This is a genomic window from Mesorhizobium sp. M1142 (assembly GCF_040318565.1).
Lineage (GTDB): Bacteria > Pseudomonadota > Alphaproteobacteria > Rhizobiales > Rhizobiaceae > Mesorhizobium.
In genome coordinates this window covers 1-109,990 of the sequence record NZ_JAMYMK010000011.1, presented here as the reverse complement: position 1 = coordinate 109,990, position 109,990 = coordinate 1, and the positions used below count along the sequence as shown (strand labels likewise).

The 109,990-nt window shown below is 63.1% G+C and carries 112 protein-coding genes, 2 tRNA genes and 2 riboswitches (1 of these 116 cut by a window edge); of the genes, 77 read left to right on the top strand and 37 right to left on the bottom strand.

Going from position 1 to position 109,990, the window contains the following annotated elements:
* From NKH42_RS19310 to NKH42_RS19290, 5 genes are all read left to right on the top strand, one after another.
* Nucleotides 1-548 carry the 3' portion of a DUF4424 domain-containing protein gene (locus tag NKH42_RS19310; RefSeq protein ID WP_352703561.1) on the top strand. 463 nt of this gene lie to the left of the window's left edge, so 548 of the gene's 1,011 nt are visible here — the last part of the coding sequence; its start codon lies off the left edge, out of view; it ends in the stop codon at nucleotides 546-548.
* A complete protein-coding gene (locus NKH42_RS19305; RefSeq protein ID WP_352703563.1) occupies nucleotides 548-1,066 on the top strand; it encodes a dihydrofolate reductase in 519 nt (172 codons plus the stop codon). Before NKH42_RS19310 ends, NKH42_RS19305 begins: the two co-directional genes overlap by 1 nt.
* A gap of 161 nt (nucleotides 1,067-1,227) precedes the next feature.
* Nucleotides 1,228-2,322: an FtsH protease activity modulator HflK gene (gene hflK / locus NKH42_RS19300; protein ID WP_023676693.1), complete on the top strand. Its 1,095-nt coding sequence runs from the start codon at nucleotides 1,228-1,230 to the stop codon at nucleotides 2,320-2,322.
* Nucleotides 2,322-3,278: a protease modulator HflC gene (gene hflC / locus NKH42_RS19295; protein ID WP_254818932.1), complete on the top strand. Its 957-nt coding sequence runs from the start codon at nucleotides 2,322-2,324 to the stop codon at nucleotides 3,276-3,278. The genes hflK and hflC overlap by 1 nt, the downstream gene beginning before the upstream one ends.
* A 143-nt stretch (nucleotides 3,279-3,421) precedes the next feature.
* Entirely contained in the window at nucleotides 3,422-4,939 is a 1,518-nt protein-coding gene (locus NKH42_RS19290) for a DegQ family serine endoprotease (protein ID WP_352752511.1), read from the top strand.
* Nucleotides 4,940-4,985: 46 nt separating this feature from the next.
* Here NKH42_RS19290 and NKH42_RS19285 read toward each other — a convergent pair whose 3' ends face one another.
* Nucleotides 4,986-5,558: a GNAT family N-acetyltransferase gene (locus NKH42_RS19285; protein ID WP_352505644.1), complete on the bottom strand. Its 573-nt coding sequence runs from the start codon at nucleotides 5,556-5,558 to the stop codon at nucleotides 4,986-4,988.
* Nucleotides 5,555-6,442: a phosphoserine phosphatase SerB gene (gene serB / locus NKH42_RS19280; RefSeq protein ID WP_352752513.1), complete on the bottom strand. Its 888-nt coding sequence runs from the start codon at nucleotides 6,440-6,442 to the stop codon at nucleotides 5,555-5,557. Before serB ends, NKH42_RS19285 begins: the two co-directional genes overlap by 4 nt.
* Here serB and miaA point away from each other — a divergent pair.
* The 3 genes from miaA to NKH42_RS19265 all read left to right on the top strand — a co-directional run bounded on the left by miaA (nucleotide 6,432) and on the right by NKH42_RS19265 (nucleotide 8,833).
* Nucleotides 6,432-7,400 carry a tRNA (adenosine(37)-N6)-dimethylallyltransferase MiaA gene (gene miaA, locus NKH42_RS19275; protein ID WP_352753632.1) on the top strand — a complete coding sequence of 323 codons (969 nt, stop codon included), beginning with the start codon at nucleotides 6,432-6,434 and terminating at the stop codon, nucleotides 7,398-7,400. The genes serB and miaA overlap by 11 nt on opposite strands.
* Before the next feature lie 104 nt (nucleotides 7,401-7,504).
* On the top strand, nucleotides 7,505-8,299 hold the full coding sequence (locus tag NKH42_RS19270; protein WP_352505646.1) for a GGDEF domain-containing protein: 795 nt from the start codon (nucleotides 7,505-7,507) through the stop codon (nucleotides 8,297-8,299).
* Nucleotides 8,300-8,446: 147 nt separating this feature from the next.
* Nucleotides 8,447-8,833 (top strand): ester cyclase, encoded by a 387-nt coding sequence (locus tag NKH42_RS19265; protein WP_352752514.1) that lies wholly within the window; start codon nucleotides 8,447-8,449, stop codon nucleotides 8,831-8,833.
* 36 nt (nucleotides 8,834-8,869) lie between these two features.
* Here the strand turns inward: NKH42_RS19265 and NKH42_RS19260 are convergent, their stop codons facing one another.
* On the bottom strand, nucleotides 8,870-10,696 hold the full coding sequence (locus NKH42_RS19260) for an ATP-binding protein (protein ID WP_352752516.1): 1,827 nt from the start codon (nucleotides 10,694-10,696) through the stop codon (nucleotides 8,870-8,872).
* Between the two features lie 151 nt (nucleotides 10,697-10,847).
* On the opposite strand from NKH42_RS19260, the gene NKH42_RS19255 reads away from it, so the two are divergent.
* The 12 genes from NKH42_RS19255 to NKH42_RS19200 all read left to right on the top strand — a co-directional run bounded on the left by NKH42_RS19255 (nucleotide 10,848) and on the right by NKH42_RS19200 (nucleotide 23,123).
* Nucleotides 10,848-11,414: a helix-turn-helix domain-containing protein gene (locus NKH42_RS19255; RefSeq protein ID WP_352753544.1), complete on the top strand. Its 567-nt coding sequence runs from the start codon at nucleotides 10,848-10,850 to the stop codon at nucleotides 11,412-11,414.
* A 1-nt stretch (nucleotide 11,415) separates the two neighbouring features.
* On the top strand, nucleotides 11,416-11,727 hold the full coding sequence (locus tag NKH42_RS19250; protein WP_254818924.1) for a hypothetical protein: 312 nt from the start codon (nucleotides 11,416-11,418) through the stop codon (nucleotides 11,725-11,727).
* Between the two features lie 22 nt (nucleotides 11,728-11,749).
* Nucleotides 11,750-12,274: a GNAT family N-acetyltransferase gene (locus tag NKH42_RS19245; RefSeq protein WP_352753541.1), complete on the top strand. Its 525-nt coding sequence runs from the start codon at nucleotides 11,750-11,752 to the stop codon at nucleotides 12,272-12,274.
* 291 nt (nucleotides 12,275-12,565) lie between these two features.
* Nucleotides 12,566-14,317: an acetolactate synthase 3 large subunit gene (locus NKH42_RS19240; protein WP_352752530.1), complete on the top strand. Its 1,752-nt coding sequence runs from the start codon at nucleotides 12,566-12,568 to the stop codon at nucleotides 14,315-14,317.
* A gap of 66 nt (nucleotides 14,318-14,383) precedes the next feature.
* Complete coding sequence (gene ilvN / locus NKH42_RS19235) at nucleotides 14,384-14,956, top strand: acetolactate synthase small subunit (protein WP_023676680.1); 573 nt, start codon at nucleotides 14,384-14,386, stop codon at nucleotides 14,954-14,956.
* Between the two features lie 61 nt (nucleotides 14,957-15,017).
* Complete coding sequence (locus NKH42_RS19230) at nucleotides 15,018-15,614, top strand: LysE family translocator (RefSeq protein WP_352752521.1); 597 nt, start codon at nucleotides 15,018-15,020, stop codon at nucleotides 15,612-15,614.
* 168 nt (nucleotides 15,615-15,782) lie between these two features.
* Nucleotides 15,783-17,030 (top strand): efflux RND transporter periplasmic adaptor subunit, encoded by a 1,248-nt coding sequence (locus tag NKH42_RS19225; RefSeq protein WP_352974355.1) that lies wholly within the window; start codon nucleotides 15,783-15,785, stop codon nucleotides 17,028-17,030.
* A complete protein-coding gene (locus NKH42_RS19220) occupies nucleotides 17,027-20,185 on the top strand; it encodes an efflux RND transporter permease subunit (protein ID WP_352505653.1) in 3,159 nt (1,052 codons plus the stop codon). The genes NKH42_RS19225 and NKH42_RS19220 overlap by 4 nt, the downstream gene beginning before the upstream one ends.
* Before the next feature lie 56 nt (nucleotides 20,186-20,241).
* Nucleotides 20,242-20,847, top strand: a complete 606-nt coding sequence (gene nthA / locus NKH42_RS19215) for a nitrile hydratase subunit alpha (protein ID WP_352505654.1) — start codon at nucleotides 20,242-20,244, stop codon at nucleotides 20,845-20,847.
* The gene (gene nthB / locus NKH42_RS19210; RefSeq protein ID WP_352752523.1) at nucleotides 20,844-21,503 is read left to right on the top strand and encodes a nitrile hydratase subunit beta; all 660 of its coding nucleotides are present in this window, start codon (nucleotides 20,844-20,846) and stop codon (nucleotides 21,501-21,503) included. Before nthA ends, nthB begins: the two co-directional genes overlap by 4 nt.
* Before the next feature lie 19 nt (nucleotides 21,504-21,522).
* The gene (locus NKH42_RS19205; RefSeq protein ID WP_352752532.1) at nucleotides 21,523-21,855 is read left to right on the top strand and encodes a nitrile hydratase accessory protein; all 333 of its coding nucleotides are present in this window, start codon (nucleotides 21,523-21,525) and stop codon (nucleotides 21,853-21,855) included.
* 140 nt (nucleotides 21,856-21,995) lie between these two features.
* A complete protein-coding gene (locus tag NKH42_RS19200) occupies nucleotides 21,996-23,123 on the top strand; it encodes an ATP-dependent DNA helicase (RefSeq protein ID WP_023720791.1) in 1,128 nt (375 codons plus the stop codon).
* Nucleotides 23,124-23,129: 6 nt separating this feature from the next.
* On the opposite strand, the gene NKH42_RS19195 is transcribed toward NKH42_RS19200, so the two are convergent.
* Complete coding sequence (locus tag NKH42_RS19195) at nucleotides 23,130-23,534, bottom strand: SpoIIAA family protein (protein ID WP_352752524.1); 405 nt, start codon at nucleotides 23,532-23,534, stop codon at nucleotides 23,130-23,132.
* 115 nt (nucleotides 23,535-23,649) lie between these two features.
* On the opposite strand from NKH42_RS19195, the gene NKH42_RS19190 reads away from it, so the two are divergent.
* From NKH42_RS19190 to NKH42_RS19180, 3 genes are all read left to right on the top strand, one after another.
* A complete protein-coding gene (locus NKH42_RS19190; RefSeq protein ID WP_352974354.1) occupies nucleotides 23,650-24,390 on the top strand; it encodes a pyridoxine 5'-phosphate synthase in 741 nt (246 codons plus the stop codon).
* Between the two features lie 96 nt (nucleotides 24,391-24,486).
* Nucleotides 24,487-26,400, top strand: a complete 1,914-nt coding sequence (locus NKH42_RS19185; protein WP_352505658.1) for a potassium transporter Kup — start codon at nucleotides 24,487-24,489, stop codon at nucleotides 26,398-26,400.
* A gap of 158 nt (nucleotides 26,401-26,558) precedes the next feature.
* Nucleotides 26,559-28,478 (top strand): potassium transporter Kup, encoded by a 1,920-nt coding sequence (locus tag NKH42_RS19180; RefSeq protein WP_352751385.1) that lies wholly within the window; start codon nucleotides 26,559-26,561, stop codon nucleotides 28,476-28,478.
* Nucleotides 28,479-28,521: 43 nt separating this feature from the next.
* Here the strand turns inward: NKH42_RS19180 and NKH42_RS19175 are convergent, their stop codons facing one another.
* The gene (locus tag NKH42_RS19175) at nucleotides 28,522-29,409 is read right to left on the bottom strand and encodes an SDR family oxidoreductase (protein WP_352753535.1); all 888 of its coding nucleotides are present in this window, start codon (nucleotides 29,407-29,409) and stop codon (nucleotides 28,522-28,524) included.
* 136 nt (nucleotides 29,410-29,545) lie between these two features.
* On the opposite strand from NKH42_RS19175, the gene NKH42_RS19170 reads away from it, so the two are divergent.
* Both NKH42_RS19170 and NKH42_RS19165 read left to right on the top strand, forming a co-directional pair.
* The gene (locus tag NKH42_RS19170) at nucleotides 29,546-29,956 is read left to right on the top strand and encodes a winged helix-turn-helix transcriptional regulator (protein ID WP_352466906.1); all 411 of its coding nucleotides are present in this window, start codon (nucleotides 29,546-29,548) and stop codon (nucleotides 29,954-29,956) included.
* Nucleotides 29,957-30,030: 74 nt separating this feature from the next.
* Entirely contained in the window at nucleotides 30,031-31,269 is a 1,239-nt protein-coding gene (locus NKH42_RS19165) for an FAD-dependent oxidoreductase (RefSeq protein ID WP_352739925.1), read from the top strand.
* Here the strand turns inward: NKH42_RS19165 and NKH42_RS19160 are convergent.
* Nucleotides 31,217-31,942 carry a glutathione S-transferase family protein gene (locus NKH42_RS19160; RefSeq protein ID WP_352477518.1) on the bottom strand — a complete coding sequence of 242 codons (726 nt, stop codon included), beginning with the start codon at nucleotides 31,940-31,942 and terminating at the stop codon, nucleotides 31,217-31,219. The genes NKH42_RS19165 and NKH42_RS19160 overlap by 53 nt on opposite strands.
* Before the next feature lies 1 nt (nucleotide 31,943).
* A complete protein-coding gene (locus NKH42_RS19155) occupies nucleotides 31,944-32,249 on the bottom strand; it encodes a Rieske (2Fe-2S) protein (protein ID WP_352703599.1) in 306 nt (101 codons plus the stop codon).
* Nucleotides 32,250-32,350: 101 nt separating this feature from the next.
* On the opposite strand from NKH42_RS19155, the gene NKH42_RS19150 reads away from it, so the two are divergent.
* A complete protein-coding gene (locus tag NKH42_RS19150) occupies nucleotides 32,351-32,803 on the top strand; it encodes a MarR family winged helix-turn-helix transcriptional regulator (protein WP_352509627.1) in 453 nt (150 codons plus the stop codon).
* Between the two features lie 36 nt (nucleotides 32,804-32,839).
* On the opposite strand, the gene NKH42_RS19145 is transcribed toward NKH42_RS19150, so the two are convergent.
* Nucleotides 32,840-33,268 (bottom strand): anthrone oxygenase family protein, encoded by a 429-nt coding sequence (locus NKH42_RS19145; RefSeq protein WP_352703601.1) that lies wholly within the window; start codon nucleotides 33,266-33,268, stop codon nucleotides 32,840-32,842.
* Nucleotides 33,269-33,425: 157 nt separating this feature from the next.
* Here NKH42_RS19145 and NKH42_RS19140 point away from each other — a divergent pair, with 157 nt between their 5' ends.
* The 5 genes from NKH42_RS19140 (at nucleotide 33,426) to NKH42_RS19120 (ending at nucleotide 37,997) form a co-directional block, all read left to right on the top strand.
* Nucleotides 33,426-34,079: a TetR/AcrR family transcriptional regulator gene (locus NKH42_RS19140; protein ID WP_352509631.1), complete on the top strand. Its 654-nt coding sequence runs from the start codon at nucleotides 33,426-33,428 to the stop codon at nucleotides 34,077-34,079.
* A gap of 23 nt (nucleotides 34,080-34,102) precedes the next feature.
* Entirely contained in the window at nucleotides 34,103-35,122 is a 1,020-nt protein-coding gene (gene ilvC, locus NKH42_RS19135; protein WP_023676662.1) for a ketol-acid reductoisomerase, read from the top strand.
* A 260-nt stretch (nucleotides 35,123-35,382) separates the two neighbouring features.
* Entirely contained in the window at nucleotides 35,383-36,360 is a 978-nt protein-coding gene (locus NKH42_RS19130) for a DUF3592 domain-containing protein (RefSeq protein WP_352703603.1), read from the top strand.
* A 499-nt stretch (nucleotides 36,361-36,859) separates the two neighbouring features.
* Nucleotides 36,860-37,381 (top strand): hypothetical protein, encoded by a 522-nt coding sequence (locus tag NKH42_RS19125; protein WP_352974351.1) that lies wholly within the window; start codon nucleotides 36,860-36,862, stop codon nucleotides 37,379-37,381.
* A complete protein-coding gene (locus tag NKH42_RS19120; protein ID WP_352703605.1) occupies nucleotides 37,374-37,997 on the top strand; it encodes a hypothetical protein in 624 nt (207 codons plus the stop codon). Before NKH42_RS19125 ends, NKH42_RS19120 begins: the two co-directional genes overlap by 8 nt.
* Nucleotides 37,998-38,009: 12 nt before the next feature.
* Here the strand turns inward: NKH42_RS19120 and NKH42_RS19115 are convergent, their stop codons facing one another.
* The 3 genes from NKH42_RS19115 to NKH42_RS19105 all read right to left on the bottom strand — a co-directional run bounded on the left by NKH42_RS19115 (nucleotide 38,010) and on the right by NKH42_RS19105 (nucleotide 39,243).
* Nucleotides 38,010-38,294, bottom strand: a complete 285-nt coding sequence (locus NKH42_RS19115; RefSeq protein ID WP_352691662.1) for a PilZ domain-containing protein — start codon at nucleotides 38,292-38,294, stop codon at nucleotides 38,010-38,012.
* Between the two features lie 175 nt (nucleotides 38,295-38,469).
* Entirely contained in the window at nucleotides 38,470-39,054 is a 585-nt protein-coding gene (locus tag NKH42_RS19110; protein ID WP_352509639.1) for a BA14K family protein, read from the bottom strand.
* 51 nt (nucleotides 39,055-39,105) lie between these two features.
* Nucleotides 39,106-39,243, bottom strand: coding sequence for a hypothetical protein (locus NKH42_RS19105; protein ID WP_254820699.1), 138 nt, complete (start codon nucleotides 39,241-39,243; stop codon nucleotides 39,106-39,108).
* Here NKH42_RS19105 and NKH42_RS19100 point away from each other — a divergent pair.
* Both NKH42_RS19100 and NKH42_RS19095 read left to right on the top strand, forming a co-directional pair.
* Nucleotides 39,242-40,354 (top strand): endonuclease/exonuclease/phosphatase family protein, encoded by a 1,113-nt coding sequence (locus NKH42_RS19100; RefSeq protein ID WP_352509641.1) that lies wholly within the window; start codon nucleotides 39,242-39,244, stop codon nucleotides 40,352-40,354. The two genes, NKH42_RS19105 and NKH42_RS19100, sit on opposite strands and share 2 nt — an antisense overlap.
* Nucleotides 40,355-40,361: 7 nt before the next feature.
* Nucleotides 40,362-41,084 carry a hypothetical protein gene (locus tag NKH42_RS19095; RefSeq protein ID WP_352691645.1) on the top strand — a complete coding sequence of 241 codons (723 nt, stop codon included), beginning with the start codon at nucleotides 40,362-40,364 and terminating at the stop codon, nucleotides 41,082-41,084.
* Here NKH42_RS19095 and NKH42_RS19090 read toward each other — a convergent pair.
* From NKH42_RS19090 to NKH42_RS19075, 4 genes are all read right to left on the bottom strand, one after another.
* Nucleotides 41,081-41,323: a hypothetical protein gene (locus tag NKH42_RS19090; protein WP_352477528.1), complete on the bottom strand. Its 243-nt coding sequence runs from the start codon at nucleotides 41,321-41,323 to the stop codon at nucleotides 41,081-41,083. The genes NKH42_RS19095 and NKH42_RS19090 overlap by 4 nt on opposite strands.
* A gap of 114 nt (nucleotides 41,324-41,437) precedes the next feature.
* Nucleotides 41,438-42,655, bottom strand: a complete 1,218-nt coding sequence (locus NKH42_RS19085; RefSeq protein ID WP_352753525.1) for an ABC transporter permease — start codon at nucleotides 42,653-42,655, stop codon at nucleotides 41,438-41,440.
* 2 nt (nucleotides 42,656-42,657) lie between these two features.
* On the bottom strand, nucleotides 42,658-43,368 hold the full coding sequence (locus tag NKH42_RS19080; protein ID WP_352751380.1) for an ABC transporter ATP-binding protein: 711 nt from the start codon (nucleotides 43,366-43,368) through the stop codon (nucleotides 42,658-42,660).
* 2 nt (nucleotides 43,369-43,370) lie between these two features.
* Nucleotides 43,371-44,663, bottom strand: coding sequence for an efflux RND transporter periplasmic adaptor subunit (locus NKH42_RS19075; RefSeq protein WP_352751378.1), 1,293 nt, complete (start codon nucleotides 44,661-44,663; stop codon nucleotides 43,371-43,373).
* 111 nt (nucleotides 44,664-44,774) lie between these two features.
* On the opposite strand from NKH42_RS19075, the gene NKH42_RS19070 reads away from it, so the two are divergent.
* From NKH42_RS19070 to NKH42_RS19060, 3 genes are all read left to right on the top strand, one after another.
* The gene (locus tag NKH42_RS19070) at nucleotides 44,775-45,680 is read left to right on the top strand and encodes a PhzF family phenazine biosynthesis protein (RefSeq protein ID WP_352751377.1); all 906 of its coding nucleotides are present in this window, start codon (nucleotides 44,775-44,777) and stop codon (nucleotides 45,678-45,680) included.
* A gap of 105 nt (nucleotides 45,681-45,785) precedes the next feature.
* Nucleotides 45,786-45,861: transfer RNA gene (locus NKH42_RS19065), tRNA-Lys, on the top strand.
* Nucleotides 45,862-46,053: 192 nt separating this feature from the next.
* The gene (locus NKH42_RS19060) at nucleotides 46,054-47,022 is read left to right on the top strand and encodes an endonuclease domain-containing protein (protein ID WP_352751375.1); all 969 of its coding nucleotides are present in this window, start codon (nucleotides 46,054-46,056) and stop codon (nucleotides 47,020-47,022) included.
* A 183-nt stretch (nucleotides 47,023-47,205) separates the two neighbouring features.
* Here the strand turns inward: NKH42_RS19060 and cobT are convergent, their stop codons facing one another.
* From cobT to cbiE, 7 genes are read right to left on the bottom strand one after another with little or no spacing between them, the layout of a single operon-like run.
* Nucleotides 47,206-48,216, bottom strand: coding sequence for a nicotinate-nucleotide--dimethylbenzimidazole phosphoribosyltransferase (gene cobT, locus NKH42_RS19055; protein WP_352751374.1), 1,011 nt, complete (start codon nucleotides 48,214-48,216; stop codon nucleotides 47,206-47,208).
* 24 nt (nucleotides 48,217-48,240) lie between these two features.
* Complete coding sequence (gene cobS, locus NKH42_RS19050; RefSeq protein WP_352751373.1) at nucleotides 48,241-49,002, bottom strand: adenosylcobinamide-GDP ribazoletransferase; 762 nt, start codon at nucleotides 49,000-49,002, stop codon at nucleotides 48,241-48,243.
* Nucleotides 48,999-50,312, bottom strand: coding sequence for a cobyrinic acid a,c-diamide synthase CobB (locus NKH42_RS19045; RefSeq protein ID WP_352751371.1), 1,314 nt, complete (start codon nucleotides 50,310-50,312; stop codon nucleotides 48,999-49,001). Before NKH42_RS19045 ends, cobS begins: the two co-directional genes overlap by 4 nt.
* Complete coding sequence (gene cobA / locus NKH42_RS19040; RefSeq protein ID WP_352477538.1) at nucleotides 50,309-51,115, bottom strand: uroporphyrinogen-III C-methyltransferase; 807 nt, start codon at nucleotides 51,113-51,115, stop codon at nucleotides 50,309-50,311. Before cobA ends, NKH42_RS19045 begins: the two co-directional genes overlap by 4 nt.
* The gene (cobM, locus tag NKH42_RS19035) at nucleotides 51,112-51,876 is read right to left on the bottom strand and encodes a precorrin-4 C(11)-methyltransferase (RefSeq protein ID WP_352751370.1); all 765 of its coding nucleotides are present in this window, start codon (nucleotides 51,874-51,876) and stop codon (nucleotides 51,112-51,114) included. The genes cobA and cobM overlap by 4 nt, the downstream gene beginning before the upstream one ends.
* Complete coding sequence (locus tag NKH42_RS19030; protein ID WP_352505688.1) at nucleotides 51,873-52,253, bottom strand: cobalamin biosynthesis protein; 381 nt, start codon at nucleotides 52,251-52,253, stop codon at nucleotides 51,873-51,875. The genes cobM and NKH42_RS19030 overlap by 4 nt, the downstream gene beginning before the upstream one ends.
* Nucleotides 52,250-53,491 (bottom strand): precorrin-6y C5,15-methyltransferase (decarboxylating) subunit CbiE, encoded by a 1,242-nt coding sequence (gene cbiE, locus NKH42_RS19025; protein WP_352505689.1) that lies wholly within the window; start codon nucleotides 53,489-53,491, stop codon nucleotides 52,250-52,252. Before cbiE ends, NKH42_RS19030 begins: the two co-directional genes overlap by 4 nt.
* A 1-nt stretch (nucleotide 53,492) precedes the next feature.
* On the opposite strand from cbiE, the gene NKH42_RS19020 reads away from it, so the two are divergent.
* Nucleotides 53,493-54,275, top strand: coding sequence for a cobalt-precorrin-6A reductase (locus NKH42_RS19020; protein WP_352505690.1), 783 nt, complete (start codon nucleotides 53,493-53,495; stop codon nucleotides 54,273-54,275).
* Here NKH42_RS19020 and NKH42_RS19015 read toward each other — a convergent pair.
* The 8 genes from NKH42_RS19015 to NKH42_RS18980 form a co-directional block, all read right to left on the bottom strand.
* The gene (locus NKH42_RS19015; protein ID WP_352505691.1) at nucleotides 54,239-55,003 is read right to left on the bottom strand and encodes a precorrin-3B C(17)-methyltransferase; all 765 of its coding nucleotides are present in this window, start codon (nucleotides 55,001-55,003) and stop codon (nucleotides 54,239-54,241) included. The genes NKH42_RS19020 and NKH42_RS19015 overlap by 37 nt on opposite strands.
* On the bottom strand, nucleotides 55,000-55,758 hold the full coding sequence (locus tag NKH42_RS19010; protein WP_352505692.1) for a precorrin-2 C(20)-methyltransferase: 759 nt from the start codon (nucleotides 55,756-55,758) through the stop codon (nucleotides 55,000-55,002). The genes NKH42_RS19015 and NKH42_RS19010 overlap by 4 nt, the downstream gene beginning before the upstream one ends.
* The gene (locus NKH42_RS19005; RefSeq protein WP_502896042.1) at nucleotides 55,755-56,402 is read right to left on the bottom strand and encodes a precorrin-8X methylmutase; all 648 of its coding nucleotides are present in this window, start codon (nucleotides 56,400-56,402) and stop codon (nucleotides 55,755-55,757) included. The genes NKH42_RS19010 and NKH42_RS19005 overlap by 4 nt, the downstream gene beginning before the upstream one ends.
* Nucleotides 56,399-57,889 carry a precorrin-3B synthase gene (cobG, locus tag NKH42_RS19000; RefSeq protein WP_352505694.1) on the bottom strand — a complete coding sequence of 497 codons (1,491 nt, stop codon included), beginning with the start codon at nucleotides 57,887-57,889 and terminating at the stop codon, nucleotides 56,399-56,401. Before cobG ends, NKH42_RS19005 begins: the two co-directional genes overlap by 4 nt.
* Nucleotides 57,886-61,536 (bottom strand): cobaltochelatase subunit CobN, encoded by a 3,651-nt coding sequence (locus tag NKH42_RS18995; RefSeq protein ID WP_352505695.1) that lies wholly within the window; start codon nucleotides 61,534-61,536, stop codon nucleotides 57,886-57,888. The genes cobG and NKH42_RS18995 overlap by 4 nt, the downstream gene beginning before the upstream one ends.
* Before the next feature lie 18 nt (nucleotides 61,537-61,554).
* Complete coding sequence (cobW, locus tag NKH42_RS18990; protein ID WP_352688103.1) at nucleotides 61,555-62,595, bottom strand: cobalamin biosynthesis protein CobW; 1,041 nt, start codon at nucleotides 62,593-62,595, stop codon at nucleotides 61,555-61,557.
* Nucleotides 62,592-63,026, bottom strand: a complete 435-nt coding sequence (locus NKH42_RS18985) for a DUF1636 family protein (protein ID WP_352688105.1) — start codon at nucleotides 63,024-63,026, stop codon at nucleotides 62,592-62,594. The genes cobW and NKH42_RS18985 overlap by 4 nt, the downstream gene beginning before the upstream one ends.
* 38 nt (nucleotides 63,027-63,064) lie before the next feature.
* Nucleotides 63,065-63,268: riboswitch (cobalamin riboswitch) on the bottom strand.
* 29 nt (nucleotides 63,269-63,297) lie between these two features.
* Nucleotides 63,298-64,497, bottom strand: a complete 1,200-nt coding sequence (locus NKH42_RS18980; protein WP_352505864.1) for a winged helix-turn-helix domain-containing protein — start codon at nucleotides 64,495-64,497, stop codon at nucleotides 63,298-63,300.
* Nucleotides 64,498-64,833: 336 nt separating this feature from the next.
* Here NKH42_RS18980 and NKH42_RS18975 point away from each other — a divergent pair, with 336 nt between their 5' ends.
* From NKH42_RS18975 to NKH42_RS18865, 23 genes are all read left to right on the top strand, one after another.
* A complete protein-coding gene (locus tag NKH42_RS18975) occupies nucleotides 64,834-65,199 on the top strand; it encodes an NADH-quinone oxidoreductase subunit A (protein WP_023720750.1) in 366 nt (121 codons plus the stop codon).
* Nucleotides 65,190-65,771 (top strand): NuoB/complex I 20 kDa subunit family protein, encoded by a 582-nt coding sequence (locus NKH42_RS18970; RefSeq protein ID WP_023720749.1) that lies wholly within the window; start codon nucleotides 65,190-65,192, stop codon nucleotides 65,769-65,771. The genes NKH42_RS18975 and NKH42_RS18970 overlap by 10 nt, the downstream gene beginning before the upstream one ends.
* A gap of 5 nt (nucleotides 65,772-65,776) precedes the next feature.
* Complete coding sequence (locus tag NKH42_RS18965) at nucleotides 65,777-66,379, top strand: NADH-quinone oxidoreductase subunit C (protein ID WP_352505697.1); 603 nt, start codon at nucleotides 65,777-65,779, stop codon at nucleotides 66,377-66,379.
* 21 nt (nucleotides 66,380-66,400) lie between these two features.
* Entirely contained in the window at nucleotides 66,401-66,778 is a 378-nt protein-coding gene (locus NKH42_RS18960) for a four helix bundle protein (RefSeq protein ID WP_352505698.1), read from the top strand.
* Between the two features lie 66 nt (nucleotides 66,779-66,844).
* On the top strand, nucleotides 66,845-68,035 hold the full coding sequence (locus NKH42_RS18955; RefSeq protein WP_254818103.1) for an NADH-quinone oxidoreductase subunit D: 1,191 nt from the start codon (nucleotides 66,845-66,847) through the stop codon (nucleotides 68,033-68,035).
* Entirely contained in the window at nucleotides 68,036-69,097 is a 1,062-nt protein-coding gene (gene nuoE / locus NKH42_RS18950) for an NADH-quinone oxidoreductase subunit NuoE (protein ID WP_352505699.1), read from the top strand. It abuts the gene before it with no gap.
* 10 nt (nucleotides 69,098-69,107) lie between these two features.
* On the top strand, nucleotides 69,108-70,412 hold the full coding sequence (nuoF, locus tag NKH42_RS18945; RefSeq protein ID WP_352505700.1) for an NADH-quinone oxidoreductase subunit NuoF: 1,305 nt from the start codon (nucleotides 69,108-69,110) through the stop codon (nucleotides 70,410-70,412).
* A 79-nt stretch (nucleotides 70,413-70,491) separates the two neighbouring features.
* Entirely contained in the window at nucleotides 70,492-71,187 is a 696-nt protein-coding gene (locus NKH42_RS18940) for a helix-hairpin-helix domain-containing protein (RefSeq protein ID WP_352505701.1), read from the top strand.
* A 74-nt stretch (nucleotides 71,188-71,261) separates the two neighbouring features.
* Nucleotides 71,262-73,343: an NADH-quinone oxidoreductase subunit NuoG gene (gene nuoG / locus NKH42_RS18935; RefSeq protein ID WP_352974350.1), complete on the top strand. Its 2,082-nt coding sequence runs from the start codon at nucleotides 71,262-71,264 to the stop codon at nucleotides 73,341-73,343.
* Between the two features lie 2 nt (nucleotides 73,344-73,345).
* Nucleotides 73,346-74,389 carry an NADH-quinone oxidoreductase subunit NuoH gene (gene nuoH / locus NKH42_RS18930; RefSeq protein WP_292663045.1) on the top strand — a complete coding sequence of 348 codons (1,044 nt, stop codon included), beginning with the start codon at nucleotides 73,346-73,348 and terminating at the stop codon, nucleotides 74,387-74,389.
* The gene (nuoI, locus tag NKH42_RS18925) at nucleotides 74,389-74,880 is read left to right on the top strand and encodes an NADH-quinone oxidoreductase subunit NuoI (protein WP_023676622.1); all 492 of its coding nucleotides are present in this window, start codon (nucleotides 74,389-74,391) and stop codon (nucleotides 74,878-74,880) included. Before nuoH ends, nuoI begins: the two co-directional genes overlap by 1 nt.
* Nucleotides 74,881-75,110: 230 nt before the next feature.
* Entirely contained in the window at nucleotides 75,111-75,731 is a 621-nt protein-coding gene (locus NKH42_RS18920) for an NADH-quinone oxidoreductase subunit J (protein ID WP_352505703.1), read from the top strand.
* A 1-nt stretch (nucleotide 75,732) separates the two neighbouring features.
* Nucleotides 75,733-76,041: an NADH-quinone oxidoreductase subunit NuoK gene (gene nuoK / locus NKH42_RS18915; protein ID WP_023676620.1), complete on the top strand. Its 309-nt coding sequence runs from the start codon at nucleotides 75,733-75,735 to the stop codon at nucleotides 76,039-76,041.
* A 10-nt stretch (nucleotides 76,042-76,051) separates the two neighbouring features.
* Nucleotides 76,052-78,025 carry an NADH-quinone oxidoreductase subunit L gene (nuoL, locus tag NKH42_RS18910; RefSeq protein ID WP_352505704.1) on the top strand — a complete coding sequence of 658 codons (1,974 nt, stop codon included), beginning with the start codon at nucleotides 76,052-76,054 and terminating at the stop codon, nucleotides 78,023-78,025.
* Nucleotides 78,025-79,530 carry an NADH-quinone oxidoreductase subunit M gene (locus tag NKH42_RS18905; RefSeq protein WP_352450009.1) on the top strand — a complete coding sequence of 502 codons (1,506 nt, stop codon included), beginning with the start codon at nucleotides 78,025-78,027 and terminating at the stop codon, nucleotides 79,528-79,530. Before nuoL ends, NKH42_RS18905 begins: the two co-directional genes overlap by 1 nt.
* Before the next feature lie 17 nt (nucleotides 79,531-79,547).
* A complete protein-coding gene (nuoN, locus tag NKH42_RS18900) occupies nucleotides 79,548-80,984 on the top strand; it encodes an NADH-quinone oxidoreductase subunit NuoN (RefSeq protein WP_352477554.1) in 1,437 nt (478 codons plus the stop codon).
* A gap of 4 nt (nucleotides 80,985-80,988) precedes the next feature.
* A complete protein-coding gene (locus NKH42_RS18895) occupies nucleotides 80,989-81,810 on the top strand; it encodes a biotin--[acetyl-CoA-carboxylase] ligase (protein ID WP_352477556.1) in 822 nt (273 codons plus the stop codon).
* 134 nt (nucleotides 81,811-81,944) lie between these two features.
* Nucleotides 81,945-83,615 carry a ribonuclease J gene (locus tag NKH42_RS18890; RefSeq protein ID WP_352505705.1) on the top strand — a complete coding sequence of 557 codons (1,671 nt, stop codon included), beginning with the start codon at nucleotides 81,945-81,947 and terminating at the stop codon, nucleotides 83,613-83,615.
* Between the two features lie 141 nt (nucleotides 83,616-83,756).
* On the top strand, nucleotides 83,757-84,161 hold the full coding sequence (mce, locus tag NKH42_RS18885) for a methylmalonyl-CoA epimerase (protein WP_352477558.1): 405 nt from the start codon (nucleotides 83,757-83,759) through the stop codon (nucleotides 84,159-84,161).
* Entirely contained in the window at nucleotides 84,158-84,442 is a 285-nt protein-coding gene (locus NKH42_RS18880; protein ID WP_352688109.1) for a DUF1467 family protein, read from the top strand. Before mce ends, NKH42_RS18880 begins: the two co-directional genes overlap by 4 nt.
* A gap of 560 nt (nucleotides 84,443-85,002) precedes the next feature.
* On the top strand, nucleotides 85,003-86,331 hold the full coding sequence (proS, locus tag NKH42_RS18875; RefSeq protein ID WP_352703654.1) for a proline--tRNA ligase: 1,329 nt from the start codon (nucleotides 85,003-85,005) through the stop codon (nucleotides 86,329-86,331).
* Nucleotides 86,328-87,614, top strand: coding sequence for a lipoprotein-releasing ABC transporter permease subunit (locus NKH42_RS18870; protein WP_352505708.1), 1,287 nt, complete (start codon nucleotides 86,328-86,330; stop codon nucleotides 87,612-87,614). The genes proS and NKH42_RS18870 overlap by 4 nt, the downstream gene beginning before the upstream one ends.
* Nucleotides 87,611-88,294: an ABC transporter ATP-binding protein gene (locus NKH42_RS18865; RefSeq protein WP_254818120.1), complete on the top strand. Its 684-nt coding sequence runs from the start codon at nucleotides 87,611-87,613 to the stop codon at nucleotides 88,292-88,294. The genes NKH42_RS18870 and NKH42_RS18865 overlap by 4 nt, the downstream gene beginning before the upstream one ends.
* Before the next feature lie 388 nt (nucleotides 88,295-88,682).
* Here NKH42_RS18865 and lipB read toward each other — a convergent pair whose 3' ends face one another.
* On the bottom strand, nucleotides 88,683-89,426 hold the full coding sequence (lipB, locus tag NKH42_RS18860; protein WP_352505709.1) for a lipoyl(octanoyl) transferase LipB: 744 nt from the start codon (nucleotides 89,424-89,426) through the stop codon (nucleotides 88,683-88,685).
* Between the two features lie 175 nt (nucleotides 89,427-89,601).
* Here lipB and NKH42_RS18855 point away from each other — a divergent pair.
* Together NKH42_RS18855 and NKH42_RS18850 are read left to right on the top strand one after the other, a co-directional pair.
* A tRNA-Leu gene (locus NKH42_RS18855) sits at nucleotides 89,602-89,686 on the top strand.
* Nucleotides 89,687-89,939: 253 nt separating this feature from the next.
* Nucleotides 89,940-91,007 (top strand): cyclic nucleotide-gated potassium channel, encoded by a 1,068-nt coding sequence (locus tag NKH42_RS18850; RefSeq protein ID WP_352505710.1) that lies wholly within the window; start codon nucleotides 89,940-89,942, stop codon nucleotides 91,005-91,007.
* A gap of 344 nt (nucleotides 91,008-91,351) precedes the next feature.
* On the opposite strand, the gene NKH42_RS18845 is transcribed toward NKH42_RS18850, so the two are convergent.
* Nucleotides 91,352-92,167, bottom strand: a complete 816-nt coding sequence (locus NKH42_RS18845) for a phosphatase PAP2 family protein (protein ID WP_352703661.1) — start codon at nucleotides 92,165-92,167, stop codon at nucleotides 91,352-91,354.
* 435 nt (nucleotides 92,168-92,602) lie between these two features.
* On the opposite strand from NKH42_RS18845, the gene NKH42_RS18840 reads away from it, so the two are divergent.
* The 4 genes from NKH42_RS18840 (at nucleotide 92,603) to NKH42_RS18825 (ending at nucleotide 95,672) form a co-directional block, all read left to right on the top strand.
* Complete coding sequence (locus tag NKH42_RS18840; protein ID WP_023676569.1) at nucleotides 92,603-92,920, top strand: ArsR/SmtB family transcription factor; 318 nt, start codon at nucleotides 92,603-92,605, stop codon at nucleotides 92,918-92,920.
* The gene (locus NKH42_RS18835) at nucleotides 92,917-93,399 is read left to right on the top strand and encodes an SRPBCC family protein (RefSeq protein WP_254818127.1); all 483 of its coding nucleotides are present in this window, start codon (nucleotides 92,917-92,919) and stop codon (nucleotides 93,397-93,399) included. Before NKH42_RS18840 ends, NKH42_RS18835 begins: the two co-directional genes overlap by 4 nt.
* 349 nt (nucleotides 93,400-93,748) lie before the next feature.
* The gene (mgtE, locus tag NKH42_RS18830; protein WP_502894205.1) at nucleotides 93,749-95,146 is read left to right on the top strand and encodes a magnesium transporter; all 1,398 of its coding nucleotides are present in this window, start codon (nucleotides 93,749-93,751) and stop codon (nucleotides 95,144-95,146) included.
* Between the two features lie 139 nt (nucleotides 95,147-95,285).
* Nucleotides 95,286-95,672, top strand: a complete 387-nt coding sequence (locus tag NKH42_RS18825; RefSeq protein ID WP_254818129.1) for a MerR family transcriptional regulator — start codon at nucleotides 95,286-95,288, stop codon at nucleotides 95,670-95,672.
* Between the two features lie 19 nt (nucleotides 95,673-95,691).
* On the opposite strand, the gene NKH42_RS18820 is transcribed toward NKH42_RS18825, so the two are convergent.
* Nucleotides 95,692-96,198: a methyltransferase family protein gene (locus NKH42_RS18820; RefSeq protein ID WP_352454650.1), complete on the bottom strand. Its 507-nt coding sequence runs from the start codon at nucleotides 96,196-96,198 to the stop codon at nucleotides 95,692-95,694.
* Nucleotides 96,199-96,214: 16 nt separating this feature from the next.
* Complete coding sequence (locus NKH42_RS18815; RefSeq protein WP_352505713.1) at nucleotides 96,215-97,213, bottom strand: heparan-alpha-glucosaminide N-acetyltransferase; 999 nt, start codon at nucleotides 97,211-97,213, stop codon at nucleotides 96,215-96,217.
* 245 nt (nucleotides 97,214-97,458) lie between these two features.
* On the opposite strand from NKH42_RS18815, the gene NKH42_RS18810 reads away from it, so the two are divergent.
* The 5 genes from NKH42_RS18810 (at nucleotide 97,459) to cobO (ending at nucleotide 101,206) form a co-directional block, all read left to right on the top strand.
* Entirely contained in the window at nucleotides 97,459-98,658 is a 1,200-nt protein-coding gene (locus tag NKH42_RS18810) for an MFS transporter (protein WP_352505714.1), read from the top strand.
* A 188-nt stretch (nucleotides 98,659-98,846) separates the two neighbouring features.
* Nucleotides 98,847-99,044, top strand: a riboswitch (cobalamin riboswitch).
* Between the two features lie 36 nt (nucleotides 99,045-99,080).
* Nucleotides 99,081-99,260 carry a CbtB domain-containing protein gene (locus tag NKH42_RS18805; RefSeq protein WP_352505715.1) on the top strand — a complete coding sequence of 60 codons (180 nt, stop codon included), beginning with the start codon at nucleotides 99,081-99,083 and terminating at the stop codon, nucleotides 99,258-99,260.
* A 15-nt stretch (nucleotides 99,261-99,275) separates the two neighbouring features.
* Nucleotides 99,276-100,058, top strand: coding sequence for a CbtA family protein (locus NKH42_RS18800; RefSeq protein ID WP_352505716.1), 783 nt, complete (start codon nucleotides 99,276-99,278; stop codon nucleotides 100,056-100,058).
* A complete protein-coding gene (gene cobU / locus NKH42_RS18795) occupies nucleotides 100,051-100,572 on the top strand; it encodes a bifunctional adenosylcobinamide kinase/adenosylcobinamide-phosphate guanylyltransferase (RefSeq protein ID WP_352505717.1) in 522 nt (173 codons plus the stop codon). The genes NKH42_RS18800 and cobU overlap by 8 nt, the downstream gene beginning before the upstream one ends.
* Nucleotide 100,573: 1 nt before the next feature.
* Complete coding sequence (gene cobO / locus NKH42_RS18790; RefSeq protein ID WP_352477569.1) at nucleotides 100,574-101,206, top strand: cob(I)yrinic acid a,c-diamide adenosyltransferase; 633 nt, start codon at nucleotides 100,574-100,576, stop codon at nucleotides 101,204-101,206.
* Nucleotides 101,207-101,503: 297 nt separating this feature from the next.
* Here the strand turns inward: cobO and cbiB are convergent, their stop codons facing one another.
* A complete protein-coding gene (cbiB, locus tag NKH42_RS18785) occupies nucleotides 101,504-102,475 on the bottom strand; it encodes an adenosylcobinamide-phosphate synthase CbiB (RefSeq protein ID WP_352505718.1) in 972 nt (323 codons plus the stop codon).
* On the opposite strand from cbiB, the gene cobD reads away from it, so the two are divergent.
* The 3 genes from cobD to NKH42_RS18770 all read left to right on the top strand — a co-directional run bounded on the left by cobD (nucleotide 102,474) and on the right by NKH42_RS18770 (nucleotide 105,305).
* Complete coding sequence (gene cobD / locus NKH42_RS18780) at nucleotides 102,474-103,532, top strand: threonine-phosphate decarboxylase CobD (RefSeq protein ID WP_352505719.1); 1,059 nt, start codon at nucleotides 102,474-102,476, stop codon at nucleotides 103,530-103,532. The two genes, cbiB and cobD, sit on opposite strands and share 2 nt — an antisense overlap.
* Complete coding sequence (locus NKH42_RS18775; RefSeq protein ID WP_352505720.1) at nucleotides 103,529-104,032, top strand: tyrosine phosphatase family protein; 504 nt, start codon at nucleotides 103,529-103,531, stop codon at nucleotides 104,030-104,032. Before cobD ends, NKH42_RS18775 begins: the two co-directional genes overlap by 4 nt.
* 61 nt (nucleotides 104,033-104,093) lie before the next feature.
* Nucleotides 104,094-105,305, top strand: a complete 1,212-nt coding sequence (locus tag NKH42_RS18770; protein ID WP_352905134.1) for a serine hydrolase domain-containing protein — start codon at nucleotides 104,094-104,096, stop codon at nucleotides 105,303-105,305.
* Between the two features lie 64 nt (nucleotides 105,306-105,369).
* On the opposite strand, the gene NKH42_RS18765 is transcribed toward NKH42_RS18770, so the two are convergent.
* Entirely contained in the window at nucleotides 105,370-106,173 is an 804-nt protein-coding gene (locus tag NKH42_RS18765; protein WP_352505723.1) for a creatininase family protein, read from the bottom strand.
* A 222-nt stretch (nucleotides 106,174-106,395) separates the two neighbouring features.
* Nucleotides 106,396-106,779, bottom strand: a complete 384-nt coding sequence (locus NKH42_RS18760) for a RidA family protein (RefSeq protein WP_352505724.1) — start codon at nucleotides 106,777-106,779, stop codon at nucleotides 106,396-106,398.
* A 381-nt stretch (nucleotides 106,780-107,160) separates the two neighbouring features.
* Here NKH42_RS18760 and NKH42_RS18755 point away from each other — a divergent pair, with 381 nt between their 5' ends.
* Genes NKH42_RS18755 through NKH42_RS18745 form a run of 3 tightly spaced genes read left to right on the top strand, consistent with a single transcriptional unit; the run spans nucleotide 107,161 to nucleotide 109,849 of the window.
* Complete coding sequence (locus NKH42_RS18755; protein ID WP_352505725.1) at nucleotides 107,161-108,165, top strand: ABC transporter substrate-binding protein; 1,005 nt, start codon at nucleotides 107,161-107,163, stop codon at nucleotides 108,163-108,165.
* Between the two features lie 3 nt (nucleotides 108,166-108,168).
* Entirely contained in the window at nucleotides 108,169-109,011 is an 843-nt protein-coding gene (locus NKH42_RS18750; RefSeq protein ID WP_352505726.1) for an ABC transporter ATP-binding protein, read from the top strand.
* Nucleotides 108,998-109,849: an ABC transporter permease gene (locus NKH42_RS18745; RefSeq protein ID WP_352505727.1), complete on the top strand. Its 852-nt coding sequence runs from the start codon at nucleotides 108,998-109,000 to the stop codon at nucleotides 109,847-109,849. Before NKH42_RS18750 ends, NKH42_RS18745 begins: the two co-directional genes overlap by 14 nt.
* Nucleotides 109,850-109,990 lie beyond the last annotated feature (141 nt).

Below are 109,990 nucleotides of genomic sequence, written 5' to 3'. Positions count from 1 at the left end.
ACTGGGTCAATCGCGGCATCATCATCGAGGACACCGCCGACGACGGTTCGGGCATGAAGACCGTCTATACGCCGTTCTGGCAATTGCGCTCGACCTATTGGTGGCGCTCGACCTTTCCGGCCAACAGGGCGGTCCATGTCTCGCATCGCTACAAGCCGAGCGTCGGCGGCACCTCCTCGGTCAGCTTCTTCTATGACGGCCAGTTCCAGGGCCAGTATGCCGCCTACAAGACACGCTACTGCATGGACGATGCCTTCGAGAATGCCGTGCGCAAGGCAGCCAAGGACGATCCCGACGGCTATCCCAAATATTTCGAGAACCGCATCGCCTATATCCTGACCACGGGCGGCAACTGGGCCTCGGGAAACATCGGTACGTTCAAGCTGACCGTCGACAAGGGCGATCCGAAGAACCTGGTCTCGTTTTGCGGCGAAAACGTCAGGAAGATCGGACCGACGACGTTCGAGATGAAGGCGCAGAACTTCTACCCCGAGCACGACATCGACATATTGCTGCTGGAGCCATCCGATGGCGGGAACGGCGGCTGATGGATCTCGCGATTTATGTCGCCATCGCCGAGAACGGCGTGATCGGGCGCGAGGGTGGGTTGCCGTGGCGGCTTTCCACCGATCTCAAGCGGTTCAAGGCCGATACGATGGGCAAGCCCATCATCATGGGTCGCAAGACCTATGAAGGCATCGGCCGGCCATTGCCGGGCAGGCTCAACATCGTGGTGACACGAGACAGGGCATGGCGCGCCGAGGGCGTCGAAGTCGCGCATTCGATCGAGGACGCGATCGCGCTGGCGACGGTGCGCGGGCGCTGCATGGCCGGCGCCGACGAGATCTGCGTCATCGGCGGCGGGGAGATCTACGCTCAGGCGCTGCCGTTGGCTGATCGGCTGCACGTGACCCATGTTCTAGCCGCGGTCGACGGCGATGCCCATTTCCCGCCGATCGATCCGGCGCTGTGGCGGATCGTCCGCTCGCAAGACGTGGCGGCTGGCGAAAAGGACAGCCATGCGACACGCTATTCGGTTTACGAGCGGCGCCGCGACGTGCATTGAAGACGACAAAGCGTCGCGACAGGTTTAAATGGACCCAAAAGGCGGACAGTGGCGGCAGCCGATCGCGTTGAAAGCGTGCCGTCGCATCCCTATAGAAGAATAATATTGGATTTTGCGCCGGTGAGCCGGCGCTTGAGGGAATTCCAAGCGAAAGGACATTCATGCCCTGGAACGACAAGAGCGGCGGCGGCGGCCCGTGGGGCGGCGGCAACAATCAGGGGCCTTGGGGTCAGGGACCCAAGGGACCCAGCGGCCCGCAGGGCTCGCCTCCCGATCTCGAGGATATCATTCGGCGCGGGCAGGACAGGTTGCGGCGCGCGCTGCCGGGCGGCGGTGGCGCGAGCCCGGCCGTGTTCGGGCTGATTGCCGCGGCGCTGGTGGTGCTATGGGCGTTCAAGGCGGTCTACACCGTGCAGCCCGACGAAGTTGCGGTCGAGCTCAGGTTCGGCAAGCCGAAGGCGGAGCTCTCGCAGCCTGGCCTGCATTTCCATTGGTGGCCCATTGAAACGGTCGAGACCGCCAACATCGCCGAGCAGCTTGTCAGCATCGGCGGCGGCAGTTCCAGCGGCAATGGCCTGATGCTTTCCGGCGACCAGAACATCGTCAATGTGCAGTTCTCTGTGGCCTATCAGGTCTCCGACCCTAAGGCCTATCTGTTCGACGTGTCCGACCCGGACGGCATGCTGCAGCAGGTCGCCGAAAGCGCGATGCGCGAAGCGGTCGGCCGGCGCCCGGCGCAGGACATTTTCCGCGACGACCGGCAAGGCATTGCGGCGTCGGTGCGTGAGATCATCCAGACGACGCTGGACGGCTACAAGGCCGGCCTCAACGTCAACGCAATTTCGATCGAGGACGCCGCGCCGCCGCGCGAGGTGGCAGACGCGTTCGACGAGGTGCAGCGGGCCGAACAGGACGAGGACAAGTTCGTCGAGCAGGCCAATCAGTATTCCAATCAGAAGCTCGGGCAGGCGCGCGGTGCGGCCGCGCAGATCCGGGAAGACGCGGCCGCCTACAAGAACCGGGTCGTGCAGGAGGCCGAAGGCGAGGCGCAGCGCTTCATCTCGGTCTATGACGAATATGCAAAGGCGCCGGAAGTGACGCGCAAGCGGCTCTACCTGGAGACGATGGAGAGGGTGCTGAAGGATTCGAGCAAGGTCATCGTCGAGCAGGGCAATGGGCAAGGGGTGGTTCCCTACCTGCCGCTGCCGGCATTGCAGCAGAAGGCGCCGGCACCGGCCACCGGAGGAAACCAGTGATGGCCAACCGTCTTCCCGTCATTGCGGTCATCGCCGCGGTCATCCTGTTCCTGCTCTATTCGTCGGTCTTCGTCGTCAATGCGCGCCAGCAGGCGCTGGTGCTCAGGTTCGGCGAAATCGTCGACGTCAAGAACCAGCCGGGCATCTATTTCAAGGCGCCATTCTCCTTCTTCGATGCCGACACCGTGCAGCTGATCGAAAACAGGGTGCTGCGCTTCGACCTCGACAACATCCGTGTCCAGGTTTCGGGCGGCAAGTTCTATGAGGTCGATGCCTTTATCGCCTATCGTATCTCGGACCCGCGTGTGTTCCGCGCCGCGGTCTCCGGCCAGATCGAACTGGCCGAGGCCCGGCTGAGGACGCGTCTCGACGCCGCCTTGCGCCGCGTCTATGGCCTGCGAGACTTCGAGGCGGCGCTCTCGGAAGAGCGCGCCGTGATGATGCGCGAGGTGCGCGATCAGCTGAGGCCCGATGCCACCTCGCTTGGCCTGCAGATCGAGGATGTCCGCATCCGCCGCACCGATCTCACGGCCGAAGTTTCGCAGCAGACCTTCGACCGCATGAAGGCCGAACGTCTCGCTGAAGCCGAGCGGCTGAGAGCGCGCGGCAACGAGGCAGCGCAGCGGATCAGGGCTCGCGCCGACCGCGAAGTGGTGGAAATCGTCGCCGAAGCGCAAAAAGAGTCTGAAATCCTGCGTGGTGAAGGTGAAGCCCAGCGCAGTGCCACGTTTGCCGGTGCCTATCAGCGCGATCCGGCCTTCTTCGATTTCTATCGGTCGATGAATGCCTATGGCACGGCGCTGAACAGTACCGGAACGACGATGGTGCTGTCGCCGAATTCCGAGTTCTTCCGCTTTTTCCGCGACCCGAACAGCAAGGAAACGCCTGCGGCACCGGCGGCACCACCGCCTGCCGCTCCCGCCGCACCGGCGGCACAGCCAAGCACCGGCCAGTAGGGCCGGTGCAGGGGCGGCGGCGTAACGGAGGATTTATCCTCTGGCCGTAGCCATAGCCGCAAACGTGCCTTATTTCTTGCCAACATGACGCGGACCGGCATTTTTGCCGAAGCGGTTTTTTCAGAACACCCGGAGGCCTTTCGATGACATCCACCACCCTTCTGCGTGCAGCGAGGCGGACGTTCATCGCCGGGGCCGCCGCGCTTCTGGTCGGCGCCGTTGCCGTTCCCTCGTTCGTGGCGCCGACGATGGCAGCCGACGGGCCGCCCTCGGTTGCCGATCTCGCCGCCGGCCTGCTTGGCGCCGTGGTCAACATCTCGACGTCGCAGACTGTTAAAGGCACTGAGGGGCCGGGCGCAGTGCCGATGCCGCAGCTGCCGGAAGGCTCGCCCTTCCAGGACTTCTTCGACGATTTCTTCAAGAACCGTGGCGGCGACAAGGGCGGCGGCGGGCAAAAGGTGCAGTCGCTGGGCTCCGGCTTCGTGGTCGACGCCGAGCAGGGCATCGTGGTGACCAACAACCACGTCATTGCCGATGCCGACGACATCGAGGTGAATTTCTCCGATGGGGTGACGCTCAAGGCGACGCTGGTCGGCACCGACACCAAGACCGACGTCGCGGTGCTGAAGGTCGATCCGAAAGGGCACAAGCTGACGGCTGTGAAGTTTGGCGATTCCAACAAGATGCGTGTCGGCGACTGGGTAATGGCGATCGGCAATCCGTTCGGTCTCGGCGGCACGGTGACGGTCGGCATCGTCTCGGCGCGCAATCGCGACATCAATTCGGGCCCGTATGACGACTTCATCCAGACCGATGCCGCGATCAACCGCGGCAATTCAGGTGGACCGCTGTTCAACAGCAGCGGCGAGGTCATCGGCATCAACACGGCAATCATCTCGCCGTCGGGCGGCTCGATCGGCATCGGCTTCTCGATCCCGTCGCAGCTTGCCTCGGGCGTCGTCGACCAGCTTCGCCAGTTCGGCGAGACGCGGCGCGGCTGGCTTGGCGTGCGCATCCAGCCGGTGACCGACGACATTGCCGAGAGCCTGGGCATGGCGACCGCCAAGGGCGCGCTGGTCGCCGGCGTCATCAAGGGCGGGCCGGTCGACAACGGCACCATCCAGGCCGGCGACGTCATCATCAAGTTCGACGGCAAGGACATCCATGAAATGCGCGACCTGCCTCGCGTCGTGGCGGAGAGCCCAGTCGGCAAGGCGGTCGACGTAATCATCGTGCGCAAAGGGGTCGAGCAGATGGTCAAGGTGACGCTCGGCCGGCTCGAAGACGGCGAAAAGCTCGCCAGCGGCGGTGAAAACGGCAACACCGACCAGGACGACGCCGACAAGGCGCCTGCGGTTTCGACGGCTTCCGTGCTCGGCATGACGATCGGCGAGCTCAACGACGAGACGCGCACGAAATTCGGCATCGCCGCCGACATCTCCGGCGTCGTCGTGACCGACGTCTCAAAGGATTCGGCGGCGGCCGAACGCGGCATCCAGCCGGGCGAGGTGATCACCGAGATCGCGCAGGAATCGGTCGCAACGCCCAAGGACGTCATGGACCGGATCGGCGCGCTGAAGGAGCAGGGGCGCAAGAACGCGCTTTTGATGCTGGCGTCGAAGACCGGCGAGCTGAGGTTTGTGACAATCCGGATGGATTGAGTCCGGAAGAGCCTGCAACACTCTGATGTTGAAAGGAAAAGGGCGGCTAGCGGGCCGCTCTTTTTCTTGCCTGCCAGTCTGTGCGTGACAGCCTGTAGAAGACATGTCGCCTGAGTGCGGTGTGGTTGTCCGGAACACCTGGATAGTTGAAGTCGGAGGCGGGGTCGGCGATCATGCCCAGGCGCTCCATGACGGCAGTGGACCGGCTGTTATCCTTGACTGCGAAGGACACGATTTCGTCGAGGCCAAGTCTTTCAAAGCCATAGGTGAGCCAGGCTTCGGCTGCTTCGGTGACATAGAAGCGGCCCCAGAATTCGGGTGCCAGCCGCCAGCCGATCTCGATCGTGCCGGGCGGCAGGAATGGCAAATGATCCGTTCGGGTTATGCCGACGAAGCCGATGCATTCACCTGTGGCTGCGATCTCAGCGGCCGCGAAGCCGAAGCCGTCGCGATCGATAGCCACGCGCAACTCCTCCATCTTGGCGTCAGCCTGGGCGCGGTCGCGGCGAAACGGAAAGAATTCCATGACCAACTCGTCGGAATTGATGCGATGGAAGAGCTCGCGGTCACGATCTTCCCAGTTGCGCAGGATCAGGCGCTCGGTGCAGATCGGCGTCATTCGACAAATTCCTCCCGGCGATAACCCTGCAGATAAAGCAAGGCGGTGAGGTCGCCGTAGTCGATGCGGATCTTTGCCGCGGCTGCCACGGCCGGCTTGGCATGCAAGGCGACGCCGATGCCGGCAAGACGGATCATGTCGAGATCGTTGGCGCCATCGCCGACGGCAATGGCATCGGCAGGTGTCAGGCCGAGGCGGCCGGAAATCTCGATAAGGGCTTCGGCCTTGGCGGCGCGGCCGAGGATCGGTTCGGCGACCAAGCCGGTGAAGCGGCGATCCTGCTCGATCAGGCGGTTGGCGCGATTTTCGTGAAAGCCGAGCAATGCTGCGATGCGGGTGGTGAAGATGTCGAAACCACCGGAGATCAGCGCCGTCCAGGCGCCGCTGGCCGCCATCGTCTGGACGAGCGTGCGGCCGCCGGAGGCAAGCGTCAGGCGATTGTCGATGATGCGGTCGATGATTGCGGCATCGAGACCCTTGAGCAGCGCCACGCGCTCGCGCAAGGCCGGCTCGAATGCGATCTCGCCGTTCATCGATCGCGCGGTGATGGCGGCGACACGATCCTTGACGCCGATCTCGTCGGCAAGCTCGTCGATGCATTCCTGGTCGATCATCGTCGAATCCATGTCGGCGATCAGGATCTTCTTGCGCCTGTTCTCAGCCGGCTGGACGGCCACGTCGATCGGTTCGGAAGCAAGCGCGGCATGCAGGCGCGCCGCTATTTCGGAAGCGTCGGCGGTCTCCGGCAAGTCGAGCTCGCAGGCGATGCCTTCGGCCAGCCAGCGAACAGCGCTTGCGCCGACCGACCGCGAGGCCATATTCGCTAGCGTCGACGTCAATGCGCGGCCGGCGGGATGGGATAGAAGCGTGGCGATCAGCGGCATCGAAAATTCCAGCGGACAGGCGGGCGAAGGCCGCGTGAAGAACGCGATCCTGATAGCCGGGCCGACCGCCAGCGGCAAGTCGGCGCTCGCACTCGACCTCGCCGAGCGCAATGGCGGTGTCATCGTCAACACCGATTCTATGCAAGGCTATTCGGTGCTCGACGTGCTGACGGCGCGGCCTGGTCCTGCCGAACTCGCCCGCGTCCCTCACTTTCTTTATGGACACGTCGATCCGTCCACTGCCTATTCCACCGGCGCCTGGTTGCGTGATGTCACGAAGCTGATCGACGACGGCACGCTCTCGGAGCGGCCAGTGATTTTCGTCGGCGGTACCGGGCTTTATTTCCGGGCGCTCACGGAAGGTATCTCGGAGATGCCCGACATTCCGAAGTCGATCCGCGATCGCTGGCGTTACGAACTCCAGGAACAGGGCGCAGTGAGATTGCACCGCATCCTGTTGCGCGAGGATTCTGCGGCCGGCATGATGCTGAGGCCGACGGATGGCCAGCGCATCGTGCGGGCGCTGGAGGTGCTCAACGCATCGGGCCGTTCCATCCTGGACTGGCAGGCCGCGCGTGGCCGGCCGTTGATCGACAGGAGCAGCGCGCGCTTTGTCGTCATCGAGCCGGAGCGAGCGGCGCTGGTGGAGCGGATCGATGCCCGCTTCGACAGCATGCTGGACAAGGGGGCACTGGACGAAGTGAAGCAGCTTTCGGCGCTCGGCCTCGATCCCGACCTGCCGGCGATGAAGGCGATCGGTGTTCGCGAGCTCCAGGCCGCGCTGGCCGGCGCCATCAGTTTTCCCGAGGCCATCGAGCGCGCGAAGATCGCGACGCGGCAATATGCCAAACGGCAGACGACCTGGTTCAGGCACCAATTGGGCCCGGAATGGCAGAGATTGCGTCCGGGTGAGGGGATCGATTCGATGCCCTCACCCCCTCCTTCGAGCGCAACCTGAAAAGTCGACACCGAGGGGCCATTTCGCGTTGAAGTTGTCCAGGTTAACTGTCCGTAAGTTCCCGCATGCCATAAGATCGATAGGAACTTTCCAACGGGGAGCAGATGCGTTTCCATAAGGCGGAATCAGCCTTTTTTGTCTTTATTTTTGTGATCCTGGCCGCCGGCCTGGTGACGCTTTACGCCTATGGGCTCCTGCAAACCCTGGCCGCCGACATTAGCAATACGCCTTCGGAACTCGATGAAATCATCTATCTCAACAAGCTGCTGTTTGTGACCGGCGTGCTGCTGGCGACTGCGCTGTTCTTCGGCATTTTCTTCATCTATCCGCTGATCCGAAAGCAGGCGACGGAAGAAGGCAAGCTGCGTGCCATGACCGTTTCGCTCAGCGCGCGTTCAGAGACGCTGGAGCATGCGGCGCTCACCGACAGCCTCACCGGCATGCAGAACCGGCGCTACTTCGACGATGCGCTGAAGGAGTATCTCGAAGAGTTCCGCCGCATCGAGAAACCAGTCGGGCTGATGATCCTCGACCTCGACCATTTCAAGCAGGTCAACGACAGCCACGGCCACGATGTCGGCGACGAGGTGTTGCGGGCGGTCGCCAACTGTCTCAAGGACATGACACGCTATCACGACGTGGTGGCGCGCCTCGGCGGCGAGGAGTTCGCGGTGGTCACGCCCAATATGGATGCCGAGCTGCTATCCAAATTCGCCGAGCGCATCCGCAAGGCGATCGCCAACATGTCGGTGCTGACAGGCAATGTCCGACTGAAAATCACCACCAGCGTCGGGCTTGCTGTCTGGGATCGCAAGGAAACCGCCGAGGAGTTCTATCGCCGCGCCGATCGCCAGCTCTATGAGGCGAAGAGGCAAGGGCGCAACCGCGTCTGCGCCTGAAATTCCGTCGTCAAATTCGTGAGGTGGAAATTCGTGATGCTGGCCGTCTGGTATCGCTTTCTGCGTTTCCGGTGCACGCAGACCGACGTCACCCGGTCAAGCTGAGATGCTGCCTTTGTGGGGCTTGCCGGAAATAGAGGTGTTGCCATGACTAAATCCGACCTTTCAGATCGTTATCGGGGCTATATTGCATGTCTAAACAAGCAGGATTGGCCAAACCTGGGGCGGTTTGTCCATGATGAAGTGATCCACAACGGTCGCAAACTCGGATTGTCCGGCTATCTCGAAATGTTGGTGAGAGACTTCGACGAAATTCCGGACCTTTACTTCGACATTCAGCTATTGGTTGCCGATCCGCCTTATGTAGCGAGCCGGCTAAGCTTCGACTGCGCGCCAAGGGGAACGTTCCTTGGGCTCGATGTGAGCGGGAAAAGAATTTCGTTTGCTGAGAACGTATTCTATGAGTTTCAGAGAGGGAAAATTGGCCAGGTGTGGTCAGTTATAGACAAGACAGCCATCGAAGCTCAGCTGTGATATCTGCGAGCGCTGCCTAAAAGTCGCTCGGGTCAATCATTCTGGCGGACGCAGCCCGAAGGTCGCCGGCTTGAGGCCGTATCGCAAGTCGAAATCGTCGTTCCGCTGGGTGCGTGCGGCCGACGACTTGCGATAGTCCGAATCGCCGGCCTGCCGGCCCGGATCGACGACTTCCGCGAAAGGCATTGCCTGCTGTGATTTCGGCATGTTGCGCAGCCGTTCGACGATCGCCACTAGGTCGACCTCGTCGCCGGTTTCGGACGGCAAGGCATTCTCGCGTTTGGCGTTGCCTGGGATCAAATCCTCGGAGAGTCTTTCGAACTTCATCCGCATCGTCGTCGCCACGCCCTCTCCGAAGGCGATGGCCTCGCGCTGGCCCATGGAAGACAGGAACGCCAGCGTCGAGGCCGAGGAGTCCGCGATTGCCGAGCGGATGATCGCCTGGTCCTGCTCGTTGGCGAGCCGCATGGCAAAGAACGTCGAGCACTGCGACAGGATGGTCGGGTCGAGTTCGCCCGGGCGCTGGGTGACGACGCCCAGATAACAGCCATATTTGCGGCCTTCCTTGGCGATGCGCGACAGCGCGTGCCGCGTCGGCGCGAAACCGAGGCGCGGATCGGCCGGCATGTAGCGATGCGCTTCCTCGCACAGGAAGAGCAGCCGCAAGCGGCCTTCGCTCCACAATGCCAGGTCGAAGGCCAGCCGCGCCAGCACCGAGCAAACGGAATTGACCACCTCGGACGGCATGCCGGCCATTTCGAAGCAGGTTACCGGGCGGCCGTGATGCGGCACGCGGAAAATGTTGCCGATCGTCTCGTGGATGGTGTCCTCGATCAGGCGCGAGTTGAACATGAAACGGTAGCGCGGATCGGATGCCGCCGATTCGATACGTGCCTTCAGTGACCTGAGGGTCGGGCGATCGTTCTTGCTTTCCAGCAATCCCATGCGCTCGTCGACCAGCTTGATGAGGTCGGCAATGCGATAGGGCACCGGCGCGTCGGCGGTCAGCGCGTCGGTGCTGCGCCGTAGATAGTTGCCGGAGTTCGGATTGCGGTAGAGGTTCTTGGCCGCGGGGATGAGATCGCGCAAGGCGTCGACCTCTTCCGGGACCGTCTCGCGGCCGCGAAACAGCACCTCGGCAAATTCCTCGAGCTTGAACATCCAGAAGGGCAGGTCGAGCGTCGTCGAATCGACCCTGACGCAATGTTCGGGCAACGATGCGGCGAACTCATTGTGTGGATCGAGGATGAGCACGCGCAGATCGGGCCAGGCGGCGATCGACTTGCGCAAGAGCAGCGACACGGCGGTCGATTTGCCAACTCCAGTGGTGCCGACAATGGCGAAATGGCGCGCCAGCGTGTCATCGATGGCGATATTGGCGTCGATGGCCTCGTCCTGCGACAGCGTGCCGATGGTGATCGAATGACGACCGGCGAGATCGTAGACGGCCTGCAGGTCGCGGCTGCGGATACGATGGGCAATGGCGCCGATATGCGGGTAGGTTGTGATGCCACGGTCGAAGATCGGCTTCGCGCCGGGTTCGGCACCGTCGCGCACCTCGCCGATCAATTCGATGCTGACCTCGATCGGATTCTGGCCCTCGCTGCTCCAGGCACGATCCGACTTGCCGATTTCATAGACAAGGCCGACGGTTCGTGATGTGCCGAGATTGATCGAGATCATCTTGCCGACGCTCCACAGGCCGGTGACCGTGCCTTCGATGTCGTCGGCATAGGCGCTGATGGTGGCGCGCGCGCCGTCGCATTGCACGACATTGCCCAGAATGCGCTTGTAGTTCTGCTCCGCCCTGCGGCGCTCCAACAAAGTCGGTTCCCCAATGGAGGCTTCGCGTTCAACGAGCATGGAGAGGCCGGTCCCCTTTTCCCAAGCGATGAGCCTAGGCGAACGGGGTTAAGGTGGGATGAGGCCGGATGGTTTAGCGGAGATTAAGGACTTTGCGAAAACTGGACGAAACGGTCGTTGCCTCGCAGAAAAATTTCGATATATTGGATTAATGGATGATATAGCGAACGACATATCCTCTACTATCGGCAGAAGGATACACACCGAAAGGGTGGCTCGCAGCTGGTCCCTGGCTGAGTTGGCGGAGCGGTCCGATGTCTCGAAAGCCATGCTGAGCACGATCGAGCGCGGCATGACCAGCCCGACAGCGGCACTCCTCGTGCGCATCGCGGCCGCCTTCGGCATGACGCTGTCCACATTGATCGCAAGGGCGGAATTGCAGGGCGGTGGCCTGCTTCGCGAACGTGACCAGCCGGTCTGGCGCGATCCGGCTACGGGTTATGTGCGGCGGCACCTTTCGCCGGTCTCCGACATGCCGCTCGAACTGATCCGGGTTCAGCTGCCGGCGGGCGCCAAGGTAAGGTTCCCGGCGGCGTCCTATGCCTTCATCAGGCAACAGATCTGGCTTATCTCCGGGCGGCTGGAATTTACCGAGGGCGACATCGTTCACAAGCTCGAAACCGGCGACTGCCTGGCGCTCGGCACGCCATCAGATTGCGTCTTCCACGCTCCGGGGCCGGACGCCGCCGACTATCTGGTTGCGTTGGCCAGGCGCTGAGGTGAAGGCACGCCGTCCGAAACGCTCCGACAATGGTGGGCCGCCGCTCGACGACTATGACGGTCCGCCCTGGGGCAAGGGCGATCCCTATGTCTTTCTTGCCTGGCGGACCGCCCATGCCCAGGCATGGAAAGCGCCGAGCCGCGAGATCATGCTGATGCGGCTGGACAAAGCCGAGCGGCTAGGCCTGACCTATGAGGAATACACGCTCGAACTGCTGGAACGCGGGCGACATCTGCAAGAGGAAGACGCCGATCGCATCGCGGAAATCCGCCGGGCCAGGAAGCGGAAGCGGACCAGTCATTTCGACTGACGGGCGGCGAAGGGGAAACCACATGAGTTCGATCGAAATCAGGCCACTCAGCAATACTGACGGAACGCAAAAAATGCTGGCGGATCTGCTGATCGGGACAGTCGCTGCCGGCGGCTCGGTCAGCTTCATGCATCCGCTGGCGCCGGAGATAGCCGCAGCCTTCTGGGACAAGTCGCTTCAGGCGGCCGCCAGAGGCGAAAGGGCGGTGCTTGGGGCCTGGAACGGCGAGGCTCTGGTCGGCACTGTCACCTTGCTGCTCGACTGCCCTCCCAACCAGCCGCACCGGGCCGAGATCGCCAAGCTGATGACCCGCCTCGATTGCCGCGGCAAGGGCATAGCAACCCGCCTGATGGAGGCGGCGGAAGTCGTTGCCGTGGAGAAAGGCCGCACGCTGTTGGTCCTCGACACGGCAAAAGAGGAGGGGGCTTCCGGCCTCTATGAAAAGCTCGGCTTCACGCTGGCCGGCGAAATACCGGATTATGCGCTGAAGCCGCATGGCGGGCTCACAGCCACCCTCATCTACTGGAAACGCATTGGTTCAGCCTGATCCGGCCCGTGCACATTCGCCGTTGACAGCGGCGTCAAACCAATTCTATTGTCCGCCACCATGAAAAAGGCACTCATTCTCGTAGGAAAGCGCGTGGGCGAGGCGGTGTAACCGCCGGGCGATGACCTCCCATGCGCAAGACACAGGCTCCCTCGGGGGCCTTTTTTATTGCCCGAAACACGACTAAACGACGAGCAATCGCCTGATGGCGAACAGTACGGGACCAGACCGATGAGCAGTGGACAGAATGAGCGGCGCGACATGCCAAGAACTGAAATGCCAAGAACTGAAATGACCGGCGCCGAAATGGTGGTGCAGGCGCTGAAGGACAATGGCGTCAAGCATGTTTTCGGCTATCCGGGCGGCGCGGTTCTGCCAATCTACGATGAAATCTTCCAGCAGGACGAGGTCGAGCACATCCTCGTCCGCCACGAGCAGGGCGCGGGCCATGCGGCGGAAGGCTATGCGCGCTCGACCGGCAAGGCCGGCGTGATGCTGGTGACCTCGGGGCCGGGCGCCACCAATGCGGTGACGCCATTGCAGGACGCGCTGATGGACTCTATCCCGCTGGTCTGCCTGACCGGCCAGGTGCCGACTTCGCTGATCGGCTCGGATGCGTTCCAGGAGTGCGACACGGTCGGCATCACGCGACCCTGCACCAAGCACAACTGGCTGGTGAAGGACGTCAACGAGCTCGCGGCAACGATCCACGAGGCCTTCCATGTGGCAACGACAGGGCGCCCCGGTCCGGTCGTCGTCGACATTCCGAAGGACGTTCAGTTCGCCAAGGGTATCTATGTCCCGCCGCAGACGGCGCCGCGCACCAGCTACCAGCCGAAGGTCCAGGGCGACCTGGAAAAGATCAAGGCGGCGGTCGAGCTGATGACCGGCGCCAGGAAGCCGATCATCTATTCGGGCGGCGGCGTCATCAATTCCGGCCCGGAGGCGAGCCATCTGCTGCGCGAGCTGGTGGACCTGACCGGCTTTCCCATCACCTCGACGCTGATGGGCCTCGGCGCCTATCCGGCGTCGGGCAAGAACTGGATGGGCATGCTCGGCATGCACGGCACGTATGAGGCGAACATGGCGATGCACGATTGCGACGTCATGCTCTGCATCGGCGCGCGCTTCGACGACCGCATCACCGGGCGGCTGACGGCGTTTTCGCCGAATTCGAAGAAGATCCACATCGACATCGACCCGTCGTCGATCAACAAGAACGTCCACACCGACGTGCCGATCATCGGCGATGTCGGGCGCGTGCTGGAGGATCTGGTGCGGCTGTGGCGGGCAACCGCCAAGGCCGACAAGAAAGCGCTTCACCCGTGGTGGGAGCAGATTGCCAAATGGCGCGCCCGCGATTCGCTCGCCTACAAGATGAACCACGAGGTGATCATGCCGCAATATGCCGTCCAGCGGCTCTATGCGCTGACCAAGGACCTCGACACCTACATCACCACCGAGGTCGGCCAGCACCAGATGTGGGCGGCGCAGCACTATCATTTCGAGAAACCGAACCGCTGGATGACCTCCGGCGGATTGGGCACCATGGGCTACGGCCTGCCGGCGGCGCTCGGTGTGCAGATCGCGCATCCGGATGCGCTGGTCATTGACATCGCCGGCGACGCCTCGGTGCAGATGACGATGCAGGAGATGAGCGCGGCGGTGCAGCACGAGGCGCCCATCAAGATCTTCATCCTCAACAACCAGTATATGGGCATGGTGCGGCAATGGCAGCAGCTGCTGCACGGCAACCGGCTGTCGCACTCCTACACCGAGGCGATGCCGGATTTCGTCAAGCTCGCCGAAGCCTATGGCGGCCACGGCATTCGCTGCGACAAGCCGGACGAGCTCGACGACGCCATCAAGGAGATGATAGCGGTCAAGAAGCCCGTCCTGTTCGACTGCCGCGTGGCGACGCTCGCCAACTGCTTCCCGATGATCCCGTCCGGCAAGGCGCATAACGAGATGCTGTTGCCTGACGAGGCGACCGACGAAGCTGTGGCCAACGCGATCGACGCCAAGGGCAGGGAACTGGTGTAGCCTGGTTCGAGGAAGCTGTGCGGAAACAGCAGATTAGCGCAAAAGTTTTAAATCGAGATTCATGTCATGAACGCACAGTTGCAACCGACCGGCTCGGCCTATTTCATCGCCAAGGAGACGGAAAAACCAGAGAACCACACGCTTTCGGTCCTGGTCGACAATGAGCCGGGCGTGCTTGCCCGGGTCATCGGCCTGTTTTCCGGGCGTGGCTACAACATCGAGAGCCTGACGGTCTCGGAAACCGAGCACGAAAAGCATCTGTCGCGCATCACCATCGTGACGCGCGGCACCCCGCATGTGCTGGAGCAGATCAAGCACCAGCTCGAGCGCATCGTGCCGGTGCACCGCGTCGTCGATCTCACCGTGCGGTCGCAGGAATTTGGACAGGAGCGGCCACTGGAGCGGGAGCTCGCGCTGGTCAAGGTCGCCGGCACCGGCGAAGCCCGCGTCGAGGCGCTCCGGCTTGCCGATGCATTCCGCGCCAGCGTCATCGATGCCAACACCGAGCATTTCATCTTCGAGATCACCGGCAAGGGCTCCAAGCTCGATCAGTTCATCGCCATCATGAAACCGCTCGGCTTAGTCGAGATCTGCCGTACCGGGGTGGCGGCGATGAACCGCGGCCCGCAAGGGATGTAGTCATCCAGCTTGGCTCTATCTCGTCGCTTTGCCACCGATCGCATTGATTTAGGGAAACGGCATGACCTTCGATGCATTTTTCGCCTTGCTGGTTTATGCCTTCGTGACCTCGGTCACGCCGGGTCCGAACAATTTCATGCTTCTGGCCTCGGGTGTGAATTTCGGCTTGGTCAAGACCGTGCCACACATGCTCGGCATCGGCTTCGGCTTCCTCGTGCTGTTGCTTGCCGTAGGCTTCGGGCTTGGCGCCGTGTTGACGGCCTTTCCGGTGCTGCATACCGGGTTGAAGATCGCCGGCGGCCTTTGCCTGCTTTATCTCGCCTGGAAGATCGCCATGTCGCGCTCGCTCGGCGGCGAAGGCGAGGCGAAGGGCCAGCCGATGCGCTTCATCGAGGCTGCGGCTTTCCAGTGGGTCAATCCCAAGGCCTGGGTGATGGCGATTACGGCCATGGCCGTCTATACGAACCCGGAACGCCCGTTTGTGTCCGTGGTGCTGATCGCGGCTGCGTTCGCCGTCGTCATGCTGCCGAGCATTTCGACCTGGGCCGGTTTCGGCATGGCGCTGCGCGGTTTTCTGGCAGATGCGGTGCGGCTCAAATGGTTCAACATCGCCATGGGCATGATGCTGGCGGCGACGCTGTGGCCGATGCTGCGTTAGCTGCCGTTTTATTGTGCACTGCACATTAAATCTTCGTAATGACGGGTTTTGGCCCTTTTTCGCCTTCGGCATCCTCTATTATCTGGCAAAAGCGCGGCAATCGGCTGCGAGTTGAGCTAGACTACGGCCACCGGATAGCGGCGTGTCGGATCGAGAGGCCTTTTGTCGATGCGCGGAACGATCGTATTTGCGGTGATCGCTGCAGCCTGCGTTGCCGCGGCGTGGCTCTATCTTTCGCCCAGCGCAATGAGCGATCTTCAGCATCTGCTGTCGGCGAAGCAGACGGCGGCGGCGGGCAAACCCGCTGCAGCGGCAAGTGCCGCGCATTCGACTTCGGTGGTTGCCGCCACCGCCTCGACGGCCGATTTTCCGGTCCGGCGCTATGCCATCGGCTTCGTGTCCTCTCCTGCCGTAGTCAGCATCAACGCACGGGTCTCGAGCCAGATCGTCGCAATCGCGGTCAAGGACGGACAGATGGTGAAGGCAGGCGACCTTCTGTTCTCGCTGGACGATCGCTCGTTGAAGGCGCAATTGGCACGTGATCAGGCGACGCTCGCAAAAGATCAGGCGCTGCTTGCCAGCGCCACGGCCGATCTTCAGCGGGCCAAAAATCTTGTCGCCAGGCAGGCCGGCACACAGCAGACCTACGATCAGGCTGTCGCGGCGCAGAAATCCGCAGCGGCCACCGTCGACGCCGACAAGGCAACGATCGATGCGGACCAAATCCAGCTTGGCTTCGCCACGATCAGGGCGCCGATCTCCGGCAGGCTTGGCGCGGTCAGCGTCGCCGTCGGTGATCTCGTCACCACCAGCAACGGCAGCAGCACGTCGACCCCGCTGGTGACGATCACGCAGGTCGACCCGTTGCAGGTGAATTTCAATCTCCCCGAAAGCGATCTTGCGTTACTGCACAAAGCGCTGGCCGCGCCGCAGCAAGGCGCGGTGACGCTGACCAAGGATGGCGACCCGAAGCCGATCGGCAGGGGAACGCTGGATTTCGTCGATTCCTCCGTCGATACCGCGTCCGGCACGATCGCAACGCGGGCCAGCGTGCCCAACGCCGATCTTTCGCTGTGGCCGGGCCAATATGTCAATGTCGTGCTCGATGCCGGCATCATGCCGCAAATGACGTCGGTTCCGACGGTCGCCGTCCAGCCCAGCCAGAAGGGACCGTTCGTCTATGTGATCAAGCCGGACAACACCGTTGAAATGCGGCCGGTGCAGGTCACGCTGACAGAAGGCGCCAACACCGCGATCAGCCAAGGATTGAAAAGCGGCGAGCGTGTCGTCGTCGAAGGCCAGACCAAGCTGAAGAACGGTGCGGCGGTGCGCGAAGGCAAGGCTTCGACCGGCACCGGCGACCAGGCGGCTCCGAAGGTCGCCGAGGCTGACCGGACGGGCGGAACACAGCCATGATTTCCGAATTCTGCATCCGCAGGCCCGTCGCAACGCTGCTCATGTCGTTCGCTCTGGTTCTGGGCGGGCTATTTGCTTACAAATTCCTGCCGGTGGCGGCACTGCCAAGCGCGGAATTTCCGGTGGTCAACGTCTCGGCCTCGCTGCCCGGGGCCTCGCCGGAAACCATGGCGACCTCGGTGGCAACGCCGCTGATCAAGCAGTTTGCCACCATCGCCGGCATCGATTCGATTTCGACGACCAACTCGCTCGGTTCGACCTCGATCGCCATTCAGTTCGTGCTCAACCGCGACATAGACGACGCCGCCGCCGACGTGCAGGCGGCGATCGCACGCACGCAACGACAATTGCCGCCGGAGATGACCAGCCCGCCGAGCTATCGCAAGGTCAATCCAGCCGACGCGCCGATCCTGCTGATGTCGCTGGTCAGCGACACCATTCCGCTGACCGATCTCGATGCCTTTGCCGAGAATGTGATTTCGCCATCGCTGTCGACAATCGATGGCGTTGCGCAGGTTTCGATCTACGGCCAGCAAAAATATGCCGTACGCGTCCAGATCGATCCGACGGCGCTCGCCGCGCGCGGCATCTCGATCGACCAGCTGCAGACGGCCATTGCCTCGGCCAACAGCAACACGCCGCTCGGCGTGCTCAAGAACAACAAACAGCAACTGACGATCACCGCGAACACGCAGCTGACCAACGCGGCGGGATTCTCCAACATCATCATCGCAACCAAGAACGGACATCCGGTGCGGCTCGGCGAGGTGACCCGCGTCATCGATTCGGTCGAGACCACAACGACGGCAAGCTGGTACGACGGCACCCGCGCCATCATCATGGCGGTGCAGCGTCAGCCGGATGCCAATACCGTCGACGTCGTCGACCGCGTCAAGGCGATGCTGCCTTCCTTCGAGGGTCAGATGCCGGCGGCGGCGAGCATCCAGTTGCTCAACGACCGCTCGACGTCGATCCGCGAGGCGGTGGACGACGTGCAGTTCACGCTGCTGCTCACCATCGCGCTGGTAGTGATGGTGATCTTCCTGTTCCTGCGCCGGGTGACGGCGACGGTGATCCCCGCCGTGGCGGTGCCGATCTCGCTCATCGCCACGCTGGGCGTGATGTACCTGTTCGGCTTTTCCATCGACAACGTCTCATTGATGGGGCTGACGCTGGCGGTCGGCCTTGTCGTCGACGATGCCATCGTCATGCTGGAAAATATTTTCCGCCATATGGAGGAGGACGGGCTCTCGGCCCTCGAGGCGTCGCTCAAGGGCGCGCGCGAGATCGGCTTCACCATCATCTCGATCTCGATCTCGCTGGTCGCCGTGTTCATTCCAGTGCTTTTGATGGGCGGCGTGATCGGGCGCATCTTCAACGAATTCGCGGTGGTGGTGACGGTCGCCATCCTGGCGTCGATGTTCGTCTCGCTGACGCTGACGCCGATGCTGTGCTCGCGGCTGCTGTCATTATCGAAAGCCGAGCAGAAAGCAGCGCATGGCGGGGACCACAGACAAAACGTCTTCATACGGGGCTATGACAGGCTGCTGACATTCTGCCTGCGCCACAATTTCCTTGTCTTCCTTGTCTTCCTCGTGACCGCCGGGCTGTCGGTGTGGCTGATCCAGATCTCGCCGAAGGGCTTTTTCCCGCAGGAGGATATCGGCCAGGTCTCAGTAACGACCATTGCGCGCCAGGATATTTCGTTTGACGCCATGGTGAAGCTGCAGGGGCAAGTGGCGGATGTCTTCACCCATTCGCCCTACGTCGCGCATGTCGGCTGGTCGGCGGGCAGTGGAAGCAATGCGCTCAACCAGGGCCAGCTGTTTGTGCAGCTGAAAGACAAGGACCAGCGACCGAACATCGACAAGGTGCTTTCGGATCTGCGGCGCCAACTTGCCAACGTGCCCGGCATCGAAACCTACATGCAGCCGGTGCAGAACCTGCGGCTCGGCGCGCGTTCTTCGGCGAGTGCCTACCAGCTTGCCGTGCAGGGCCTCGATACCCGCCTGACGAACGTCTGGGCGCAGAAGCTGACGGACGCGATGGCTGCCGATCATGCTGCCTTCACCGACGTCACCAATGACCTGCAGAACAACGCACTGCAGGCGACGCTGGTGATCGACCGCGACAAGGCGGCGACGCTCGGCGTCGATACCGACACGCTGCGTTCCAGCCTTTATGGCGGTTTCGGCACCCAGCAGGTGTCGACCATCTTCGGCTCGGCCGACAGCTATGACGTGATCATGGAACTCGACCCGAAGATCGAGTGGTCGCCCGAGCGGATGCTGGCCATCAAGGTGAGAACGGCGAGCGGCAGCCTGGTGCCGCTCGGCGCGTTCGCCCGCGTCGATCGGACCGCCGGTGCGCTGACCGTCAACCAGCTCGGCCAGCTTCCGGCTGTGACCATCTCCTACAATCTGCCGCAGGGCGTAGCCCTCGGCGACAGCGTGAGCCACATCAATGCGCTGAAGGAAAAGATCGGCATGCCGCCGACGATCTCGACCACTTTCTCGGGCACGGCGAAGACCTTCCAGGATTCGCTTTCCAACCAGGGACTGCTGATCGGTGGCGCGATCCTCACCATCTATATCGTTCTCGGCATGCTCTATGAGAGCTTCATCCATCCGCTTACCATCCTGACCGGGCTTCCGTCGGCGGTGCTTGGCGCGCTGGTGGCACTGCGGCTGGCGGGGATGGACCTGTCGGTGATCGCGGTGATCGGCATCCTGATGCTGATCGGCATCGTCAAGAAGAACGGCATCATGATGATCGACGTGGCGCTCGAGCTTAGGCGCGAGGGGTTGTCGCCTGTCGAATCCATCCACAAGGCCTGCCTGATGCGCTTCCGACCGATCATGATGACCACGCTTGCCGCGCTGATGGGTACCATCCCGATCGCGCTCGGCACCGGCGCCAGTGCGGAACTGCGCCAGCCTCTCGGCGTGGCGGTGGTCGGCGGTCTCGTCGCCTCGCAGGCACTGACGCTGTTCGTCACGCCCGTCATCTACGTCTACATGGAGCATTTTTCCGGCTGGCTGGTCAGGCTGTGGGCGCGGCGCCGGGGCGAGCCGAGGCCGGTCGAAGCGGTCGACCAGCCGTCACTGTTCGACGAGGAGGAAGAACCAGTGCCGCAAAAGGCGGCAGCCGAATAGCGCTGGCCCAAGCCGTGGTGCTTGCGGCCGGGGGTCCGCGATCGTAATTTGACGCCATGCCGCATAATCACCACCATGACAACGAGCTTGATCCTTTTGCGGCGCGCGTGCGCGCGCTGGAGACGATTCTCACCCGCAAAGGCCTGATCGATCCGGCGGCGATCGATGTCATTGTCGACACCTACGAGACCAAGATCGGGCCGCGCAACGGCGCAAAGGTGGTGGCGAAAGCCTGGGTTGATCCCGCGTTTGCCGCATGGCTGAAGTGTGACGCGACGGCAGCAATCGAATCGCTCGGCTACACCGGCCGGCAAGGCGAGCACATGCAGGCGGTCTTCAACACGGCCGACACGCACAACCTCGTCGTCTGCACGCTATGCTCCTGCTATCCGTGGTCGGTGCTCGGCCTGCCGCCGGTCTGGTACAAGGCGCCGCCCTACCGTTCGCGCGCAGTGATCGATCCGCGCGGCGTGCTCGAGGAATTCGGGCTGATCTTGCCGGCGACGACAACAATCCGGGTGTGGGATTCGACCGCCGAGCTTCGCTATCTGGTGGTGCCTATGCAGCCAAGGGGCACCGAGGGCTGGGATGAGGCACGGCTCGCCGATCTTGTGACGCGCAATGCCATGATCGGCACCGCGTTGGCGCGGGAGCCGGCATGAACGGGCCGCAGGATCTCGGCGGCCAGATGGGTTTCGGGCCGGTCGCGCCAGAACCGGACGAACCCTATTTCCATACCGATTGGGAAAGGCGGGCGCTGGGCGTGACGTTGTGCGCCGGCGCCATGGGCGCTTGGAACATCGACGAGAGCCGGCACGCGCGGGAATCGCTGCATCCAGCGGATTATTATGCCTCCAGCTACTACCAGATATGGATCAAGGCGCTGGAGGTGCTGCTCAAACGCCATGGTTTCGTCGGCGACCGCGACCTGGCCACGGGCGACGCAGTCGACCCTGCAGCGACACCCAAACGGGTGCTGAAGGCTAAAGATGTTCCGGCGGTGCTGGCCAAGGGCGGGCCTTGCGACCGGCCGGTCGCTACGCCGGCGCGGTTCAAGGCGGGCGACACTGTGCGTACGAAGAATTTCCATCCGACGGGCCACACCAGGCTCCCGCGCTATGCACGCGGCAAGCAAGGTGTCGTCGAGGCTGTGCGCGGCGGCTTTGTTTTTCCCGACACAAACGCGCACGGCCAGGGTGAAAACCCGCAATGGGTCTATACGGTGGCCTTCACCGGCAGCGAAATCTGGGGCGAGGGCGCCGACCCGACACTTGTCGTTTCGATCGATGCGTGGGAGAACTACCTTGAGCCGGCGTGAGACGAGCTCAATCGCCGCTATGTCGCCAGCCGGTGTCGAGGCGCCTGTGTTTGCCGAGCCGTGGCAAGCAGAGGCCTTTGCCATGACGGTAGCACTGCACGATAACGGGTTGTTTTCGTGGAGCGAATGGGCGGATGCTTTGTCGGCAGAGGTGAAGCGGCCGGGCGCCGCGCGCGACGGTCGCGATTACTACGAGCACTGGCTGGCGGCGCTGGAAAAGCTGCTGTCGGTCAAAGGCATTGCCGGCAAGAAAGACGTGGACACCATTGCCGCTGCCTGGGAACGCGCCGCGCACGCAACGCCGCATGGCAAGCCGATCCTGCTGGAGAACGATCCACAGCGGGCTCGGTAAGCTGCGGTCGCCTGGTTTGTTCTCTTTACGTTCCTGTTCGGCACTGATAATCCTGTCGCAGCGGCGCAGTTGCCGGCGGTGAAATTGATGGTGATGGCACTCACCTTGTCTTTCCCTCGCGAATCCGGTCTGTCGCGCTGATGGAATTCTCTCCTCAACAGGACGAGGCGCTGAAGGCAGTGGCCGGCTGGCTGAAAGCCGGCAAGCCGCAGCTGTTCCGGCTGTTCGGCTATGCCGGCACCGGCAAGACGACGCTGGCGCGCTATTTCGCCGAGCATGTCGACGGCCAGGTGCAGTTCGCCGCGTTTACCGGCAAGGCGGCGCAGGTGCTGCGTTCCAAGGGCGCGGTCAATGCCCGTACCATCCATTCGCTGATCTACCGGCCGAAAGGCGAGGAATCGGTAGCGGACGAGGTGACCGGCAAAACCTCGATGTCGCCGACCTTTTCGCTCAACCGGCAGAGCCCGATCTCGCGAGCCAAGCTCGTCGTCATCGACGAATGCTCGATGGTCGACGAGCAGCTTGGCCGTGACCTGATGAGCTTCGGCACGCCGATCCTGGTGCTTGGCGATCCCGGCCAGTTGCCGCCGATCTCCGGCGGCGGCTTCTTCACCGACCACGAGCCGGACATTCTGCTCACCGAAATCCACCGCCAGGCGCGCGACAACCCGATCATCAGGCTGGCGCTCGACGTGCGCGAGGGCCGCGAGTTCATGCGCGGCGACTATGGCGCGGCGCAAGTGATCGGCAAGGAAGACGTCACCCAGGAACTGGTGCTGAAGGCGGACCAGGTGCTGGTCGGTACCAACCGCACGCGCCGCCGCTATAACCAGCGGCTGCGCGAGCTGAAGGGGTTCAACGCCGATTATCCGCAAGCCGGCGACAAGCTGGTCTGCCTGCGCAACGATCCGGCCAAGGGACTGCTCAACGGCTCGCTGTGGAAGGTGATGACCTCGTCGCGCGAGACGGTCAAGCCCGGCATCAATCTGCTGGTTTCGCCGGAGGAAGACGACCCGGATCGCGGCGTCGCCAAGATCAAGCTGCTCAAGGCGGCGTTCGAAGATCCGGACGCCGACATTCCCTGGCAGCAGAAGAAGCGTTTCGACGATTTCGACTATGGCTACGCGCTGACCGTGCACAAGGCACAGGGGTCGCAATGGAACGAGATCGTGCTTTTCGACGAAAGCTGGGCGTTCAAGGAAACCCGGCAGCGTTGGCTCTACACCGCTATCACGCGCGCGGCCGAACGGCTGACGATCGTCCGATAGGCCGCATCAGCGCTGGGCGATCGGGTTGGCGCCAAGCCATTCCCAAGCGGCGGCCTCGTCCTTGGCCTCGAAATGCCGGAGTTCGATAGACACAGAGGCAGGCAGAAGGGCTCTTGCCTCGGCTATCCAGTTCGGCTCACCGACCGCGGCGCAGCGGCCGATATGCTCCACTGCATGAGCTATGCCCTGTTCGATCGTCTCGTCCGATACGTCGGTCCAGTCGACACCCTCATGATCGATCAGGCGCACCAGCACGTCGATTTTCGAGTGCAGCGCGTAGGCCGCTTCCAGCAATCCAAACAGGTTTTCGGCGTCGGCCGCTGCGACATGGCCGACGACATCGATGGCGAGGAGGTCTTCGCGATCGGTATCGATGCGGCGGATCGCCGGCACGGCATCGAGAAAATTCAACAGGCAACTCCTTGCGCTCGATTTTCTTAGTTCACCTTGGAACACCTGAAACCCTCTGTCTGTTCCCCTTAAAGGCGGTATAGATGCGCGCCGAGATCAGTCTGGAACCGTGCAAATGCCTGCAAAGCTTTCCGTCAACCTCAACGCCATCGCCATGCTGCGCAACCGGCGGGACCTGCCGTGGCCAAGCGTGACCGGGCTCGGACGCATTGCCCTTGCCGCCGGCGCGCACGGGCTGACGGTGCACCCGCGACCCGACGAGCGGCACACCAGGCATTCCGACCTGCCTGAGATCAGGGCGCTCATCGACGACGAGTTCCCGAATGCGGAATTCAACATCGAGGGCTATCCGACCGCGGAGTTCCTGGCGGTTGTGGAAAAGCATCAGCCCGAGCAGGTGACGCTGGTGCCCGACGACCCGGCGCAAGCGACTTCCGATCATGGCTGGAACTTCGCCGCCGAGGCTGCGTTCCTGACACCGGTTGTCAAGCGCCTGAAGAAGGGAGGCTTTCGCGTGTCGCTGTTTTCCGATCCTGACCCCGATGGCGTGAAAGCCGCTCGCGACACCGGCGCCGACCGGATCGAACTCTATACGGGTCCATACGGCAGCTATCATTCCGATTCGGCAAAAGCGGCGAAGGAATTGGAGAAATTGGGAAAGACGGCGGATGCCGCACTGGCCGCAGGGCTCCAGGTCAATGCCGGCCACGACCTTGTGGTGAGCAATTTGCCGGCACTGGCTAGGCGCATCCCGGCATTGGCCGAAGTGTCGATCGGGCATGGGTTGACAGCCGATGCGTTGGAGTATGGCATGGCTGGAACGGTCAGGCGGTTTCTGAAGGCTTGTGGCTGGTAGAGAGAGGCGAGCCGATAGCCCTGCGTCCCCGGCATGGCAGCGCGCCCTTTCCATCCCCGCAGCATAGAGCACCGAACGTCTATGGGAGTGTCGTCCATGGCCCTTGCCAACGCTGGTAGCGAGGCAGAACCCATCGAGCAATCCAGCCACTCCACCGTCGAGCAGCACAGCACCAAGGTGCTGATGCTGGGCGCGTTGGGCGTGGTTTACGGCGATATCGGCACCAGCCCAATTTACGCATTTCGGGAAGCACTGCACGCGTCGTCGGGACCGGTAGCGCGCAACGACGTCCTCGGCGTGCTGTCGCTTATCGTCTGGGCGCTGACGATCATCGTCACGATAAAATACGTCGCTTTCGTCCTCAGAGCCGACAACAAGGGCGAGGGCGGCACGCTGTCGCTGATGTCGCTTGCGCGTAGTGCTTATCCAAAGGGAGCCCCGTTCATTCTGGGGATCGGACTTTGCGGCGCGGCGCTTTTTTTCGGCGACGCGATAATAACGCCCGCCATCTCCGTGCTTTCGGCTGTCGAGGGCCTGGAAGTGATGGCTCCGACGCTCGAAACCTTTGTCGTTCCGATCACTCTTGTCATCCTGGCAATGCTCTTTGCCGTGCAACGGTTCGGCACCGGCAGGGTGGCGGCCGTGTTCGGGCCGGTGACGGCAGCGTGGTTCCTGGCAATCGGCGCCGCCGGGGTCTACCATCTGCTTGACGATCCGTCGGTCCTGCTGGCGGTCAATCCCTATTACGCGGTCGCTTATCTGGCCAATACGCCCACCGGCGCTTTCGTCACGGTCGGGGCGGTGTTCCTGGCGGTCACCGGGGCCGAAGCCCTCTATGTCGATCTCGGCCATTTCGGGCGCAGGCCGATCGTGCTGGCATGGTTTGCTGTCGTGTTTCCTTGTTTGCTCCTCAACTATTTCGGACAAGGCGCGTTCGTTCTTGCCAACGGCGGCAAACCCACCAATCCATTCTTCCAGATGCTGCCGGATTGGGCGCTAATGCCCATGGTTGGGCTGGCCACGGCAGCGACGGTGATCGCCAGTCAGGCGGTGATCTCCGGCGCTTTCTCACTGACGCGTCAGGCGGTGCAGCTCAATCTGCTGCCACGTATCGAGGTGCAGCATACTTCCGAGATGCAGTCCGGCCAGATCTACATGCCGCGGGTCAATCTGGTGGTCGCGCTGGGCGTGATGTTGCTGGTGGTCGGCTTTGGCAGTTCGAGTTCGCTAGCTTCCGCCTATGGCATTTCGGTGACTGGCGAAATGCTGATGACAACCATCCTGCTGTTCGTGGTGATGCGGTTCCGGTGGAAATGGCAGCTTGCACTGGCAGCCGCGCTCACACTGCTGTTCGGCACGATCGATACCGGATTTTTCCTCGCAAACGTCGTCAAGATCCTCGAAGGCGGGTGGGTGTCGATCACGGTCGCCTGCGGCATGGGGCTGATCATGTCCACATGGATCCGCGGCACCCGCTATTTGTTCGACAAGACCCGCCGGAACGAGATCCCGCTGGATTTCCTCGCCGGCAATCTGCTGAAGAAGAAGCCGCATCTGGTGTCGGGGACCGCGGTGTTCCTGACCAGCGATCCGCTGAGCGCGCCGACGGCACTGATGCACAGCCTCAAGCACTACAAGGTGCTGCACGAGCAGAACGTCATCCTTTCGGTGGTGACGGCGCCGCAGCCGGTCGTGCCCGACAGCGAGCGGGTGAAGATGGAGACCGTCAACGAGCTGTTCATGCGGGTGACGCTGACCTTCGGCTACATGGAACAGCCGAATATCCCGCGCGCGCTGGCGATCTGCCGCAAGCAAGGCTGGAAGTTCGACATCATGACGACCTCCTTCTTCCTGTCGCGGCGCTCGCTCAAGGCATCGCCCAATTCCGGCATGCCGGTCTGGCAGGACAAGCTGTTCATCGGGCTGGCGCGCTCGGCGGCCGATGCAACGGAATATTTCCAGATCCCGACCGGACGCGTCGTCGAGATCGGGACGCAGGTGGCTATTTAAAAACGTTTCCATTGCGACATTCCAGGTAGTCTGCCGATGGGACTGGGTCTGCCAGGTCGTGGAGGACTCGCAATATCGGGACGGAGCCATTACGTCACGGCACTTGATATTGCAGCGCAGCAAGCGTAGAGCACCGCGCGCTTATCGGAGTGTCGTCTATGGCCCTTACCAGTACTGGTAACGAGGCAGAACCGGTCGAACAATCGAGCCATTCTGAGGTCGAGCAGCACAGCACCAAGGTGCTGATGCTGGGCGCACTCGGCGTGGTTTACGGCGATATCGGCACCAGCCCGATCTATGCTTTCCGCGAGGCCTTGGTGGCATCGTCGGGGGGCGAAGTCGCCAACCGTGGCGACATCCTCGGCGTGTTGTCGCTGATCATCTGGTCACTGACGATCATCGTCACCATCAAATATATCATGTTCGTGCTCAGGGCGGACAATCGCGGCGAGGGCGGTGTGCTGTCGCTGATGGCGCTGGCGCGCAACAGTTTCCCGACCCGCTCGGCGGTGATCCTCGGCATCGGCATCGTCGGTGCCTCGCTTTTTTTTGGTGACGCAGTCATCACGCCGGCGATCTCGGTGCTGTCGGCGGTCGAAGGCATGAACGTCGTCACGCCGACCTTCCAGCCCTATGTGGTGCCGCTGACGCTGGTCATCCTGGCGATTCTGTTTTCGGCACAGCGGTTTGGAACCGGCGGCGTCGCCCTGATCTTCGGCCCGATCACGGCAGTCTGGTTCCTGGCCATCGGCCTTTCCGGTCTCAACCACATCATCGCCGATCCGGAAATCCTGCTGGCAGTCAGCCCGCATTACATCGTCGCGTTCCTGATCAATTCACCAGACGTCGCCTTCGTGACGATCGGCGCCATCTTCCTCGCCGTCACCGGCGCCGAGGCGCTTTATGCCGATCTCGGCCACTTCGGCCGTAGGCCCATCGTGCTCGCCTGGCTGGCCATCGTGTTCCCTTGCCTGCTGCTGAACTATGCCGGGCAGGGCGCATTCGTGCTGGCGAAAAACGGAGTGGTCGGTCATCCCTTCTTCGAGATGAACGAAGGCTGGACGCTTATTCCGATGGTCGTTCTCGCCACCGCTGCGACCGTCATCGCCAGCCAGGCGGTGATCTCCGGCGCTTTCTCGCTGACCAGGCAAGCGGTGCAGCTCAACATGCTGCCGCGCCTGGAAATCCTGCATACGTCGGAAAGACAGTCCGGCCAGATCTACATGCCGCGCGTCAACATGCTGCTGGCTCTGGTGGTGATGCTGCTGGTGGTCGGCTTTGGCGAATCCAGCAAGCTTGCCTCAGCCTACGGCATCTCGGTGACCGGCAACATGCTGGTGACGACGGTGCTGCTGTACGTGATCATGAGCCGCATCTGGAAATGGCAGCTCTGGCTGGCCATCTCCCTGACAGTGGTATTCGCGTTCATCGACATTGGCTTCTTTGCCTCGAACATCGTCAAAGTGTTCGAAGGTGGCTGGGCTTCGCTGGCGGTGGCCTTCACCATCGTGCTGGCGATGTGGACCTGGATCCGCGGCAGCCGCTATTTGTTCGACAAGACCCGCCGGAACGAGATCCCGCTGGATTTCCTCGCCGGCAATCTGCTGAAGAAGAAGCCGCATCTGGTGTCGGGGACCGCGGTGTTCCTGACCAGCGATCCGCTGAGCGCGCCGACGGCACTGATGCACAGCCTCAAGCACTACAAGGTGCTGCACGAGCAGAACGTCATCCTTTCGGTGGTGACGGCGCCGCAGCCGGTCGTGCCCGACAGCGAGCGGGTGAAGATGGAGACCGTCAACGAGCTGTTCATGCGGGTGACGCTGACTTTCGGCTACATGGAGCAGCCCAACATTCCGCGTGCGCTGGCGATCTGCCGCAAGCAGGGCTGGAAGTTCGACATCATGACGACCTCCTTCTTCCTGTCGCGGCGCTCGCTCAAGGCCTCGCCCAATTCCGGCATGCCGGTCTGGCAGGACAAGCTGTTCATCGGGCTGGCGCGCTCGGCGGCCGATGCAACGGAATATTTCCAGATCCCGACCGGACGCGTCGTCGAGATCGGGACGCAGGTGGCTATCTGAACAAATGGTCGTGCCCTTCGAAGGGCACGACCATTTGTCAGGCTCAGCTCACCAGAGCCGCCTTGTTTGCTTCAAGAAATTGCTTCAGCGGCCGCGGCCTCCTGCCAGACAGCGTCTCGATCGCGTCGGTCACCATGCTGATGCGGCCGGAGCGGGTATTGGTGTCGAAGGAAACGATGACCGGGGCGAAACCTTCGGGGACGCCGGCTGCCTTCAATCCCCCGGTCAGCGCTTCGTCCGAAAGCTGGACGACCTCGATTGGCTTGCCGGTAACTTCGGTGACGAGGGCCGCGATTTCAGCGACCGTATAGGCCTGCGGACCCGTCAGCGTGTATGTCGTGCTTTCGGTTGCCCCCGATGCGAGACCGGCGGCGATTGCCGCGGCCATATCGTCGCGCGCGCCATGGGCAATACGGCCGTCTCCGGCGGATGTATACCACTGCCCCGAGGCGATGGCGTGCGGCAGCGCCATGAACAGGTTCTCCTGGTACCAGCCGTTGCGGAAGATGGTGTAGGGAATGCCGCTCGCCTTGATCGCCTGCTCGGTGCCGTGGTGATCGGGCGCAAACAGCACCGGCGATCCTGGCTCCGGATTGGGCATCGATGTGTAGAGCAGATGCGAAACGCCGGCGCTTTTTGCGGCGGCGACCGCAGTCTCATGTTGCTTCAGGCGCTTGCCCGGAAGGGCAAGCTCGTTTGTCGAAATGATCAGAACTCTGTCGGCGCCGGTAAATGCACTGGCCAACGATGCGGTGTCGTCGAAGTCGGCCGCCCTGACAGTGACGCCGCGCGCTGCCAGATCGGCCAGATTTTCCGGATTGCGGGTGGCGGCGATGATGCGCTGAGGGGAGATGAGCGTGTCAAGCAGATGATTGATGACGCCGCGGCCAAGCTGGCCGGAGGCGCCGGTGACAAGAAGGGTGTCGGTCATGAAGGGTCCTGACGTTGCGCCGGAGCGGCGGGTGCATATGTTAGTCTCAAAAAGAGACCAGCACTAAAATAGGAATTGACCCATCCTCGTAAAGAAGGCAGTTTTGCGGGAGGTAGGCACACCCAGGGAACCAGCCATGGACGGCAAGATCGTTAATCTGAGATCGAAGCTCGAGATATACAAGGCAGGCAGCGGGGGCGGAAACCTTGCGGATTGCCCGGTTCGCGACGTGATCCAGGGGATCAGCAACAAATGGAGTTCGCTGCTGATGGAGGCCTTGGCCGAGAAGCCGTACCGCTTCGGCGAGTTGCGGCGCCTCGTGCCCGATATTTCACAGCGCATGCTCACCCAGACGTTGCACGATCTGCAGCGCGACGGCTATGTCCATCGCCAGGTCTTCCCGACCAAGCCGCCGAGCGTCGAATATAGCCTCACCGATCTCGGGCGCTCGATGTTTGGACCCTTGCATCAGCTGATCCAATGGGCCGAGCTCAATCACGGCGCTGTACGCGAGGCGCGGAAGGTTTTCGATGCTGCCGAAGGCTGAGCCTCCAGGCCGAGACGGCGCCTAGATTTAGCGACAGCGCTGAAGGATTGTCCGGCCTGGGTTGGGGCGGGCAGATGGCCAATTCTCTGGACATCGCGATTGCCGGCGCCGGGCCGGCTGGACTTGCCGCCGCGCTCTATCTCGAGCGCGCCGGACATAGGGTCACGATCTTCGAGCGCTTCGACCGGCCAAAACCGGTCGGGTCCGGGCTGATCCTGCAGCCGACCGGGCTGACGGTGCTTGCCGATCTCGGCCTGCTTGAAGACATTCTGGCGCTGGGCTGCCGCATAGACCGCCTGCATGTTGCAGATGCCAAGACCGGCCGCACAGTGCTCGACGTCCGCTACGATGCCCGGCGTGGCGGCCGTTTCGGGCTGGCGGTACATCGCGCGGCTCTGTTCGGCGTGCTTTTCCGCGCCGCCCGGCGCCAAGCGATCCACATTGAGACAGGCATCGAGCTTGAGACGCTGGAAGCCGGCGAATGGGCAACATTGATCTGCCGCAACGGACGACGGATGGGGTCGTTCGACCTGGTAGTGGACGCCAGCGGTTCACGCTCCAAACTGCGGCGGTGCGTGAACAATCCGGGCGAACCGCGATCGCTCGCCTATGGCGCTTTCTGGGCATCGCTTGGCTGGCGCGGCGAGGGTTTCGACGAGCACGCGCTGCTGCAGCGCTACGACAGCGCAAGCGTGATGATCGGCGTGCTGCCAATCGGCCGGCCCGAGCCGGATGCCCAGAAGATGGCGGCATTCTTCTGGAGCCTCAAGCCGGCGGATGCCGAGTACGTCTGGGGGGCAGGTCTCGAGGCATGGAAGGCGAGATTGGTCGGGCTGTGGCCTGAATGCGCGGCCTTCATCGACCAGATCGACAGTTTCGAGCAGCTGTCGCTGGCGCGCTATGGCCATCACACGATGAAGACGCCAGCCGGACGGCTATTGGCTGTCATCGGCGATGCGGCCCATTCAACCAGCCCGCAGCTCGGCCAGGGCGCGAACATGGCGCTGCTCGATGCAGCCGCGCTCAACTACGCACTCATGGGAACGGACCGTGTCGATACTGCACTGGAGGCCTATGTCCGGACGCGGCGATGGCATGTGCGGGTCTTCCAGGCGCTGTCGCTGGTGCTGACGCCGTTTTATCAGTCGGATTCGATTGTGATGCCGTTCGTCCGCGACAGGCTGGTGGCGACGCTGGCAAAAGTCCCGCCGGCGCCGCAGTTTCTTGCTTCCATGGTTACAGGAACGGTGATCAATCCATTCAAGCCGATAGGGCTTGCGGAAGCGCTATGGCCGGATCGCCTTGGCGGATGATTTCCGAAAGGTGCGAACCCTTAGCCTGCAAGAATGCATGGAGGCGTTGCGGATAGTCGGGAGCGACCGCGCCCTTCACGGATGGGCGTATGCGCAACGCCTCGCGCCATACCTGGACATGCGGCTTTCCGTCCAGGATGCCGAAATCGCCGATCCGGTCGAAGACGTCGAAATAGCGGAAAATCGGGCCGTAGACCGCGTCGACCAGTGAAAAGCGCTCGCCGTCGAAGCATGGCCCAGCCGCGCCATTGGCCCGTTCCACTTCCAGGCGATCGAACATTGCCGATAGCGTCTCGCTTTCAGCGAGCAGCGCGGCTTCCGTAGGCGCTGAATAGAAGCGGCCGATGGCATTGAGGATTGCCGAGCCGAACTCGATCCAGGCGCGATGCCGGGCACGGGCATAGGGGTCGGTGGGATGCAGTGGATTGGGCTGGGTTTCCTCGAGGAATTCGAGGATGACCGCCGATTCGAAGATCACCGTTTCCTGGCCGTCATGCTCAACGCGAAGCAGCGGCACCTTGCCGAGCGGTGATATCGCCTTGAACCAGGCAGGCTTGTTGGCGAGATCGACCGTGATGCGTTCGAACGGCACGCCCTTTTCGCGAAGTGAAATCGCCGCGCGCTGCACATAGGGACAAAGATGGTGGCTGACGAGGATGAGCTTACCGGTCATCTCACTCTCCCCAGACATAGTTCAAGGCGCCGTCCTGGACGCGGGTGGAGAGGAACATCAGGCGGGAGCCCTTCGGCGCCGGGCCTTCGAGGCGATCACCGTTCGCCATGTCGAACGAGGCGCCGTGCCACTGGCAGATGAGCTTGCCGTCCTTGCAGTCGAGCGGGCCACCGAAATGCAGGCAGACGTTGGCGGCAGCGCGGATACGCTCGCCGCTGCGGTAGACATGGACCTCGCGGCCGAAGAACGGAGCGATCAGGCTGCCTGTTTCCGGAACGTCGGCGATCCTGCAGATTTCATACTTCATCGGAATTTGCCTCTCACGATTGATGCGACTGCATCTATATAGATGCATTTGCATCGATCGTCAAGCTTGATGCAATTGCATCTATCCCCTATGATGCAATCATGACCGGGATTCCTACACCTCCAGCAATCAAAGCCTGGGCCCGCCTGATGCGGGTTTCGCGCCAGTTGTTGGAACGAGCCGAGGACGCGCTGAAGGACAGTGGCCTGCCGCCGCTTGCGTGGTACGACGTCCTGCATGAGCTTGCCGAGGCGGGCGAGGGCGGATTGCGGCCGTTCCAACTCACCGAGCGCACCCTGTTTGCGCAGTATAACATCTCCCGGCTGCTGGCGCGGCTGGAAGCCGACGGGCTGGTCGAGAAGCTTCCCGTTGCCGATGACGGCCGCGGGCAAACCGTCCGTGTCACCGACAAGGGGCGCGAGACGCGTCGCCGCATGTGGGCTGTCTACGGCCGCTCGATCGCGGAGTTGGTCGGCTCCCGGCTTTCCAATGATGAGCTCGATGCGCTGTCAGCTCTGCTTGGGCGCCTGCGAGTTCCGCCCGCCCTGGAGTGACACGCCTTCATGGCGAAGATGCGCCGATTTGCGAGGTCAGGCACTGCCCCAGAGGAATGCCAATGTCGCCAGAACGCCAAGCCCGACGCGGACCATATGCAGATTGCCCCATTTGACGATCAATGTCCGAGCTTCAGGATTGATGGTGTTCGCGTCCATCGCCTCCAGCAACCTATTTGCCGGCATCATCACCAGCAGCGTCCATGGCCAAGGCAGGATGATCAGCACGGCGCCGGCCAGATAAGCGAAATTGTCTGTCAGCCACCACGCGACGAGGCCTAGAATACAGGCGATGACGGCGATCGAGGCCTGCATGGCGGCGCCGCGCTTGTAGGAAGGCTGCCATTCCTGCAGCAATGCTTTGTCCTCGAGGCGAAGCCGCGCCGGCTGTTCGGCGACGCTGACGTAGATAGCCGCGCCTGCGAACACTGCGGTAACGGTCAAGGCAAGCAATCCGGCGAGCATGATCCGCGTCTCCCGTGATGCCCAGCATGGAGCAAGCTACAGAAATAAAGACTTGCGCCGGGTCGGGCAATACGCCATAAAGCCGAACCGTAACGTACGGTACGCTATCGAGCTCCTATGTGAACTGCGGGCGAGTTCGCCTCCTGAGAGAAAGACCGTGTTGCACGCTGTGACCGACATCGACGCCAGCGAGACGCTGACGGAGCGGCAGAAAGCCGTGCTCGACGCTGCCCTTCGCCTGCTGGTCGAAGAGGGCGATCAGTTGACCATGACCGCCGTGGCGCGGCGGGCGAGCTGCTCTAAGGAGACGCTCTACAAATGGTTCGGCGATCGCGACGGGCTGTTGACGGCAACGGTGCAATGGCAGGCGTCCAAGGTGCGGGTAGTGCCGGTTGATCGCAAGGGGCTCGACCTTGCTTCGCTGACGGCGAGCCTCGAACGCTTCGCTTCGGACTGGCTCAAGGTAATTTCGAGCGACACCTCGATCGCGCTGAACCGGGTGGCGGTCGGCCAGGCTAGTTCGGGGAAAGACGATCTCGGCGCCATCGTGCTGGAGAACGGCCGCTTCGCACTGGCCAGGCGCCTTAAGCCGGTGCTCGAGGCAGGCAAGGAAGCTGGTTTCCTCGAGTTTTCCGATGCTGAGACGGCGTTCCGCACCTTTTTCGGGCTGGTCGCCCGTGACGTGCAGATCCGCCTGCTGCTTGGCGACCGGCTGGAATTGACTGATGCGGCGATCGGCGGCGATGCCGTCCGAGCGACGCAGCAGTTTCTCGCTCTTTACAGGGCAAAAACCGGGCCGCGAGGCCTCTGAATTCAAAACGGGAAGGAAGAAAAATGCGTGTCTATTACGATCGCGATGCCGATCTCAACCTGATCAAGGGCAAGAAGGTCGCCATCATCGGCTATGGCAGCCAGGGCAGGGCGCATGCGCTCAACCTCAAGGATTCCGGCGTCAAGGACATCGCCATCGGCCTCAAGGCCGGCTCGGCGACCGCCAAGAAGGTCGAGGCCGACGGGCTCAAGGTGATGAGCGTGGCCGATGCCGCCAAGTGGGCCGACCTGATGATGATGGCCACGCCCGACGAGCTGCAGGCCGACATCTACAAATCCGAGATCGCGCCGAACATCCGCGATGGCGCAGCGATCGCCTTTGCCCACGGCCTCAACGTTCATTTTGGCCTGATCGAGCCTAAAGCCTCGGTCGACGTCGTGATGATCGCGCCGAAGGGGCCCGGCCATACGGTGCGCGGCGAATACCAGAAGGGCGGCGGCGTGCCGTGCCTGGTCGCGGTCAACCAGGATGCTTCGGGCAATGCGCTCGACCTGGCGCTCTCCTACGCCTGCGGCGTTGGCGGCGGCCGTTCGGGCATTATCGAGACCAATTTCCGCGAGGAGTGCGAGACCGACCTGTTCGGCGAGCAGGTTGTGCTGTGCGGCGGTCTGGTCGAATTGATCCGCGCCGGCTTCGAGACACTGGTGGAAGCCGGCTACGCGCCGGAAATGGCCTATTTCGAGTGCCTGCACGAGGTCAAATTGATCGTCGACCTGATCTACGAAGGCGGCATCGCCAACATGAACTACTCGATCTCGAACACCGCCGAATGGGGCGAATACGTCTCGGGCCCGCGCATCATCACCGCCGAGACCAAGGCCGAGATGAAGCGCGTTCTGAAGGATATCCAGACCGGCAAGTTCACCTCGGAATGGATGCAGGAATACCGCGCCGGCATGTCGCGCTTCAAGGGCATCCGCCGCAACAATGACAGCCACCAGATCGAGGAAGTCGGCGCCAAGCTGCGCGCGATGATGCCGTGGATTTCCAAGAACAAGCTGGTCGACAAGGCCAAGAACTGAAGGAAATCCACATTCGTTTCGTTGCGCGTCCTCAGGCTTCGCCCTGCGGGCGCGCGGGGGATTTCCAAGAACGAGCTGGTCGACAAGGCCAAGAACTATCGCAATTTCATTGCCGATCAAGAAAGGCCGGCGGAGCGATCCGCCGGCCTTTTTCGCATAAAGATTGTGTGGTTCCCACGCTTGTGGACAGGCGCATTATCCTCATCACCGTGGTATGCCTGTGCGGGGCATGGCACAGAAGTGCCAAAGGGGGCTGAGACTTGGAACTCAAATTTCTGTTGGTCGGGTTTGCCTGCGCGGTTGCCGGCATGCTCTCCCTCGTCACGTTCCTGAAGTGGTGGGAGGTGAGGGCGGTCAGCCGCTGGTCTCCGACGCCGGGAAAGATCGTCTCGTCGCGTGTCGAGGCTCGCGAGGTGACCAGTTCGGGATCCGGTTCGGACAGCAGAGGGTCGACCGAGATGCGCAACTTCCCGGCGATCACCTTCGAATACAAGGTGAACGGCAAGAAGTTTCGCAGTTCGCACTACAGCGTGCAGGAGAACCTTGGAAACTTTGCCGTGACGGAAACCCTTGCGAAATTTCCAAACGGGGCTGGCGTAACCGTCTTCTACAACCCGGCCGATCCAGCCAAGGCCGTGATCGAACGCACCATGCCCGAAGGTTCCTTCAAATTCATGGTCCAGCTTTCGGCTGGGCTGGTGGTTGGCGCGCTGGTATTGGTCTTCTCCGTCGGCGGCGCCCTGGAAGCGATCCGGCCGTTTTTGCCCAAGCCGCAGAACCTCGGCGCCGCGGCCCTGCTGCTGTTCATGGGATTGTTTGTCCTGCGCATGGGCTTCGCCCAGAAGTCACTAGCGGAACAGGCGGCGAAATGGCCCATCACGGCAGGACGCATCGACGCCTCGGGCCTGCAGAAATTTGAGACCCGCGACAGGTCCGGAGGCGGCTATCGGCCCTGGCGAACAGTCTTCAAATCCCGCATCGTCTACAGCTATAGCGTCGCCGGCCAGCGCTACGCCGCCGATCGCATCGCTTTCGGCGCAAACGTGACGGCTTCGCTGCCGAGCCTCGTCAGCGGTCAATCACGGCGCTACCTCGAGGGCGACAAGGTCAAGGTCCACTACGATCCCGCCAATCCGGCTGCCGCGGTTCTCGAATGCAGGGTGAGTGGGCTTTGGCTTCTGTGGGTCTGCGCAGTTGGCTTCATAGGTGGAGCCGCGCTGCTTGTGGGGGTGATCTAAGGCTGAAGCTGCCGTCCTCGACGCTGTAGATCCAGAGGAAGGGCACTTGTCTTCAGCACCTGACAAGAACTCCGCTGTCGAAGCCAGGCCATGTCAATCTCACCGTCGCCCCGTCGACCACAATATGGATGACACGGGAGAACGGCTCTTCCGCCGACGGGTCGGATCCGTAGCATTGGCTGGCCGGCGCCACCCAACCCGTGGGTGTCTTGAGAAACATTGCGTGTTCACAGCCGAGAGCAGGGACCGACAGCGCATCGCGGTACAATGTGTAGACAGTCTGGCGTTGAACATCCGCAACGGCGGTGCAGTTCGATCTGTCCCGGGACCATGTGCCGACATAGGGTTCCGTGGCAAAGGCGCTGCCGCACGAAAATGTTGAGATCGAAATGAGCATCAAGAGATTTCGGATCATCGATTCTTTCTTTCGACCATGACATCGGGCCATGCTAAAGCATTGATGCTTAGACTTCACAATGATGCTGCTCCAGGGACTTAAATGATCATCCGCAAGGCAGCAGCTGTTTTTCTGAGCATGCTGAGCCTGTCGCAAACAGCGAACGCAACAGAATGTTCGCTCAGCCATGCGACCTATCGCGAGCCGCGTTCGGGAGCGACGATACAGTTCCGGCCCACAGACAACGAGCCGGCTGCGCTGACGACCGAGGTCTTTACGCTGATCGTGCCCAACACCGACCTTCGTCTGCCGTCGGACATCACCTGGACCAATGGCAAGTACTCGTTTCCTGTGGGTACGATCCGGCACACCTGCACCGACAACGATCGCGAGGCGGGTCTTGAGGACGGCACCGGACTGTGCAGAGTGTGGGACGGGCAGGTCTATGCGTTCAGTGCAGGCGGTGCCGAGCAGCTGAGTTCCCGCGAAACTTCGCCGGCACCGGCAGGGTTGCTGTTGCCTGACTTCGGCGCGATTTTTACCGAATGGTCCGATTTCGCCAAAGCCAATCCCGACGGTTCGGCCTGGGACGCCTTTAGCTTGACGGGTTGCAGCGATGAATAACAAGAGACTGCCGGCCTGCATCTGCACCCTGTCGGTCCTTGTGGCCATGGCCCCGGGGGCTCGTGCCGACCAAAGCACGCCGTCGCGTCCGCCCGTCGACAAATGCAGTTGGGAACGGTTGGCGGACAGGGATGTCGGGCTGGCTGCCTGGGTACAGCGCTGCGATTTCGGTTTTCGCCGGATTCATTTCGAGCTTGGCGGCAATGCTCTTGCCATCAAATACAGCGATGGCGGTTCGGCCGATCCCGTCGTCGAAGTCTTCGATATGCTGCCTGGCGAGGCCGCCGATGCTGCGTTGCGGCGCATTTTTACGCAGAAGACCGAGAAAGCCATCAGCACACGTTGCGTGCTCATGCCTTACACCGAAGGGGCGACGCCCGCGCGCATCCTCCGGTATGTTTTCAGTCCCGATGCCGCCTATCGTGAGGAATTGAAGACCGTCGCCAACCCTGACGAGGTCGGCGAACCGCCTTGCGGCGAATGGGGCGAAGCCCCGGACGGCATTCAGTATTTCGAGGTGCAATCACCCGAACTGCGAAAGCTGCTATTCGTTCGCGTCGGCCAGGATGAGCCGCTGTTTGACGAGCAGACACTGCAAGTCCTGCCACCCGGATAGCGCCGGTAGATATCAGCCGTAATGCCAACTGGGCTTTGGCTGGGTGCCGGTGAACATCACGCCGATGCGGTCCTCGCGGCGCCAGCGGACCACGGCCTTGTAGGCGATGCCGTCGGTCGGAACATAGAGCAGGAACTCATCGGGCACGCGCGCGTCGATCGAGACCTTCAATTCGGCGCCGCCGGCATGCATGTTGCGCAGCGTGCATGTGACCTCGGAATTGGTCATGCCGGTCAGGATCGTTGCGCCCTTCAAGACGCGCTGCCGGCGTTTGTCCCTCTGTTCGTCCTCGGCCATCGCACGCAATCCAGCCATTTTTCGCGTCTCGGGCGTTCTGATCGGGAGGATTATTAGACCTGCCTGATAAAAATAGCGTTATCAGCAGTCGGGACTGGGAGATGTTCGCGGTTCCTGGCTGGAAGAAAAAGGCGCCGCGAAGCACGGCGCCGAACGATGCTTGTTGTCGGCCTGCTTACCTATAGGGCGAGTAGCATTGCTGGCGCGGCCCGTAATAGGGCTGGAAGGTATTGTCCCAGGCGCGGTACGACCGGTAGCGATTGTAACACCATTGGACATGTGCACTGGAAAGCCGCCCTGCGCGATAATAGCGGCGCGGTGGCGGCGCGTCGTAGTAGTTGTAGCTGTTGTACAGGCTGCCAAGGCCGAGCCCCAGGCCCAAGCCAAGAATCGCGGCACCCGCACCATCATCATAGTAGCCGCCGCGGTAATGGCGGCGATGGTGGCGCCAGCGCCAGCTGTCGTCCCAGCCGCCATTATCCCAGTGTCTCGAAAAATGACGGCCGCGGAAATTGTGGGACCGCCATCTCCAATCGTCGCCGCCGTGCCATTGCCGAAAGCCGCGATTGCGCCAACGCCAGATCTGCCTGTCATTGCCGCCTGCCCAATCTTCACGAATTTGCACGATGTCGGCAGCATTGCCCGCCACCGGCAGCAGAGGTTTGGGTATTGGCCCGGCAAGCGAGGGGGACGAGAGGCCGGTGATCAGACCGAGGGCCATCAGCCCGGATCTGACAGAAGATAAAAAGAGCGGTTTCATCGCACTCTCCGAAGATTCAGGCCCCACGCCCAGAATACCCCGGGGAAGGGCCTATTGATGGAACTTTCCATCTGAACGGAAGATGAACAAAAAGGTTCCGTCAGCCATAGCGAGCGCGCGATCAAGCAGAGCCGCCTGATTTCTGCGCCCTTGTTTTCGGGCGCGCTTGCGGGCAAAGGTCAAAGCCATGTCGCTGCGCCTTGCCACTTTCAACGTCGAAAACCTGATGAACAGGTTTGATTATTCCGGATACCGCAATCAGCTCAACGAAGATCGCACGCTGGCGCTTTTCGACATTCAGAGCGAGGCCGAATACAAGATGCTCGAGCAGGCGCGGGCCATCGCGCAGTCCGACGACACGCGGCAGTTGACGGCGCTGGCGATCGCGGCCACCCGCGCCGACATCATCTGCATGCAGGAGGTCGACAATATCGAGGCGCTGAGGGCATTCGAATATGGCTATCTGTTCAAGATGGTGGGGCAAGGCTACCGGCAGAAATACACCACCGCCGGCAATGATTCGCGCGGCATCGACGTCGCCGTGATGATGCGCAACGAGACCGCGCAGGGCCAGCCGATCGAATTCGTGCGCATGACCAGCTACGCCTATGTCACGTTCGAGCAATTCGGGCTGCACACGGCGGAATTGGCAGCACTTGGACATCAGGCCAATGAGCGCATCTTCCGGCGCGACTGCCTGGAAATCGATCTGACCGTGGCTGGCGCGCCGTTGACGCTCTATCTCGTGCATTTCAAGTCGATGGGCTCGCCCCGTAACGGCCTCGACGGCCGCGAGGCGACAATGCCGCTGCGCATCGCCGAGGCGCAGGCGGTGCGCCGGATCATCGAGGAGCGCTTCGGCAAGGACCATGCCGCCGACAAGCGCTGGGCAATCTGCGGCGACATGAACGACTACCGGCAGCGCGTGAAGATCACTGGCGATGTTTTCGACGGCTATCGCTTCGAGGTGATCGACGAGACCCGGTCCTGCATCGACGTGCTCACTGCCGGCGGTTTTTGCGAAAACGCGGTCGAGCGGCGGCCGGAAATGGACCGCTGGACTTTCTATCACACGCGCGGACCGGAAGAGCGGCATCTCTGCCAACTCGACTACATCCTTTTGTCGAGGGCGCTAGCCAGGCAGAACGCCACCGCCGTTCCCGATATCATCCGTAACGGGCAGCCTTGGCGCACCATATTTCCGGCAGGCCAGGAGGTCGAGCGCTTCCCACGCGCCGGGTGGGACCGGCCGAAGGCATCCGACCATTGCCCGGTAGCAATTGCCCTCGACATGGCGTGAGACAGGCGTGAGTTTCGACCTGCCGCGCAACGTCATCCTGCCGGTCGATGCCATCGACGTCAGGCTCGATCCTGGCCCGCATCCATTCGAGCGCGATAATGCCGAGGCGATCGCGGCGAACTGGCGGCGTGAGACCGCATCGAAGCCGGCGCTTTTCGACGGCACTGTGGTGCTGCTTTCCGCACTCAGCTACCGCGACAATCGCCTCGTCGGCCGCTGCCATGCGGTGCGGTATTCGACCTTCATGCTTTGGCGCAGCAATAGACAGGTGCCTGGCGCCGAACATGCCTACGCGCACGCCTTGCTGGTCGCTGGCGACAATGCGCTGGTGGCGATCCGCATGGCGCCGCATACGGTCAATGCCGGGCGCATCTACTTCGCCGCCGGCTCGTTCGAGCCAACCGATTTCCGCGACGGCCTTGTCGACGTCGACTTCAACATGATCCGCGAGGTACGGGAGGAAACCGGCCTCGACCTATCAGGCGCGACACGCGGCAGGCGCCACTACGCCCTGTCGACGGCAAGCGGCACGGTGATCTTTCGCCGCTACCGCGAGACGGCCTCCGCCGACGACCTGGCACAGCGGATCCGCGCTTTCGTCGCGGCCGAGTCAGAGCCTGAAATCGAAGGTCCTGTGATCATCCGCAATGCAGCCGACCTGCCGGACGGATTGATGCCGCATATGAGACCGCTGATCGAATGGCACTTCGCGCAAGGATTCCGACTCTAACGTCGCGACCTGCCTTCAATAGCCTTGCGGTCGCTGCGGGCAGCGACAAAATACAGCAGTACGCCGAGACCCAGGAGTGCCCCCATGGCCGTTCCCATCGTCTGCCCAATTACCTGCTGGAAGTCAGCTGTGACGCGATCGGGATTATCCATTCCATAACGGATCAAATTCCACCAAAGCCCTGCCAATGCGGCTTCGACGATCACCATCGCCAGAGCCAGTCGCCCTCTCTTGCTCATCCATTGTTCCCCCTTAGTCCCCAACAGCATTGTTATCATTGCAGATTGTCCTGCGACAAGGGCAGGTTGCTTATAAAATTGGCAGCGTCGCGAGGCGACATTTGCTGCAACGCTCTATTCATGCCTCAGCGCGTCGATGGGGTTGAGCCGTGCGCCGCGCAGCGCCGGGAAGAAGCCGAACACCATGCCGATCAGCGCGGAAAAGCCGACCGCAAGCAGGATGACCGCCGGGCTTGGCGCAAACGGGATCGTCAGCGTCAGCGAGGCGAGGCCGGCCAATGCCAGGCCGATCAGGATGCCGATGATGCCGCCAAGCAGCGACAGCACCGTCGCCTCGACCAGGAACTGGATGAGGATGTGCTTTTCGTGGGCGCCGATGGCGAGCCTGATGCCGATCTCGCGCGTGCGCTCGGTTACCGACACCAGCATGATATTCATAATGCCGATGCCGCCGACGAGCAGGCTGACGCCGGCGACGGCGCCGAGCATGCCAGTCATGGTGGTGGTGGCGCTGGCCATGGCATCGGCGATCTGGGTCATGTCGCGGATCGAGAAATCATCGTCTCGGTCGGGCGTGATGCGGCGTGTGTCGCGCAAGATGTCCTCGACGCGCTGCTGCAGCACCGTGGTTGGCGTACGGTCGTCGGCGGCGACATAGACCGATTCGATGTCGCGATTGCCGGCAATGCGACGCTGATAGGCGGCGAGCGGCATCAGCACGACATTGTCCTGGTCCTGGCCGAAGCCGGTATAGCCCTTCGGTTCGAGCAAGCCGATGATCTTGCAGGAGGTGCGGTTGACGCGGATGATCTCGCCTTCGGGGTCACCGGCGCCGAAGAACTGCTGGCGCACCGTCTCGCCGATGAGGCAGACGCCGGTGCCCGAGCGGGTTTCCGAATCGCTGAACGGGCGGCCCGAAACCAGCTTCCAGTCGCGAGCATCGAGATAGGCGCTGTCGGTGCCGGTAACGCCCGAGGTCAGGCTTTCGGTGCCGAAAATGACGCGCACCTGCTTTTGCGACGCCGGTGAGATGGCGCGCGCGCCGTCCAGGTGCGCGACAAGCGCTGCAAGATCTCTGTCGCTCAGCGGTCGGACGACCTGATCGAGCCCTCCAGGTCCGCCAGGCCCGGCCGGACGGCCGGAACGAATGACGAGCAGGTTGCTACCAAGCTTGGAAATATCGGACTTGACCTTTTCGGTGGTGCCCGAGCCGATGGTCAGCATGGCGATGACGGCGGCAACGCCGATGACGATGCCGAGCAGCGTCAGGAACGAGCGCAGCACGTTGCGGCGGATGGAGCGGAGCGAGAGGCGGACGGTTTCCCAGATCATGGCTAGGCCATCTCGAGACTGGCTGTATCCGAGGCGACATGGCCATCGAGGAAACGGATCGTGCGCTGGGCATAGCCGGCAACATCTGCTTCGTGCGTGACCATGGCGATGGTCAGGCCGAGCTCGCTGTTCAGCTGCGTCAGGAGCTCCATGATCTCGTGCGTGCGGGCGGTATCGAGATTGCCGGTCGGCTCGTCGGCAACGAGCAGCGTCGGCTTGGTGACGATGGCGCGGGCGATCGCCACGCGCTGCTGCTGGCCGCCGGACAGCTCGGCTGGCGTATGATGCTCGCGGCCAACAAGGCCAACCTCGGCAAGTGCCTGCATGGCAAGGCCGCGACGCTCGCGGGCGCCAACGCCGCGGTAGATCAGCGGCAGTTCGACATTCTCCGCCGCCGTAGTGCGCGGCAAGAGATTATAGCCCTGGAAGACGAAGCCCACATAGAGATTGCGCAGCTGAGCGCGGCGGTTGCGGTCGAGACGGCCGGCATCGATGCCTTCGAAGCAGTAAGTCCCAGCGGTCGGCGTGTCGAGGCAGCCAATGATGTTCATGGCCGTCGATTTGCCGGAACCGGACGGGCCCATGATGGCGACGAATTCGCCGCGTCTGATGGCGAGGTCGACGCCGGCCAGCGCATGCACCCGGGCTTCGCCCTGGCCATAGCTTTTCCACACCTTGTCGAAGCCTATGAGCGTGGTCGCGACCGATGCCACGATCAGCTCCGCTGCTGCGAGGCGGTAATGACTTGTGCGCCTTCCTCCAGGCCGGAGACGATCTCGGTCAGTTCGCCGTCTGTCGAGCCGACCCTGACGTTGACAGGATGCGGCCGCCCATTCTCCAGCAGGTAGAGCGTGCGCGAGCCGTCGGTGGGCTTCGTCGCCGCCTGGTGCTGGCGGTTGCCGCCGGGGCGTCCCATGCGGCCTGTGAACAGGTCGGTGAGGCTCCAGCCGCGCTCCGCCGTCTGGGCCGGCCGGTAGCGGAAGGCGATCGACGGCACGGTGAGCACGTTCCTGGCCTGCTTGGTGACGACCGAGACGGTGGCTGTCATGCCGGGCCGCAACAGAAGTTCGCTGTTGTCGACATCCAGCCTTGCATCGTAAGTGACGACGCCGTCGGTGGTGACTGAGGCATAGTAGATGTCGCGGATTTCGGCGTCGAACGGCCGTTCCGGGAAGGCATCGACGGTGAAGCGCGCATGCTGGCCGGGTTTGACGGCGCCGATATCGGCCTCGTCGACCGCCGCCTTCAACTCCATGTTCTTCAGATCGGCGGCGATGACGAACAGGACCGGCGCCTGCAGCGAAGAGGCGACCGTCTGGCCGGGATCGACCGAGCGCGTCAGTATGATGCCGTCGATCGGAGCGTAGATGGTGCTCTTGGCAAGATCCGTCTGCTGCGCCTTGAGATCGGCACTGGCCATGGCGAGGTTGGCTTTGGCAATATCGAGCGCCGCCTTCGAGCGGTCGCGCGTGGCGGTTGCCGCTTCGAGCGACTGGTCCGTCGCCATGCCGCGCTTGGTGAGTTGTGCCGCGCGCACCAGCGCCTTTTCGTTTTCGGCCAGGGTCACAGTGGCGTCCTCGACGCTCGCCGTCGCTGCCTTGGCGGAGGCCTGGGCGCGCTCGATCTGCACCTCCAACTTTGCGGTGTCGAGCGCAGCCAGCACATCGCCCTTCTTCACCAGCTGGTTCTCGTTGACCGAAACCGACCGGACGACGCCGGAGAGTTCGCTGGAAATATCGACCTGGGTGAGGGGCTGCAGCGTGCCGGTAGCCGAAACCGCGACGGTAAGGTCGGTCATGGCGGCCAGTGTCGTGGTATACTCGATCTTGGCGGGCGAGCCCGCATACCAGGGGTAGCCGACGACACCCGCGGCCACTGCGAGTAGCGCAAGCAGCGCGTAAAACCAACCGCGACGGCGTTTTGTCTTCAGGCCCTGGTGGTCGAGCCCGAGCGCCGTCTCGATGGCGGAAGCGGATTCCGTCTTTGGCAGATTGACAATCTGGTCCACGCCGGCCCCCTATGTTCAGTGATTTCCCATCAGTGCACAAATCAGGCCTTATGGTTCGAAATTCAAATTAAATTTCGCCCATGTTGGGAATGAGGCAGAGGACTTACTGAGATGCGGCCGCGGAATTACTTACTTTACGACGTATTCACCACCAACCGGCTGGCGGGCAATCCGCTGGCCGTGGTGCTCGACTGTAACGGGCTGGACCTTGCTGCGATGCAGGCGGTGGCGCGCGAGTTCAACCTGTCCGAAACCGTCTTCGTGCTGCCGCCTGATAATCCCAAGCATCGGGCCCGCATCCGTATCTTCACACCCGACTATGAAATGCCGTTCGCCGGCCACCCGACCGTCGGCTCGGCGATAGCGCTCGCCGAAATGGCGGGAGAGGCCGCCGGCATCTTCGTGCTCGAGGAGAATATCGGCCCTGTGCGCTGCGCTGTCAGCAAGCACGATGGTTCGACCTTTGCCGAGTTCGACCTGGCGAAACTGCCGGCGCAGCTGGAATTGTCGGCCGCTCCCGAGGCGATCGGCGCGGCCCTTGGCCTTGGGCCGCACGAGATCGGCTTCGAGAACCACCGCGTTTCGTTCTGGTCGGCTGGAGTGCCCTACGTGACCATCCCCGTCGCCAATCTGGAGGCGGCCGCCCGGATCAGGCTGGACAACCAGGCGTGGTCGGAGTTGGCACCACGCAAGAGCGAATGGGCCTTCGCCAGCCCCTATGTGTATTGCCGCGAGACGGTGCACCATGACAGTGCCTTCCATGTCCGCATGATGGTGCCCGGTAATCCGTCCTACGAAGACCCGGCGACCGGCTCAGCGGCGGCCGCGTTCGCCGGCGCGATCATGCATTTCGACGGCCCGACGGACGGCGTTTCACAACTCTGGATCGAGCAGGGGCTGGAGATGGGCCGGCCGTCGCGCATCCGCCTCGAATTGAATGTCGAAGGCGGCGAACTGGCGGCCTCCCGCATCGGCGGCCATGCGGTGAAGGTGGCTGAAGGCAGGCTTTTTGTTTGACGACCTCGGCACTTCGGCGATTTGTCGGGAAATGAATCCCACGGGGCTGGACATGGCGGATGGCGGCGGCTATATGCCCGCCAACGCCGGTTTTACCGGCCGAGTGGGTGCGTAGCTCAGTTGGTAGAGCAGCTGACTCTTAATCAGCGGGTCCACAGTTCAATCCTGTGCGCACCCACCAAAGATTTCAAAAATTTGGTGGAAAAGACCCTGGAATGCGAGACGCGTTGACGCGTCTCGGGCCTGTGGCGATAAGGCGCCGGTTTGATGCTCAGCTGCGAAGCAGCAGTAAATTTTTCTCTTGGCTAGACGTACGGAAAGACAGATGGCAATTTCCGAGCTTGCTGTCTTCTAGTCATTGAGAAGAGAACGCTTGGTACCTGATCACTATGCCATCGTTTATACGGAAGAGACGCGAAGAATCTTCGTGATAATTTCTGAAATTTTCGGTGATTTTGTCCTTACCAAGAGCTGTTCCGGCTCGAATTGCGGCTGCATCGGCTGCATGATGTTCTCGTCGAAAGTGCTGATTGGCGAAGCCGAATTCTCGGTCCTTGAGCTTGATGGATCGAAGGCTCTGGATGAAAATCTGATGGCTTATTCATTCACAGAGGAAGGAGAAACCTTTCTTTTCGGCCTTAGGCACAAGTACAAGGCTTACAAGGGTACGATTAACAAAGAGAAGCTTGACAAGATTTTCAGATTTCCAGATGCCGTTGTCATCATCAAACGTGAGGAGGACGGCACTTTTACCCATTCTTATGTTTCGCCGACCGTGGACGGGCGTGTCATATCACGGGGTTGCCGGGCAACACCGCACTGCCCATGCGTCGGATGCCGGATCGTAGATATGTGGTACACCAAGGCGCCCGGCCATATCACACCTGCGGTGGATATCTCAGAGGGGAGGGCTTCTGCAGAAGGAGAATTGATCCTTCCGGTCTTTGAGGGCGAAGAAATTATTTCGAAGATGCTGACGCGCGACCCGTCCGTTCGCCATGCCTTTTCTCCGAATATCTTCGATTCTCCCCTTGAGCGGATGTTCTACGAGCTCGCCTTTCTAGACCTGCATATATATCCACAGCATCCTGTCGGGAAATATCGCTTGGATTTTGCGATCCCCGACAAGCGCATAGCCATCGAACTCGATGGACATGAATATCATAAGACCAAGTACCAGCGTACCCACGATGCAAAACGAGACCGCTGGTTGTATGGCCAAGGATGGACCGTCTTACGATTTACAGGGACGGAAATTCATCAGAACTTGGACCACTGCCTTGACGAAATATGCACGTTGGTCGGCATCGAGCGTGTGAGTAAGTCCAATAGAGCGCCGTAGAATGTGCAGGCCCGGCCGGCCACAGCTGTGTTATGGGCGGGCTTGTCAAGGCCGGGCTTGAACTTGACCTTCATGGCAATCTAGCGGGTCACTGTGATCTGCGAACCAGGATCCATGCTGCGGTCCCAGAATGCCAGCCGCAACCTCTTGCGGATCAAGCTCATAGGCCGATGTTGAACTGGATCACTTCTCCGAAACACCAGCCTCCGCAAAACTTGCCATCCTGGCATGGCATGCGAGTGCCGAGCGGACGATGTTGACTGCGAGGCAGGCGCCGGAGCCTTCGCCGAGCCTCATACCGAGGTCGAGCAAGGGCGGCAGGCCGAGCGCCTCCAATAGACGACGGTGGCCGGATTCGGCCGAGACATGGGCTGCCAGCGTGTGGGCGAGGCCAGCAGGGTGCAGCGCTGCCAAGGGTGCCGCTGCGGCGGTGCAGACGAAGCCGTCGAGCAATACCGGCACGCCGAGATGACGCGCAGCCAGCGTCGCACCAAGGATCGCCGCGAGCTCGCGGCCGCCGAGGGCTGCCGCTACCTTCAGCGGATCGGCCAGCGCCGGGGCGTGGCGCTTCAGGCCGGCCTCGATGGCGACGATCTTGCGCACGAGGCCGGCATCGTCGACGCCGGTGCCGCGCCCAGTCCATCGTTCGGCGCCGCCGCCGAACAGCGCGGTTGAGATGGCCGCCGCCGGCGTGGTGTTGCCGATGCCCATTTCGCCGAAGCAGACGAGGTCGAGGTCCTTGCTGACCGCGTCGTAGCCGGCCGAGACAGCGGCGAGGAAGGCCTCGTCGTCCATCGACACCTCTTGCGTGATATCGCCGGTCGGATGATCCAGATCAAGCGGGATGACGTCTAGCTCCGCGCCGGCGATGCGGGCAAGCTGGTTGATGGCGGCGCCGCCGCCGGCGAAATTCGCCACCATCTGCACGGTGACCTCCGACGGGAAGGCCGACACGCCTTGCGCGGTGACGCCGTGATTGCCGGCGAAGACGAAGACCTTGACACGGTCGAGCTTTGGCATGTCGCGGCCCTGCCAGCGCGCCAGCCAGGCGACTATTGTCTCCAGCCGGCCAAGGCTGCCTTGCGGCTTGGTCAGCGTGTCCTGGCGGCGGGCGACGGTATTGGCCGCGGCGTCGCTGCCAATGGGCAGGCCGAGGCAGGCGGCGCGCAGTTCATCGAGCGATTTGAAAGGCATGGGGGCAAAATCTCCGAAACAGAGTCAGGAAAGGGAAATGGAAGCGACGAGCAGGATTGCGATCTCGCCCAGCTGCTGAAGGGCGCCGACGGTGTCGCCGGTCTGGCCGCCGATCTGATTGAGGCAAAGCGCGCGGAAGGCGGCGAATAACAGACCGAGCAGGATGATCGCGAAAACGGCAGCGCCGAACCCAAGCGTCAGCAGTGCGACCGCACCGAGTACGGCACCGATGCCAGCTGTTTTAGCCGCGACGGTGCCCGCTTCGGCCGAAAGGCCGTCGCTGCGGGCCGGCTGCAGCAGGTGCATGAAGGCGCCGAGCAGGCCGCGCGAGGCGGCATGCGCGGCAATGAGGGCCCAGAAGACATGAGCCGGGCCGGCGAGTTCTGAGAGCGCGCTCCAGCGGATCAGCAGCGAGATGCCGAGCGCGCAGGCGCCGTAGGCACCGATGCGGCTGTCACGCATGATCTCCAATTTCCTGTCGCGGGTCTTGCCGCCGCCAAAACCATCAGCAACATCCGACAGCGCGTCCTCATGCAGGCAGCCGGTGACAAGCAAGATCGCGGCAAGGGCGAACGCTGCAGCAGGACCTCCGGCTAGGCCCAGTCTCGTGCCGACGGCGTAGGCCAGCGCACCGGCCATAGCGACGGCGAGACCGGCGACCGGTGCAGCCCAGATCGCAGCGGCAAGGCTGCGGCCACGGAAGTCGGCTCGCGGCAGCGGCAGCCGGGTAAAGAAGACGAGGCAAAGCGCGATATCATCGAGAATTTGCTGTTGCGAGGCCTTCATCCGGCCCTCGCAATGGCATGGAAGAACGTGCCGCTGACATTGCCGCGCCGGTAGCCGGAGGCGCCGAGCGGGTTGCCTTGCCCGTCGGCGAGATCGGCCAGCGGCCCGTCATTGCCGGTCGCAACCATCTGCGCGTAGTGGAATTCATGGCCGCGGATCAGCGTGCCTTGGCTGCCGAGCGGACAGCCGGACCGCAGCCGCGCCTCGCGGTAGCCGAGATTCATCTTGCGCTTGGCGAAGCTGGTCGAATGGCCGAGCAGGCCAAGCATCCGATGCGTCTCGCCCGATGCATCCTCGAGCGCCGCGCCGAGCACCATGAAGCCGCCGCACTCGCCATGCACCGGCCGCGTGGCGGCGAACCTCGCCATGCCCGCCCTGAAATTCGCAGCGGCGGCGAGGCGGCCGGCGTGGAGCTCGGGATAGCCGCCGGGCAGCCAGCAGACATCGCAATTGTCGCCGGGCGCTTCATCGGCGAGCGGCGAGAATGGGACGATCTCGGCGCCGGCCTTGCGCCAATGCGCGGCAACGTGCGGATAGAGGAAGGTAAAGGCGGCGTCCTCGGCGAGTGCAATGCGCTGGCCGGGGGGCGGCAGCGCGTCGCCGAAATTGCCCGGCGCGGGCGTGAATGGCGCCGCCAGAGCCATGATGGCGTCGAGGTCGAGCGAGTGCTCGACCATATCGGCCAGCCGGTCGAGATGCGCCATCAGATTCTCATATTCGCCGGCCTGAACGAGGCCGAGATGACGTTCGGGCAGGTTGAGCGAGGGATCGCGCAGGATAGCGCCGACGACAGGCAAGCCGAGCGCTTCGATGGCATCGCCGCACAGTCGGCGGTGGCGTTCACTGCCCAATCGGTTGAGCACGACACCGGCCATGCGCACATCGGGGTCATAAGTAGCAAAGCCCTTGGCAACGGCCGCCGCCGTGGTCGACTGGCCGGAAACGTCGAGCACCAGCAGCACCGGCAGGCCATAAAGTCGGGCAAGGTCGGCGGCCGAGCCGGTGCGGCCCGGAGCAGCCGGAATTCCATCGAACAGGCCCATGGCGCTTTCGAGGAAGATAAAATCGGCATCTTCGGTCGCTTCGCCGGCCAGTGCGTTAAGCAGGGCGGGCGGCATTGCCCAGCTGTCGAGGTTGATGCCGGACAAGCCTGTGGCGGCGGTGTGGAAGCCGGGATCGATATAGTCCGGGCCGGACTTGGCGCCGCGCACCTTCAGGCCGCGCCGGGCGAGCGCGCGCAGAATGCCGATGGTGACGCTGGTCTTGCCCGAGCCCGAGCGCGGCGCGCCGATGATGATGGCGCGGGTCATGGCTCGCCCGCCAGTGCCGCACGCATAGCGACAATACCGCCGACGACGATCAGCGCCGGCGAGGTCAGACCGGCGGCTGCTGCCTCTTCCGCAATGGTGGCGAGCGTGGCGACGACGATCCGTTCCTGCGGTGTCGTCGCAGCGACAATCACCGCGGTGGGCGTCGAAGGCGCCAGCCCGCCCTCGAGCAGCGAGGCGGCGATCAGTGGCAGATTGGCCATGCCCATATAGATGACCACCGGCTGGCCGGTACGGGCGATGGCCGCCCAGTCGAGGTCGTCATCGGTGCCGGCGGCGTGACCGGTCGCCAGGATCAGCGCCTTGTTGATGCCGCGCATGGTGCCGGGAATGCCGGTGGCGGCCAGCGCGCTGAGGCCGGACGTCAGGCCAGGCAGGATGCGGAACGGGATGGTTTTCCCGGCCAGCGCAAGCGCCTCTTCGCCGCCACGCCCGAAAATATAGGGGTCGCCGCCCTTCAGCCTGACGACGCGCCGGCCCGCGCGCGCCAGCCGAACCAGCAGAGCGGTAATGTCGTCCTGCTTCATCGATGGTTTGCCACCGCGCTTGCCGGCATAGAACAGTTCCGCGCCCTCGGCGACGGCGACGACCGCGGGCGAGACCAGCGCGTCATAAACCAGCGCGTCGCACTGTCCGAGGGCGGCCAGCACTTCCAGCGTCAGGCAGCCGGGATCGCCAGGGCCGGCACCGGCCAGCCAGACATGACCGGGCTCCAGCTGGCGCGGCTTGAAGTCCAGCCGGGTGAGCGCCTGCTCGACCGTAGTGTTTCTATTGCTGCCGCTCACAACCCGCCCCGTCCGCGAAAGCGCCGCTGGTAGTGCGCGTCATACAGTGAACTTTCGCCAAAGCCTTCCGCCGCCAGCGAGCGGCCGACGAAGATGATTGCCGTGCGCTCCATCGGATCGGCGGCCAATTGCGCCTCGATGGTGGCCAGCGTGGCGGTCAGCACGCGCTCGTCCGGCCAGGAGGCACGGAAGACGACCGCGACCGGGCAGTCGGCGCCGTAATGCGGCGTCAGCTCGGCGACGACGCGGTCGATGGCGTGGATGGCAAGGTGGATGGCCAGCGTGGCGCCGGTGCGGCCGAAGCCGGCCAGCGTTTCGCCGGGCGGCATTTTCGAGGCGCGGCCGGAGATGCGGGTCAGCACCAGGCTTTGCGCGACTTCTGGAATGGTCAGCTCGCGGCGCAGCGCTGCCGCCGCAGCGGCGAAGGACGGCACGCCCGGCGTCAGCGTATAAGGGATACCATGCTTCTCCAGCCGGCGGATCTGCTCGGCAACTGCGCTCCAGACAGACAAATCACCGGAATGCAGGCGGGCGACATCATGGCCGGCCGCGTGGGCGGCCACATATTCGGCCTCGATCTCGTCGAGTGACATCGGCGCGGTGTCGATCAACCTCGTTCCGGGCGCGCAGTGCTGCAACAGCTCCGGCGCCACGATCGATCCGGCATAGAGGCAGACGGGACAACTGCCGAGCAGGCGGCTGCCGCGCAAGGTGATGAGATCGGCAGCACCCGGGCCGGCACCGATGAAGTGAACGGTCATGCCGCATCTCCGCTGATGGCGATGGCGCAGGTGACAGCACCGAGCACCGTGCGCGGTCCGAGCAGCTTTGCGCCTTTGCCGGCGGCGGCAAGCGCCGAGGCTTCGGAAACAGACGGCGTGCTGGCATGCTCCTGTGATAGGTCGGAGTGGCTGGTCGTAGATGCAGCTTTGAGTTCGTCCTGCTCGACAACGATCACCGGGAGGCGGAGTTCACGTCCGGCGGCGAAGATTGCCGCTTCATCCTGCTTGAGAGACGCGGTCGCGAGGGCTGAAAGCGCGGGCAGGGCAAGCCCGTGCGCCTCCAGCGCGGTTTCTACCGCAGCAAGCACGTCGCGTGCGCTGACACCTTTGCGGCTGCCGATGCCCGCGACCATCATGGCTTGGCCCAACTCCATTGCGTGACCGGCATAGCCGGCCGCCAGGCCTGCATCGAACCAACCGGCGAAGCACGGGATATAGCGATCCGGGTAAGCTCGCCTCCGAGCGCAGCGTGACGGGAAAGCAGCAGTACCTCCATCTCCAGGGTCACTGCGTTGGCGACTAGGCGGCCGCCGGCAGGTAAGGCATCGATGGCTGTTTCCAGCACGCCGGCATCGCTGCCGCCGCCGCCGATGAAGATCGCTGCCGGCGTTTCCAGCCCGGCAAGAGCTTGCGGTGCCGAATCTTCAACGACGGCGAGACCGGGAACGCCGCAGGCCGCGGCGTTGCGTCGGATGCGGGCGGCGCGGGACGGATCGGCCTCAACGGCGATGGCACGCATGGAAGGATGGGCCAGCATCCATTCGATGCCGATGGAGCCCGATCCGGCGCCGATGTCCCACAGCAGTTCGCCGCGCCTTGGCGCGAGAGCGGACAGGGTGACGGCGCGCACTTCACGCTTGGTGATCTGGCCGTCATGCTCGAACAAAAGATCGGCACGTCCCGCTGTCAGCGGCAGGATGGGTGCTTGCGGAGTCGATTCAACTTCGATCGCGAGCACGTTGAGCGGATTGATCTTTGCGAGGTCGAAGGTGCCGGCGCTCGCCGAGCGCAGCCTTTCGTTCGGCCCACCCAGCGCCTCCAGCACCGTCAGCCGCGACGCGCCGAAGCCGAGCTCGGTCAGGAGACGGGCAATCGCTTCCGGTGCATCGCGGTCCGAAGTCAGCGCGAGAATGCGGGTGCAATCATGCAGCAACGGCCGGATCAGGTCGAGCGAGCGGCCATGCAGCGAGACGGTCTCGACGTCCTGCAGCGCCCAGCCCAGGCGTGAGGCGGCCAGCGAAAAGGCCGAGGGCGCGGGGATCACCCGCATATCCTCTGCCGCGACCTTGCGGGCGAGGATGACGCCGACACCGTGGTAGAAGGGATCGCCGGAGGCCAGCACGCAGACGCGTCTGCCGGAGAGCGCCAGCACGTCGCGCATCTCGGCATCGAAAGGCGTCGGCCAGGCGCGCGCTTCACCTTTGACCAGTGATGCGACAAGGGCGAGGTGGCGCTTGCCGCCGAAGACGAACTCGGCCTCAGCGATCAACCGCTTGGCCTCGTCGCCGAGACCCGCTACACCGTCCTCGCCGATGCCGACGATCGTGAGCCACTTTGAGGTGAGCTTGGCGCCGCGCGGAGCTTCAGCAGGCATGATGACCCACCGCATTCTGATCCTCGGCGGAACCACCGAAGCACGGCAACTGGCCGGCAAGCTTGCCGCGCGCGCGGATATTTCGGTCATGCTGTCGCTGGCCGGTCGCACCGAAAACCCGGCCGCGCAGGGGGTGCCGGTGCGGGTCGGCGGCTTCGGCGGTGCCGGCGGGCTGGCGTTTTATCTCCACCAGAACAAGATCGACCTGCTGATTGACGCCACGCATCCCTATGCGGCGCAAATCTCCGCCAATGCTGCGGACGCTGCGGGCATGACCGGCGTGCCTATCGTTGCGCTCAGGCGTCCCGAATGGGAGGCGGTCGAAGGTGATCGCTGGATGTTGGTCGACACCGTTGCCAGCGCGGTGACGGCTTTGGGATCGGTGCCGCGCCGTGTGTTCCTGGCGCTCGGGCGGCAGGAGGTCGCTGCCTTCGAGGCAGCTCCCCGGCATCATTATCTCATTCGCAGTGTCGACCCGGTCGAGCCCAGGCTCGCTGTGCCCGACGCGGCCTATCTCTTGGCGCGCGGGCCGTTTCATGAGGTCGATGAGCGCGCGCTGCTTCAAGAGCACCGCATCGATGTCGTCGTTTCCAAAAACAGCGGCGGCGAGGCGACCTACGGCAAGATCGCGGCGGCGCGGGCCCTCGGCGTCGAGGTGGTCATGATCCGCAGGCCGGCGTTGCCGGACGTTACGTCGGCCGAAACCATCGAATCGCTTGCCGCTATGGTCGATCATTTTCTGGTCGGTCATGTTCTTAGGCCAGCTGCCGAACGCGGCGTGTAGACCAGCGCGGCCTTGTCACGCCGCTTGATGATCCTGGTTTCCGGCGAGCCGATGATGATGCAGGTCGCCATGTCGGCCTTCGCGGCATCGGCGTCGGCCAGCAGAAAAACCTCGATGCGCTCGTCGGGACGGCCGGCGGCACGGCCGAAGATCACCGGCGTGGTGCCGGGCAGGATCGCCGTCAGGCACTCGAAGGCGCGGCCAAGCTGCCAGGGGCGTGCCTTGCTGATCGGATTGTAGAGCGCGATCACGAAGCCGGCGCCCGCCGCGGCAAGTAGGCGCAGCTCGATCAAATCCCACGGCTTCAGATTGTCGGACAACGAGATGGCGCAGAAATCATGGCCGAGCGGCGCGCCGATGCGGGCGGCGACAGCGAGCATGGCGGTGATGCCGGGCACGATAGCGATATCGACCGTGCGCCATTCGGGTGGGCCCGCCTCGATCGCCTCGCAGACGGCCGCCGCCATGGCGAAGACGCCGGGATCGCCGCCCGACACGACGGCGACATCGTGGCCTTCCGCAGCCTTCAGCAGCGCGTCCCTGGCGCGTGCGAGTTCCTCGCGATTATCGGAAGCGACGCGGGTCTGGTCGGGGCGCAGATCGAGCCGGTCGAGATAAGGCTTGTAACCATAGAAGAATTTTGCCTCGGCAACGGCGCGGCTTGCCTCCGGCGTCACCTGGTCGGCGTTGCCGGGCCCGAGGCCGATGACGGTGAGGCGGCCGCTCATGCTTCGGCTCTCAATGCGCTAGGCCGGCCCGACCAGCCGGCCACCAGCACGATGGCGAAATAGGGCGCCTGGTCGTCCTTTTTGTCGGCCAGCCGCATCGAGACGCCGCCCGGCATGGTGCCGCGCTCGACATAGATGGCCCGCGCCAGCTTGTCGGTTGCCTCCAGCGCGCGCCTGATCTTGGGCAGGTTGCGGCCGACCTTCATGATCACCGCAGCGTCGGTATCGGCGAGGCGACGCGTCAGCTCGAATTCGCTCATCGTGCCCGGCAGCACCGTCAGCACGTCGTCGCCCTGGACGATCGGCAGGCCGGTCGCCGACCAGCAGCCGGACATGGCGGTGACGCCCGGGATGACTTCGGTCGGAAAACGGTGCGCCAGCCGGACATGAAGATGCATGTAGGAGCCGTAGAAAAGCGGATCGCCTTCCGAAAGCACCGCGACCATCCTGCCGGCGCTGAGGTGCGCGGCGACCTTTTCGGCCGATTGCTCATAGAAATCGGTGATCTGCGAGCGGTAATCGCTGTGATCCTTGTCGATCTCGGTCGTCACCGGATAGAGCAGCGGCAGTTCAATCAAATCGGGGCGAAAATGCGCGCCGACGATGGCGCGCGCATTGCTGTTGTTGCCGCGCTTGGCGAAATGCGCAACGACATCGGCCTCGGCCAGCGCACGCACCGCCTTCAGCGTCAGCAGGTCGGGGTCGCCGGGACCGGTGCCGACGCCGACCAGTCGACCTTTTGCGATCACGTTCATAGGCCCGGCCTCGCCAATGCATTGAGGGCGGCGGCGGTCATGGCGCTGCCGCCCAGCCGGCCGCGCACGACGGCGTAAGGCACGCCATAGGAATTTTCGGCCAGCGCATCCTTCGATTCGGCGGCACCGACAAACCCGACCGGCATGCCGATAATCGCCGCCGGCTTCGGCGCGCCGTCGCGCAGCTTTTCCAGCAGATAAAACAGCGCGGTTGGCGCATTGCCGATGGCGACGACCGAACCGGCCATGCGCTCGCCCCACAGATCGATGGCGGCGGCCGAGCGGGTGTTGCCGATCTTTTTCGCGATGTCGGCGGTCCGCGGATCGCGCAGCGTGCAGATCACCTCGTTGCCGGCCGGCAGCCGGGCGCGCGTGACGCCGTGCGAGACCATCTGCGCGTCGCAGAAGATCGGCGCACCGGCGCCCAGCGCCGTGCGCGCAGCGGCGACGAAATCGCTCGAGAAAACGAAATGTCGCGCTGCCTCGACCTGGCCGCAGGCGTGGATCATGCGGATAGCGATTTCGGCCTCGGCTTCGGAAAAGCGCGACAGGTCGGCCTCGGCGCGGATAATGGCGAAGGAGCGCTCGTAGATCGCCGTGCCATCATGGATGTAGTCGTAGGCGTTCTGGGCGGGCATGCTCATTCCTGTCGATAGATTTCGGTGATGCCGGGCGCGCCGAGCCTTGCCAGGCAGGCGACAGCAGTTTCGCCGGAATGTCGTGCGCTGCGGATCGCCGCTGCAATGCGGCCGATGCTGTGCGCGGCGTCGTAGCCCGGCCTGTATCCGGCGGGCAATGCCTTTGCCGTCCCGTCCACGACAAGTCCGGCTCCGTTTTCGCCACCGACCAGGGTCAGCGCCGCCGGACCGGGATGGGCGCAGCCCTTGGCGCAGCCGGAGATGTGCAGCGTTAAGGAGGAATCGAGGATGTCGCGGTTTTCTGTAGCGATGATCTCGGCGATGTCGCGGGTGGCGATGCGGCCGGAGGCGCAGGCGGGTGCGCCGGGGCAGGTGGCGATCCTGGTGCGCGGATCGGCTGCGTCGGTGACAAAGCCGAGGGTAGCGGCGGTGTTTTGAAGGGGCTGGTTGGCGGCTGCCGGCTGACCGAGGAGAAGCAGGCCCCGCCTCGGGGCCAGGCGGATTTCGACTGTGCCAAGAGTGAGGGCACTCTGCGCGAGGCCGGTGAGTTTATCTGCGGGCATGCTGCCGTAGGGCAGGCCGATGCCGAGAGCGTGGCCGTTACTCAGGTTGAAGATACCAATGGGCGGGCGATGGCGCTCTACGGCGCCCCCCTCTGTCCTGCCGGACATCTGCCCCTCTAGGGGGGAGATTGCACCTTGGTCTCCGCCTTCGCTAATCGCCGAAGTCGCGCCGAATACCGAGGCAGCAGAAGGACGGCCGTCGGCGGAACTGCCGATCTCCCCCCTAGAGGGGCAGATGTCCGGCAGGACAGAGGGGGGCGCGAAGGAATGCCAGCTTGCGAGTGATCTACGCTGCCGTTCCGTCAAATCCCTTGCATGAGCTTCGCGGCCTTTTTCGGCGACCATCCTGAGAATCGCGACGGCGATATCACGGGCAGCATCTTTCTCGATCATGGCGAGAGGCCTGACATTCTGCCCGTCGCCAGCAACAGCTATCCGCCAGCGGACGCCCGCGTCGGTTCTGATCGCAGCCAGTCGTACATCGGCCACTACCGCATCCATCGTCAGTTGCCCGCCGCCATCGACAACGACCGAAACCTTCGGACCGAGCCTTGCCGTTAGACCAGCCTCTTCAATCGCCACCCTGATCCGCTCTGTCAGCGGTCGCGGATCGGCGATCTCCTGCGGATCGATGCCCGCTAGCGGGCCAGTCTCGACCGGCACGCCTGTGCGCACGGCGATGCCGAGCGCGTCGACCTCCATTGCCAGCAGCCGCGCGCTTGCCGGCGTCAGGCCGCGGATCTGCAGGCTGCCGCGGGCGGTCACTTCCATGATGCCGTTGCCATGGCGCAAGGCGGATTCGCAGAGTCCGATCAACGATTTCGGCAACAGTCCTCCAGCGACCGGATTGAGCCGCACCAGCAGCCCGTCGCCGGTCTGCATCGGCGCGGACAAGGCAGGGCAGGCGTCACGGCGCGAGAAAGCGTTCATGCCGCCACTCCCAGAGCTTGCGCTTCGGCAATCAGTGCGGCGAGATCGTCATCGATGGAATTGCGCAGCGGATGCCAGAGCCCGCGCCGCCGTGCCGAGAGAAAACGCTCGGCGATGACTTTTGCGGCTGAAGGGTTTTCGCGCAGGATGAAGGCGCGGACCACGGGGTCGCCGAGATAGGCGTCGTGCACGGCCTCGATAAGCGTGCCCGATATGGCATGGGTAGTCTCGGCAAAGCCGACAAGCCGGTCGACCGTCTCGGCGAATTCCGAGGCGCCGCGCGGGCCATGACGCATCTGGCCGGCGATGAAGCGCGGATTGACCGCGCGGGCGCGAACTACCCGGGATACGGCCTCACTGATCGAGCGCGGCTTGGGCTTTTGCGGGTCCGTGGTGTCGAGCACGATCACGTCGGCGTTCTTGCCGAGCGCGGCAAGCGCTGCCGAAAAGCCGCCGATGAAGGCGACGTCGGCCGAGCCTTCGAGGATGTCGCGGCCGGGGTCGTCGCCGGTATGAACCAGAAGGTCGGCCTCGGCGAGGCGATCCTCGAAAGCGCCGGGCGCCGAAATGCCTTTGCCCTCGCAGCCGCCATAGGCGTGCGAGGTGGCGGCGAGATAGGTGCGGCCGATCTCTTCGCGCGCGGCCCAGTCGCCGCTCGACAACAAGTCCTCGACGCCCGCGCCGTAACTGCCCGGCGAGGTGCCGAAAATGCGCGGGCTGATCTTGCCGTCGATGCGGGTCCTAGCGGCGAGCGGGTTTTCCGAATCGTCCTCGTCGCGGGTCGCCACCGCGTTGGCCGCGGCGTCGATCAGCGCGATCTGGGTCGGGAACATGTCGCGGAACAAGCCCGATATGCGCCAGGTGACATCGATGCGCGGACGGCCGAGTGTTGCCGGCGGCAGCACATCTATGCCGGTGATGCGGCCGGTGGCTGAATCCCATTGCGGCCGGCAGCCCATCAGCGCCAGGCCTTGCGCGATCTCCTCGCCGCCGGTGCGCAGTGAGGCCGACCCCCACAGGTCGATGACCAGCGAGCGCGGCCAGTCGCCATGCGATTGCATGTAGCTGCGGACCACTTCTTCCGCTGCCACCTTGCCCAGATCATGGGCGGTCGGCGTCGGCATGGTGCGTGGGTCGGCGGTGAAAAGATTGCGGCCGGTCGGCAGAACATCGCGCCGACCCCGTGCCGGCGCACCGGCCGGACCGGCAGCGACGTGGCGGCCGTCGAGGGCGGCAAGCAGCGCGGTTTTTTCAGCTGCCGCGCTTTCCCGCCGCAACGGATCAGCCTCGCCTTCCGGCGAGCGGCCGTAAATGTGCAGGCCGTCCTTGATGGCGAAATCCTTGAGATCGCAGAGCCAGGCGTCGATGCGGCGCAAAGCCTCGTCGGCTGCGTCGGTCCTGGCGACACCAGCCTCTGAGGCGAGGCCGGTCTTTTCCGCCGTTTCGACTATCAGCTTCGCCAGGCGGTCGCGGCGGCGGCGGTCGAGCCCGTCGGCCTGGGCATATTCGTCGACCAGTCGTTCAAGCCTGTGCTGGTTTTCGTCCAGCCCGGCGCCGGTCAGCGGCGGCGGCAGATGGCCAAGCGTGACGGCGGCAACGCGCCGCTTGGCTTGCGCTGCCTCGCCTGGATTGGAGACGATGAAGGGGTAGACGACGGGCAGGGCGCCGGTGACGATTTCGGGAAAGCAGTTTTCGCTGAGCGCAACGGTCTTGCCGGGCAGCCATTCCAGCGTGCCGTGGGCGCCGACATGGACAATTGCATGGATGCCGAGCGACTGGCGCAGCCAGAGGCCAAAGGCGACCAGCGCATGGCGCGGCGGCAATGTCGGGTCGTGATAGTCGGCGCGGCGGTCGACTGAGCGCCCGCGATCGGGGGCGAGCGCCACGGTGATGTTGCCGAACGTGGCCGTGCGGAAGCGGAATTTGGCGACAGCAGGCGCTTGAACACCCCCCTCTGTCCTGCCGGACATCTCCCCCGCAAGGGGGGAGATTGCGCTCTCATTGCCGGTTTCGCCAATCACTGAGGTTGCAGAACGGGTGCCGTCGGCGAAACGGCCAATCTCCCCCCTTGAGGGGGAGATGTCCGGCAGGACAGAGGGGGGCGCCTCGCGCGAACCTGTCTCATCTTCCGCCTTACCCCATGCCGCCTCCACGGCAGCGAGTGCCGCAGTCGGTAACTCTGCAGAAAGAGCGAGATAATCGTCCAGTCTCAGCCCACCATTCCCCCGTTCCAGCAAATCCAACAACTCCCTTGGCGTTTGCGGAATCCTTTCAACGGCGTAGCCCTGTTCGCTCAGATCGTGCAGCATTGCCAGCACGCTGGACGGCACGTCGAGGCCGACGGCGTAGCCGGTGCGACCGGGGGCGCTCGGATAGTCGGGGATCAGGATGGCGAGCTTGCGTTCCGCGCGCGGCGTCCGCCGCAGGCGCACGAATGCCTCGATACGGTTCGCCACTTGCGCGACGCGGTCGGGCTCTGGCCGGTTGGCGAAGGCGCGGAAGGCCAATGCGGGATCGGTTTCGCTTTCGCCCTTGAAGGAAATGGCGCCGGCCAGGATGCGGCCGTCGAGCTCGGGCAGGACGACATGCATGGCAAGGTCGGCGGGCGCCAGGCCGCGCTGATTGGTTTGCCAGATGTCGCGGCGGGTGGTTGCGACGATGACCTGGAACACCGGCACGCCGGCGCGGTCGAACAGGGTTTCAACGCCCGGCTCGGCCCCAGAGGCGAAAGCTGTGGCGGTGATGATGGCGGCAGGCTTCAGCGTTGCAAGCGCGGTTTCAACAAAGGCGAGTGAGGCCGGGTCCTTGAGGCTGGAGACGAAGATAGGCACGGGAGCCATGCCGCGCGCGCTCAGCGCTTCGAAAAGCGCGTCGATGGGCGCGACGTCGGCCGCGAGCAGCATCGAACGGTAGAAGAGGATTGGCACGACGTCCCCCTCCCTCTCGAGGGGAGGGTGGCCCGAAGGGCCGGGTGGGGTCATTGCGGCAGTGCTCGACGCCTCTTTGAGTTGGCGCGCTTCGGAGAGGACCCCATCCCCGGCCTGCGGCCGGACCCTCCCCTCGAGGGGGAGGGGGACGCCGCGTTCTACGACCCCCAGTCCCGGCTCGTAAAATCCAGCCTTTGGCACGCTAACGGGTTCGGCTACCGCCGCACCAGATCCAGCGAGACTTGCCAGCCTCTGCACCAGCGCCGTCATATTTGCCGGCCCGCCCTCGCGAAAATAGCCAAGCAGGGCGTCCAACTCCTCGCGCGGCAGCGTCGAGCCTTCGATCAGTCGCAAATCCTCGTCGTGGCTCTCGCCCGGTAGGAGCGCCAGCTTGATACCGCGATTTCGCGCGATAACGGCGAGCTGGTCGCAGCCATAGCGCCACCACTCGTAGCCGCCGAGAATGCGGACCAGAATGACCTTGGCGTGGCGGGCGACGCTCTCGGTCCAGAGGTCGACGGACATCGGATGGCGCAGGTCGCGCAAGGCGGCGAGCCGCATCGAGGGCAGGCGGTCCGCATCCGCCTTCCACGCCGCCGCCAGCCCGGCCAGGTCGCTGTCGGTGAAGGACAGGGCCACGACATCCGCAGGCGTTTGCCTGAGATCGACAGGCTCGGCGAGATCGTCGAGCGAGGCGGATGTGGTGGTGAGGATGTGCATCGCGGCTTGTACCTGGGGTCAGCCGGCGAGGATACGCTCTATCGCCGGGCGGTTCAGCCCTTTCAGACCGATGACGACAAGGCGCGAGCGGCGATCGTCTTCAGCGGTCCAGGCCCGGTCGTAATAATGGTTGACGCGCGGGCCGACGGCCTGCAGCAGGAGCCGCATCGGCTTGCCGCCAACCTCGACGAAGCCCTTGACGCGCAACACGTTTTCTTCCTCCGCCGCCGTGGCGACGCGTTGTGCGAGCTCGTCCGGGTTAGACACGGACGCGATGTCGATGACGAACGAGTCAAAATCGTCATGTTCGTGGTCGAGCTCGTCGTCGTGATGGGTTTTGCGGTTCTCTATGTCGTCCTCGACGGCGAGGCCGAGGCCGAGCAGCACCGACGGATCGACCTTGCCTTGCGAAGTCGGCACGATCTTCACCGCCCGCGCAACATGCTTGCCGATGACGGCATTGGCACGGGCCGAGCCGGCTGCGTCCATCAGGTCGCTCTTCGAGAGGATGATCAGGTCGGCGCAAGCGAGCTGGTCCTCGAATACTTCCTCGACCGGATCGTCGTGTTCGAGCGTCTCGTCCTGCGCGCGCTGCGCCTGCAGGGCGTCCATGTCGTTGGCGACGCGCCCATCAGCCAGCGCCGGTCCGTCGACGACGGCGATAACGCCATCGACGGTCACCCGGCTCTTGACCGACGGCCACTGGAAGGCCTGGACCAGCGGCTTGGGCAGGGCCAGCCCGGACGTCTCGATCAGGATATGGTCGACCCTCGGCATCAGCGACAGGATCTGGTCGAGTGCCGGGACGAAATCGTCGGCGACAGTGCAGCAGATGCAGCCATTGGCCAGCTCGACAATGTTTTCCTCGGGGCAGGTGTCGATGCCGCAGCCCTTCAGGATCTCGCCGTCGATGCCGATGTCGCCGAACTCGTTGACGATGATGGCCAGCCGCTTGCCTTTGGCGTTTTCGAGCAAATGGCGGATCAATGTCGTCTTGCCGGCGCCGAGAAATCCGGTAACGACGGTGCAGGGGACGCGCGAAAGGGGGGCAGCGGTCATATCAAGTCCTTCAAAAGGTCGAGGGGAGGGATGCGGGCAACCAGACCGCGCTTCAGGCAATCGGGACGGCCGCGCCACGGAATGAGCCCATCCGTCGAGGTGGCGAACAGCTTTGCGCCGGTCACGAGATCGGCGCCGCTGGTCGCGGTCAGGTCGCCGAAGACGTAACTCCAGCAGCCGTCGCGCAGCATGGCGGCGCTGAGCCGGCGCTTGCAATTGCCGAGGCATTCGACGGTGCGGATTTTGATGTTTTCGCCGGAAGCGGCGCGGCGCGTGTCCTCGGCGAGCAGTTCGCCGGCGCGGGGATGAGCGTCCGAACCGGTCTCGTCACGGCAGGAAGAGCAGACGATGACGGTAACGCCGGCCGGGGAATCGTCAGGGCCGGACAATAAATCCGCTGTCTCAGCCGAAAAACTGCTGTCGCGTTCCAAATCAGGCTCCTTGCCCGGAAAACCCGCCAGGCGATCGGATTCTTATGTCCTAGACGGCAGGTCTCCTGGCTCGCGGGTCATCGCCTTGGTGCCGCCTTCCCGGGAATATCCCAGTGGTTTTCGGCTTTGGCTCGTCGCTTACAGTTGCGGGGACAGCCGCGGATTTGAAATCGAGATTTCGCACCGCATTCCCTCTTGGCCCCTGCCGTTGCGGGCAGGGGACCGTCTGAAACGGATTTAGGCTTGTGGAGGCAGTCGTGTCAACGCACGTCTATGACGCGGCGATATCTGCGAGCGGCCGGCCAAGGTCGCCGGCAGCCGTCACCGCGATGCGCTCAAGCCCGAGCCAGCCCTGCATCTGCTTCAATTCCTCGAAGAGTTCGGCAGCGGTTTGTGGCGGGGCGCCGGGCTCCGCATAGGCGGCATGGACGCGCAATACGCCGGCCGGACGGTCGGCCCTGAGGTCGACGCGCCCGACGATGCTGTCGCCGAGCAGGAACGGCAGCACATAATAGCCATACCGGCGCTTTTCGGCCGGCGTGTAGATCTCGATGCGGTAGTGGAAGTCGAACAATCGCTCGGTGCGCGACCGCTCGAAGACCACGGGATCGAACGGCGCAAGCAAGGCGCGCGCCTCGATCCTGCGCGGCAAACGGACGTTCTTATGGAGATAGGCTGTTTTGCTCCAGCCGTCGACGCTCACCGGCAACAGCTCGCCAGCCTCGACCAGCTCCTCGATGCGGCCCTTAATATCGGCGGGCGAGAGGCGGAAATAGTCGCGCAGGTCGCCTGCCGTGGCGACGCCATGGGCGCGGGCGGAGATGCGCAGCAATTCGCGGTGGGCGTCCTCGGGGCAGGGAACCGGTAGAGCGAGTATCGCGGGCGGCAGTACGCGCTCCGGCAGATCGTAGAACCGTTCGAAGCCGCGGCGATGCGCGGTGGTGATGCGGCCGGCCCAGAACAGCCATTCGAAGGCGTGCTTGGCATGGCTCCAGCCCCACCAGCCGCCCGAACCCTTCTGGCCTTCGAAAGCCGACGCCGCGATCGGGCCTCGTTCGGCGACCTCGCGATAGATGTCTTCGATATAGGCGGCGTGCTCGCGGCCCCATTTGGCCAGTCCGCTGTACATTTCCTCGCCGCGCTCGGCCCGCTGCATGCGCCAGCGCATCAGCGGATAGGTCTCGACCGGCAGGAAGGAGGCTTCGTGCGCCCAATATTCAAAGACCATGCGCTTGCGCGTTATGGCGGCGTCGTCGAGCAGCGCCAGCTTGTAGGGGCCAAGCCGCGAATAGAGCGGCATGTAGTGGGCGCGCACCACGGCGCTGACGGAATCGATCTGCAGCAGGCCGGTACGGGCAAGCACGCGGGCCAGATGTCGGCGGTCGGGTGTACCGGCGGGTCGGGGGTCATTGAATCCCTGTGCCGCCAGCGCGATGCGGCGGGCCATGCGAAGTGAGATTTTTTCCTTCATCAATGCGGGTATCCTGATGATGCCGGACAGAGAAGAGAATCTGTGATTCCGCGCCATGCTAGCAGGGTTTTGGCGGTATCCATGTCAGGAGAGAAAAGTGGAGTGAAAAGTGAAAGAAATCAAACAGGAGCGGATCTGACCAGTTTTCCCGGATATGCCGCCCAGTACCGCGATTTGAACAAGGTTTGACTTGCTTCGCCGAAAGCGCTGCGCTAACCCTCGCCGCGTTGCAGCATAGAGCCCCCTTAAAACGGTTCAGTGGTTAAACTGTCACGCTTCCGCAAGTGGGTCCGGTGCTGTAATCAGAGTGGATTGGCCGCCAACGGAAACTGCAGCATGAACGCACTTTTAGGTTCGTACCTGCCCATCGTCCTGTTCATCGGCGTGGCGCTGGTGGTCGGGCTGGCGCTGCTTGCCGCACCCTTCCTGGTGGCCTACCGCAACCCCGATCCGGAAAAGCTTTCGGCCTATGAATGCGGCTTCAACTCGTTCGACGATGCGCGCATGAAGTTCGACATCCGCTTCTACTTGGTGTCGATCCTGTTCATCATCTTCGATCTGGAGGTAGCCTTCCTGTTTCCTTGGGCGGTGTCGTTCAGCCAGATCGGCATGCTCGGTTTTTGGTCGATGATGGTGTTTTTGGCGGTGCTGACCATCGGCTTTGCCTATGAATGGAAAAAAGGAGCGCTGGAATGGGATTGAACGACAGTTCCGGCACGCTCGTCGCGCCGAAGCCCAAGGGCCTCATCGACCCCAACACCGGCAGGCCGGTGGGGGAGGATGATCCGTTCTTCCTGGAGATCAACAACGAGCTCGCCGACAAGGGCTTTCTCGTCACCTCGACCGAGGCGCTGATCACCTGGGCGCGCAGCGGCTCGCTGATGTTCATGACCTTCGGTCTCGCCTGCTGCGCGGTCGAGATGATCCATACCTCGATGCCGCGCTATGACTCCGAGAGGTTCGGTGTCGCGCCGCGCGCGTCTCCGCGTCAGTCCGACATCATGATCGTTGCCGGCACGCTGACCAACAAGATGGCGCCGGCGCTGCGCAAGGTCTACGATCAGATGCCGGAGCCGCGCTACGTCATCTCGATGGGCTCCTGCGCCAATGGCGGCGGCTATTATCATTATTCCTATTCGGTGGTGCGCGGCTGCGACCGCATCGTGCCGGTCGACATCTACGTGCCCGGCTGCCCGCCGAGCGCCGAAGCGCTGCTCTACGGCATCCTTCTCCTGCAGAAGAAGATCCGCCGCACCGGCACGATCGAACGGTGAGCGGCATGACCCAGGCGTTGAATGACCTCTCGACCTATCTGGGCGAGAAGCTGACCGGCCGGATCGGCGAGGCGGTGTTTGCCTATGGCGAACTCACCATCTCGGTCGAACCGCGCGACCTGATCGAGGCAGTGACCTTCCTGCGCGACGACCCGAAATGCCAGTTCATCTCGATCATCGATGTCTGCGGCGCCGATTATCCGTCGCGGGCAAAGCGCTTCGACGTCGTCTATCATTTGCTGTCGCCGAGGCAGAATATCCGCATCCGCATCAAGGTCCAGGCCGACGAAGAGACGCTGGTGCCGTCGATCACCGGCATATATCCCGGCGCCGACTGGTTCGAGCGCGAAACCTACGATCTCTATGGCGTGCTGTTTTCGGGTCATCCCGATCTGCGGCGGATTCTGACCGACTACGGCTTCGAAGGCCATCCGCTGCGCAAGGACTTTCCGCTGACCGGCTTCGTCGAGGTGCGCTACGACGACGAGGCCAAGCGCGTCATCTACGAGCCGGTGGAGCTCAAGCAGGAATTCCGCAATTTCGATTTTCTGTCCCCATGGGAAGGCACGGATTATGTTCTGCCGGGGGACGAGAAGGCGAAACAGTGAGTAGTGAGTAGTGAGTAGGAATTGGAAAAAAGGATCGAATCTTATCGCGACCTGAAGGTGTGGCAATCGGCGATGGTGCTTGCTGAAGATTGTTACCGCATCAGTAAAGGGTTTCCGAAGGAGGAGATCTACGGCATGACCTCGCAGATGCGCCGATCGGCGGTTTCGATCGCAGCCAACGTCGCGGAGGGATACGGTCGAGAAAACAGAGGTTCGTTCGTTCAATTTTTGCGCATGGCGCAAGGTTCGTTGAAGGAACTGGAAACGCACATTTTGCTGGCATGCCGGGTTGGGCTGCTACGAAAAGACGATGAGATTGAACTGCTACTGCGATGCGAAGAGATTGGAAAAATGACGAGATCTCTTATCCGGACGGTGCAGGCCAAGCAGGCGGAATGAAGCAGGCATTGAGGTTGATGATCACTACTCACTACTCACTACTGACTCTTCGCCAGAGGCGCCTCCATGGCTGAAACCTCCGTTCGCAACTTCAATATCAACTTTGGCCCGCAACACCCTGCAGCGCATGGTGTTTTGCGGTTGGTTCTTGAACTCGACGGCGAAGTCGTCGATCGCGTCGACCCGCATATCGGACTTTTGCACCGCGGCACGGAAAAGCTGATCGAGCACAAGACTTATCTGCAGGCGGTGCCTTATCTCGACCGGCTCGATTATTGCGCGCCGATGAACCAGGAACATGCCTTCGCGCTCGCAGCCGAGCGGCTGCTCGGCATCGAGGTGCCGAAGCGCGGGCAGCTTATTCGAGTTCTCTACTCTGAGATCGGCCGCATCATGTCGCACATCCTCAATGTGACGACGCAGGCGATGGATGTCGGTGCACTGACGCCGCCGCTATGGGGCTTCGTCGAGCGCGAAAAGCTGATGGTGTTCTATGAGCGTGCCAGCGGCTCGCGCATGCATGCGGCCTATTTCCGGCCGGGCGGTGTGCATCAAGACCTGCCGCAGAAGCTGATCGAGGACATCGGCAAGTGGATCGACCCGTTCCTGAAGTCGATCGACGACCTCGACGCGCTTTTGACCGGCAACCGTATTTTCAAGCAGCGCAATGTCGACATTGCCACTGTCTCCCTGGCGGACGCCTGGGCCTGGGGGTTTTCCGGCGTCATGGTGCGCGGCTCGGGTGCGCCGTGGGACCTGCGCAAATCGCAACCCTACGAATGCTATGCCGAGCTGGATTTCGACATTCCGGTCGGCAAGAACGGCGACTGTTTCGACCGTTATCTGGTGCGCATGGAAGAGATGCGGCAGTCGGCGAAAATCATGCGCCAGTGCGTCGACCTGTTGCTCGGCAAGGAGGGCGGCGGGCCGGTGTCGAACCTCGACGGCAAGGTGGTGCCGCCGAAGCGCGCGGCGATGAAGCGCTCGATGGAAGCGCTGATCCATCACTTCAAGCTCTACACCGAAGGCTACCGCGTTCCAGCCGGCGAGGTCTATGCCGCGGTCGAGGCGCCGAAGGGCGAGTTCGGCGTCTATCTCGTCTCCGACGGCACCAACAAGCCCTACCGCTGCAAGCTGCGCGCGCCGGGCTTTGCGCATCTGCAAGCCATGGACTTTTTGTGCCGCGGCCACATGCTGGCCGACGTCACCGCGGTTCTCGGCTCCCTCGACATCGTGTTTGGTGAGGTCGATCGCTAAATGTCAGTCCGCCGTCTCGCAGAAGCCAGCCTCCAGCCAGCCGCCTTTGCCTTCAACCGGGCGAATGCGGCAGCGGCGAAGCAGTGGATCAAGAAATATCCGAAGGGGCGAGAGCAATCCGCGATCATCCCCTTGCTCATGCTGGCGCAGGAGCAGGAAGGCTGGGTGACCAAGGCGGCGATCGAGGCGATCTCCGACATGCTCGGCATGCCCTATATCAGAGGGCTGGAAGTCGCCACCTTCTATACGCAATACCAGCTCAATCCGGTCGGCAGCCGCGCCCATATCCAGGTCTGCGGCACCACACCCTGCATGCTGCGCGGCTCGGAAGCGCTGATGGATGTGTGCCGCTCGAAGATCCATCACGACCAGTTCCACACCAACGACAAAGGCACGCTGTCGTGGGAGGAGGTCGAGTGCCTCGGCGCCTGCGTCAACGCGCCGATGGTGATGATATTCAAGGACACCTATGAGGATTTGACGCCGGAGCGGCTTGCCGAGATCATCGACCTTTATGACGCCGGCAAGGGCGCTACGGTGGAACCGGGACCGCAAAACGGCCGCGTCACTTCCGAGCCGGCCAGTGGCCTGACGACCCTTAAGAGTGAAAAGGCGATCCTCAAGGCGACCCGCGACCGGGAAACCAGGGCCGCGACCAAGGCCGCCAAGGAAGCGGCGCCGGCGGCTTACGCCGCAGCGCCGGTTCCGCCTGCTGCCGCGCCTGCACCGGCGCCAGTTGCGCCCTCGAATGCCAGCAAGCCGAAGACCGATGCGGTCGAGACCAGCCCGGCGCTGAAATCGCCGTCGGCGACAAAAGTCGCGCCAACGGCGGAGAAGGCGGCGAGCGTTGCAGCGCCTCTGCATTCGGCCGCCAATGCCAACAAGGCCGAGCCGCAGGTCGAGGACGTCTCGAAACAGCGCAAAGGCTCCAAGAACAAGGCCGAGCCGGCGTCTGCTTTCAAAGCGCCGGAGGCCAAGGTTAAACCAGCGAAGGCTGCCGCCGAAGCGGCCAAGCCGTCGCCCGGAAACAAGAGCCGGCCGACCGGCAAGAAGCCGGTCTGAGGAACGAGCAATGCTTCAGGACAGAGACCGCATCTTCAACAACATCTACGGCCGCTTCGACAAGTCGCTGGCCGGCGCCATGGCGCGCGGCGCCTGGGACAACACGCCCGGCATCATCGCCAAGGGGCGCGAGTGGATCGTCAACGAGATGAAGGCATCGGGCCTGCGCGGCCGCGGCGGCGCCGGCTTCCCGACCGGGCTCAAATGGTCGTTCATGCCCAAGCAGAGCGACGGCCGGCCGAGTTATCTCGTCGTCAATGCCGACGAGTCCGAACCCGGCACCTGCAAGGACCGCGATATATTGCGCCACGATCCGCATACGCTGGTCGAGGGCTGCCTGATCGCCGGCTTCGCCATGGGCGCGGTCGCCGCCTACATCTACGTGCGCGGCGAGTTCATCCGCGAGCGCGAGGCGCTGCAACTCGCCATCGACGAGGCCTATGCGGCCAAGCTGATCGGCAAGAACAATACCTCCGGCTACGATTTCGACATCTACATGCACCATGGCGCCGGCGCCTATATCTGTGGCGAGGAAACGGCGCTGCTCGAAAGCCTCGAAGGCAAGAAAGGCCAGCCGCGGCTGAAGCCGCCGTTTCCGGCCAATGTCGGCCTCTATGGCTGCCCGACGACGGTCAACAACGTCGAGTCCATCGCCGTGGCGCCAACCATTCTGCGCCGCGGTGCGGCCTGGTTCTCGTCCTTCGGCCGGCCCAACAATGCCGGCACCAAGCTGTTCTGCATCTCCGGCCACGTCAACAATCCGTGCACCGTCGAAGAGGCGATGTCGATCCCGTTCCGCGAACTGATCGAGACGCATTGCGGCGGCATCCGCGGCGGCTGGGACAATCTGCTGGCGGTCATTCCGGGCGGCGCCTCGGTGCCGTTGGTGCCGGCCGAGCAGATCATCGACGCGCCGATGGATTTCGATGCGCTGCGCGACCTGAAATCGGGCCTCGGCACCGCGGCTGTCATCGTCATGGACAAATCGACCGATATCGTGAAAGCGATCGCGCGGCTGTCCTACTTCTACAAGCATGAGAGCTGCGGCCAGTGCACGCCCTGCCGTGAGGGCACGGGCTGGATGTGGCGGGTGATGGAACGGCTGGTGCGCGGCGAGGCGCAGAAGCGCGAGATCGACATGCTGCTCGACGTGACCAAGCAGGTCGAGGGCCACACGATCTGCGCTCTGGGCGATGCGGCGGCATGGCCGATCCAGGGCCTGATGCGGCATTTCCGCGGCGAGGTGGAGCGGCGCATCGACGAGTTCTCGCGCAACGCACACCGCGCCGAACCGGTGCTGGCGGCGGCGGAATAGAAGAATTCAAAAAATGCGGGCGAATGCCCGAAACGAGGAAACGAGCGCGGGGCAGACGGAAACGACCAGGAGACCACCTATGTCGCTGTTTTCGATACCCGACGATTTGACGCCCGATGGGGACCCGTTCTTGAAGATGAACCAGGACCTGACCAGGACAATGCCGAAGGAGATGGCCAGCGCCGTCAATCTCCTGGCGCATCCTGTCGCCGGCGCGGCGGCGATGACGGCACTCGGCATCGGGCTTGCCAACCACGCCTTTGGCGTCTGGATGGGCGTGCTTTCAGGCGTGGCCGAGACCTCGCAGCGGCTTTGGCAGCCGGTCACCGAGGATTTCGAGGCCCGGACCGAACGCGTTTCCGCGACCGGCAAAAGCTCCTCGACCAAGGCGCGCGCAGCCACCAAAACCCTGATTGCCGAGGCGCAGTCCTTCGCTAATGACGTGACCGACATTGCAACAAGCACTGCGGCGCGGAGCGTGGCGAATGCCAGCACCGTTGCAGCGGATGCGTCGGCCGGGCTGATGCCGGAAGATTTCAAGCAGCCCAAGCCGATGGACCGGCCAGCCGTGCCCGCCGACCTCAAGGCAATATCGGGCATCGGGCCGAAACTGGAAAAGGTGCTGAACGGCCTTGGCATCTGGACATACGCCCAGATTGCCGCGTGGACGCCGCAAGAGATCGCCTGGGTCGAAGATTACCTGTCGTTGAAGGGCCGTATCGGCCGTGACGGCTGGATCGGTCAGGCGGCCGCATTGGCCGGGGCCAAAAATTGAATTCAATACCGTGCGCGGTGTCGGCTGCGCCCGGAAGGAAAGATTGCGGAACGTCCGCAGGGGTTTGAGGCGAAATGGCAAAGCTCAAGGTCGACGGGAAAGAGATCACTGTACCCGACCACTACACGCTGCTGCAGGCGGCCGAGGACGCCGGTGCGGAAGTGCCGCGCTTCTGCTTCCACGAGCGGCTGTCGATCGCCGGCAATTGCCGCATGTGCCTGATCGAGGTGAAGGGCGGCCCGCCCAAGCCGCAGGCGTCCTGCGCCATGGGCGTGCGCGACCTGCGCCCCGGTCCGAACGGCGAGCCGCCGGAAATCTTCACCAACACGCCGATGGTCAAGAAGGCCCGCGAAGGCGTGATGGAATTCCTGCTGATCAACCATCCGCTGGACTGCCCGATCTGCGATCAGGGCGGCGAGTGCGACCTGCAGGACCAGGCGATGGCGTTCGGCGTCGATTCCTCACGCTACCACGAGAACAAGCGGGCGGTCGAAGACAAGTATATCGGGCCGCTGGTCAAGACGATCATGAACCGCTGCATCCATTGCACGCGCTGCGTCCGCTTCACCACCGAGATTGCGGGCATATCCGAGCTCGGCCTGATCGGCCGCGGCGAGGATGCCGAGATCACCACCTATCTCGAAAGCGCAATGACTTCGGAACTGCAGGGCAATGTCATCGACCTTTGCCCGGTCGGTGCGCTGACCTCCAAACCCTACGCCTTCCAGGCACGGCCTTGGGAACTGACCAAGACCGAGTCCATCGACGTGATGGACGCCGTCGGCTCGGCGATCCGCGTCGATAGCCGGGGCCGCGAAGTGATGCGCATCCTGCCGCGTACCAACGAGGCGGTGAACGAGGAGTGGATTTCCGACAAGACCCGCTTTATCTGGGACGGCCTGCGCACGCAGCGCCTCGACCGGCCCTATGTGCTCAAGGACGGCAGACTGGCCCCGGCAAGCTGGGCGGAGGCTTTTGCCGCGATCAAGGAAGCGGTGTCGAATGCCGCACCCGAAAAGATCGGCGCCATTGCCGGCGATCTCGCAGCCGTCGAGGAGATCTACGCGCTGAAGCTTCTGATGGCTTCGCTCGGCTCGAGGAACACCGACTGCCGCCAGGACGGTGCCGCACTCGATCCGTCGCTCGGCCGGGCCAGCTATGTCTTCAACCCGACCATCGAAGGCATCGAACAGGCCGATGCGGTGCTGATCATCGGCGCCAATCCGCGCTTCGAGGCATCCCTGCTCAACGCCCGCATCCGCAAGCGCTGGCGGGCCGGCAATCTGCCGGTCGGCGTCATCGGCGATGTCGGCGATACGCGCTATGATTACGAGCAGCTCGGCGCCGGACCGGAATCGCTGAAGGATCTGGCCGACGGCAACGGCAAGTTCTTCCATCTGCTAAAGAAGGCGACGCATCCGCTGATCATCGTCGGCCAGGGTGCGCTGGCGCGTCCGGACGGCGCGGCCGTGCTCGGCCAGGCGGCGAAGCTCGCCGTCGCAGTCAACGCCGCTAGGGCCGATTGGAACGGCTTTGCCCTGCTGCACACCGCCGCGGCACGCGTCGGCGGCCTCGATGTCGGCTTCGTACCGGGCGAGGGCGGCAGGAATGTCGCCGGCATGCTGGGCGAGACCGACGTGCTGTTCCTGCTCGGCGCCGACGAAATCGACATGGCCAAGACCGGCGGCGCTTTCGTCGTCTATATCGGCACGCATGGCGACGAGGGCGCGCATCGCGCCAACGTCATCCTGCCGGGCGCCGCCTATACCGAGAAGTCGGGCACCTTCGTCAACACCGAAGGCCGCGTGCAGCAGACCAACCGTGCCGGCTTCGCGCCCGGCGAAGCGCGCGAGGACTGGGCGATCCTTCGGGCACTGTCGGATGTGCTCGGCAAGAAGCTGCCGTTCGATTCGCTGCAGCAACTGCGCGCAAAGCTCTATGCGCAATACCCGCATCTTGCCCGCGTCGACCATGTCGCGGCCGGCGACCCGGCCGACATCGCCAGGGTTGCCAAGCTCGGCGGTCGGCTGAACAAGGGCACCTTCACCTCGCCGGTCAAGGATTTCTACCTGACCAATCCGATCGCGCGGGCTTCCGCGGTGATGGCCGAATGCTCGGCTTTGGCGAAAAACGGCTTCAGGCAGGCGGCGGAGTAGACATGGACACTTTCTTCTCCTTCTACGTGCTGCCGGCGCTGCTGATCCTTTTGAAGTCGGTCGTGCTGATCGTCGTTCTGTTGATCTTCGTCGCCTATGTGCTTTATGCCGACCGCAAGATCTGGGCGGCGGTGCAATTGCGCCGCGGCCCGAACGTCGTCGGCCCGTGGGGCACACTGCAGGCCTTCGCCGATCTGCTGAAATTCGTGTTCAAGGAGCCGGTGATCCCGTCCGGCGCCAACAAGGGCGTTTTCCTGCTGGCGCCCTTGGTCTCGGCGGTGCTGGCGATCTCGGCCTGGGCGGTGATCCCGGTCAATGAGGGCTGGGCGATCGCCAACGTCAATGTCGGCATCCTCTATGTCTTCGCCATCTCCTCGCTCGAGGTCTATGGCGTGATCATGGGCGGCTGGGCGTCCAATTCGAAATACCCGTTCCTTGGCGCGCTGCGCTCGGCGGCGCAGATGGTGTCCTACGAAGTCTCCATCGGTTTCGTCATCGTCACCGTGCTGCTTTGCGTCGGCTCGCTCAACCTGTCCGACATCGTCTTGTCGCAGCAGGACGGGCTGGGCACGCGGCTCGGCCTGCCCAACACCTTCCTCGACTGGCATTGGCTGTCGCTGTTCCCGATGTTCATCGTCTTCTTCATCTCGGCGTTGGCCGAGACCAACCGGCCGCCCTTCGACCTTGTGGAAGCCGAATCGGAACTCGTCGCCGGCCACATGGTCGAATATTCGTCGACGCCGTTCCTGCTGTTCTTCCTCGGCGAATATGTCGCCGTGGTCCTGATGTGCGCGCTGGCCACCATCCTGTTCCTCGGCGGCTGGCTGCCGCCCTTCAACTTCGCGCCGTTCACCTGGGTGCCGGGGCTGATCTGGTTCGTGCTCAAGGTCTGCCTGGTGTTCTTCATGTTCTCGATGGTGAAGGCGTTCGTGCCGCGCTATCGCTACGACCAGCTGATGCGGCTCGGCTGGAAGGTCTTCCTACCGATCTCGCTGTTCATGGTGGTCGCCACCGCCGCTTTCCTAAAGATCACGGGGTTTGCCTGATGTCTGCATTATCCCAGGCCGCCAAGTCACTGCTTTTGCAGGATTTCGTCAGCGCTTTCTTCCTGTCGATGCGCCAGTTCTTCGCGCCGAAGGAGACGATCAACTATCCGCATGAGAAGGGACCGGTCAGCCCGCGCTTCCGCGGCGAGCATGCGCTGCGCCGTTATCCGAACGGCGAGGAACGCTGCATCGCCTGCAAATTGTGCGAGGCGATCTGCCCGGCGCAGGCCATCACCATCGAAGCCGGCCCACGCCGCAATGACGGCACGCGGCGCACCGTGCGCTACGACATCGATATGGTGAAATGCATCTATTGCGGCTTCTGCCAGGAAGCCTGCCCGGTCGACGCCATCGTCGAGGGGCCGAATTTCGAGTTCGCGACGGAGACGCGCGAGGAACTTTATTACGACAAGGACAGGCTTCTGGCCAATGGCGACCGCTGGGAGCGTGAGCTGGCGCGCAACATCTCGCTGGATGCGCCTTACCGCTGATATTTGATGCATGAACGGGGCGAGGGCCTCGTTCAGAGGATGATCCCGAAAAGTTGCATACTTTTCGGACAAGATCATCCTCCGGAATGAAAGAGTGTCGCATGTTTTCTTTTCGATCGGGTCTTTCAACCCGATCGGAACATGCGATAGGAACACGCAACTTGCCGACCGGAGGCGGTGGCAAAAAACAGGACGAACGTCCTGTTTGGACAGGAAACCCGGGGGAACCCATGCTGAGTGGACTAGAGGCGGCCTTTTTCTACCTCTTCGCCTTTGTCGCGGTGGCATCGGCGTTCATGGTCATTTCGGCGCGCAATCCCGTGCATTCTGTGCTGTTTCTGATCCTGACCTTCTTCAACGCCGCCGGCCTGTTCATGCTGACCGGCGCCGAGTTCCTGGCGATGATCCTGCTCGTCGTCTATGTCGGCGCCGTGCTGGTGCTGTTCCTGTTCGTCGTCATGATGCTCGACGTTGACTTCGCCGAAATGAAGGAAGGCGCCCTGCAATATGCACCGATCGGCGCGCTGGTCGGGCTGATCCTGGCGGCGGAGCTGATCGTGGTGCTCGGCGGCTATACATTCGCGCCGAAACTGGCGGCGATGGTCGCCAAGCCCATTCCGGACCTGGCCGCGCGCTCGAACACGGCAGCGCTCGGCGACATCCTCTATACGGATTACCTCTATTACTTCCAGATCGCCGGCCTGGTGCTGCTGGTCGCCATGATCGGCGCCATCGTGCTGACGCTGCGCCATAAGCCGGGCGTCAAGCGGCAGTCGATCGCCGCCCAGGTCGGCCGCACGGCGGCAACCGGAGTGGAAATCCGCAAGGTCAAGACGGGCGAAGGAGTCTGAAATGGTCGTCGGCATCGCGCACTACCTGACCGTATCGGCGATCCTGTTCACGCTCGGCGTGTTCGGCATCTTCCTGAACCGCAGGAACGTCATCGTCATCCTGATGTCGATCGAGCTGATCCTGCTTGCGGTCAACATCAATTTCGTCGCCTTTTCGGCGGCGCTCGGCGATTTGGTCGGCCAGGTGTTCGCACTGTTCGTGCTGACGGTCGCGGCGGCCGAAGCGGCGATCGGCCTTGCCATTCTCGTCGTCTTCTTCCGCAACCGCGGCTCGATCGCGGTCGAAGACGTGAACATGATGAAGGGTTGACGGAACCACCATGTATCAGGCCATCGTCTTCCTTCCGCTGCTCGGCTTCCTGATCGTCGGCCTGTTCGGCACTTCGCTGGGGGCCAAGGCTTCCGAATACATCACCTCCGGCTTCCTGGTGATCGCGGCAGTGCTGTCGTGGGTTGCCTTCTTCTCGGTCGGCTTCGGCGGCGGCGAGGTGTTCACCGTGCCGGTACTGCGCTGGATCCAGTCAGGCGGCCTCGAAGCGTCGTGGGCGCTGCGGATCGATACGCTGACCGTGGTGATGCTGGTCGTCGTCAATACGGTGTCGGCGCTGGTCCATATCTACTCGATCGGCTACATGCATCACGACCCGGACCGGCCGCGCTTCTTCGCCTATCTGTCGCTGTTCACCTTCGCCATGCTGATGCTGGTGACGGCCGACAACCTCGTGCAGATGTTCTTCGGCTGGGAAGGCGTCGGCCTTGCCTCCTATCTGCTGATCGGCTTCTGGTACAAGAAGCCGTCGGCCAATGCAGCTGCGATCAAGGCCTTCGTCGTCAACCGCGTCGGCGATTTCGGCTTTGCGCTCGGCATATTCGGCGTGTTCGTGCTGTTCGGCTCGGTCAATCTCGGCACCATCTTCGCCAATGCGGCGACGTTCATTCCGGCGGAAGGCGCGCCGCAAGGCGCGGCCGTACTGACCTTCCTCGGCTATGCGCTTGATAAGCAGGCCGCGATGACGGTTGTCTGCCTGCTCCTGTTCATGGGCGCCATGGGCAAGTCGGCGCAGGTGCCGCTGCACACCTGGCTCCCGGATGCCATGGAGGGCCCGACGCCGGTCTCGGCACTGATCCATGCCGCCACCATGGTGACGGCAGGCGTGTTCATGCTGGCGCGGCTGTCGCCGCTATTCGAGCTGTCGCATTCGGCACTGACGGTGGTCACCTTCATCGGCGCCTTCACCGCCTTCTTCGCGGCGACAGTCGGTCTTGTCCAGAACGACATCAAGCGCGTCATCGCCTATTCGACCTGTTCGCAGCTCGGCTACATGTTCGTGGCGCTCGGCGTCGGCGCCTATGGCGCGGCGATTTTCCATCTGTTCACCCACGCCTTCTTCAAGGCGCTGCTGTTCCTCGGCTCGGGCTCGGTCATCCACGCCGTCTCCGACGAGCAGGACATGCGCAAAATGGGTGGCCTAAGGACGCTGATCCCGACGACTTACTGGATGATGGTGATCGGCACGCTGGCGCTGACCGGTGTCGGCATTCCGGTAACGATCATCGGCACGGCCGGCTTCTTTTCCAAGGACGCCATCATCGAAGCGGCCTTCGCCGGCCACAATGCGGTCGCCGCATTTGCCTTCATATTGCTGGTCATTGCTGCCTGCTTCACCTCCTTCTACTCCTGGCGGCTGATCTTCATGACCTTCCACGGCGAGCCGCGGGCCAGCCACGAGGTCATGCACCATGTCCATGAATCGCCGCCGGTCATGCTGGTGCCGCTGTTCATCCTGGCGGCTGGCGCGCTGCTCGCCGGTGTGATCTTCCACGGCGCCTTCATCGGCGAGGGCTATGCCGAATTCTGGAAGGCGTCGCTGTTCACGCTGCCGGACAACCAGATCCTGCACGAAATCCACGAAGTGCCGTTATGGGTCGAGTTGTCGCCGTTCATCGCCATGCTGATCGGCTTTGCGATAGCCTGGCAGTTCTATGTTCGCGCGCCGGAAATGCCTCGGAGCGTCGCTGCCAACCATCGCCTGCTCTACGCCTTCCTGCTCAACAAATGGTATTTCGACGAGCTCTACGACTTCCTGTTCGTGCGGCCGGCAAAGCGCCTCGGCCACTTCCTGTGGAAGACCGGCGACGGCACCGTCATCGACGGACTCGGGCCGGACGGCATTTCGGCGCGCGTCGTCGACGTCACCAACCGGGTCGTCAAGCTGCAGACCGGCTATCTCTACCACTATGCCTTCGCCATGCTGATCGGCGTTGCCGCACTCGTCACCTGGATGATGCTCTGATGACCGCCTGGCCGATCCTATCGCTGGTCACCTTCCTGCCGCTGGTTGGTGTGCTGCTCATCCTTTTCGTGCGTGATGACAGCGAGAACGCGCGCCGCAACATCCGCGCCATCGCGCTTTTCACGACTGCGTTCACGTTTGTGATTTCGCTGTTTATCTGGACCGGCTTCGACAATTCGCAACCTGGCTTCCAGTTCGTCGAGAAGTTTGCCTGGCTGGATTCCGGCATCTCCTACCATATGGGCGTAGACGGCATCTCCATGCTGTTCGTCATCCTGACCACCTTCCTAATGCCGCTCTGCATTCTCGCCTCGTGGGAATCGATCGAGAAGCGCGTCAAAGCCTATATGATCGCCTTCCTGCTGCTCGAGACGCTGATGATCGGCGTGTTCTGTGCGCTCGACATCGTCTTGTTCTACGTCTTCTTCGAAGCCGGCCTTATCCCGATGTTCATCATCATCGGCGTGTGGGGCGGCAAGCGGCGCGTCTATGCCTCGTTCAAGTTCTTCCTCTACACCCTGGCCGGCTCGGTGCTGATGCTGCTCGCCATCATGGCGATGTTCTTCCAGTCCGGCACCACCGATATCCCGACGCTTCTGACGCATAATTTCCCGGCCAATATGCAGACCTGGCTATGGCTTGCCTTCTTCGCGTCCTTTGCGGTGAAGATGCCGATGTGGCCGGTGCATACCTGGCTGCCGGACGCGCATGTCGAAGCACCGACGGCCGGCTCGGTGATCCTGGCCGCCATCCTGCTCAAGATGGGCGGGTACGGCTTCCTGCGTTTTTCGCTGCCGATGTTTCCGATCGCATCCGAAATGTTCGCGCCGCTGATCTTCACGCTTTCCGTCGTCGCCATCATCTACACCTCGCTGGTGGCGCTGATGCAGGAGGACATGAAGAAGCTGATCGCCTATTCGTCGGTCGCTCACATGGGCTTCGTTACCATGGGCATCTTCGCGATGAACCAGGAAGGCGTCCAGGGCTCGATCTTCCAGATGCTGTCGCACGGCCTGGTCTCCGGCGCGCTGTTCCTCTGCGTCGGCGTCGTCTACGACCGCATGCACACGCGTGACATCGACGCCTATGGCGGGTTGGTCAACAACATGCCGAAATATGCAACCGTGTTCATGATCTTCACCATGGCCAATGTCGGCCTGCCCGGCACCAGCGGCTTCGTCGGCGAGTTCCTGACCATGCTCGGCGTGTTCCGGGTCAACACCTGGGTGGCGTTCTTCGCCGCCACCGGCGTCATACTGTCGGCGGCCTATGCGCTCTGGCTCTACCGCAAGGTGATCTTCGGCGCACTGACCAAAGAAAGCCTGAAAGGTTTGCTCGACCTGTCGACGCGCGAAAAGGTGATCATCTATCCGCTGGTCGCGCTGGTCATCTTCTTTGGCGTCTATCCGGCGCCGATCTTCGACGCGACGGCCGAATCGGTCAAGGCGCTCGTTACCAATGTCACCGCATCCATCGGCGCCGCGCAGACCGCGGCGGCGAACTGACTGGGGGTTTGCGAACCATGACGCCGGACCTTCTCTCCAGCCTGTCGCTCTCGACGCCAGAGCTGATCCTCGCCATCGGCGCCTTGGCGCTGTTGATGCTCGGCGCCTATTCGCGCGCCAACACCGCCGTCACGGTGAGCGGCCTTGCTGTTGCCGTGCTGGTGATCGCCGGCGCCTGGCTGATCTTTTCCCCGGGGCAGGGCAACGCCTATGGCGAAGCCTTCATCCAGGACCCATTCGCCCGCTTCATGAAGATGTTGGCGCTGGTCGGCTCGGCGGTGACGCTGGTCATGTCGGTTCGCTTTGCCCAGGCGGAGCGTTTCGACAAGTTCGAATATCCGGTGCTGATCCTGCTCTGCACGCTCGGCATGATGCTGATGATCTCGGCCAACGGCATGATCGGGCTCTATCTCGGCCTCGAGCTGCAGTCGCTGGCGATCTACGTGCTGGCGGCGATCAACCGCGATAATCTGCGCTCGACCGAGGCCGGGCTGAAGTACTTCGTCCTTGGCGCGCTGTCGTCGGGCATGCTGCTTTACGGCATCTCGCTGGTCTACGGCTACACGGGCAACACCGGCTTCCAGGAGATCGCCGCGGCGCTCAGCGGCGGCGAGCGCCAGCTCGGCCTCGTCTTCGGCCTGGTCTTTGTGCTGGCCGGCCTTGCCTTCAAGATCTCGGCGGTGCCGTTCCATATGTGGACGCCCGACGTCTATGAGGGCGCGCCGACGCCGGTGACGGCCTTTCTGGCGGCGGCACCCAAAATGGCGGCGATGGCGCTGATGGTGCGCGTCACCATGGGCGCCTTCAAGCCGATCGCCGCCGACTGGCAGCAGATCATCGTCTTCATCTCGATCGCCTCGATGGCGCTCGGCGCATTCGCGGCCATCGGCCAGACCAACATCAAGCGGCTGATGGCCTATTCCTCCATCGGTCATATGGGTTATGCTCTGGTCGGCCTTGCCGCCAACAGCCAGGACGGCGTGCGCGGCGTCGCCATCTACATGCTGATCTATCTGGTGATGACGCTCGGCACCTTCGCCTTCATCCTGGCCATGCGGCGCAAGGAGGGCAATGTCGAGCAGATCAGCGATCTCGCCGGCCTGTCGGCGACCAACCCGATCATGGCGACGATCCTCACCATCATGATGTTCTCGCTGGCCGGTATCCCGCCGCTCGCCGGCTTCTGGGGGAAATGGTACGTGTTCCTCGCCGCCATCAATGCCAACCTCTACGCGCTCGCGATCATCGGCGTGCTGGCCTCTGTGGTGGGCGCCTATTATTATCTGCGCATCATCAAGATCATGTGGTTCGACGAACCGGTCGGCGGCTTCGTGCCGATGGCGACCGAACTGCGCGTCGTGCTCGGCGCCTGCGGCGCTTTCGTGCTGTTCTACGTGCTGATCGGCGGCCCGATCGGAACCTACGCAGCCGCCGCGGCCAAGACCTTCTTCTAACGGAATGACGTTCAGGCTGGCTCCAACCGCGGCTTCGGAAGGGTTCCGGCTCGAGGCGCACGATACGGTCGGCTCCACCAATGCGTTGGCGCTGGAGCACGCGCGGGCCGGCGATCCGGGCAAACTCTGGGTCGTCTCAAAAAAGCAGGAAGCGGGACGTGGCCGCCGCGGCCGCGCCTGGGCGACGCCCGAAGGCAACCTGGCGGCGACGCTGCTGGTGATCACCAACACCGAGCTTCGACTTGCCGCGACGCTCGGCTTCGTTGCCGGACTGGCGCTGGCCGACGCGCTCGACGCCGTCGTGCCGAAAGGCAGGATTGCGATCGGCCTCGATGGTGCGAGCCAGGGCAAGAACCGCTTCGAGTTGAAATGGCCGAACGACGTGCTTGCCTCGGGCGCTAAGCTCGCCGGCATCCTGCTGGAATCGGCGATGCTGGATGGCGACCGTTCGGCGGTGGCTGTTGGCATCGGCGTCAATGTGGTGGCTTATCCTAATGATTTGCCCTATCCAGCGACGTCGCTCAACGCGCTGGGGTCTGCTTGCGATGCCGAGACGCTGTTTCTGGCGCTGTCGGATGCATGGAGCGAGAATGCCCGGCTGTGGAACGAAGGGCGTGGGCTTGCCGCCGTCAGGCGGCGCTGGCTGGCGCGTGCGGCGGGGCTTGGCGGGCAGGTTGCTGTCAGAATTGACGGTAATGTGGTGCGCGGCACCTTCGAGACCATTGACGAAGACTGCCGTTTCGTGATCCGCGACGATGAAGGCTCGGTTCTGACGATCGCCGCCGGCGACGTGCATTTCGGCGCGGTCGCATCGGCCGTCGGTTGACTGGCCAATACGTTTGACTGGCCAGGTATTTGACCAGCTTGAATTTGACCGGCTGACAATTTTGATTGGCCGACAATTTTGACCGGCCCACAATTTGACCGGCCCACAATTTGACCGGCAAGGAAGGAAAGACCATGGCGACAGCGGAAAATGCCGAACTTGTCTTCGTGCCGCTCGGCGGTGTCGGCGAGATCGGCATGAACTTCGCCCTCTACGGCTATGGGCCGGCCAATGCGCGCGAATGGATCGTCGTCGACGTCGGCGTTACTTTTCCCGATGCAACCCTGCCCGGCGTCGACCTGGTACTGCCCGACACCCGCTTCATCGAGGAGAATGTCGCCAATCTGCGCGGCATCGTCATTACCCATGCACATGAGGACCACTACGGCGCGCTGCACGACATCTGGCCGAAGCTCAAGGCGCCGGTCTGGATGACGCCGTTCGGCGCCGGCCTGCTGGAAGCCAAGCGGCAGGGCGAGCAAGGGGCGCCGAAGATCCCGGTGACGATCTACCGGGCTGGCGAGAAATTCACCGTCGGTCCGTTCGAGATCGAGGCCATCCCCGTCGCGCACTCCATTCCCGAACCGATGTCGCTGGCGATCACCACGCCGGCCGGCGTCGTCATCCATACCGGCGACTGGAAGATCGATCCGGCGCCGACGGTGGGGCCGATGACCGACGAGGCACGCTTCCGTGCCTATGGCGACAAGGGCGTGCTGGCGTTGATCTGCGATTCCACCAACGCGCTGCGGGAAGGGGAATCACCGTCGGAAGTGGCGGTGGGCGAGGGCCTCAAAGGTGTCATCCAGAATGCCAAGGGCCGTGTCGCCGTCAGCAGCTTCTCCTCCAATGTCGGCCGCATCGTCTCGATCGCCAAGGCAGCGCGGGATGCCGGCCGCCAATGCCTGGTGCTTGGCCGCTCGATGAAGCGCGTCATCGATGTGGCTGATGAACTCGGTTATATGGACGGGTTGCCGGAATTCATCGCCGAGGAGGATTACGGCTTCATCCCGCGCGAAAACCTCGTCATCATCTGCACCGGAAGCCAAGGCGAGCCGCTTGCCGCACTTGCCAAGCTGTCGCGCGACGAGATGAAGTCGGTGGCGCTGACGGCCGGCGACACGGTGGTGTTTTCCTCGCGCACCATTCCCGGCAACGAGAAGGCGATCCTCGAAATCAAGAACCGCCTGATCGATCTCGGCATCAAGATCATCGAGGACGGCGATGCGCTGGTGCATGTCTCCGGCCATCCACGCCGCAGCGAATTGCGCAAGATGTATGAATGGGTGCGGCCGCAGATCGGCGTTCCCGTTCATGGCGAGGCGGCGCATCTGGTGGCGCAGGGCTCGCTGATGTCGACGTCCGGCATCGGCCAGGTGGCGCAGGTGCGCGACGGCGACATGCTCAGGCTGTATCCGGGTGCTGCCGCCATCATCGACCAGGTTCCGTTCGGCCGCATCTACAAGGACGGAAGGCTGATCGGCAGCGATCAGGCGATGGGCATTCGCGACCGCCGCAAGCTGTCCTTTGCCGGCCATGTCGCCGTCAACGTCGTGCTCGACGACAAATACGAGCTTGCCGGCGATCCCGATCTCGTCGCCATCGGCGTCGCCGAGGCCGACCGCAGCGGCGAGAGCCTGGAAGACCTGATGATCGATGCGGCAATCGGCGCCGTGGACTCCATCCCCCGCCAGCGCCGAAAAGACCTCGACCTGGTCCAGGAGGCGGTGCGGCGCGCGGTGCGCGGCGCGGCCAACGAAGCCTGGGGCAAGAAGCCGCTGGTGACAGTGTTCGTCACGCGGTGACGAACAAGGGAATAGGGCAGTAAGGCAGTAAGGGAGTAGGGAAGCAGGAAGTAGGAGCGCAAACAGTCTGCACTTCTAGATCCTTTTTTCCCTACTCCCCTACTGCCTTACTCCCCTACTCCCTTAACCCGGGAGTACCCTATGCTCGGACGTCTCAACCATGTCGCGCTTGCGGTGCCGGATCTGGCCGCGGCTGCGGCGGTCTATCGCGATACGCTTGGCGCCCGCGTAACCGCGCCGCAGGCGCTGCCGGAGCATGGCGTTACGGTGGTGTTCGTCGACGTCGGCAACACCAGGATCGAGTTGCTCGAGCCGCTCGGCGAAGCCTCGCCGATCGCCGCATTCCTCGAGAAGAATCCGTCCGGCGGCATGCACCATCTCTGCTACGAGGTGGACGACATTGTTGCGGCGCGCGACCGTCTCAAGGCCAGCGGCGCGCGCGTGCTGGGCGACGGCAAGCCGAAGACCGGCGCGCATGGCAAACCGGTATTGTTTCTGCACCCCAAGGATTTCTTCGGCACGCTGGTCGAACTGGAGCAAGCATGAGTTGGGTTTCGTTTGTTGCCCTGTTCTTCGCCACATGGTGGGTGGTGTTGTTCGCCGTCCTGCCGTTCAGCATGCGGACACAGGACGAGGACCGGGACGTGACGCTTGGCACGGTTCCGAGCGCACCGCGCGGACCGCATATGCTGCGCGCGGCGCTGCGCACGACAATCGCCACGCTGGTCCTCATGGCTATCTTCTACGGCATCACGAGAGGGCTTGGCCTCGGCATCGATGACATCCCGCATATCGTGCCGGATTTCAACCAGAGCCCAGCGCATTAGCCGGCTACCTACCGTGTCCGGCTATCCCAGCCTAGCCGACGCCCTGAAATCAAGCTGAGCCAGCACGGTCAATCCAAGTAAAGCCCCGGGGCGGGCTTGGGCTGACGCAACGTCATGTAGTTTGGTAATCTGTCGTGCTAACCAAATGATTGCACAAAAAAAATGCAAGGCGCGAGGCCTTGCAATTTAAACGCGTCCGATCTGTTTCCGGTGTCCGGCGGCAGCGAGTTACCGCGCCTAGATCGCATCCTCCCAAGACTTTGACCGCGTAGGAGGGCAGATTTTTCTCTACCCTCTCGGTTATGTGGGCACACTAGCCTAAGGCGGGTGAAAATGTCACGAAGAATTTTGCCCGGAAACAGGCAATCTCGTGCTGCAGTGCACAATAGTACGGCAGGCGTTGCTTGCGAAACGCCCAGCAAGCCGCGTGCGGCAATTGCGGCGCCTGTGCAGCGCCTGGGCCGGGTTTCCATTCCGCCATGAAATGGCTATGAAGCCGGGGCAAGCAAGCCTGTGCCGCGCCGATTCCGGCGCCGCCATCCTCTCTCACGGACCAGTTCATGCGTTTGTCGCGCTATTTCCTGCCCATCCTCAAAGAAAACCCGCGCGAGGCCGAGATCGTCTCGCATCGGCTGATGCTGCGTGCCGGCATGATCCGCCAGCAGGGGCAGGGCAGCTTTTCCTGGCTGCCGCTCGGCAAGCGGGTGCTGGACAAGGTCTGCCGGATTATCCGCGAGGAGCAGAATCGCGCCGGCGCGCTCGAAATCCTGATGCCGACCATCCAATCGGCCGAGCTGTGGCGCGAAAGTGGCCGCTATGAAGATTACGGCAAGGAGATGCTGCGCATCAAGGACCGGCAAGACCGCGATATGCTCTACGGGCCGACCAACGAGGAGATGGTCACCGAGATCTTCCGCTCCTACGTCAAGTCCTACAAGGACCTGCCGCTCAACCTCTATCACATCCAGTGGAAGTTTCGCGACGAGGTGCGCCCGCGCTTCGGCGTCATGCGTTCGCGCGAGTTCCTGATGAAGGACGCCTATTCCTTCGACCTCGATTATGAAGGCGCCAAGGCCGCCTATAACCGCATGTTCGTGTCCTATCTCAGGACGTTTACGCGCATGGGGCTGCAGGCTATCCCGATGCGCGCCGACACCGGGCCGATCGGCGGCGACCTCAGCCATGAGTTCATCATCCTGGCCGACACCGGCGAGAGCCAGGTGTTTTGCCACCGCGATTATCTCTCGCTGGCAGTGCCTGGCGCAGACACGGATTTTTCGAACGACGCCGAGATCGGCGCCATCGTCAAGACATGGACGACGCCCTATGCCGCCACCGACGAGATGCATGACGAGGCGGCATGGGAGAAGGTGCCCGCGAGCGACCGGGTCTCGGCGCGCGGCATCGAGGTTGGTCATATCTTCCATTTCGGCGACAAATATTCCAAGCCGATGGGCGCCAAGGTGACAGGCCCGGACGGCAAGGATCATTTCGTTTCTGGCGGTTCCTACGGCATCGGCCCGTCCAGGCTGGTCGCCGCGATCATCGAAGCCAGTCATGACGATAACGGCATCATCTGGCCGGAGGCGGTGACGCCGTTCGATGTCGGCTTGATCAACATGAAGGCCGGCGATGCCGAATGCGATCGCGTCTGCGGCGAGCTGCACGCCGCTTTTGCCGCCGCCGGCAAGGAGGTGCTCTACGACGACACCGACCAGCGGCCGGGCGGCAAGTTCGCCACCGCCGATCTGATCGGGCTGCCGTGGCAGGTGATCGTCGGGCCGCGCGGCATCGCCGCCGGCGAGGTCGAAATCAAGAACCGCAGGACCGGCGAGCGCGAGACGCTGCCGATCGCGGACGTGAAGCAGCGTTTCGGTGCCGCCGCATGAACAAAGCGGCGGCAGCAAGACCATCGGGCGCCGGGCCTTTTTCCGGCTTCGAGCGCATGGTGGCGTGGCGCTATCTGCGCTCGCGTCGCAAGGAGACGGTGATCTCGGTCATCGCTTCGATCTCCTTCCTCGGCATCATGCTGGGCGTCGCCACGCTGATCGTCGTCATGGCGGTGATGAACGGCTTTCGCGCCGAACTGCTGACGCGCATCCTAGGCGTCAACGGGCACCTGATCGTGCAGCCGCTCGATATGCCGCTGGAGGACTATGCCCAGGTCGCCGGCCGCATCAACGGCGTGCCCGGCGTCAAATACGCCATCCCGCTGATCGACGGGCAGGTGCTGGCGCAAGGCAATGTCGGCGGCGGCACCGGCGCGCTGGTGCGCGGCATACGCGGCGAGGATCTCGGCAAGATCACCATCGTCGCCAACAATATCAAGGAGGGCTCGATCGTCGGCTTCGACACCGGCGAAGGCGTCGCCATCGGCAGCCGCATGGCCGAGAATCTCGGGCTAGTGCTTGGCGATACGATCACGCTGATTTCGCCCGAGGGCGACATCACGCCGCTTGGCACGACGCCGCGCATGAAAGGCTATCCGGTCACCGCGATCTTCGAGGTCGGCATGTCGGAATATGACAGCTCGATCGTCTACATGCCGTTCTCGGAAGCGCAGCTTTACTTCAACATGGACGGCCGGGCGCAGACGATCGAGATCTACGCCGACAATCCCGACAATATCGACGCGCTGAAGCCGAAGGTCGAAGATGCGGCGCAGCGGCCGATCAGCCTTGTCGATTGGCGGCAACGCAACAAGACGTTCTTCGACGCGCTGCAGGTCGAGCGCAACGTCATGTTCATGATCCTGACCCTGATCGTGCTGGTGGCGGCGCTCAACATCATTTCGGGCCTGATCATGCTGGTGAAGGACAAGGGCCACGACATCGCCATCCTGCGCACCATGGGCGCGACGCGCAGCGCGATCCTGCGCATCTTCCTGATGACCGGGGCTGCGATCGGCGTTGTCGGCACCATCGCCGGCGTGCTGCTCGGCATCGTGATCTGCCTCAACGTCGAGCGCATTCGCCAGTTCTTCTCCTGGCTGGCCAACGAGCGGCTGTTCAATCCCGAGCTTTATTTCCTGAGCCAATTGCCGGCCCGCATGGATGCCGGCGAGACGATCTCCGTCGTTCTCATGGCGCTGGCGCTGTCGTTCCTGGCCACGCTGTTTCCGGCGTGGCGCGCGGCCAGGCTCGATCCGGTCGAAGCGCTGAGGTACGAGTGATGGCCGAAGCCATTATCGAGCTGAAGAGCGTCGAACGGCACTATGTGCAGGGACCGCGCAAGCTGACCATCCTGAACGGCGCCGATTTTTCGCTGAAGCGTGGCGAGATGGTGGCGCTTGTGGCGCCGTCGGGCACCGGCAAGTCGACGCTGCTACACACCGCCGGGCTGCTGGAGCGACCGGACGCCGGCGACGTGATCCTGGCGGGGCGCGCCTGCGGCCGGCTTTCCGACGACGAGCGCACGGCGATCCGCCGCAACGACGTCGGCTTCGTCTATCAGTTCCATCATTTGCTGCCTGAATTCTCGGCGCTGGAAAACATCATGATGCCGCAGCTGATAAAAGGACTGCCGCGCAAGGAGGCGGCCGAGCGGGCGGCGCAATTGCTCGACTATATGCAGATCGGCAAGCGGGCACAGCATCGCCCCTCCGAGCTCTCCGGCGGCGAGCAGCAGCGGGTCGCCATTGCGCGTGCCGTCGCCAATGCGCCGCTGGTGCTTTTGGCCGACGAGCCGACCGGCAATCTCGACCCGGTGACTGCTTCCTATGTGTTCGAGGCGCTGGCAGCGCTGGTCCGGCAATCGGGCCTGGCGGCGCTGATCGCCACTCATAATCATGAGCTCGCCTCGCGCATGGACCGCCGCGTGACGCTGGCCGACGGCAAGGTCGTGCCGCTTTAGGGGTGCGCTGCTATTGAGGCGATGCCGGCCTGCGAGCTGCCGTGCGCCGTCCCGCCACTTGCGCGCGCCTGTCGGCCCCGAAACGCCCGCATCTCCCTTTTCAACCCTTTCTTAACCCTGTCGAAATGACCGAGCGCAATTCCGGTGACACCCGGGCTGCGATCGTTGACATTCGAACAAAATTAGAACAAAATACGAACATACTAACAACAGGAGAGAGTTATGACCGATCTTGTTCAGGATGTCGTTTCGCTGGTGTGCATGAGCACGTTCCTCATTTCCATGGCAATCTGGATCGGCGCGATGTGAGGATTGAGCTCAAGGGCGGGCTCGATGCTGATGAGCGAGGGCCGCCTTCGCATATTGGCGCAGGCATTGGGCGAGTGTTTCAGCCGGCCTTGCGGGACACTTCGACAGGCGACACCGCGGCGGGCCCGAACACGTCCTCGAAAGCGGATTTCAGCGCCAGGTCGAGGTCGGCCATGGTTACGGGAAGGCCGAGGTCGACAAGGCTGGTGACGCCGTGATCCTGGACGCCGCACGGCACGATGCCGCTGAAATGGCTAAGGTCCGGCTCGACATTGATGGCGATGCCGTGAAAGCTCACCCAGCGCCTCAGCCTTATGCCGATGGCGGCGATCTTGTCCTCGGCCGCCGAGCCGTCGGGCAAAGCGGGGCGGTCCGGCCGAACCACCCAGACGCCGACGCGGTCCTCGCGGCGTTCGCCGCGTACGTTGAAGGCGGCCAGTGAGCCGATGATCCATTGTTCGAGAGCGGCGACGAAGGCGCGGACATCCTCGCGCCGCCGCTTCAGGTCGAGCATGACGTAGGCGACCCGCTGGCCTGGCCCATGATAGGTGTATTCGCCGCCACGCCCGGCGGCAAAGACCGGGAAGCGGTCCGGCTCGATCAGGTCCTCGACGCGGGCGCTGGTGCCGGCGGTGTAGAGCGGCGGGTGCTCGACCAGCCAGACCATCTCGCCGGCGGCGCCGCTGCGGATTGCCTCGGCTCGCGCCTCCATCAGGGCGAGCGCATCGGGATAGGCGGTGAGCCCAGGCTCGATGCGCCATTCGACCGGCGCCGAGCCGGGCAAGGGCAGGAACGACGTGGCGATCTGGCTGCGGTCCGTCATGATATCTCGTCTCGCCACTCATATGGCGGCAATCGGTACAAACGTCCAGTTCCGGCACGTTCGGCCCTTGAAGAGTTATGCCGATGTCCGGCCGATTATTGCTGGCCGCGCACTTGTTTCACCGGAAACGATTTGCTACACGCCGCGGGCCGGTTGGTTCCGGCTCCTACCACGTGCGGTCGTGGCGGAATTGGTAGACGCGCAGCGTTGAGGTCGCTGTGGGGCAACCCGTGGAAGTTCGAGTCTTCTCGACCGCACCAATCAGTCTTCTGGCTGTTCAGTCTTTGGCTGTGGAAGTTATTGCGATTTTTCAGGCTTGTCGCACAGCCGTGCAAATACGGCAAAAAGCCCACTGTCACCGTAATTTGTTAATTCGCGTCCTATGCCGTCTGTTCACTTTCCCGGACATCTGAGTTCACGGTTGGTGATGGGCATCGCAGCGAAAGCAAGCACCTTTGCGCTTGCCTTGAAGGCATCCTATTCTGGAGGGTAGCATCCGCTCGTGGGCATAGAATGTCGGTACTGCCTTTCTTAAGAATTTACGCGCCGCTCAACGCGGTGCTGGCTGCGACTGGGCTTGTGGCGGTGGCTGCGCTCACGACACCGGACATGTCCGGGCGAAGCAGACTGGCTTTGGCTGCCGTGCTCGCGGTCATTTGGGGCGTCTATCTCCTGGAATTGGCCGAGAAACTGCTCAAGCGCCGGGCGGGAGACGTTCGGGACAGGACGCCGGCAATCGCCATTGATATGCTCGCGGTTTTGGTTCCACTCGCCGCATTTCTGCTCGTCGGCACGCCCGATCGGAGCCTCTACTGTGCTGTCTGGCTGCTGAAACCGCTGCGCGATTCAACTTTCTTCCCGCTGCTGGGCAGAATCCTGACCAACGAAGCGCGCAACCTGATCGGCGTCGCCACGGTCTTCGGCATCGTTCTGTTCGGTGTTGCGCTCGCAGCCTATGTAATCGAGCGCGACGTCCAACCGCAAAAGTTCGGCAGCATCCCCCAGGCAATGTGGTGGGCGGTGGTCACGCTGTCCACCACCGGCTATGGCGACGCTATTCCGGAAAGCTTCGCCGGCCGCGTCCTTGCCGGGGCGGTCATGATGAGTGGCATCGGCATCTTCGCGCTCTGGGCTGGCATTCTTGCCACCGGCTTTTATCAAGAAGTCCGTCGCGAGGATTTCGTCCGCAATTGGCAATTGGTCGCCGCCGTGCCGTTGTTTCAGAAGCTCGGCCCGGCCACACTAGTCGAGATCGTGCGCGCATTACGACCTCGCAGCGTGCCGGCTGGCGCTGTGATCTGCCGCAAGGGCGAGACCGGTGATCAGATGTTCTTCGTCGTGGAGGGGCGCGTCAGCGTCGCGACGCCGAACCCGGTGGAGCTGGGCCCTGGCGCCTTCTTCGGCGAGATGGCGCTGATCACCGGCGAACCGCGCTCGGCGACCGTCAGCGCCACAACGGTGGTCTCACTCCTGTCGCTACACTCGGCGGATTTCCAGATGCTGTGCAGCAGCAGCCCGGAGATCGCAGAAATCATTCGCAAAACCGCGCTCGAGCGGCGCGGCGCGGCGCCTAAGGGTTGACCGCACTAGGTGTTTGTCAGGAGGAGGATGCGCTGCCAGGGCGGCCAATTGCCCGCCGACAGTGGCTGGCTGGAACTACATGCTCTGCCGCTGCCGAACCGCCCTCAATACAAATCGCCGCGGAATCGTAGAGAAATGCTTTAAAATCAACGCGGGAGGCGTTGCGGCGCTGCATCTCGACCGCACCATTAAATTCGAAAGCGGAATCTCTTCCTCGTTGAATTCTCGCACGGCGGGGAGCGTCCTTGTCGGGGCACGTGCTTTGTGCCTGATTGCGGTCGCGAGTTTGGCTTATGCGAACTGGCCATCGGCGGCCATGGCCATCCATCGACAAGCGCACATAGCTATTCGCGCACCAGGCGTCCGGTCGCCCACCAGATCACCGATACAACAACGATCGATGCGTAGCCGTCCACGGCATAGTGCCAGCCAGTGAACACCGATCCGTACAGGATCAGGGCTGCAAAGGTCCAACCCAGAACGCCAAGCCAGCGATTGATCGATGACAGCAAATAGGCGTTCAATACGGCAAAGGCGACATGCATGCTTGGCATGGCCGAGATGCCGCCGCCAAGACTTGGCCGGCCGCTCTGGTAAGCCATCAGGAGATATGCCGCGGGGTCCCGCACCATGTAACTATGGTCCAGCCTGTCCAGGGCCGCATTCAATCCGTGGAAGCGATCCACGCCGACAAAGTGGTGGTAGTAAACCGGTCCGACCGATGCCAGCGCCAGGGCCAAGACCGTTCCGAGGACGGACAACGTCAGCGCTGCTGCGCAGAGATAGCGGATGCGGGCAATCTCGTCCGACCAGAGCGACACGAAAAGGATGGTGCCGAACCACTGGTAAAACCAAATGACTTCATAGCTGTTGAAGACGACGGACGACCAATCGTTGCTGTCGAGCTTATGGACGATCTCCCATGGCGGCATCCCGTGCAGCCATTCGTCAGCGTCGGCCAACCAGTTGTCGGCATAGTATGGGACGACGGACGGGATGGCGATCTTGTAGGTAGAGAACGCGGTCAAGCTGGCAAAGAAGAACAGCAGCACCAGCAGACAACCACGCCAGCGCCCTTGAGCCAAATCCAGTGCGTAGCGAACCGGTTGCCGCCGGCCATGGATTAGCGCGGCACAGCAGACGCCACCGATAAACAACACCGGGATCCCAACAAGAAATTTGTGAGAATAGATTGAGGCAGACGTATAGAATACTTCTGGGTATAGTGCGGATGCGCCTAAAACATATGTCGCCATGAACAATGAGAGGCGCAATTGCCATATGGCGGAGGGCCTGTAGCGAGAGGCTTCCGTGGTTAGGGCCAAACCAATTTACCCGTTCTTAACGTTTCGCCGGAGAGACACATATACCGATAAGGTAAAAACCTTGCCGCCAGGTTTACTTTTCCCCGGTGGTCGACATTTGCCGCCGGCTCGCATGCGACGGATTGTTTCCCTGTAATCTTGCATCCGCATTTGCTGTCCAAGCCCCTGCGTGAAGGGATTGCCCCGGGGGCTGGAAACCGAACTGGTCGGTGCTTAACGCGGCCTGCCGCCTCCTGTTGACGTATCATAAGTTTTAGCTTATCATAAGTCATGATTTATGATTACGCAGGCATGGTGGCCTTGGCCGATCCGACACGCCGCAAGGTGTTCGAGCTCATCGCCGATCGGCCACGCTCGGTCATCGATCTGACGCGAGTGCTTCCGGTCTCGCAGCCGGCCGTATCGCAGCACCTCAAGGTTTTGAAGGAAGCCCGGCTGGTCCGCGCAGAGCCGAAAGGTGCCAGCAACATCTATCATCTCGACCCGCATGGACTTGGCGAGATGCGCGCCTGGCTCGACCGCATGTGGGGCGATGCGCTCGACGCCTTCAAACGGGAAGTCGACAACAGCAAGGAGAAGAGGAAATGACGACCATGATCAAGCCCGCGCCGGTCAGGAAGTCGGTGACCGTGGAGGTGCCGCTCGACAAGGCATTCGATGTGTTCACCACAGGATTCGGGCGCTGGTGGCCGGCTTCGCACTCGATCGGCAAATCCGCCCTGACGACCGCGGTGATCGAACCGAAAGCCGGCGGCCGCTGGTACGAGATTGGCGAGGATGGGTCACAATGCGATTGGGGCGAGGTTCTCGCCTGGGATCCGCCGTCCAGGCTGACGCTCGCCTGGCGCATTGGAGCCGGCTGGCGCTACGATCCGGCACTGCTGACCGAAGTCGAGATCCGCTTTGTCGCGCTCGGTGAGAACGCGACGCGTGTGGAACTCGAGCACAGGCTTCTGGAGAACATGGGCGAAACCGCAGAGGCGATGCGCGAGGCCTTCGAATCCGAGGGTGGCTGGAGCGGTCTCCTGGACCGCTATGCGGCCGAGGCGAAGCGCCACGCCGCCTGATCGGGAAGCCTTCCAGTCCAATACCAGCGAGGCCCTCGCACTGCCGGCCTCGCCGTTTTGAATCAGTGTCGATCTCCCCATCTGGTTGACCGGGCGGGGAGATACGCTGCCCTTTACCTGGCGCCGCAAAGGTTTTGCAGCGCCGCAGGTTTGTAGAACGTCCTCTCCTCCTACCATCCGGTATGCGTTGCGTCGTTTGGACGCGCGAACGGCGCTGTAGCAATTTGCCGTTGCGCATGGTCCTTTCGCAAAATCGATTCCGATTGTCAGGGTCATGCGTTAGACCTGACAGGCACCTTATCCGGAAATCCGATGGCGGGAGGCGCTGGTGGAAGGCCAGGACGAACAGATGACCGGCGCCAGGGCCGCCGAGGAGCGCCGCGCCGACATCTATGACGAGGACGGCGTCATCCTGTCGTCGTTCCTCGCCCAGATCGGGGCCGCGATCGCCGATCGCGATACGCTGACGCTGAAGCGTGAAGTCGACGATCTGCACCAGTCGGAACTCGGCCACCTGCTCGAGGCGCTGCATCCGGAACAGCGACGCGCGCTGGTCGAATTGCTGGGCAAGGATTTCGATTTTTCCGCGCTGACCGAGGTTGACGAGGCGATCCGCCGCGACATCGTTGACAGTCTGCCCAATGCGCAGATCGCCCAGGCGGTGCAGGATCTCGATTCCGACGATGCCGTCTACATTCTCGAAGACCTCGACCAGGAGGACCAGGACGAGATCCTGTCGCAACTGCCGTTCACCGAGCGGATCAGGCTGCGGCGCTCGCTCGATTATCCCGAAGAGACCGCCGGCCGCCGCATGCAGACGGAGTTCGTCGCGGTGCCGCCCTTCTGGACGATCGGCCAGACGATTGACTACATGCGCGAGGACAACAATCTTCCCGACCGTTTCAGCCAGATCTTCGTCATCGATCCGAGCTTCAAGCTGCTCGGCGCCATCGACCTCGACCAGATCCTGCGTACCAAGCGCTCGGTCAAGGTCGAAGAGGTCATGCATGAGACCAGGCATGCCATCCCGGCCACCATGGACCAGGAGGAGGCGGCGCGCGAATTCGAACAATACGATCTTCTGTCCGCCGCCGTCGTCGACGAGAACGAGCGGCTGGTCGGCGTGCTGACCATCGACGACGTCGTCGACGTCATCCAGCAGGAGGCCGAGGAAGATCTGCTGCGCATGGGCGGCGTCGGTGACGAAGAACTCTCGGACAGCATCTTTTCGACCTCGCGCTCGCGCGTGCCCTGGCTGCTGGTCAATCTTTTGACGGCTTTCCTGGCGGCTTCGGTGATCGGCCTGTTCGACCGCACCATCGAGCATATCGTGGCGCTGGCGGTGCTGATGCCGATCGTCGCCGGCATGGGCGGCAATGCCGGCTCGCAGACCATGACCGTCACGGTGCGGGCGCTGGCGACCAGGGACCTCGACATCTACAATGCCGGCCGCATCATCCGCCGCGAGATCGGGGTGGGCTTCATCAACGGCATCATTTTCGCCATCCTGATCGGCCTCGTGGCTGCTGCCTGGTTCCACGATCGCAATCTCGGCGGCATCATTGCGGCTGCGATGATCATCAACATGTTCGTGGCGGCTCTGGCAGGCATCCTTATCCCGCTGCTGCTCGACCGCTTCAAGATCGATCCGGCTGTGGCTTCGGCGGTTTTCGTCACCACGGTCACCGATGTCGTCGGTTTCTTTGCCTTTCTCGGGCTCGCCACATGGTGGTTCGGCGTGCGCTGAACGGCACCTCAATTGACTTTTACGTAAATGCCGTGCGAGGCTTTGGAAAGCGCCTTGTCCGCCGATTCTGGTACGCGCCTGAGCGCCGGCGGCGCCGGCCAGTTGGAACTCGCGGCGTGGTCGGGGCATTGGAGTGACGATGCGGGAATATTATTCGATCACGGAACTGACCCGGGAATTCGACGTGTCGACGCGGACGTTGCGCTTCTACGAGGATGAAGGGCTGGTGCAGCCGGTAAGGCGCGGCCGCACCCGGCTGTTCCGGCCATCGGACCGGCATCTGATCCGCCAGATCATGCGGGGAAAAAGGCTCGGCTTCTCGATCAACGAGATCCGCGAAATCATCCAGATGTACAGGGAGCCGCCCGGCGAGGTCGGCCAACTCAAATTGATGATCAAGCGAATCGAGGAAAAGCGTGAGCATTTGCGCCAGAAACGCCGCGACCTCGAAGAGACCCTGGCCGAACTCGACCAAGCCGAGGAATCCTGCGTCGAGCGGCTGGTGGAACTCGGCGTCACCACATAGGCGCGGTGTCAGCCTCGGCTCAAATCCAGCGCCGCACCCTTTTGGCGTAGTCCCGGTACTTTTTGCCGAATTTGGCGGTCAGCACCTTCTCCTCGCTCTCGATCGTCAGCTTCTGCGTCAAGAACGCCGCGATGACCGCCAGCGGCAGGAACCAGGCGATCCCCGTGACAAAGGCGAGGCTGACCAGCAGCAATGTGTTGGCGAGGTAGATCGGGTTGCGGCTGACGGCGAAGGGTCCGGTGGTCACCAGATGGTCAGGCACGCCGTTCGGGTTGAGCGTCGTCTTGGCGCGGATCATGGTGCGAATTGCCGTGAACCAGAGCGCGGCAACCGCCACCAACCCCACAAGGCCGGCGGCGAACAGGATGTCGCCGAGAAGATCGCCGATCCACGGCAGCGGATAGAACAGCCCTAGCGCGACGCTGACGATGATGGCGGCGATATAGATCAGCGGCGGCCATGGGATGTGCCCCAGCTTCGGCTGCCCAGGATTTTGCTGCACGGGTTTCGGGTGACTGTCGCTCATTATTGTCCTCCCTCGATTAGCGCGTTCCCAGTTCCGCCGCCTCGGCTTGGGCGGTGCAGGTGCCGGCGAGCTCGCCAATATGCGCCTTCCACTCCAGGGACTGGTCGTTGCTGTAGAGCCGGTCAAGCGAGGCTTCGCCCTGGAGAGTGTCCAGCATGCAGGCACAATAGCTGGAGCAGAACTCGGTGTCGCGTGCCTGCTCGCAGGATATCTGGCAGGATTTCAGAAAACTCACCTCCCTGGTTTCGGCCGGCGCCGGCATGAATTGCGAAAACAGCCAGACCGAGCCGATCAGCACAGGCTGATGGATCAAATAGAAGGCAAGGCTGTGCCGGCCGATGAAGACCAGCGGGTTTGCCCAGCGGCCGGGCGCCAAGGCCGACAGCCGCGTCAGTGCGCCGGAGGTGGCGGCGAGCTTGGTAACCGCGATGCCGGCAAGTACGGCGCCGAACCAGGGCAGCAGCGGAACGTAGTCATTGGAGCGCGGGTTGGTCGCCGACAGGCCGACCCACCACAAAGCCGGATGATCGAAAAGCTCGGATCGCAAGTAGAAAGGCGCGGCGATAACGAGGGCCGCCACGGCAAGCGTCAGCAGCGCCGGCAGCCGCAGGAACGCCAGGCCGAGCAAGCTGGCGAGCGCGATCTCGTGCAATATGCCGAAGAAGATGAAGCCGTCGGGCGTGGCGATGCGGGTGACCAGCGATATTGCGAGCGCTGCCCCGGCAACCATGGCGAAGCGCTTCCAGAAGCCGGTCCAGCGGATTTTTTTGCCATGGGCGAGATAGAGGCTGATGCCGACCAGGAACAGGAAGCTCGAGGCGATGCAGCGCGCGTAGATTTTCCACCAGCCGAAGGCGGTGAGGCCGGGATCGGTGTAGCCGAAGAATTCGAGGTCCCAGGTGAAATGATAGCTCGCCATGGCAAGCAATGCGATGCCGCGTGCAATGTCGATAGCGGCGATGCGCTTCGACTTCGGTTGATCCTGAACGGCTGCGCTCGGCGTGTCGATGCTCATTGGTCTCGCTGTCTTGGTTCAGCCCCGGCAAGACGACTATCACGGTTGCCACCGTCAAAAGAAGCAGGGCCTTGCTTTGCGTTGGTGACGGCGGCATCAGGGCTGCTTTAGGCCAGAGCCGGAAAGCCTTTGGCCGGCTTCGCTTTTTGCCGTGAAGGCGTCGGTTTCCTGTTACGCGGCCAGGAATCGCCGCGGCAGATTTGTGCTCCAACCCTGCTTCGGGCGATTCGGCTTCGGGGAACACAATGGCTACCCATGTGCGCCATCCGATCTGGCTTGCGGCCTTGCGGCCGGCGGATGCCCGCACCTTCGCCTCGCTCTATGCGGTCGAATCCTTCGCGCGCGCCACCGTGTCCAGCGTCATCCCGATCCAGGCCTATGAGATACTGCACAACGAGCAGATTGTTTCGATCCTCTACACGATCGTGGCGATGCTCGGCCTGTCGGCGACGCTGTTCATGCCGATGCTGATCGCCCGCTTTGCCCGGCGCTGGGTCTATACCGCCGGCGCCTGCCTGCTGGCCGCCGGCTCGCTGTTCTTCGTCACCCATACGCTGGCTGGCCAGGTGGTCGGCATGCTCTGCCGCATCGTCGGCGCCGGCGCGCTGGCGATCACGCTCAACCTTTACATCATGGACCATATCCGCAAGACCGATTTCATGCAGGCCGAGTCGCTGCGCATGGCGTGGTCGATGCTTGCCTGGACCACCGGGCCGACCCTCGGAATTTACCTCTACACGCGTTTCGGCATCTATGCCGCGCATGGCGCGGTGGCCGTCTTCGCCATGGCTTTACTGGCGCTGTTCTGGACTTACCGGCTTGGCGATAACCCGTCGATCCGCCCCGGCAAGACGCGGCCGGTCAATCCGCTGGCCAATATCGGCCGCTTCGTCGCGCAGCCAAGGCTGAGGCTGGCCTGGCTGATCGCTTTCGGCCGCTCCTGCTTCTGGACGACGTTCTTCGTCTATGGGCCGCTGTTCATGGTGATCACCGGCGAGGGCAAGCTCGCCGGCGGCCTCTTGGTTTCGGCCGGCAATGCGCTTTTGTTCATGGCCATCTTCTGGGGCAGGGCAGGAAAGCGTTTCGGCGGCCGGCGCACCATGACGTTCGCCTATTTCGCGATGTCGGCAACGCTGCTGGCGGCCGGCGCCGTCGGCGAGGCCGCACCGCTCATCACCGGCGCCTTGCTGCTTTGCGGTGCCTTCTTCACCATCGCGCTCGATGCGCTGGGCTCGACCGCCTTCATGCGCTCGGTGCGCTCGTATGAGCGGGCACAGATGGCGGCGGTCTACCGCACCTATCTCGACTTTTCCGAGCTGACGCCGCCGCTGGTCTATTCCGTGGTGCTGGCGTTCTTCGGCCTGGGCGCGGTTTTCGCGACACTCGGCCTGCTGGCGGCGATCTGCGGCTTCGTCACCTGGCGCTATCTGCCCAAATCGCTTTGATGTTCGAGCGCCGCATGGCGCTCGAACACCCAATTGTGGAAGCGGTGCAGTGCCGCATCGAACGCAGGCCGTTCTGTTTGACCGCGCAGATCGCGACGTCTGCGGCGCCAGTTCTCCGGTTTGGCGAGGCGGCGCATTCGCCACACGATCCGGCGGAATTTGGTTTGCCGGGCGCGGCGATTCTGCCTATAGTCGCTGATGTCGTCGGTTCCGTTTGGAACCAAGAGGGAATGCGGTGCGGGCGAAATTGTTTGCCCAATGCCGTGGCTGCCCCCGCAACTGTGTGCGGTAGTCCTCTCCATATGCCACTGAAGGTTCGCCTTCGGGAAGGTGGGGAAGGGCGCTGATCCGCGAGCCAGGAGACCTGCCGGCGACAGGAAACTGACTTCTATGCCCTCGGGTGGAGGGCGAAAGGACAAGACATGAATACCGCTTCCGTTTCGCTCGGCGCTTCCGCCTCCTCGCAGTCGCGTCTCCTGCAGCTGGCGCTTGCTGCATTCCTCGGCATTTTCGTCATGGGCTTTGTCGGCTTCTCGCATATCGATGCGGTCCACAATGCCGCGCACGACTATCGCCACTCGATGGGCTTTCCCTGCCACTGACAAGGGGCTGACATCATGACACTGTTTCGCAACGTCGTCTTCATCGCGGCGATCGCAGGGCTTGTGGCCGGCGTCGTTCTCGCCTGCATGCAGGCCTACGCCACCGTGCCGCTCATCCTGAAAGCGGAAGTCTACGAACAGGCCGGCGGCGGCCATGACCATGCCGCGGCACCTGCGGCACCGGCCGAAAACGCCGCCGGCACGATGGCTATGAGCAGCGCCGCGCCGGCACCGGCTGAAGCAATGGCTCCGGCTGAAGACGAAGGCTGGGCGCCGGCCGACGGCTTCGAGCGCTTTGGTTTCAGCGTCGTTGCCAATATCGTCACCGGCATTGGCTTCGCACTGGTCCTGGTCGCGGTTTCGGAATTCGCCGGCGGCATCGGCAATTGGCGCCAGGGCCTGTTCTGGGGCCTGGCCGGCTTTGCCGTGTTCACGCTGGCGCCCGGCCTCGGCCTGGCGCCGGAACTGCCGGCGATGCCGGCGGCCGACCTTGTCCAACGCCAGATCTGGTGGTGGGCAACAGTGGTGGCGACAGCGGCCGGTCTCGGCCTTATCGCCTTCCGCAGATCGCTGCCGCTGGCGATCCTTGCCGTGGCGTTGATCGTTGCGCCGCATATTGTCGGCGCGCCGCAGCCCGACAGTTTCGAGACGGCGATCCCGGAAGGCCTGCATCATCAGTTCGTGGTGGCGGTGACGCTGACCAATCTGGTGTTCTGGCTGGTGCTCGGTATGGTCGTCGGGCTGGTGCGCGGACGCTTCACCGGCGCGGCAACCAGCCTGCGCGACAGCTTTGCCTGACCGCGCTGCCGGGGCGCTGACCCTGGTCATCGGCGGTGCGCGCTCCGGCAAGAGCGCGCATGCCGAGAGGCTGGTGAGCGCCTGTCCGGCGCCGTGGAGCTATATCGCCACAGCGCAAGCCTATGACGAGGAGATGCGTCAGCGCATCGCGCTGCACCGCTCGCGGCGAGGCGATGGCTGGACGACCATCGAGGCGCCGCTCGACCTTGCCGGCGCGATCGAGGCACTGCCCGACGGCCAGCCGGTGCTGATCGACTGCCTGACGCTGTGGCTGACCAACCATATGCTGGCCGACCATGATGTCGAGGCCGAATGCCAAAGGCTGGCCGATGTGCTGTCGCGGCCGCGTGGCCCGTGGTTCGTGGTGTCCAACGAGGTCGGCCAGGGCATCGTGCCGGACAATGCGCTGGCAAGACGGTTTCGCGATGCCGCCGGCCGGCTGAACCAGGACGTCGCGGCGGTCGCCGGCACCGTGCTTTTGATGGTGGCGGGGCTGCCGCTCAAGGTGAAATGACATGGCTGATACTATCGATCCCAAGACCATTGAACAGGGGGACGAGGAACGCCACCGCGCCAAGATGGCCAAGCGCAAGGCGGTGCAGGACGCCGAGGTTGCAGCCAAGACGGTCGAGAAGGGGCTGTTGATCGTCAACACCGGGCCGGGCAAGGGCAAGACCACGGCCGCCTTCGGTCTGGCGCTCAGGATGCTCGGCTACGGCAAGCGTGTCGGCGTCGTCCAGTTCATCAAGGGCAAATGGCACACCGGCGAGAAGGACGCCTTTGCCGCCTTCGGCGACCGTGTCCTCTGGCACGCCATGGGCGAGGGCTTTACGTGGGAGACGCAGGACCTGAAACGCGACATCGCGGCGGCCGAGGCCGCCTGGGCGAAGGCGCTCGAGCTGATGGCCGAGCCGTCGATCAGCCTGGTGGTGCTCGACGAGTTGAACATCGCGCTGCGTTACGACTATCTCGACCTCGAAAAGGTGGTCGCGGCGCTGAAGTCACGCCGCGAAGGCCTGCATATCGTCGTCACCGGCCGCAACGCCAAGCCGGCACTGGTCGAGGCGGCCGACCTGGTCACCGAGATGGCCGTGACCAAGCACCACTTCTCCGCCGGCGTGAAGGCGCAGCAGGGGATTGAGTTCTGAGGGGTGTTGCTGGTTTGTCAAGGTCAGCGCTGCCCCTCATCGCCTGCCGGCGACTTCTCCCCGTGAAGGACGGGGACAAGGAGCTAGCCGCAACGCTGGCGATCTCCCTCTCCCTGTCTTTTCACGGGGAGCTAAGGCTGAGGGGCAGCGCCGACCTGAACCGATTATTTGAGGCGTTGCCCTATTTTGTTCTTGCTTTGTGCCGGCAGCTATGCTATTAATTTCGCTATGGTGCTAATTGGCTCCAACGACCCGCCGCTTGGCGGGTTTTTTGTTTCCGTCGATCTCGAGCGCAGGTCACGCCAAGATAACAACCACTGCGACCACCCCGAACAGCGCAATCAGCAGCAAGTCGGCGACCTGGTAGAGTTTCAGCGCCCGTCGGACGTCGGTGCTCTCGACATCGTCGCGGCGGCCGCCCTCGCCCATCAACGCGTCTTCGACCATCACGCCGTCGTAGGAACGGGGGCCGGCGAGCGCCAGGCCGAGCGCGCCGGCCATCGCTGCCTCCGGCCAGCCGGCATTGGGCGAGCGGTGTTTTTTCGCATCGCGCCGCACGGCGTGCCAGGCGGCTTTGGCGTCGGCGCCCTTGACCAGGAAAGCCGCAAGCACGATCAGCAGCGCCGTCAGCCGCGACGCCGGCAGGTTGATCCAGTCGTCGAAGCGCGCAGCCGCCCAGCCGAAGGCTTCGTGGCGCGGCGTGCGGTGGCCGATCATCGAATCGGCGGTGTTTGCGGCCTTGTAGGCGACGCCGCCGGCGAGCCCGCCAATACCGATCCAGAAGGCCGGCGCGACGACGCCGTCGGAGAAATTCTCGGCAAGACTTTCGATCGCTGCGCGGCAGACAGCGGCCCTGTCGAGCTTTTCCGGATCGCGGCCGACGATCCTGGAGACGGCGATGCGGCCCATGTCCAGTCCGCCGCTGTCGAGTGCGTCGGCCACCGCTTCGACATGCTCGGCCAGGCTCTTCTGCGACAGCAGCGACGTCGCCAGGATTGCGGTGACCAACAAGCCGAAGGGAATGCTCCAAAGCATGACTTCGATCCAGAAGGCGAGGGCGGCCGGCACCAGCACGATCACCAGCAGCGCGACGACGCCCCAGCGGCGACGGTCGGCGTCGGAATCAGTGGCGCGGTTGAGCCTGCGGTCGAGAAAGGATATCAGCCTGCCGAACCAGGTGACGGGATGGCCAATGGCATCGAAGAGCCGGGCCGGGTAGCCGAGTACAAGTTCGATGGCCAGCGACAGGAAAGTGATCAGGATCGACATGAAGTCTCTTGATGGGGTGACGGCGGCAGTGGACCACGGCGGAAGCCTTGGCCGGGCGAGGGCGCTTTTCCCTCACGCGCCGCTGCCTTTCGTCGACCTCTCGACCGGGATCAATCCGCACTCCTACCCGCTTTTCGATTTGCCCGCCACCGCCCTGTCGCGATTGCCGGAAACGGCGCGCAGCCGCGACTTGGCTGAAGTCGCGGCAAGCGCCTATGGCGCGCCGTCGGCGGCGAACGTCGCGGCGGCGCCCGGCACGCAAATCCTGTTGCCGCGCGTCGCTTCGCTGGTCAGCCCGGGCAAGGTGCTGGTGCTCGGGCCGACTTATGCCGAGCATCGGCGGGCAGCAGCGATCGCCGGCCACGCGGCGGCTGAAGTCGATAATTTCGAAGCCCTGGCGGCGGCCAACCTTGCGATCGTCGTCAATCCAAACAACCCGGACGGGCGCGTCGTCGAGCGCGAAAGATTGCTTCGACTTGCCCGGGCATTACGCGCCAGAGGCGGGCTGCTGGTCGTCGACGAGGCCTTCATGGATGTCGGCCCGCGCAGCGAGAGCCTGGCCGGCGACGTCGACCAGGGCGGCATCGTCGTGCTGCGCTCGTTCGGCAAGTTCTTCGGCCTGGCCGGCCTGCGGCTTGGGTTTGCATTGGCCGACGCGCTGATGGTCGAGCGGCTGGAGGCGCAATTCGGGCCATGGGCGGTTGCCGGGCCGGCGCTCGAATATGGCATAAGGGCGCTTGCCGACACCGGCTGGCAGGCCGGGATGCGGCGCCGTCTGGCCGAGGACGCCGCACGGCTCGACACGCTGTTCGGCCGCTTCGGCGTGCCTGTCGCCGGTGGCACCACGCTGTTCCGCTATCTCAGGCTGGCGAACGCTGCCGGCCTGTTTTCGGCGCTTGGCCAGCGCGGCATCCTGCTTCGGCATTTCGCCGATCGTCCGGATGTGCTGCGCGCCGGCCTGCCGGGAGCCGACGAAGAATGGCGGCGGCTCGAATCCGCACTTGCCGGCTGGGCCTCGCGGCGCGACGATGATGCCAAGGGAGAAACGACCCAATGATCCATGTCTGCTCGCTGTCCAAAGTCGAGGAAACGGTAGCGAAGACCGGCGCCGGGCGGCTGCTTTCGCTGCTCGCCGCCGGAACGGAGGTGGTGCGACCGGCCTCGATCACCAGGGAAAACCATCTGCATCTGGTCATGCACGACATTGCGGTGGCGCAGGAGGGCATGACCATGCCGGGCGAGGAGCACGTTGTGACCCTGCTCGATTTCGCCCGCCAATGGGATCGCTCGCGCCCGCTGGTGGTGCATTGCCATGCCGGCATCAGCCGCTCGACCGCCTCGGCCTATATCATCGCGGCAGCGCTGGCGCCGAAGCGCGACGAGGCCGAGTTGGCCGAGACTCTGCGCAGGCTGTCGCCGACGGCGACACCCAATCCGCGGCTGATCGCGATCGCCGACACGCTGCTCGATCGCAGGGGCCGAATGATCGAAGCGATCCAGGCGATCGGGCGCGGCGCGGATGCTTTCGAAGGCACACCGTTCGAATTGAAAATCTGAGCCTAAAAACAAGTTCCAGGAAAGAGCGCAGGAGTTCTAGGACACAGCCAAGGAGCGAATGATGATCGGGAGAATTTTGGCAATCGTTGTTGGCGTGGTCTGCACGACAGGCAGCGCCATGGCCGCCTCCATGCCGGCTCTCAAGTCGATCGACCTGGCAGCGCTCCAAGCCACTGTCGAGCGTTTGGCCAAGGAACTTATGCTGCCCGGTGCTATGGTTTTGCTCAAGACTCCGCGGGGCAACCTCGTCTTCGGCTACGGTACGACTGAACTGGGTGCCACGAACCCGCCGCGCGCCGATACCCACTTCCGTGCGGCCTCGAACACCAAGACGATGACCGCCGCTGTTATCGTGCAACTGGTGCAGGAACGGAAACTGAGCTTCGCCGATCTGATCTCGAAATACGTCCAGCGCGTTCTCAACGGCGACGAGATAACCATTCGACAGCTCATAACAATGCGGAGCGGCCTCCCTAACTTCACAAATGCGCCGGAACTTGCCGAAAGCCTGGACAAGTATCCTTACAGGGTATGGACCGCCGATGAAGTACTCGGTATGGCGTTCAAACGGCCGCCGGACTTCGCGCCGGGTGCCGAATTCGAGTACAACAACACCAACTACTATCTGCTCGGCCTTGTTGCCGAGAAGATCGACGGCAAGCCGCTCTCGACCATCTTCCGGGACCGCTTGTTCGGGCCGCTCGGCATGAAGAACACGGCGTTGCCGCCGAGCACGTCGAACGCCATCCCCGAACCATACTCAAACGGTTACCTCTACGGCAGTACGTCGTACGCCCTGGCTGATGCGCCCTATCCGGACGACCTCCAGGCTGCGGCCAGGGCCGGAACGCTCAAGCCCAACGACGACACATGGCAGAACCCGTCCGCCTACTTTGCGGCTGGCGGAGTCATCTCCACCGCCGATGACCTCGCGACGTGGATGCGCGCGCTGGTCGGGGGCAAGCTCTTCAATGCCGACTTCCAGCGGCAGTGGCTTGCAAGCCCTGTGGCGCCGGAGCCGGGCGAACCCGCCATGCAAAAATACGGCTATGGCATCCTAACGCTGACCTTCGGGCCTAACGTAATCTACTATCACGAAGGCGAGGTGCCCGGTTACCAGTCCTTCATGGGCTACGATCCGGCCAATGACGTCACCCTGGTCATATGGACCAACCTGACTCTCGCGCTCGACGGCCAGGCGACCGCCAACACCTTGATGGTGAAGATACTGGACGAAATCTACACGGTGTCGCCGCTTCAAGAGGGGAAGTGAGGATCCTCGCGCGCGAATGGAATCGCCCCTCGTGAGCGAGGCCTGAGCTGGTGGGATCAAACACCTACGCCAGCCAATCCGCCAGCTTGGCCTTGCGCATGTCCCTCACCAAGCCGATGAAGCCGTCGGCCTGATGCTCGGCGGTGAGCCGGCCTTTTTCGGCGGTGGCAATGCTGGCGTCGCCGACCACGCCATTCGGGTTGAGATCGCTGGCGATCCAGGCGAAGGCGTGCGTTCCGGTGTGGCGCAGCAGCGAAAATTCCTTTTCGGCGCGGGCAACCTTGGACACGAAATTGTCGGCCTTGGCCATATCGACGAGGTCGGACCGGAAATGCAGCATCAGCGAGGTCTCGACGTCGCCGCCATGAATGCCGTGGCGGTCTTCGAGATCGGTGTACATACCGGCCGGCCGGCCAAAGCGCTGCCAGCTGGTCTTTAACGCCAGCATCTTTGCCCGCACACGCAATTCGCGCGTGACGATGCCCATGATCTCTTCATTGCCGCCATGCGAGTTGACGACAATCAGTTTTCGGACGCCGGCGCGCGCGACCGACAGGCCGAGTTCGGTCCATGCCTCGACCAAGGTCGTCGCCGGCAAAGTGAGGGTGCCGGGCGCATGCAGGTGCTCGTTCGACTTGCCTACCGCCTGCACCGGCAGGATGCGGATGTCGAGATCGCCGGGCAGGCGGGCGATCACCGTTTCCAGCATACCGTTCATGATCGAGGTGTCGGTCGAAACCGGCAGATGCGGCCCGTGCTGCTCGATCGCTGCCAGCGGCAGAACGGCAATGGTCGCCTCAGGATCGATGGTCGCGTATTCGGTGGTCCGGTAGTCACCCCACCATACGCGCTTTTTTGTTCCGGCCATTTTGAACCTCGAAGAGACTGAATGGGCGTTTGCGCTGCCCCTCACCCTTAGCCTCTCCCCGTGAAGGACGGGGGAGAGGGCGATCGCCAGCGTTCCGGCTAGCCCTGTCCCCGTCACTACACGGGGAGAAGGTGCCGGCAGGCGGATGAGGGGCAGCGCCAACCTTTGTCGTGTAACTTGAGATCATCGGCCTGTCGATTCCAGCCGCTGGCCAGCGCCTGCTCAACCCGCAGCGATGACCTCGATCTCGACCTTGAATTCCGGCCGGGCAAAACCGGAAACGACCATCAGCGTCGAAGCCGGCGCAGGGCTGGCGAACAGCCGGTCGCGAACTTCCATATAGGGGCGCAGGAAGGCGCGGTCGGTGACGTAGGCGTTGATGCGGACGATGTCGGACAGGCTGAGCCCGGCCTCGCCGAGAATCGCCGATATATTCTGGAAACAGAGCTCGGCCTGCGCGCCGGCGTCTTCCGGGATCTGGTCGTCCGCTGTGATCGCAACTTGGCCCGAACACAGCACCAGCCGCTTGCCGGGTGGCAACTCGACGCCGTGGCTGTAGCGGGCGAAGGGCGGCTTGATCGACTTCGGCGTGAGAAATTTGAACATGGCAATCTCCGTTCACGGCAGCCTATCGCATCGGCCCGAAAATCGAGATCGATTTTCGGAAAGCACGATGCGACAGGATACGAAGTTTTAGAGCGTACTTTGTGCGTCCAAGTGGACGCACGTCGCTCTAATGCGGGATCGATGCGGGCATCAAGATGGCGGTGCATGTCACGAGGGCGATTGTGGACAGGCGATCAAAAAATAGGCACGATGCCTTTCGTACAGCATGACCCGTCCGGCCTTCGCGCCGCCATTGCACAGGCGGGCATTGCACAAGCGGGCGGTCCCGGCGCAACGCGCCGGTGGCATGTGTCTTGCTTCTTGAAACAATGGTGTCGAGCCCGCCGCGTAATGCGCCGGAGCGAACAAAGGGTGGTGTGGATGTACGGAAAACTGAAGATTTCGGCCGGCGCGATCGTGCTGCTTGGCGCAGGCACGCTTGCTGCGGCAGCGAACGAAAAAGTCACCTTCGGCACCAATTGGTTGGCCGAGCCGGAGCATGGCGGTTACTACCAGGCGGTGGCGGATGGCACCTATGCGGCCTGCGGCATCGACGTGACGATCATGCAGGGCGGCCCACAGGTCAGCGGCCGGCCGCTGCTGCTGGCCGGCAAGATCGATTTCTACATGGGCGGCAATTTGCTGTCGGCCTTCGATGCCGTGCAGCAAGGCATACCGATGCGCGTCGTGGCCGCCGACTTCCAGAAGGACCCGCAGGTCATCATGTCCCATCCCGGCCAGGAGCTGGACAAATGGGAAGACCTGAAGAACGCCGACCAGTACATCCTCGGCGACGAAGGTGCGCAGACCTTCTTCCAGTGGATGGTCACCGACCTTGGCTTCGATGCCGCCAAGCGCGTGCCATACACCTTCAACCCTGCGCCGTTCATCGCCAACAAGAAGTCGATCCAGCAGGGTTACGTCACCTCGGAGCCATTCGCCGTTCAGAAGCAGGGCGGTTTCACGCCGAACCAGTTCCTGCTGGCCGACTATGGCTGGGACACATATGCAACGACGGTCGAGACCATGCAGGAGACGATCGACAAGCGGCCCGAGGTGGTCCAGTGCTTCGTCGATGGTTCGGCCAAGGGCTGGTACAATTATCTCTACGGCGACAACAAGGCCGCCAACGAAATGATCAAGAAGGAAAATCCGGACATGACGGATGAGCAGATCGCCTTCTCGATCGAGCAGTTGAAGAAGTTCGGCGTGGTCGATTCCGGCGACAGCGAAAAGCTCGGCATCGGCGCCATGACCGACGCGCGCATCCAGAGTTTTTACGACAAGATGGTCAAGGCGAAGGTCGCGCCGGCGGGCATCGACATCAAGAAGGCCTACACGCTTTCCTTCGTCAACAAGGGCGTCGGGCTCGACCTGAAGAAGTAGACCGTGAAGCTGGAGAAAGTGGCGCAACAGCCAGGAAGTGTACCGGGGCCGACGCTGTTGGCGCTGCGTGGCGTCGGCAAGGTTTTTTCCAACGGCGTCACCGCGCTCAGCAATGTCGAGCTGACGATCCGGGAAGGCGACTTCCTCAGCCTGCTCGGCCCGTCCGGCTGCGGCAAATCGACGGCGCTGCGGCTGATTGCCGGCCTGTCGACGCCGACCTCGGGCCTGCTCGACTGGCGCGGCAGCGGCGCCCGCGATCGTTCGAATATCGGCGACCGTTCGAATATCGGCTTCGTCTTCCAGGAGCCGACGCTGCTGCCCTGGGCCGACGTCTTCGACAATGTCTGGCTGCCGCTGCGGCTGAAGGGCGTGTCGCGGGCCAAGGCGGCACCGACGGTGATGGAGATGCTGGCACGGGTTCACCTGACCGGCTTCGAGAAGGCGGTGCCGCGCGAACTGTCGGGCGGCATGAAGATGCGCGTCTCGATCGCCCGCGCCATGGTGACCAAGCCGCGGATTCTGTTGATGGACGAGCCGTTCGCGGCACTCGACGAGATCACCCGCTTCAAGCTCAACAATGACCTTCTGGAGCTATGGCAGGATGAGCATTTCACCGTCGTTTTCGTCACCCACAGCGTCTTCGAAAGCGTTTTCCTCTCCAACCGCGTCGTCGTCATGGCGGCGCGGCCGGGCCGAGTGTTCGCGGAGCTTGCCGTCGACGCGCCCTATCCGCGCGACGAGGCGTTTCGCACCTCGCCCGACTATGCCGCGCTCTGCCGCCAGGCATCCGACGTGCTGATCGGCGCCATCAACTCAACTGCCGGACCGCATCATGACGGCCATTGAAGAACCAGTCCTGGCGCTCGACCCGGAGGAGGCGCGCCGCGTCCGCCAGGAGCGCTTCGAGCGCATCGGCAGATGGCTGCTGCCGCTGGCCATCATGATCCTGGCGATCTGGCTGTGGGACCGTGTCTGCGTCTGGAACGACGTCCCGAAATACATCCTGCCGCGTCCCGGCGTGGTGCTGCAGACGTTGCATGACGATGCCGGGCTGCTGTTCTCCTCGCTGCTGGTGACACTCAGGATCACCTTCTTGAGCCTGCTTCTCGCCGTCATCGGCGGCGTCGGGCTGGCGGTGCTGTTCGCTCAGTCGAAATGGGTGGAGATGTCGTTCTTTCCGTTCGCCATCGTGCTGCAGGTGACGCCGATCGTCGCGATCTTTCCGCTGATCAACATCTATGTCGACAACCAGACGACAAAGCTTTTGCTTTGCGCCTGGATCGTCGCCTTCTTCCCAATCCTTTCCAACACCACGCTCGGCCTCAATTCGGTCGACCGCAATCTGCGCGACATGTTCAAGCTCAACGGTGCGACCCGCTGGCAGCAATTGCGCTATCTGCGGCTGCCGGCGGCGATGCCTTATTTCCTCGGCGGGCTGAAGATCGCCGGCGGGCTGTCGCTGATCGGCGCGGTGGTGGCCGAGTTCGTCGCCGGCGCCACCGGCCAGTCGTCTGGCCTCGCCTCGCGCATCATCGAGGCCGGCTACCGGCTCAACGCACCAAGGCTGTTCGCCGCGCTGATCCTGATCTCGCTCACCGGCATCCTGATCTTCCTGGTTCTGTCGCTTGTATCGCATCTCATTTTGCGGCGCTGGCACGAGAGCGCACTGAGGCAGGAGCGGTAGGCATGGTCGGCGCCGTTACCCCCCTCTGTCCTGCCGGACATCTCCCCCTCAAGGGGGTGTTTGGACCGGGGACATCGCGAACAGGTGTGCGAGGACATCGCGAACAGTTTGGCGCGCTTTGCGCTGGGGGGTTCGGGATGC

What these genes read in the sequence shown, in the direction of transcription:
- NKH42_RS19305 (WP_352703563.1), top strand. Translation starts at nt 548, where the DNA reads ATGGATCTCGCGATTTATGTCGCCATCGCCGAGAACGGCGTGATCGGG.
- hflK (WP_023676693.1), top strand. Translation starts at nt 1,228, where the DNA reads ATGCCCTGGAACGACAAGAGCGGCGGCGGCGGCCCGTGGGGCGGCGGC.
- hflC (WP_254818932.1), top strand. Translation starts at nt 2,322, where the DNA reads ATGGCCAACCGTCTTCCCGTCATTGCGGTCATCGCCGCGGTCATCCTG.
- NKH42_RS19290 (WP_352752511.1), top strand. Translation starts at nt 3,422, where the DNA reads ATGACATCCACCACCCTTCTGCGTGCAGCGAGGCGGACGTTCATCGCC.
- NKH42_RS19285 (WP_352505644.1), bottom strand. Translation starts at nt 5,558, where the DNA reads ATGACGCCGATCTGCACCGAGCGCCTGATCCTGCGCAACTGGGAAGAT.
- serB (WP_352752513.1), bottom strand. Translation starts at nt 6,442, where the DNA reads ATGCCGCTGATCGCCACGCTTCTATCCCATCCCGCCGGCCGCGCATTG.
- NKH42_RS19270 (WP_352505646.1), top strand. Translation starts at nt 7,505, where the DNA reads ATGCGTTTCCATAAGGCGGAATCAGCCTTTTTTGTCTTTATTTTTGTG.
- NKH42_RS19265 (WP_352752514.1), top strand. Translation starts at nt 8,447, where the DNA reads ATGACTAAATCCGACCTTTCAGATCGTTATCGGGGCTATATTGCATGT.
- NKH42_RS19260 (WP_352752516.1), bottom strand. Translation starts at nt 10,696, where the DNA reads ATGCTCGTTGAACGCGAAGCCTCCATTGGGGAACCGACTTTGTTGGAG.
- NKH42_RS19255 (WP_352753544.1), top strand. Translation starts at nt 10,848, where the DNA reads ATGGATGATATAGCGAACGACATATCCTCTACTATCGGCAGAAGGATA.
- NKH42_RS19245 (WP_352753541.1), top strand. Translation starts at nt 11,750, where the DNA reads ATGAGTTCGATCGAAATCAGGCCACTCAGCAATACTGACGGAACGCAA.
- NKH42_RS19240 (WP_352752530.1), top strand. Translation starts at nt 12,566, where the DNA reads ATGACCGGCGCCGAAATGGTGGTGCAGGCGCTGAAGGACAATGGCGTC.
- ilvN (WP_023676680.1), top strand. Translation starts at nt 14,384, where the DNA reads ATGAACGCACAGTTGCAACCGACCGGCTCGGCCTATTTCATCGCCAAG.
- NKH42_RS19230 (WP_352752521.1), top strand. Translation starts at nt 15,018, where the DNA reads ATGACCTTCGATGCATTTTTCGCCTTGCTGGTTTATGCCTTCGTGACC.
- NKH42_RS19225 (WP_352974355.1), top strand. Translation starts at nt 15,783, where the DNA reads ATGCGCGGAACGATCGTATTTGCGGTGATCGCTGCAGCCTGCGTTGCC.
- NKH42_RS19220 (WP_352505653.1), top strand. Translation starts at nt 17,027, where the DNA reads ATGATTTCCGAATTCTGCATCCGCAGGCCCGTCGCAACGCTGCTCATG.
- nthA (WP_352505654.1), top strand. Translation starts at nt 20,242, where the DNA reads ATGCCGCATAATCACCACCATGACAACGAGCTTGATCCTTTTGCGGCG.
- nthB (WP_352752523.1), top strand. Translation starts at nt 20,844, where the DNA reads ATGAACGGGCCGCAGGATCTCGGCGGCCAGATGGGTTTCGGGCCGGTC.
- NKH42_RS19205 (WP_352752532.1), top strand. Translation starts at nt 21,523, where the DNA reads ATGTCGCCAGCCGGTGTCGAGGCGCCTGTGTTTGCCGAGCCGTGGCAA.
- NKH42_RS19200 (WP_023720791.1), top strand. Translation starts at nt 21,996, where the DNA reads ATGGAATTCTCTCCTCAACAGGACGAGGCGCTGAAGGCAGTGGCCGGC.
- NKH42_RS19190 (WP_352974354.1), top strand. Translation starts at nt 23,650, where the DNA reads ATGCCTGCAAAGCTTTCCGTCAACCTCAACGCCATCGCCATGCTGCGC.
- NKH42_RS19185 (WP_352505658.1), top strand. Translation starts at nt 24,487, where the DNA reads ATGGCCCTTGCCAACGCTGGTAGCGAGGCAGAACCCATCGAGCAATCC.
- NKH42_RS19180 (WP_352751385.1), top strand. Translation starts at nt 26,559, where the DNA reads ATGGCCCTTACCAGTACTGGTAACGAGGCAGAACCGGTCGAACAATCG.
- NKH42_RS19175 (WP_352753535.1), bottom strand. Translation starts at nt 29,409, where the DNA reads ATGACCGACACCCTTCTTGTCACCGGCGCCTCCGGCCAGCTTGGCCGC.
- NKH42_RS19170 (WP_352466906.1), top strand. Translation starts at nt 29,546, where the DNA reads ATGGACGGCAAGATCGTTAATCTGAGATCGAAGCTCGAGATATACAAG.
- NKH42_RS19165 (WP_352739925.1), top strand. Translation starts at nt 30,031, where the DNA reads ATGGCCAATTCTCTGGACATCGCGATTGCCGGCGCCGGGCCGGCTGGA.
- NKH42_RS19160 (WP_352477518.1), bottom strand. Translation starts at nt 31,942, where the DNA reads ATGACCGGTAAGCTCATCCTCGTCAGCCACCATCTTTGTCCCTATGTG.
- NKH42_RS19155 (WP_352703599.1), bottom strand. Translation starts at nt 32,249, where the DNA reads ATGAAGTATGAAATCTGCAGGATCGCCGACGTTCCGGAAACAGGCAGC.
- NKH42_RS19150 (WP_352509627.1), top strand. Translation starts at nt 32,351, where the DNA reads ATGACCGGGATTCCTACACCTCCAGCAATCAAAGCCTGGGCCCGCCTG.
- NKH42_RS19145 (WP_352703601.1), bottom strand. Translation starts at nt 33,268, where the DNA reads ATGCTCGCCGGATTGCTTGCCTTGACCGTTACCGCAGTGTTCGCAGGC.
- ilvC (WP_023676662.1), top strand. Translation starts at nt 34,103, where the DNA reads ATGCGTGTCTATTACGATCGCGATGCCGATCTCAACCTGATCAAGGGC.
- NKH42_RS19125 (WP_352974351.1), top strand. Translation starts at nt 36,860, where the DNA reads ATGATCATCCGCAAGGCAGCAGCTGTTTTTCTGAGCATGCTGAGCCTG.
- NKH42_RS19120 (WP_352703605.1), top strand. Translation starts at nt 37,374, where the DNA reads ATGAATAACAAGAGACTGCCGGCCTGCATCTGCACCCTGTCGGTCCTT.
- NKH42_RS19115 (WP_352691662.1), bottom strand. Translation starts at nt 38,294, where the DNA reads ATGGCCGAGGACGAACAGAGGGACAAACGCCGGCAGCGCGTCTTGAAG.
- NKH42_RS19110 (WP_352509639.1), bottom strand. Translation starts at nt 39,054, where the DNA reads ATGAAACCGCTCTTTTTATCTTCTGTCAGATCCGGGCTGATGGCCCTC.
- NKH42_RS19100 (WP_352509641.1), top strand. Translation starts at nt 39,242, where the DNA reads ATGTCGCTGCGCCTTGCCACTTTCAACGTCGAAAACCTGATGAACAGG.
- NKH42_RS19105 (WP_254820699.1), bottom strand. Translation starts at nt 39,243, where the DNA reads ATGGCTTTGACCTTTGCCCGCAAGCGCGCCCGAAAACAAGGGCGCAGA.
- NKH42_RS19090 (WP_352477528.1), bottom strand. Translation starts at nt 41,323, where the DNA reads ATGAGCAAGAGAGGGCGACTGGCTCTGGCGATGGTGATCGTCGAAGCC.
- NKH42_RS19085 (WP_352753525.1), bottom strand. Translation starts at nt 42,655, where the DNA reads ATGATCTGGGAAACCGTCCGCCTCTCGCTCCGCTCCATCCGCCGCAAC.
- NKH42_RS19070 (WP_352751377.1), top strand. Translation starts at nt 44,775, where the DNA reads ATGCGGCCGCGGAATTACTTACTTTACGACGTATTCACCACCAACCGG.
- cobT (WP_352751374.1), bottom strand. Translation starts at nt 48,216, where the DNA reads ATGCCTTTCAAATCGCTCGATGAACTGCGCGCCGCCTGCCTCGGCCTG.
- cobS (WP_352751373.1), bottom strand. Translation starts at nt 49,002, where the DNA reads ATGAAGGCCTCGCAACAGCAAATTCTCGATGATATCGCGCTTTGCCTC.
- NKH42_RS19045 (WP_352751371.1), bottom strand. Translation starts at nt 50,312, where the DNA reads ATGACCCGCGCCATCATCATCGGCGCGCCGCGCTCGGGCTCGGGCAAG.
- cobM (WP_352751370.1), bottom strand. Translation starts at nt 51,876, where the DNA reads ATGACCGTTCACTTCATCGGTGCCGGCCCGGGTGCTGCCGATCTCATC.
- NKH42_RS19030 (WP_352505688.1), bottom strand. Translation starts at nt 52,253, where the DNA reads ATGATGGTCGCGGGCATCGGCAGCCGCAAAGGTGTCAGCGCACGCGAC.
- cbiE (WP_352505689.1), bottom strand. Translation starts at nt 53,491, where the DNA reads ATGCCTGCTGAAGCTCCGCGCGGCGCCAAGCTCACCTCAAAGTGGCTC.
- NKH42_RS19020 (WP_352505690.1), top strand. Translation starts at nt 53,493, where the DNA reads ATGACCCACCGCATTCTGATCCTCGGCGGAACCACCGAAGCACGGCAA.
- NKH42_RS19015 (WP_352505691.1), bottom strand. Translation starts at nt 55,003, where the DNA reads ATGAGCGGCCGCCTCACCGTCATCGGCCTCGGGCCCGGCAACGCCGAC.
- NKH42_RS19010 (WP_352505692.1), bottom strand. Translation starts at nt 55,758, where the DNA reads ATGAACGTGATCGCAAAAGGTCGACTGGTCGGCGTCGGCACCGGTCCC.
- NKH42_RS19005 (WP_502896042.1), bottom strand. Translation starts at nt 56,402, where the DNA reads ATGAGCATGCCCGCCCAGAACGCCTACGACTACATCCATGATGGCACG.
- cobG (WP_352505694.1), bottom strand. Translation starts at nt 57,889, where the DNA reads ATGAACGCTTTCTCGCGCCGTGACGCCTGCCCTGCCTTGTCCGCGCCG.
- NKH42_RS18995 (WP_352505695.1), bottom strand. Translation starts at nt 61,536, where the DNA reads ATGCACATCCTCACCACCACATCCGCCTCGCTCGACGATCTCGCCGAG.
- cobW (WP_352688103.1), bottom strand. Translation starts at nt 62,595, where the DNA reads ATGACCGCTGCCCCCCTTTCGCGCGTCCCCTGCACCGTCGTTACCGGA.
- NKH42_RS18980 (WP_352505864.1), bottom strand. Translation starts at nt 64,497, where the DNA reads ATGAAGGAAAAAATCTCACTTCGCATGGCCCGCCGCATCGCGCTGGCG.
- NKH42_RS18975 (WP_023720750.1), top strand. Translation starts at nt 64,834, where the DNA reads ATGAACGCACTTTTAGGTTCGTACCTGCCCATCGTCCTGTTCATCGGC.
- NKH42_RS18970 (WP_023720749.1), top strand. Translation starts at nt 65,190, where the DNA reads ATGGGATTGAACGACAGTTCCGGCACGCTCGTCGCGCCGAAGCCCAAG.
- NKH42_RS18965 (WP_352505697.1), top strand. Translation starts at nt 65,777, where the DNA reads ATGACCCAGGCGTTGAATGACCTCTCGACCTATCTGGGCGAGAAGCTG.
- NKH42_RS18955 (WP_254818103.1), top strand. Translation starts at nt 66,845, where the DNA reads ATGGCTGAAACCTCCGTTCGCAACTTCAATATCAACTTTGGCCCGCAA.
- nuoE (WP_352505699.1), top strand. Translation starts at nt 68,036, where the DNA reads ATGTCAGTCCGCCGTCTCGCAGAAGCCAGCCTCCAGCCAGCCGCCTTT.
- nuoF (WP_352505700.1), top strand. Translation starts at nt 69,108, where the DNA reads ATGCTTCAGGACAGAGACCGCATCTTCAACAACATCTACGGCCGCTTC.
- NKH42_RS18940 (WP_352505701.1), top strand. Translation starts at nt 70,492, where the DNA reads ATGTCGCTGTTTTCGATACCCGACGATTTGACGCCCGATGGGGACCCG.
- nuoG (WP_352974350.1), top strand. Translation starts at nt 71,262, where the DNA reads ATGGCAAAGCTCAAGGTCGACGGGAAAGAGATCACTGTACCCGACCAC.
- nuoH (WP_292663045.1), top strand. Translation starts at nt 73,346, where the DNA reads ATGGACACTTTCTTCTCCTTCTACGTGCTGCCGGCGCTGCTGATCCTT.
- nuoI (WP_023676622.1), top strand. Translation starts at nt 74,389, where the DNA reads ATGTCTGCATTATCCCAGGCCGCCAAGTCACTGCTTTTGCAGGATTTC.
- NKH42_RS18920 (WP_352505703.1), top strand. Translation starts at nt 75,111, where the DNA reads ATGCTGAGTGGACTAGAGGCGGCCTTTTTCTACCTCTTCGCCTTTGTC.
- nuoK (WP_023676620.1), top strand. Translation starts at nt 75,733, where the DNA reads ATGGTCGTCGGCATCGCGCACTACCTGACCGTATCGGCGATCCTGTTC.
- nuoL (WP_352505704.1), top strand. Translation starts at nt 76,052, where the DNA reads ATGTATCAGGCCATCGTCTTCCTTCCGCTGCTCGGCTTCCTGATCGTC.
- NKH42_RS18905 (WP_352450009.1), top strand. Translation starts at nt 78,025, where the DNA reads ATGACCGCCTGGCCGATCCTATCGCTGGTCACCTTCCTGCCGCTGGTT.
- nuoN (WP_352477554.1), top strand. Translation starts at nt 79,548, where the DNA reads ATGACGCCGGACCTTCTCTCCAGCCTGTCGCTCTCGACGCCAGAGCTG.
- NKH42_RS18895 (WP_352477556.1), top strand. Translation starts at nt 80,989, where the DNA reads ATGACGTTCAGGCTGGCTCCAACCGCGGCTTCGGAAGGGTTCCGGCTC.
- NKH42_RS18890 (WP_352505705.1), top strand. Translation starts at nt 81,945, where the DNA reads ATGGCGACAGCGGAAAATGCCGAACTTGTCTTCGTGCCGCTCGGCGGT.
- mce (WP_352477558.1), top strand. Translation starts at nt 83,757, where the DNA reads ATGCTCGGACGTCTCAACCATGTCGCGCTTGCGGTGCCGGATCTGGCC.
- NKH42_RS18880 (WP_352688109.1), top strand. Translation starts at nt 84,158, where the DNA reads ATGAGTTGGGTTTCGTTTGTTGCCCTGTTCTTCGCCACATGGTGGGTG.
- proS (WP_352703654.1), top strand. Translation starts at nt 85,003, where the DNA reads ATGCGTTTGTCGCGCTATTTCCTGCCCATCCTCAAAGAAAACCCGCGC.
- NKH42_RS18870 (WP_352505708.1), top strand. Translation starts at nt 86,328, where the DNA reads ATGAACAAAGCGGCGGCAGCAAGACCATCGGGCGCCGGGCCTTTTTCC.
- lipB (WP_352505709.1), bottom strand. Translation starts at nt 89,426, where the DNA reads ATGACGGACCGCAGCCAGATCGCCACGTCGTTCCTGCCCTTGCCCGGC.
- NKH42_RS18850 (WP_352505710.1), top strand. Translation starts at nt 89,940, where the DNA reads ATGTCGGTACTGCCTTTCTTAAGAATTTACGCGCCGCTCAACGCGGTG.
- NKH42_RS18840 (WP_023676569.1), top strand. Translation starts at nt 92,603, where the DNA reads ATGATTTATGATTACGCAGGCATGGTGGCCTTGGCCGATCCGACACGC.
- NKH42_RS18835 (WP_254818127.1), top strand. Translation starts at nt 92,917, where the DNA reads ATGACGACCATGATCAAGCCCGCGCCGGTCAGGAAGTCGGTGACCGTG.
- mgtE (WP_502894205.1), top strand. Translation starts at nt 93,749, where the DNA reads ATGACCGGCGCCAGGGCCGCCGAGGAGCGCCGCGCCGACATCTATGAC.
- NKH42_RS18825 (WP_254818129.1), top strand. Translation starts at nt 95,286, where the DNA reads ATGCGGGAATATTATTCGATCACGGAACTGACCCGGGAATTCGACGTG.
- NKH42_RS18820 (WP_352454650.1), bottom strand. Translation starts at nt 96,198, where the DNA reads ATGAGCGACAGTCACCCGAAACCCGTGCAGCAAAATCCTGGGCAGCCG.
- NKH42_RS18815 (WP_352505713.1), bottom strand. Translation starts at nt 97,213, where the DNA reads ATGAGCATCGACACGCCGAGCGCAGCCGTTCAGGATCAACCGAAGTCG.
- NKH42_RS18810 (WP_352505714.1), top strand. Translation starts at nt 97,459, where the DNA reads ATGGCTACCCATGTGCGCCATCCGATCTGGCTTGCGGCCTTGCGGCCG.
- NKH42_RS18805 (WP_352505715.1), top strand. Translation starts at nt 99,081, where the DNA reads ATGAATACCGCTTCCGTTTCGCTCGGCGCTTCCGCCTCCTCGCAGTCG.
- NKH42_RS18800 (WP_352505716.1), top strand. Translation starts at nt 99,276, where the DNA reads ATGACACTGTTTCGCAACGTCGTCTTCATCGCGGCGATCGCAGGGCTT.
- cobO (WP_352477569.1), top strand. Translation starts at nt 100,574, where the DNA reads ATGGCTGATACTATCGATCCCAAGACCATTGAACAGGGGGACGAGGAA.
- cobD (WP_352505719.1), top strand. Translation starts at nt 102,474, where the DNA reads ATGAAGTCTCTTGATGGGGTGACGGCGGCAGTGGACCACGGCGGAAGC.
- cbiB (WP_352505718.1), bottom strand. Translation starts at nt 102,475, where the DNA reads ATGTCGATCCTGATCACTTTCCTGTCGCTGGCCATCGAACTTGTACTC.
- NKH42_RS18775 (WP_352505720.1), top strand. Translation starts at nt 103,529, where the DNA reads ATGATCCATGTCTGCTCGCTGTCCAAAGTCGAGGAAACGGTAGCGAAG.
- NKH42_RS18770 (WP_352905134.1), top strand. Translation starts at nt 104,094, where the DNA reads ATGATCGGGAGAATTTTGGCAATCGTTGTTGGCGTGGTCTGCACGACA.
- NKH42_RS18765 (WP_352505723.1), bottom strand. Translation starts at nt 106,173, where the DNA reads ATGGCCGGAACAAAAAAGCGCGTATGGTGGGGTGACTACCGGACCACC.
- NKH42_RS18760 (WP_352505724.1), bottom strand. Translation starts at nt 106,779, where the DNA reads ATGTTCAAATTTCTCACGCCGAAGTCGATCAAGCCGCCCTTCGCCCGC.
- NKH42_RS18755 (WP_352505725.1), top strand. Translation starts at nt 107,161, where the DNA reads ATGTACGGAAAACTGAAGATTTCGGCCGGCGCGATCGTGCTGCTTGGC.
- NKH42_RS18745 (WP_352505727.1), top strand. Translation starts at nt 108,998, where the DNA reads ATGACGGCCATTGAAGAACCAGTCCTGGCGCTCGACCCGGAGGAGGCG.